Annotated in this window: 109 protein-coding genes and 1 other RNA gene (2 of these 110 cut by a window edge); 68 read left to right on the top strand and 42 right to left on the bottom strand. The window is 52.5% G+C overall.

Going from position 1 to position 115343, the window contains the following annotated elements:
- The 5 genes from ubiI to D5398_RS04665 all read left to right on the top strand — a co-directional run.
- Positions 1–224: the final stretch of an FAD-dependent 2-octaprenylphenol hydroxylase gene (ubiI, locus tag D5398_RS04685; protein WP_120506530.1), read on the top strand. It extends 1003 nt beyond the left edge of the window; the window shows 224 of its 1227 coding nt (coding positions 1004–1227); its start codon lies beyond the left edge, outside the window; the stop codon is at positions 222–224.
- 321 nt (positions 225–545) lie between these two features.
- Entirely contained in the window at positions 546–1643 is a 1098-nt protein-coding gene (gene gcvT / locus D5398_RS04680; RefSeq protein ID WP_120506529.1) for a glycine cleavage system aminomethyltransferase GcvT, read from the top strand.
- Positions 1644–1705: 62 nt separating this feature from the next.
- Complete coding sequence (gene gcvH / locus D5398_RS04675; RefSeq protein WP_120506528.1) at positions 1706–2092, top strand: glycine cleavage system protein GcvH; 387 nt, start codon at positions 1706–1708, stop codon at positions 2090–2092.
- A gap of 109 nt (positions 2093–2201) precedes the next feature.
- Positions 2202–5075: an aminomethyl-transferring glycine dehydrogenase gene (gene gcvP / locus D5398_RS04670; protein WP_120506527.1), complete on the top strand. Its 2874-nt coding sequence runs from the start codon at positions 2202–2204 to the stop codon at positions 5073–5075.
- Between the two features lie 147 nt (positions 5076–5222).
- Positions 5223–5966 carry an SDR family oxidoreductase gene (locus tag D5398_RS04665; RefSeq protein ID WP_120506526.1) on the top strand — a complete coding sequence of 248 codons (744 nt, stop codon included), beginning with the start codon at positions 5223–5225 and terminating at the stop codon, positions 5964–5966.
- A 49-nt stretch (positions 5967–6015) separates the two neighbouring features.
- Here the strand turns inward: D5398_RS04665 and D5398_RS04660 are convergent, their stop codons facing one another.
- The 3 genes from D5398_RS04660 to D5398_RS04650 are packed head-to-tail and all read right to left on the bottom strand — an operon-like array spanning position 6016 to position 10041.
- The gene (locus D5398_RS04660; protein WP_120506525.1) at positions 6016–8610 is read right to left on the bottom strand and encodes a glycoside hydrolase family 38 N-terminal domain-containing protein; all 2595 of its coding nucleotides are present in this window, start codon (positions 8608–8610) and stop codon (positions 6016–6018) included.
- Positions 8607–9734 carry a PTS fructose transporter subunit IIC gene (locus tag D5398_RS04655; RefSeq protein WP_120506524.1) on the bottom strand — a complete coding sequence of 376 codons (1128 nt, stop codon included), beginning with the start codon at positions 9732–9734 and terminating at the stop codon, positions 8607–8609. Before D5398_RS04655 ends, D5398_RS04660 begins: the two co-directional genes overlap by 4 nt.
- Entirely contained in the window at positions 9727–10041 is a 315-nt protein-coding gene (locus D5398_RS04650) for a PTS fructose transporter subunit IIB (RefSeq protein ID WP_120506523.1), read from the bottom strand. The genes D5398_RS04655 and D5398_RS04650 overlap by 8 nt, the downstream gene beginning before the upstream one ends.
- Before the next feature lie 843 nt (positions 10042–10884).
- Between D5398_RS04650 and D5398_RS04640 the strand changes: the two genes are divergently transcribed.
- From D5398_RS04640 to rbsK, 8 genes are read left to right on the top strand one after another with little or no spacing between them, the layout of a single operon-like run.
- Complete coding sequence (locus D5398_RS04640) at positions 10885–11742, top strand: DeoR/GlpR family DNA-binding transcription regulator (protein ID WP_120506521.1); 858 nt, start codon at positions 10885–10887, stop codon at positions 11740–11742.
- An 18-nt stretch (positions 11743–11760) separates the two neighbouring features.
- Positions 11761–12747, top strand: a complete 987-nt coding sequence (locus D5398_RS04635; protein ID WP_415838481.1) for a substrate-binding domain-containing protein — start codon at positions 11761–11763, stop codon at positions 12745–12747.
- 2 nt (positions 12748–12749) lie between these two features.
- Positions 12750–14282, top strand: coding sequence for a sugar ABC transporter ATP-binding protein (locus D5398_RS04630; RefSeq protein WP_120506520.1), 1533 nt, complete (start codon positions 12750–12752; stop codon positions 14280–14282).
- Complete coding sequence (locus D5398_RS04625) at positions 14275–15264, top strand: ABC transporter permease (protein WP_120506519.1); 990 nt, start codon at positions 14275–14277, stop codon at positions 15262–15264. Before D5398_RS04630 ends, D5398_RS04625 begins: the two co-directional genes overlap by 8 nt.
- A gap of 11 nt (positions 15265–15275) precedes the next feature.
- Positions 15276–16361, top strand: a complete 1086-nt coding sequence (locus D5398_RS04620) for an ABC transporter permease (protein ID WP_120506518.1) — start codon at positions 15276–15278, stop codon at positions 16359–16361.
- Positions 16362–16399: 38 nt separating this feature from the next.
- Positions 16400–17080 carry a D-allulose 6-phosphate 3-epimerase gene (alsE, locus tag D5398_RS04615; RefSeq protein ID WP_120506517.1) on the top strand — a complete coding sequence of 227 codons (681 nt, stop codon included), beginning with the start codon at positions 16400–16402 and terminating at the stop codon, positions 17078–17080.
- A 15-nt stretch (positions 17081–17095) separates the two neighbouring features.
- On the top strand, positions 17096–18040 hold the full coding sequence (alsK, locus tag D5398_RS04610; protein ID WP_120506516.1) for an allose kinase: 945 nt from the start codon (positions 17096–17098) through the stop codon (positions 18038–18040).
- On the top strand, positions 18037–18969 hold the full coding sequence (gene rbsK, locus D5398_RS04605; RefSeq protein WP_120506515.1) for a ribokinase: 933 nt from the start codon (positions 18037–18039) through the stop codon (positions 18967–18969). The genes alsK and rbsK overlap by 4 nt, the downstream gene beginning before the upstream one ends.
- 58 nt (positions 18970–19027) lie before the next feature.
- On the opposite strand, the gene D5398_RS04600 is transcribed toward rbsK, so the two are convergent.
- Positions 19028–19636 (bottom strand): HD domain-containing protein, encoded by a 609-nt coding sequence (locus D5398_RS04600; RefSeq protein ID WP_120506514.1) that lies wholly within the window; start codon positions 19634–19636, stop codon positions 19028–19030.
- A 371-nt stretch (positions 19637–20007) separates the two neighbouring features.
- Here D5398_RS04600 and trhA point away from each other — a divergent pair, with 371 nt between their 5' ends.
- Positions 20008–20658 (top strand): PAQR family membrane homeostasis protein TrhA, encoded by a 651-nt coding sequence (gene trhA, locus D5398_RS04595; protein ID WP_095924849.1) that lies wholly within the window; start codon positions 20008–20010, stop codon positions 20656–20658.
- A gap of 62 nt (positions 20659–20720) precedes the next feature.
- Here trhA and D5398_RS04590 read toward each other — a convergent pair whose 3' ends face one another.
- On the bottom strand, positions 20721–22013 hold the full coding sequence (locus tag D5398_RS04590; RefSeq protein ID WP_120506513.1) for a lysine N(6)-hydroxylase/L-ornithine N(5)-oxygenase family protein: 1293 nt from the start codon (positions 22011–22013) through the stop codon (positions 20721–20723).
- Between the two features lie 152 nt (positions 22014–22165).
- Here D5398_RS04590 and D5398_RS04585 point away from each other — a divergent pair, with 152 nt between their 5' ends.
- Positions 22166–23047, top strand: coding sequence for a PhzF family phenazine biosynthesis protein (locus D5398_RS04585; RefSeq protein WP_120506512.1), 882 nt, complete (start codon positions 22166–22168; stop codon positions 23045–23047).
- Here D5398_RS04585 and D5398_RS04580 read toward each other — a convergent pair whose 3' ends face one another.
- Complete coding sequence (locus tag D5398_RS04580; protein WP_120506687.1) at positions 23048–23917, bottom strand: LysR family transcriptional regulator; 870 nt, start codon at positions 23915–23917, stop codon at positions 23048–23050.
- 194 nt (positions 23918–24111) lie between these two features.
- On the opposite strand from D5398_RS04580, the gene D5398_RS04575 reads away from it, so the two are divergent.
- From D5398_RS04575 to D5398_RS04550, 6 genes are all read left to right on the top strand, one after another.
- Entirely contained in the window at positions 24112–25314 is a 1203-nt protein-coding gene (locus D5398_RS04575; RefSeq protein WP_120506511.1) for a M20 family metallopeptidase, read from the top strand.
- 42 nt (positions 25315–25356) lie between these two features.
- Positions 25357–26151 (top strand): transporter substrate-binding domain-containing protein, encoded by a 795-nt coding sequence (locus tag D5398_RS04570; RefSeq protein ID WP_120506510.1) that lies wholly within the window; start codon positions 25357–25359, stop codon positions 26149–26151.
- Positions 26151–27851, top strand: coding sequence for a M28 family peptidase (locus D5398_RS04565; protein WP_120506509.1), 1701 nt, complete (start codon positions 26151–26153; stop codon positions 27849–27851). The genes D5398_RS04570 and D5398_RS04565 overlap by 1 nt, the downstream gene beginning before the upstream one ends.
- A 23-nt stretch (positions 27852–27874) precedes the next feature.
- Complete coding sequence (locus tag D5398_RS04560) at positions 27875–28198, top strand: GNAT family N-acetyltransferase (protein WP_120506508.1); 324 nt, start codon at positions 27875–27877, stop codon at positions 28196–28198.
- 98 nt (positions 28199–28296) lie between these two features.
- Positions 28297–29394 (top strand): bifunctional DNA-binding transcriptional regulator/O6-methylguanine-DNA methyltransferase Ada, encoded by a 1098-nt coding sequence (ada, locus tag D5398_RS04555; RefSeq protein ID WP_120506507.1) that lies wholly within the window; start codon positions 28297–28299, stop codon positions 29392–29394.
- Positions 29395–29446: 52 nt separating this feature from the next.
- Positions 29447–29977 carry a GNAT family N-acetyltransferase gene (locus D5398_RS04550; protein WP_120506506.1) on the top strand — a complete coding sequence of 177 codons (531 nt, stop codon included), beginning with the start codon at positions 29447–29449 and terminating at the stop codon, positions 29975–29977.
- A 39-nt stretch (positions 29978–30016) separates the two neighbouring features.
- Here the strand turns inward: D5398_RS04550 and D5398_RS04545 are convergent, their stop codons facing one another.
- The 7 genes from D5398_RS04545 to gatZ all read right to left on the bottom strand — a co-directional run bounded on the left by D5398_RS04545 (position 30017) and on the right by gatZ (position 36293).
- Positions 30017–30718, bottom strand: a complete 702-nt coding sequence (locus D5398_RS04545) for a GNAT family N-acetyltransferase (RefSeq protein ID WP_120506505.1) — start codon at positions 30716–30718, stop codon at positions 30017–30019.
- A gap of 121 nt (positions 30719–30839) precedes the next feature.
- Complete coding sequence (locus tag D5398_RS04540; protein WP_120506504.1) at positions 30840–31694, bottom strand: tagatose bisphosphate family class II aldolase; 855 nt, start codon at positions 31692–31694, stop codon at positions 30840–30842.
- 4 nt (positions 31695–31698) lie between these two features.
- On the bottom strand, positions 31699–32748 hold the full coding sequence (gene gatD, locus D5398_RS04535; RefSeq protein ID WP_120506503.1) for a galactitol-1-phosphate 5-dehydrogenase: 1050 nt from the start codon (positions 32746–32748) through the stop codon (positions 31699–31701).
- A 43-nt stretch (positions 32749–32791) separates the two neighbouring features.
- Positions 32792–34159: a galactitol-specific PTS transporter subunit IIC gene (locus tag D5398_RS04530; RefSeq protein WP_120506502.1), complete on the bottom strand. Its 1368-nt coding sequence runs from the start codon at positions 34157–34159 to the stop codon at positions 32792–32794.
- Positions 34160–34162: 3 nt separating this feature from the next.
- Entirely contained in the window at positions 34163–34447 is a 285-nt protein-coding gene (gatB, locus tag D5398_RS04525; protein WP_120506501.1) for a PTS galactitol transporter subunit IIB, read from the bottom strand.
- Between the two features lie 75 nt (positions 34448–34522).
- Positions 34523–35005 (bottom strand): PTS galactitol transporter subunit IIA, encoded by a 483-nt coding sequence (gatA, locus tag D5398_RS04520; RefSeq protein WP_120506500.1) that lies wholly within the window; start codon positions 35003–35005, stop codon positions 34523–34525.
- Positions 34998–36293, bottom strand: coding sequence for a tagatose-bisphosphate aldolase subunit GatZ (gatZ, locus tag D5398_RS04515; protein ID WP_120506499.1), 1296 nt, complete (start codon positions 36291–36293; stop codon positions 34998–35000). Before gatZ ends, gatA begins: the two co-directional genes overlap by 8 nt.
- 279 nt (positions 36294–36572) lie before the next feature.
- Here gatZ and D5398_RS04510 point away from each other — a divergent pair, with 279 nt between their 5' ends.
- Positions 36573–37355, top strand: coding sequence for a DeoR/GlpR family DNA-binding transcription regulator (locus D5398_RS04510; protein ID WP_120506498.1), 783 nt, complete (start codon positions 36573–36575; stop codon positions 37353–37355).
- A 193-nt stretch (positions 37356–37548) separates the two neighbouring features.
- Here D5398_RS04510 and D5398_RS04505 read toward each other — a convergent pair whose 3' ends face one another.
- From D5398_RS04505 to smpB, 3 genes are all read right to left on the bottom strand, one after another.
- Positions 37549–38328, bottom strand: coding sequence for an ABC transporter substrate-binding protein (locus tag D5398_RS04505; RefSeq protein WP_120506497.1), 780 nt, complete (start codon positions 38326–38328; stop codon positions 37549–37551).
- 349 nt (positions 38329–38677) lie between these two features.
- Positions 38678–39041: a transfer-messenger RNA gene (gene ssrA / locus D5398_RS04500) on the bottom strand.
- 49 nt (positions 39042–39090) lie between these two features.
- A complete protein-coding gene (gene smpB, locus D5398_RS04495) occupies positions 39091–39573 on the bottom strand; it encodes an SsrA-binding protein SmpB (protein ID WP_112288217.1) in 483 nt (160 codons plus the stop codon).
- A gap of 156 nt (positions 39574–39729) precedes the next feature.
- On the opposite strand from smpB, the gene D5398_RS04490 reads away from it, so the two are divergent.
- Positions 39730–40164, top strand: a complete 435-nt coding sequence (locus tag D5398_RS04490; RefSeq protein ID WP_120506496.1) for a type II toxin-antitoxin system RatA family toxin — start codon at positions 39730–39732, stop codon at positions 40162–40164.
- Positions 40157–40441 carry an RnfH family protein gene (locus D5398_RS04485; protein WP_120135277.1) on the top strand — a complete coding sequence of 95 codons (285 nt, stop codon included), beginning with the start codon at positions 40157–40159 and terminating at the stop codon, positions 40439–40441. The genes D5398_RS04490 and D5398_RS04485 overlap by 8 nt, the downstream gene beginning before the upstream one ends.
- A gap of 77 nt (positions 40442–40518) precedes the next feature.
- Here D5398_RS04485 and bamE read toward each other — a convergent pair whose 3' ends face one another.
- From bamE to nadK, 3 genes are all read right to left on the bottom strand, one after another.
- Entirely contained in the window at positions 40519–40863 is a 345-nt protein-coding gene (gene bamE, locus D5398_RS04480; protein WP_120135278.1) for an outer membrane protein assembly factor BamE, read from the bottom strand.
- A 112-nt stretch (positions 40864–40975) separates the two neighbouring features.
- Positions 40976–42637, bottom strand: coding sequence for a DNA repair protein RecN (gene recN, locus D5398_RS04475; RefSeq protein WP_162940714.1), 1662 nt, complete (start codon positions 42635–42637; stop codon positions 40976–40978).
- A 96-nt stretch (positions 42638–42733) separates the two neighbouring features.
- Entirely contained in the window at positions 42734–43612 is an 879-nt protein-coding gene (gene nadK, locus D5398_RS04470) for an NAD(+) kinase (protein ID WP_120506494.1), read from the bottom strand.
- A gap of 137 nt (positions 43613–43749) precedes the next feature.
- Here nadK and grpE point away from each other — a divergent pair, with 137 nt between their 5' ends.
- The gene (gene grpE, locus D5398_RS04465; RefSeq protein ID WP_120506493.1) at positions 43750–44337 is read left to right on the top strand and encodes a nucleotide exchange factor GrpE; all 588 of its coding nucleotides are present in this window, start codon (positions 43750–43752) and stop codon (positions 44335–44337) included.
- A 58-nt stretch (positions 44338–44395) separates the two neighbouring features.
- Here the strand turns inward: grpE and ung are convergent, their stop codons facing one another.
- On the bottom strand, positions 44396–45082 hold the full coding sequence (gene ung / locus D5398_RS04460) for a uracil-DNA glycosylase (RefSeq protein WP_120506492.1): 687 nt from the start codon (positions 45080–45082) through the stop codon (positions 44396–44398).
- A gap of 336 nt (positions 45083–45418) precedes the next feature.
- On the opposite strand from ung, the gene grcA reads away from it, so the two are divergent.
- Complete coding sequence (gene grcA / locus D5398_RS04455; protein WP_120133608.1) at positions 45419–45802, top strand: autonomous glycyl radical cofactor GrcA; 384 nt, start codon at positions 45419–45421, stop codon at positions 45800–45802.
- Between the two features lie 95 nt (positions 45803–45897).
- On the opposite strand, the gene srmB is transcribed toward grcA, so the two are convergent.
- Positions 45898–47223, bottom strand: a complete 1326-nt coding sequence (gene srmB, locus D5398_RS04450) for an ATP-dependent RNA helicase SrmB (RefSeq protein WP_120506491.1) — start codon at positions 47221–47223, stop codon at positions 45898–45900.
- Positions 47224–47379: 156 nt separating this feature from the next.
- Between srmB and trmN the strand changes: the two genes are divergently transcribed.
- The gene (gene trmN / locus D5398_RS04445; RefSeq protein WP_120506490.1) at positions 47380–48126 is read left to right on the top strand and encodes a tRNA(1)(Val) (adenine(37)-N(6))-methyltransferase TrmN; all 747 of its coding nucleotides are present in this window, start codon (positions 47380–47382) and stop codon (positions 48124–48126) included.
- A 47-nt stretch (positions 48127–48173) separates the two neighbouring features.
- On the opposite strand, the gene nadB is transcribed toward trmN, so the two are convergent.
- A complete protein-coding gene (nadB, locus tag D5398_RS04440) occupies positions 48174–49775 on the bottom strand; it encodes an L-aspartate oxidase (protein ID WP_208645873.1) in 1602 nt (533 codons plus the stop codon).
- Positions 49776–49989: 214 nt separating this feature from the next.
- Here nadB and rpoE point away from each other — a divergent pair, with 214 nt between their 5' ends.
- Genes rpoE through rseC form a run of 4 tightly spaced genes read left to right on the top strand, consistent with a single transcriptional unit; the run spans position 49990 to position 52698 of the window.
- Positions 49990–50565, top strand: a complete 576-nt coding sequence (rpoE, locus tag D5398_RS04435; protein ID WP_120133604.1) for an RNA polymerase sigma factor RpoE — start codon at positions 49990–49992, stop codon at positions 50563–50565.
- Between the two features lie 30 nt (positions 50566–50595).
- Positions 50596–51243 carry an anti-sigma-E factor RseA gene (rseA, locus tag D5398_RS04430; RefSeq protein WP_120506488.1) on the top strand — a complete coding sequence of 216 codons (648 nt, stop codon included), beginning with the start codon at positions 50596–50598 and terminating at the stop codon, positions 51241–51243.
- The gene (gene rseB / locus D5398_RS04425) at positions 51243–52193 is read left to right on the top strand and encodes a sigma-E factor regulatory protein RseB (RefSeq protein WP_120506487.1); all 951 of its coding nucleotides are present in this window, start codon (positions 51243–51245) and stop codon (positions 52191–52193) included. Before rseA ends, rseB begins: the two co-directional genes overlap by 1 nt.
- A gap of 28 nt (positions 52194–52221) precedes the next feature.
- Positions 52222–52698, top strand: coding sequence for a SoxR-reducing system protein RseC (rseC, locus tag D5398_RS04420; protein ID WP_120506486.1), 477 nt, complete (start codon positions 52222–52224; stop codon positions 52696–52698).
- A 58-nt stretch (positions 52699–52756) separates the two neighbouring features.
- Here rseC and D5398_RS04415 read toward each other — a convergent pair whose 3' ends face one another.
- Positions 52757–53575, bottom strand: a complete 819-nt coding sequence (locus D5398_RS04415; RefSeq protein ID WP_120506485.1) for a DUF6585 family protein — start codon at positions 53573–53575, stop codon at positions 52757–52759.
- 420 nt (positions 53576–53995) lie between these two features.
- Here D5398_RS04415 and lepA point away from each other — a divergent pair, with 420 nt between their 5' ends.
- The 7 genes from lepA (at position 53996) to acpS (ending at position 60558) form a co-directional block, all read left to right on the top strand.
- On the top strand, positions 53996–55795 hold the full coding sequence (lepA, locus tag D5398_RS04410; RefSeq protein WP_120506484.1) for a translation elongation factor 4: 1800 nt from the start codon (positions 53996–53998) through the stop codon (positions 55793–55795).
- 28 nt (positions 55796–55823) lie between these two features.
- The gene (lepB, locus tag D5398_RS04405) at positions 55824–56801 is read left to right on the top strand and encodes a signal peptidase I (protein WP_120506483.1); all 978 of its coding nucleotides are present in this window, start codon (positions 55824–55826) and stop codon (positions 56799–56801) included.
- 209 nt (positions 56802–57010) lie between these two features.
- Complete coding sequence (gene rnc, locus D5398_RS04400) at positions 57011–57691, top strand: ribonuclease III (protein ID WP_056770851.1); 681 nt, start codon at positions 57011–57013, stop codon at positions 57689–57691.
- Positions 57688–58593, top strand: a complete 906-nt coding sequence (gene era, locus D5398_RS04395) for a GTPase Era (RefSeq protein WP_112164246.1) — start codon at positions 57688–57690, stop codon at positions 58591–58593. Before rnc ends, era begins: the two co-directional genes overlap by 4 nt.
- A gap of 11 nt (positions 58594–58604) precedes the next feature.
- On the top strand, positions 58605–59342 hold the full coding sequence (recO, locus tag D5398_RS04390; protein ID WP_120506482.1) for a DNA repair protein RecO: 738 nt from the start codon (positions 58605–58607) through the stop codon (positions 59340–59342).
- A 104-nt stretch (positions 59343–59446) separates the two neighbouring features.
- Entirely contained in the window at positions 59447–60178 is a 732-nt protein-coding gene (gene pdxJ, locus D5398_RS04385) for a pyridoxine 5'-phosphate synthase (RefSeq protein WP_120133595.1), read from the top strand.
- Entirely contained in the window at positions 60178–60558 is a 381-nt protein-coding gene (gene acpS, locus D5398_RS04380; RefSeq protein ID WP_120133594.1) for a holo-ACP synthase, read from the top strand. The genes pdxJ and acpS overlap by 1 nt, the downstream gene beginning before the upstream one ends.
- 21 nt (positions 60559–60579) lie before the next feature.
- On the opposite strand, the gene D5398_RS04375 is transcribed toward acpS, so the two are convergent.
- Both D5398_RS04375 and D5398_RS04370 read right to left on the bottom strand, forming a co-directional pair.
- Entirely contained in the window at positions 60580–60834 is a 255-nt protein-coding gene (locus D5398_RS04375; RefSeq protein WP_120506481.1) for a YfhL family 4Fe-4S dicluster ferredoxin, read from the bottom strand.
- Between the two features lie 102 nt (positions 60835–60936).
- Positions 60937–61785 carry a MurR/RpiR family transcriptional regulator gene (locus D5398_RS04370; protein ID WP_120506480.1) on the bottom strand — a complete coding sequence of 283 codons (849 nt, stop codon included), beginning with the start codon at positions 61783–61785 and terminating at the stop codon, positions 60937–60939.
- Positions 61786–61939: 154 nt separating this feature from the next.
- Here D5398_RS04370 and murQ point away from each other — a divergent pair, with 154 nt between their 5' ends.
- Genes murQ through yfhb form a run of 3 tightly spaced genes read left to right on the top strand, consistent with a single transcriptional unit; the run spans position 61940 to position 64873 of the window.
- Positions 61940–62833 (top strand): N-acetylmuramic acid 6-phosphate etherase, encoded by an 894-nt coding sequence (murQ, locus tag D5398_RS04365; protein ID WP_120506686.1) that lies wholly within the window; start codon positions 61940–61942, stop codon positions 62831–62833.
- Between the two features lie 26 nt (positions 62834–62859).
- The gene (locus D5398_RS04360) at positions 62860–64230 is read left to right on the top strand and encodes a PTS transporter subunit EIIC (protein WP_120506685.1); all 1371 of its coding nucleotides are present in this window, start codon (positions 62860–62862) and stop codon (positions 64228–64230) included.
- Positions 64231–64234: 4 nt separating this feature from the next.
- Positions 64235–64873: a phosphatidylglycerophosphatase C gene (gene yfhb, locus D5398_RS04355; RefSeq protein ID WP_120506479.1), complete on the top strand. Its 639-nt coding sequence runs from the start codon at positions 64235–64237 to the stop codon at positions 64871–64873.
- 91 nt (positions 64874–64964) lie between these two features.
- Here the strand turns inward: yfhb and yiaY are convergent, their stop codons facing one another.
- A complete protein-coding gene (yiaY, locus tag D5398_RS04350; RefSeq protein WP_120506478.1) occupies positions 64965–66116 on the bottom strand; it encodes an L-threonine dehydrogenase in 1152 nt (383 codons plus the stop codon).
- Between the two features lie 294 nt (positions 66117–66410).
- Between yiaY and tadA the strand changes: the two genes are divergently transcribed.
- Positions 66411–66974: a tRNA adenosine(34) deaminase TadA gene (gene tadA, locus D5398_RS04345; RefSeq protein WP_120506477.1), complete on the top strand. Its 564-nt coding sequence runs from the start codon at positions 66411–66413 to the stop codon at positions 66972–66974.
- Between the two features lie 13 nt (positions 66975–66987).
- On the opposite strand, the gene mltF is transcribed toward tadA, so the two are convergent.
- Positions 66988–68448 carry a membrane-bound lytic murein transglycosylase MltF gene (mltF, locus tag D5398_RS04340; protein ID WP_120506476.1) on the bottom strand — a complete coding sequence of 487 codons (1461 nt, stop codon included), beginning with the start codon at positions 68446–68448 and terminating at the stop codon, positions 66988–66990.
- Positions 68449–68723: 275 nt separating this feature from the next.
- On the opposite strand from mltF, the gene purL reads away from it, so the two are divergent.
- The 6 genes from purL (at position 68724) to D5398_RS04310 (ending at position 77720) form a co-directional block, all read left to right on the top strand.
- Positions 68724–72617, top strand: a complete 3894-nt coding sequence (gene purL, locus D5398_RS04335) for a phosphoribosylformylglycinamidine synthase (RefSeq protein ID WP_208645891.1) — start codon at positions 68724–68726, stop codon at positions 72615–72617.
- A gap of 272 nt (positions 72618–72889) precedes the next feature.
- Complete coding sequence (gene pagP, locus D5398_RS04330; protein WP_120506474.1) at positions 72890–73513, top strand: lipid IV(A) palmitoyltransferase PagP; 624 nt, start codon at positions 72890–72892, stop codon at positions 73511–73513.
- A 214-nt stretch (positions 73514–73727) separates the two neighbouring features.
- On the top strand, positions 73728–74333 hold the full coding sequence (gene pagP / locus D5398_RS04325; RefSeq protein WP_244216708.1) for a lipid IV(A) palmitoyltransferase PagP: 606 nt from the start codon (positions 73728–73730) through the stop codon (positions 74331–74333).
- Between the two features lie 172 nt (positions 74334–74505).
- The gene (agp, locus tag D5398_RS04320; protein ID WP_120506473.1) at positions 74506–75807 is read left to right on the top strand and encodes a bifunctional glucose-1-phosphatase/inositol phosphatase; all 1302 of its coding nucleotides are present in this window, start codon (positions 74506–74508) and stop codon (positions 75805–75807) included.
- Positions 75808–75908: 101 nt separating this feature from the next.
- Positions 75909–76916, top strand: coding sequence for a fatty acid desaturase (locus D5398_RS04315; protein WP_120506472.1), 1008 nt, complete (start codon positions 75909–75911; stop codon positions 76914–76916).
- Between the two features lie 12 nt (positions 76917–76928).
- Entirely contained in the window at positions 76929–77720 is a 792-nt protein-coding gene (locus D5398_RS04310) for a phosphate/phosphite/phosphonate ABC transporter substrate-binding protein (protein ID WP_120506471.1), read from the top strand.
- 66 nt (positions 77721–77786) lie between these two features.
- Here D5398_RS04310 and sseA read toward each other — a convergent pair whose 3' ends face one another.
- The 3 genes from sseA to D5398_RS04295 all read right to left on the bottom strand — a co-directional run bounded on the left by sseA (position 77787) and on the right by D5398_RS04295 (position 80155).
- The gene (sseA, locus tag D5398_RS04305) at positions 77787–78632 is read right to left on the bottom strand and encodes a 3-mercaptopyruvate sulfurtransferase (RefSeq protein ID WP_120506470.1); all 846 of its coding nucleotides are present in this window, start codon (positions 78630–78632) and stop codon (positions 77787–77789) included.
- Between the two features lie 34 nt (positions 78633–78666).
- The gene (locus tag D5398_RS04300) at positions 78667–79215 is read right to left on the bottom strand and encodes a GNAT family N-acetyltransferase (protein WP_120506469.1); all 549 of its coding nucleotides are present in this window, start codon (positions 79213–79215) and stop codon (positions 78667–78669) included.
- A 148-nt stretch (positions 79216–79363) separates the two neighbouring features.
- Positions 79364–80155 (bottom strand): helix-turn-helix transcriptional regulator, encoded by a 792-nt coding sequence (locus D5398_RS04295; protein WP_120506468.1) that lies wholly within the window; start codon positions 80153–80155, stop codon positions 79364–79366.
- 152 nt (positions 80156–80307) lie between these two features.
- Here D5398_RS04295 and D5398_RS04290 point away from each other — a divergent pair, with 152 nt between their 5' ends.
- Positions 80308–81078: a class I SAM-dependent methyltransferase gene (locus D5398_RS04290; RefSeq protein WP_120506467.1), complete on the top strand. Its 771-nt coding sequence runs from the start codon at positions 80308–80310 to the stop codon at positions 81076–81078.
- A 57-nt stretch (positions 81079–81135) separates the two neighbouring features.
- Here the strand turns inward: D5398_RS04290 and D5398_RS04285 are convergent, their stop codons facing one another.
- Positions 81136–82053 (bottom strand): DUF808 domain-containing protein, encoded by a 918-nt coding sequence (locus D5398_RS04285; protein ID WP_120506466.1) that lies wholly within the window; start codon positions 82051–82053, stop codon positions 81136–81138.
- A gap of 386 nt (positions 82054–82439) precedes the next feature.
- Here D5398_RS04285 and D5398_RS04280 point away from each other — a divergent pair, with 386 nt between their 5' ends.
- The 8 genes from D5398_RS04280 to ppnP all read left to right on the top strand — a co-directional run bounded on the left by D5398_RS04280 (position 82440) and on the right by ppnP (position 89513).
- Entirely contained in the window at positions 82440–82715 is a 276-nt protein-coding gene (locus tag D5398_RS04280; RefSeq protein WP_120506465.1) for a YdgH/BhsA/McbA family protein, read from the top strand.
- A gap of 236 nt (positions 82716–82951) precedes the next feature.
- Positions 82952–83530 (top strand): class I SAM-dependent methyltransferase, encoded by a 579-nt coding sequence (locus D5398_RS04275; RefSeq protein ID WP_120506464.1) that lies wholly within the window; start codon positions 82952–82954, stop codon positions 83528–83530.
- A gap of 274 nt (positions 83531–83804) precedes the next feature.
- On the top strand, positions 83805–84329 hold the full coding sequence (gene aroL / locus D5398_RS04270) for a shikimate kinase AroL (RefSeq protein WP_120506463.1): 525 nt from the start codon (positions 83805–83807) through the stop codon (positions 84327–84329).
- Positions 84330–84868: 539 nt separating this feature from the next.
- On the top strand, positions 84869–85648 hold the full coding sequence (locus D5398_RS04265; protein ID WP_120506462.1) for an IclR family transcriptional regulator: 780 nt from the start codon (positions 84869–84871) through the stop codon (positions 85646–85648).
- 70 nt (positions 85649–85718) lie between these two features.
- On the top strand, positions 85719–87296 hold the full coding sequence (locus D5398_RS04260) for an OPT/YSL family transporter (protein ID WP_120506461.1): 1578 nt from the start codon (positions 85719–85721) through the stop codon (positions 87294–87296).
- 133 nt (positions 87297–87429) lie between these two features.
- A complete protein-coding gene (locus D5398_RS04255) occupies positions 87430–88359 on the top strand; it encodes a DUF1177 domain-containing protein (protein ID WP_120506460.1) in 930 nt (309 codons plus the stop codon).
- A 4-nt stretch (positions 88360–88363) separates the two neighbouring features.
- The gene (locus tag D5398_RS04250; RefSeq protein ID WP_120506459.1) at positions 88364–89041 is read left to right on the top strand and encodes an AroM family protein; all 678 of its coding nucleotides are present in this window, start codon (positions 88364–88366) and stop codon (positions 89039–89041) included.
- A 181-nt stretch (positions 89042–89222) separates the two neighbouring features.
- Positions 89223–89513, top strand: a complete 291-nt coding sequence (gene ppnP / locus D5398_RS04245; protein ID WP_013576688.1) for a pyrimidine/purine nucleoside phosphorylase — start codon at positions 89223–89225, stop codon at positions 89511–89513.
- A 72-nt stretch (positions 89514–89585) separates the two neighbouring features.
- Here ppnP and rdgC read toward each other — a convergent pair whose 3' ends face one another.
- Positions 89586–90500, bottom strand: a complete 915-nt coding sequence (gene rdgC / locus D5398_RS04240) for a recombination-associated protein RdgC (protein ID WP_120133570.1) — start codon at positions 90498–90500, stop codon at positions 89586–89588.
- Positions 90501–90710: 210 nt separating this feature from the next.
- On the opposite strand from rdgC, the gene mak reads away from it, so the two are divergent.
- On the top strand, positions 90711–91631 hold the full coding sequence (gene mak, locus D5398_RS04235; protein WP_120506458.1) for a fructokinase: 921 nt from the start codon (positions 90711–90713) through the stop codon (positions 91629–91631).
- A gap of 63 nt (positions 91632–91694) precedes the next feature.
- On the opposite strand, the gene D5398_RS04230 is transcribed toward mak, so the two are convergent.
- The 5 genes from D5398_RS04230 to sbcD form a co-directional block, all read right to left on the bottom strand.
- Entirely contained in the window at positions 91695–92516 is an 822-nt protein-coding gene (locus D5398_RS04230; protein WP_229920935.1) for an ABC transporter ATP-binding protein, read from the bottom strand.
- Positions 92513–93277, bottom strand: a complete 765-nt coding sequence (locus tag D5398_RS04225; RefSeq protein WP_120506457.1) for an ABC transporter permease — start codon at positions 93275–93277, stop codon at positions 92513–92515. Before D5398_RS04225 ends, D5398_RS04230 begins: the two co-directional genes overlap by 4 nt.
- An 11-nt stretch (positions 93278–93288) precedes the next feature.
- Positions 93289–94302, bottom strand: a complete 1014-nt coding sequence (locus D5398_RS04220) for an ABC transporter substrate-binding protein (protein ID WP_120506456.1) — start codon at positions 94300–94302, stop codon at positions 93289–93291.
- 237 nt (positions 94303–94539) lie between these two features.
- Positions 94540–97788 (bottom strand): exonuclease subunit SbcC, encoded by a 3249-nt coding sequence (sbcC, locus tag D5398_RS04215; RefSeq protein ID WP_120506455.1) that lies wholly within the window; start codon positions 97786–97788, stop codon positions 94540–94542.
- Entirely contained in the window at positions 97785–99023 is a 1239-nt protein-coding gene (gene sbcD / locus D5398_RS04210; protein WP_120506454.1) for an exonuclease subunit SbcD, read from the bottom strand. The genes sbcC and sbcD overlap by 4 nt, the downstream gene beginning before the upstream one ends.
- 238 nt (positions 99024–99261) lie before the next feature.
- On the opposite strand from sbcD, the gene phoB reads away from it, so the two are divergent.
- Entirely contained in the window at positions 99262–99951 is a 690-nt protein-coding gene (phoB, locus tag D5398_RS04205) for a phosphate response regulator transcription factor PhoB (protein ID WP_112287479.1), read from the top strand.
- Between the two features lie 22 nt (positions 99952–99973).
- Positions 99974–101293, top strand: coding sequence for a phosphate regulon sensor histidine kinase PhoR (gene phoR / locus D5398_RS04200; RefSeq protein WP_120506453.1), 1320 nt, complete (start codon positions 99974–99976; stop codon positions 101291–101293).
- A gap of 34 nt (positions 101294–101327) precedes the next feature.
- On the opposite strand, the gene D5398_RS04195 is transcribed toward phoR, so the two are convergent.
- Together D5398_RS04195 and D5398_RS04190 are read right to left on the bottom strand one after the other, a co-directional pair.
- Positions 101328–101660, bottom strand: a complete 333-nt coding sequence (locus D5398_RS04195) for a helix-turn-helix domain-containing protein (RefSeq protein WP_120506452.1) — start codon at positions 101658–101660, stop codon at positions 101328–101330.
- On the bottom strand, positions 101653–102048 hold the full coding sequence (locus D5398_RS04190) for a type II toxin-antitoxin system RelE/ParE family toxin (RefSeq protein WP_120506451.1): 396 nt from the start codon (positions 102046–102048) through the stop codon (positions 101653–101655). Before D5398_RS04190 ends, D5398_RS04195 begins: the two co-directional genes overlap by 8 nt.
- Positions 102049–102318: 270 nt before the next feature.
- Here D5398_RS04190 and D5398_RS04185 point away from each other — a divergent pair, with 270 nt between their 5' ends.
- From D5398_RS04185 to proY, 3 genes are all read left to right on the top strand, one after another.
- Positions 102319–103422: a cobalamin-independent methionine synthase II family protein gene (locus D5398_RS04185; protein ID WP_120506450.1), complete on the top strand. Its 1104-nt coding sequence runs from the start codon at positions 102319–102321 to the stop codon at positions 103420–103422.
- A gap of 444 nt (positions 103423–103866) precedes the next feature.
- Complete coding sequence (brnQ, locus tag D5398_RS04180; RefSeq protein WP_120506449.1) at positions 103867–105186, top strand: branched-chain amino acid transport system II carrier protein; 1320 nt, start codon at positions 103867–103869, stop codon at positions 105184–105186.
- Between the two features lie 163 nt (positions 105187–105349).
- On the top strand, positions 105350–106774 hold the full coding sequence (gene proY / locus D5398_RS04175) for a proline-specific permease ProY (RefSeq protein WP_208645869.1): 1425 nt from the start codon (positions 105350–105352) through the stop codon (positions 106772–106774).
- A gap of 80 nt (positions 106775–106854) precedes the next feature.
- Here the strand turns inward: proY and ggt are convergent, their stop codons facing one another.
- The 3 genes from ggt to D5398_RS04160 all read right to left on the bottom strand — a co-directional run bounded on the left by ggt (position 106855) and on the right by D5398_RS04160 (position 110282).
- Positions 106855–108606, bottom strand: coding sequence for a gamma-glutamyltransferase (ggt, locus tag D5398_RS04170; RefSeq protein ID WP_120506447.1), 1752 nt, complete (start codon positions 108604–108606; stop codon positions 106855–106857).
- Positions 108607–108873: 267 nt separating this feature from the next.
- Positions 108874–109476: a peroxiredoxin C gene (locus tag D5398_RS04165; RefSeq protein ID WP_095924927.1), complete on the bottom strand. Its 603-nt coding sequence runs from the start codon at positions 109474–109476 to the stop codon at positions 108874–108876.
- Between the two features lie 224 nt (positions 109477–109700).
- Complete coding sequence (locus D5398_RS04160) at positions 109701–110282, bottom strand: ACP phosphodiesterase (RefSeq protein ID WP_120506446.1); 582 nt, start codon at positions 110280–110282, stop codon at positions 109701–109703.
- Positions 110283–110416: 134 nt separating this feature from the next.
- Here D5398_RS04160 and queA point away from each other — a divergent pair, with 134 nt between their 5' ends.
- The 5 genes from queA to secF form a co-directional block, all read left to right on the top strand.
- Entirely contained in the window at positions 110417–111487 is a 1071-nt protein-coding gene (gene queA, locus D5398_RS04155; RefSeq protein WP_120506445.1) for a tRNA preQ1(34) S-adenosylmethionine ribosyltransferase-isomerase QueA, read from the top strand.
- Positions 111488–111598: 111 nt separating this feature from the next.
- Positions 111599–112723 carry a tRNA guanosine(34) transglycosylase Tgt gene (gene tgt, locus D5398_RS04150; protein WP_120506444.1) on the top strand — a complete coding sequence of 375 codons (1125 nt, stop codon included), beginning with the start codon at positions 111599–111601 and terminating at the stop codon, positions 112721–112723.
- A 162-nt stretch (positions 112724–112885) separates the two neighbouring features.
- On the top strand, positions 112886–113218 hold the full coding sequence (gene yajC, locus D5398_RS04145) for a preprotein translocase subunit YajC (protein WP_013576670.1): 333 nt from the start codon (positions 112886–112888) through the stop codon (positions 113216–113218).
- Between the two features lie 27 nt (positions 113219–113245).
- Entirely contained in the window at positions 113246–115093 is a 1848-nt protein-coding gene (gene secD / locus D5398_RS04140) for a protein translocase subunit SecD (RefSeq protein ID WP_120506443.1), read from the top strand.
- Between the two features lie 73 nt (positions 115094–115166).
- On the top strand, positions 115167–115343 hold the start of the coding sequence (gene secF, locus D5398_RS04135; protein WP_217151631.1) for a protein translocase subunit SecF. 735 nt of this gene lie beyond the right edge of the window; only the first 177 of its 912 coding nucleotides appear in the window; its start codon is at positions 115167–115169; the stop codon falls past the right edge of the window.

The raw sequence follows: 115343 nt of genomic DNA, 5'->3' as shown, positions 1-115343 counted from the left end.
GTTACGAGCGCCGCCGTAAACACAGCGCCGCGCTGATGCTGGCGGGTATGCAGGGCTTCCGCGAACTGTTTGCCGGTGACAATCCTGCCAAGAAACTGTTGCGCGATATCGGCCTGACGCTGGCGGATTCCCTGCCGGGCGTTAAACCGAAACTGGTCCGCCAGGCTATGGGGCTGAACGATTTACCCGAGTGGTTACAGGACGATTCGGTTCGATTGAAATAATCTAATTCCAGCTCAATTTTTCCATTACATTTTCTAATCCGGGGTCGGGTTTCTTATTCTGCAAATGGTGAGAAATCCGGCCTTGTCGTTATATAACATCGATACTTTTGATGTTTATTTGTAGATTTTGCGCCATAAACCTCAGTTTGCCAGTCAAAAACTCTGCACAATGCCCCTGTGAAATCACTGACATTCATCCCGCTCTGCATATTTTAACTTATGGTTAGCAGGGAGATTCAGTGGTAAGTTCGAACAAAGGGTATCGTTTGCGCTCCCTGTCATTTTCAACTTTCAGGCAGCCTTTTCGTCATGAGGAATAAGATGGTTAAGCAGACTCAGCTTTATGAACAACATGTTGCGTGCGGCGCGCGTATGGTCGATTTCCACGGCTGGATGATGCCTTTGCATTACGGCTCTCAGCTGGATGAACACCACATCGTGCGTCAGGATGCCGGTATGTTTGACGTCTCGCACATGACCATTGTCGATCTCCACGGTGCACGTACCCGTGAATTCCTCCGTTACCTTCTGGCGAATGACGTCGCCAAACTTACCGTTCCCGGCAAAGCGCTGTACACCGGCATGCTCAATGCCTCCGGTGGCGTGATTGACGATCTGATTGTCTATTTCCTCAATGAAAATTACTTCCGTCTGGTGGTGAACTCCGCCACCCGCGAGAAAGATCTGGCATGGATTTCGCAGCATGCTGAACCGTATGACATTGAACTGACCGTGCGTGATGATCTGGCGCTGGTGGCTGTTCAGGGGCCGCAGGCGAAAGAGAAAGCCGAAACGCTGTTTACCGCAGAACAAAAACAAGCGGTCGCTGGAATGAAGCCGTTCTTCGGCGTGCAGGCAGGTGATCTCTTTATCGCCACTACCGGTTACACCGGGGAAGCAGGTTATGAAATCGCACTGCCGCAAGAGCAGGTGGCTGATTTCTGGCAGAAACTGCTGGCAGCAGGTGTGAAACCTGCCGGCCTGGGCGCGCGCGACACACTGCGTCTGGAAGCGGGCATGAATCTCTACGGTCAGGAAATGGACGAAGGCGTTTCACCGCTGGCAGCCAATATGGGCTGGACCATCGCGTGGACACCTGAAGACCGCAACTTTATTGGCCGTGACGCACTGGAAAGACAGCGCGAGCAGGGCACCGAACAGCTGGTCGGCCTGGTGATGACCGAGAAAGGCGTATTGCGTAACGAACTGCCGGTGCGATTCACCGACAGCGCGGGCAACACGCTGGAAGGCGTGATCACCAGCGGCTCATTCTCTCCGACGCTGGGCTACAGTATTGCTCTGGCACGCGTTCCGGCGGGCATTGGCGAACACGCCATTGTGCAAATCCGTAACCGCGAAATGCCGGTAAAAGTCACCAAACCAGGTTTTGTCCGTAACGGCAAACCGCTGGTGCAGTAAAAAATTCGTAATAAAAATTATCCAGTTAACGCTGAATTAAGCACTTTTTTGGAGAAAATATAATGAGCAATGTTCCAGCAGATTTGAAATACGCCTCTTCCCATGAGTGGGTTCGTTCAGAAGGCAACGGCGTTTACACCGTAGGTATCACCGAACACGCGCAGGAATTACTGGGCGACATGGTTTTCGTTGATCTGCCAGAAGTTGGCCGTGAAGTGGCTGCCGGTGAAGACTGCGCCGTGGCGGAATCCGTTAAAGCGGCTTCAGATATTTATTCTCCTATCAGCGGCGAAATTGTGGCTGTTAACGGCGAACTGGAAGGTTCTCCGGAGCTGGTAAATAGCGAGCCATACGGCACCGGTTTCCTATTCCAGATTAAAGCATCAGACGAAAGCGAACTGGCTAAGCTGCTTGATGCAGAGGCCTATTCAGCATCAATTGAAGACTGATTAAATACTGTTTTACCCGCCCCGTAACCCGCTTACGGGGCAGATCCAGACCCGTAGCTTTTGTCAGTATCCCAAGACACCTCCAGCAGATTTCAGGAATGCGTAGCAAATGACTCAGACTCTCAGCCAACTTGAACACAGCGAAGCCTTTATTGGCCGCCATATCGGTCCGTCTTCTCAGCAGCAGCAACAGATGCTGGAAACGGTCGGTGCGGATTCCTTAAATGCGCTGATCCAGCAGATCGTTCCGGTCGATATCCAATTGCCGGGGCCACCAGCCGTCGGCGATGCCGTGACGGAACATCAGGCTCTGGCTGAGCTGAAAGCCATAGCCAGCCAGAACCAGCGCTACAAATCCTATATCGGTATGGGCTACAGCGCGGTGCTGACGCCGCCGGTTATCCTGCGCAACATGCTGGAAAATCCGGGCTGGTACACCGCGTATACCCCGTACCAGCCGGAAGTGTCGCAGGGCCGTCTTGAAGCGCTGCTGAACTTCCAGCAACTGACGTTAGATCTTACCGGTCTGGATCTGGCTTCTGCTTCTTTGCTCGACGAAGCGACTGCCGCCGCGGAAGCGATGGCACTGGCAAAACGCGCCAGCAAACTGAAAGACGCTAACCGTTTCTTCGTGGCTGACGACGTGCATCCGCAAACGCTGGACGTAGTTCGTACCCGTGCGGAAACATTCGGTTTCGACATCATCGTCGATAAAGCCGAAAAGGTGCTCGAGCTGGAAGGCGTGTTCGGCGTGCTGTTACAGCAGGTTGGCACTACCGGCGAAGTGCACGATTACACGGCGCTGCTGGCTGAGCTGAAATCCCGCAAAATTATCACCAGCGTTGCCGCTGACATTATGGCACTCGTACTGCTGGCCGCACCGGGCAAACAGGGCGCAGACGTGGTCTTCGGTTCCGCGCAACGCTTTGGTGTGCCGATGGGTTATGGCGGTCCGCACGCGGCCTTCTTCGCCTGCGTAGACGAATTCAAACGTTCCATGCCGGGCCGTATCATCGGGGTTTCCCGTGATGCCGCGGGCAAAACTGCACTGCGTATGGCGATGCAGACCCGCGAGCAACATATCCGCCGCGAGAAAGCCAACTCCAACATTTGTACCTCGCAGGTTTTACTGGCCAACATTGCCAGCCTGTATGCAGTATTCCACGGCCCTGAAGGCCTGAAGCGCATTGCGTCACGCATTCACCGTCTGACCGACATTCTGGCTGCTGGCCTGAAACAGGGCGGCCTGACGCTGCGCCACAACACCTGGTTCGACACGCTGACCGTTGAAGTCAAAGATAAAGCCGCCGTGCTGGAACGCGCGCTGAGCTTTGGTCTGAACCTGCGTACGGATATTCATGGCGCGGTGGGTATTACCCTCGATGAAGCCACTTCCCGCGAAGACGTTCAGGTGCTGTTCGCTGCCCTGCTGGGCGATGACAACGGTCTGGATATCGACAAACTGGACAAAGCGGCATCGACCGACAGCAACTCCATTCCTGCGGCGATGCTGCGTGTGGATCCGATCCTCACCCATCCGGTATTCAACCAGTACCACAGCGAAACCGAGATGATGCGTTATATGCACCGTCTGGAGAAAAAGGATCTGGCGCTGAATCAGGCGATGATCCCGCTGGGTTCCTGCACCATGAAACTGAATGCTGCGGCAGAAATGATCCCGATCACCTGGCCGGAATTCGCTGAACTGCATCCGTTCTGCCCGACAGAACAGGCTGGCGGTTATCAGCAAATGATTGGCCAGTTGTCACAATGGCTGGTTCAGCTCACGGGTTACGACGCGGTTTGTATGCAGCCAAACTCCGGCGCGCAGGGCGAATATGCCGGTCTGCTGGCTATCCGTCGCTACCACGAAAGCCGTAACGAAAGCAGCCGCCACATCTGTCTGATCCCAAGTTCAGCGCACGGCACTAACCCGGCATCCGCGCAGATGGCGAGTATGACTGTGGTGGTGGTCGCGTGCGACAAACAAGGCAACATCGACCTGAGTGACCTGCGTGAGAAAGCCGCGAAAGCAGGCGACGAACTGTCTTGTATCATGGTGACTTATCCGTCAACGCACGGCGTTTACGAAGAAACCATCCGCGAAGTTTGCCAGATTGTGCATCAGTACGGTGGTCAGGTTTACCTCGACGGTGCGAACATGAACGCCCAGGTTGGCATCACGACGCCGGGTTATATCGGCGCGGACGTTTCGCACCTCAATCTGCATAAAACCTTCTGTATCCCGCACGGCGGCGGCGGTCCTGGCATGGGGCCTATCGGCGTGAAATCCCATCTGGCTCCGTTCGTTCCGGGTCACAGCGTGGTGCAAATTGATGGCGTACTGACGCAAAACGGCGCGGTTTCTGCGGCACCGTTCGGCAGTGCTTCCATCCTGCCAATCAGCTGGATGTACATCCGCATGATGGGCGCGGAAGGTCTGAAACAAGCCAGCCAGGTCGCAATTCTGAATGCGAACTACATCGCCACCCGCCTGAAAGACGCCTATCCGGTGCTTTATACAGGTCGCGATGGTCGTGTGGCGCACGAATGCATTCTGGATATTCGCCCGCTGAAAGAGACCACAGGTATCAGTGAAATGGATATCGCCAAACGTCTGATCGACTACGGATTCCACGCCCCGACCATGTCATTCCCGGTGGCAGGTACGCTGATGGTTGAGCCAACCGAATCAGAAAGCAAAGTGGAACTGGATCGCTTTATCGATGCGCTGCTGGCTATCCGCAGTGAAATCGACCGCGTGGCGAAAGGCGAATGGCCGCTGGAAGACAACCCGCTGGTGAATGCACCGCACGTGCAGAACGAGCTAGTCAGCGACTGGAACCATCCGTACACCCGCGAAGTGGCGGTATTCCCGGCCGGTTATGACAATAAATACTGGCCGACCGTGAAACGTCTGGATGATGTGTACGGAGACAGAAACCTGTTCTGTTCCTGCGTACCGATGTCAGATTACGAGTAAAACTGCGGTATGCTCCCTCCCCCTTCGCAGGGGGAGGAGCTAAAAAACTGGATTGTTCACTCCCCTGCGCAGGGCGAGGAGCTAAGCCAAACTCCCCTTTCTTTCAGTTTCTCCTACACTTTCTTCATTTTCCCAATGGAGTCACTCATGAAAATTGCTCTCGTCACTGGCGCCAGCCGTGGCATTGGCCGTGCAACAGCTATTCTTCTTGCGCAGCAGGGTTACGCCGTCGGCGTGAATTACCTTAATAACGACATCGCAGCGCAATCTGTTATCGATGAAATCCATCAGGCTGGTGGTAAAGCGATAGCGCTGAAAGCCGATATCGCCGATGAAGCGCAGGTTGTCGCGATGTTCAAACAGTTGAGCGCTGAACTCGGGCCGATTACCGCGCTGGTGAATAACGCAGGGATTTTGTTCCAGCAGACAACCATCGAAAATCTCTCTGCCGAACGCATCAACAAAGTGCTGTCCACCAACGTGACCGGTTACTTCCTGTGCTGCCGCGAGGCGGTGAAAATCATGTCGCACCGGCATGGCGGAAAGGGCGGGGCGATTGTGAATGTGTCTTCGGCGGCTGCCCGTCTGGGTGCACCGGGTGAATATGTGGATTACGCCGCATCGAAAGGCGCGGTGGATACCTTAACCACTGGTCTGGCGCTGGAAGTGGCGGCGTACGGTATTCGCGTTAACTGCGTGCGTCCGGGTCTTATCTACACCGAAATGCATGCCAGCGGTGGTGAGCCGGGGCGTGTCGATCGCGTGAAAGCTAATCTGCCGATGCAACGCGGCGGTCAGCCGGAAGAAGTGGCAGAGGCGATTTCCTGGCTGCTGTCGGATTCCGCCTCCTATGCGACCGGCAGCTTTATCGAGCTGGCGGGCGGCAGGTAATCAGAATAAATTATGAAAAACGGGGATCGCTCCCCGTTTTTTATCTCACTTATATCCCGATTAAGAACGTCATCGGTTCACCGGCTTCCGTGAAATCACGGTTACTTTTCCCGTTAAGTTCCCCTTCCGCCAGCGTCGAAGGCGTAATCTTTTTCGATGATTTCACTTCCCCGGTTTTCACCGGTTGTGCCGCCGGATTCCACCCGCGTATCACCCAGTGTTCACCGCGTTGCGACTTTTTCAGCGTGCTGAAATGCAGCGGCGTATCCCAGCTCAGCAAACTATAATCAGCCGGAAATTCTCGCCCGTGCGGATTAAGCCGGAAGCGCGACCAGCCGGTGGCCAGATACGCCAGCATCGGTGTTTTCCATTCTTCCACGCGCCGCCAGAAAGCGGCATCAGGCGCGCCAGTCAGCGGCATTACCGCCAGTGAACAATGATGAATGCCGGGGATTTGCGATTCAGGCGAAGGCAGAACCATGCCCGACGCGCGTCCCGGCCGGTAAGGCATGTTGGCGCGTCCCAGCCAGCCGACGCTGCGCAGTAAAGTGATCGCCAGTACGTCGTTTTGCCCTTCGGGAATTTCATACTCGCGTAGTCCTTCGGTCACGGCGCACAGTCCGCGTTGTTCGTCGTGCATCATCACCAGACTTTGCATCGGATACAGCGCAGCGGGGGCTTCACTCCAGTTTTCGTCCTCCCAGATTTTCATCGCGGCAGGCTGATTATCGCGCTTGATCAGCCCGAACGGCTGGTCGGCGAAATGCACCCGACTGGCCGCGCCGGTCGGCAGCAACACCTGCAAACGATGATCGCGGATCTGATTATTCACGGTGATATCCACGTTCAGCTCCGGCGAATTGTGCGCCAGCGTCAGGGTTATCGCGACATCAAGCACGGCGTCCGTCAGCCTCTGCTGGCGTGAATTCAGATCCTGCGGAACCGGCAGCCGGTAGCGCAACACCATCCGGTTAAACAGGCTGCCGCCATCGGTATGGCATTCCAGAAAATGGTCATCACCGGTAATTTTCCAGTCTTCCTCCGGCGGCGAATAATTGTAGTTATCGCCCGCATCCCCGCCGTCCAACAGTTGCAGCAGATGATGATAATGCTGGCCGCTGCGTTTGTCGGTCAGCGTCAGCACGCCGTGCGCATCGGCACGCAGATGCAGAAAATGATTCTCCAGCTGATGAGTATTTACCGTATGCGCAAGATGGCGGGAGATTTCACCGGGCTTAAACCACAACGTGGTATAGCCGCAAGCCGGGACATTTTTCACTTCCACCTGCAACTCACATTTACGGAACCAGGTAGTTTCGGTGCTGTTCGACAGCTCCTGTACCACCGTCGACATATCCTGCGGCTGCTCGCTTAACAGCTGCCAGTGACAGTCATTGCCTTCGTTGTCGCACAGGCGGAAATCACGTTCCGGCGTCATTACCGTCAGTGTCACTGTGCCGCTGCGCTGACGTGGCAGACTGTTAAACAGCACGATTTTTGTGCCGTCCTGCGTCGCGGTGACCCCTTCGCTGAGTTTCTGGAAGTTAAGATCCAGCAGCTGTTCCGCCATTTCCAGGCCGGAAAGCAGACGGTTTTTCACCATCGCATTCACGCGATCCGAATTGCAGCCGCCGATGCTGTCATGGGCGTGAGATTTCATCGCTTCGCGCCAGATAGTGTCCACCGTGGTTTGCGGATACGGCAGGCCGAGGGCGGCATTGACCGTCAGCAGCGGTTCAAGATACTGGCTGACTGTTTTCTCCAGTTTCGCATTCAGTTTTTTGATGTCGATGCGGGTCGAGAAAATGCCACGATGGATACGCATATATTTCGGGCTGAGCAGCTCGCCGTGATAATCCGGCAGCTTTTCGCGCTGTATTTCCAGCGCCGCAAAAAAGTCACTGAAACTGCTGTTCACATAGCGAAAATCATCCTGCTGCTGATTCAGCGTCTGCAACATTTCCGGCACCTGATATTCAAACGGCGACTGGTCATTGCCGTTAGGTAACAGAATCTGGTCGGTGGCGGCAAACTGCGCCTGTTTGTGGCTGACTTTCAGCACCACCGGCAGCGCCTCTTGCGCGTCGGCAGGTAACCATTTGGCACAGCCGTAACCCCAGGGCAGCACCGCCGTAGTGACCTGACTGCCGTCGTTGCTGTGCCAGATAAACTCGGTTCTGGCGACGTCATGCTCACTCCAGCCACGCCAGAGCACTGCGTGACGGATGCCGAACTGATTCAGAAACATCGGCAGCTGTGCGCTCTGGCCGAAGGAATCCGGCACATAACCGACCGGCATTGGCGTGCCGTATTTGCGTGCGCCTTCCATCCCCAGCAGCAAATTACGGGCGATGGATTCCGCGCCCACCACCAGAAAATCGGTTTGTGTATACCACGGGCCGATGAGGATCTGCCCGTCGCGAATAAGCGCGGTAAGGCGCGCAAGATTTTCCGGCGCGACCTCCAGATAATCGTCGAGGATCACCGTCTGTGCATCGAGCACGAAAGGCGGTAGCTGCGGATCGGCTTCCAGCCGGTTAATCAGATCATCCATAAAATAATAAAGGACGGCTTTGGAATCATTTTCAGTGAAATACCATTCGCGATCCCAGTGGGTGTGCTGAATCAGATGGACGGTTTTCATTGGCGGTTCACCTTAAATTTGGGTGCAGCAGAGGCAGCGGGTTTACTCACGGTTTCGGTATCACCGTGGCGGAATACCAGCAAGGATCCGAAAGCGACCACCGCCGAGCCAGCGGCAATCGACAGCACGTAGACCGGCCAGCCATCTACCGCCAGCCAGCCGTAGAAACCGGAAATTGGCGCATGGTTCACCGCGCCCAGCCCGACCGCCATTGCCGCACCGAGCGCGGAACCCACCACGTTAATTACAATAATTTTAGGATTTGACAGCGCGAAAGGAATCGCCCCTTCCGACACGCCGATAAGCCCCATCAGCGTCGAAGCTTTACCCGCTTCGCGCAGGGATTCGGGGAAACGCTTTTTCCACAGTAATGTCGCGACGCCTAAGCCAATGGGCGGAATGATGATTGCCACCTGCGCCGCAGTATTCGGGTCATAAATGCCGGAAGCCAGCAGTGCCATCGCTGTGGTGACCGCCGCTTTGTTAACCGGACCGCCGAGATCAAACCCGACCATGCCGCCGATCACCGCCGCCAGCAGGATTTTATTGGTGCCGGACATCGTCATCAGCCAGGCTTCCATACCGCGATTCAGCGCTGCCAGCGGCGTGCCGACCACAAACGCCATGATGATGCAGGTCAGCAACGTGCCGCCGACCGGCAGAATAAAAATGGGGCCGGCGGAGGCCAGCGCACGCGGCAGTTTAATGAAACGCACCATCCAGCGGACGATATACCCCGCGACAAAACCGGCCACCAGCGCGCCGATAAAACCGGTGCCGAGATTGCTGGCCAGCAGCCCGCCAATCATGCCGGGGGCGATGCCCGGTTTATTCGCCAGCGCGAAACTGATGTATCCGGCGACAATCGGCAGCATCAGCGAAAGCGCCAGCCCGCCGAAACCGTCAAACTGATGCAACAGTTTCACAATCTGACTGGCGGCCTGCGCGTGGCTGTTGTCCCAGATATTATCGATGCCATACATCGATGCGCCGATACGCGCGATGCCCATGATCACCGCACCGGCGATCACGAACGGCAGCATGTAAGAAACGCCGGTCATGATGGCATTTTTCACATCCGTACCGACGTGTCCGCCACTGCCTTCTGCCCTGAATTTAGCCATTTGCGACCTCCTGTTCGATCGCTTCGAAAACTGCGTCGCCGTGTTTGATCGGATCACTGACGCTGCATTCGAGCGTGATCATGCCGTCGAAACGTTCTTTATTATTGATGGCGACATCGGCGGCAAGAATAACGCCGTCGGCACGCGCCAGATCGTCTTCGGTAATGACATTTTCTGCCCCCAGACTCCCCTGAGTTTCGACTTTAATTTCGTGTCCGCGTTTTTTTCCCAGTACTTCAAGCGATTCTGCGGCCATATAAGTATGGGCAACACCGGTCGGGCAGGCAGCAATACAAACGAAATACATAATGAATACCTCGGGTTTGGCGTGATTTCAGACATAAAAAAAGCACAACGGCGAAATTGCGCGTTGTGCCTTCAGGGGAAACAACAGAAATAAAATCAGATTCCGTGGCCGGCGCGCCGCTCAGACGATGGCAGCAGCGTAACTGGCTGACTAAACGCGATAAATTACAGAACTCCAGAAGCTGCCGCAACTGAACCACCAGGCGAACGCTGACGGAAATAGCCTTATGATCCGCATGGGAAATAAATGGCGGCTTTTTGACTTCCTGAAACAGAGAATTTCCGGCGCAGCACCAGAGTTGTTTCCACTGGTCACTGAAATCCGCAGAATTTATTTCGGCGCTTTCTTCTGTGGCTGCACTCAGATTATCGACAGAATTAAAACAGCAGCATCCCAATATAAACGCTTTTATTCCGCAGACTGGCGTCAGCAGAATCAGTAACAGGCGTTTTATATCGGAAGATAAAAACATAAGTGCTCCGCAAAAAGTGAACCTGTAGTAAACAGGAATCAGAAAATGAGCGCTGTGATGTTCTGCACAAACCCTGTTCGCTTTCTTCAAACGGTCAATACCACGAAAACGGTCATTAACGGTCAGCGCAAAGCGCGAGGAATTGTGACCGTTTGCAAATCTGTTGCTGTCTTGTTGCAACGCAAATGACGATTTAATGCCGTTCCCGCCACAGATCCAAACTTTAACATTTCATCTTTTCTCAGCTTTTCGTGACAACTATCACAGGACGATTGTGGCAAAAAATGCCCGCAGTCGCCTTTGAGGCACTGCGCATTCCGCAAACATCCGGCTGCGTATCCTATTTGACATCGGGAAAGAGGAATCACCACATGCTGCCAGTAGAGCGACATCGTTATATCACCGAAATTCTCAGCCAGCGCGGACGCATTCTGGTGCAGGAAGTGGCGCAGTTATGCCGCATCTCGCTGGAAACGGCGCGGCGGGATCTGGCGCTGCTGGAAAAGCGCGGCGTGTTGTTACGCAGCCACGGCGGCGCGGTGTTTATGGAGCATTCGTCGGCGGAAAAAACCTACGTACCGTCGCAGATTGAACAGGGCGAATCGTTTCGGGATCGCAGTAATCAGTCGCCGGACAGTAAAACACGCATCGCCAAACGGGCATTACAGCTGATTAACCCCGGCGATTGTCTGCTGCTCGACAGCAGTTCCAGCAGCTGGTTTCTGGCGCGCCAGTTGCCCGATATCCAGCTGGTGGTGCTGACTAACTCGGTACACATCATTCAGACGCTGGCAGTGAAAGCCAACGTGCGGGTGATCGGGCTGGGCGGTGAGTACTCGGCAAAATACGAAGATTTTGTCGGCGTGCTGGCTGAACAAATGCTGAAAGAGTTCGTCATCAACAAACTGTTTTTCTCCTGTCACGGTATCAGCCACGAAGGCGGTATCCGGGAAAGTAACGAGCATCATGCGCGGCTGAAACAGCAAATGCTGCTTTCCTCCGAGCACAAAATTTTGCTGGCTGACTCCAGCAAATTCGGCCGCCGCTCTTTTGCGCGGATCTGCCACTACCGGGAAATTGACACACTGATAACAGACCATCTGGAGGATGAAGAATTCCGCCAGGAACTGGCCTGGAGCAACGTTAACGTGATTGAAGTTTCTCCGTCACCCCTACAGAAAAAAACTAAAAACAGCCGCAACGGCCCGTTAGCTGCGGCAAATAACTGACCTACCAGGAGAGTAAACATGATCAAGAAATCCGTTCTTGCCTGCCTGTTCGCTACAGCCATGTTGTCCATGTCAGCGCATGCCGCCGACAAAATCCGCATGGGCGTGGTCGTGAAAGTGGGCGGTAACGCCTGGTTCAACGCGATGGAAGCCGGGATCAAAAGCGAAGCCGCCAAACGCGGGATCGACGCGTGGCAGGTCGGGCCGACCAGCGCGGATCCGGCGTTGCAGGTGCGTGCGATTGAAGATCTGATCGCCCAGAAAGTGGATGTGATCGGCGTGGTGCCAAACGACGCCCGCGTGCTGGAGCCGGTGCTGAAACGCGCTCACGATGCCGGGATCAAAGTCATCGTGCATGAATCGCCGGATCAGAAATATGCCGACTGGGATTTCGAAATGGTCGATGCCACGCAGCACGGCATTAATCACATGGTCGCGCTGGCGCAGTGCATGAAAGAGAAGGGCGATTACGCGGTGTACGTCGGCAGTCTGACCGTGCCTTTGCATCAGAAATGGGCCGATGCCGCCATCAATTACCAGAAAGAACACTATCCGAATATGCATCTGGTCGGCGACAAATTTGGCGTGGGTGAATCACTTGATGACAGCATCCGTACCACCAATGACCTGATGTCCAAAGATGCCAACCTGAAAGGCATTCTGGCGATCGGCTCTCAGGGGCCGATTGGCGCAGGCCGCGCGGTACTTAACCGTGGCAAAACTGACGACATCTGTGTGTTCGGGCCATTCAGTCCGGGCCAGGGCGCAAGTCTGGTGAAAGCCGGTGCGATTAAAGGCGGCTTTATCTGGAACCCGATGGTCGCCGGTGAAGTCTTCGTGCGTATCGCCGAGAAACTGGAAAAAGGCGAAAAAATCACTGACGGCATGACCATTGAAGGCATGGGCAAAGTGAAAGTCGACGAGGCAACGCACACCATTCTGGGCAACGAAACCGAAAGCCTGGATAAAGCGAACCTGCCGAAACTGGTCAAAATGGGGCTGTAATCATGGCAATCTCCGAGATCATTCAAACAGATAACGCGCCGCTGATTGATGTGCAAAACCTGTCGGTGACGTTTGGCGGACAGCGTGCGCTCAACGACATTTCCCTGCGGCTGATGCAGGGCGAAGTTCACTGCCTGGCGGGTACCAACGGCTGCGGGAAAAGTACGTTGATCAAAGTGATCTCGGGGGTTTATCAGCCGGATAACGGTTGCCAGATCACGCTCAGTTCGCCGTCCGGCGGCAGCCAGAGTTTCAGCAAATTGTCTCCGGATCAGGCGCGGCAATTTGGCGTGCAGGTGATTTATCAGGACTTGTCGCTGTTCCCGAATCTCAGCGTGTTCGAAAACATCGCCTTCGACCACAACCTGCAGGGGCTGATGGGCTGGTACCGTCCGTCCCGTCTGCGGGAAACCGCGCAGCGCATTCTGACAGAACTGAATTACACGCTGGATCTCGACAGCAAAGTCTCGACGCTGCCGATTGCCCAGCGTCAGCAGGTGGCTATTTGCCGTGCGCTGGTGGCCGATGCGCGTTTGGTGATTATGGATGAACCGACCGCCTCGCTGACCCGCACCGAAGTGAATCAGCTGCTGCGCACCGTGCATTACCTGAAAAGCAAAGGCATCAGCGTGGTGTTCGTCAGCCATCGTCTCGATGAAGTGCTGGAGATTTCCGACAGCGTGACGGTTATCCGTGATGGCAAAAAAGTCGGTACGTTCCCGGCATCTGAAGTCAGCAGCGAACGCCTGACCGAACTGATGACCGGCCTGAAACTCGATTACCGCCTCAAAGCCGCCAACATGAATGACGAACGCATCATGCTGGAAACCGACAAACTCAGCCGCGAAGGCCAGTATCACAACGTCAGCTTCAAACTGCACGCCGGAGAAGTGCTCGGTTTATGCGGACTGCTCGGCAGCGGTCGCACCGAACTGGCGCTCAGCCTGTTTGGCATGACCAAACCGGACAGCGGCAAAATCTATCTCGACAGCAAGCCGGTTCGTTTTCGCAGCCACGAAGACGCGATCAAATCCGGCGTCGGTTACGTCTCGGAAGATCGCCTGACGCTGGGTCTGATCCAGCAACAATCGGTCGGTGACAACACCGTGCTGGCGATCATGGATCAGTTGCGCAGCCGTTTTCACCTGATCGACGAATACCGCAAAAACAAGATCATCCAGCAGTGGATCGAAAAACTCGGCGTCAAAGTCGCCAGTCCTGAACAGGCGATTTCCACCCTTTCCGGCGGCAATCAGCAAAAGATCGTGCTCGCGAAATGGGTACTGACGCAGCCGAAAATCCTGATCCTCGATTCGCCAACGGTCGGCGTCGATGTCGGTGCAAAAGCCAGCATTTATCAGCTGATCCACCAGCTGGCGGAAGAGGGGATTTCCATTCTGCTGATTTCCGACGAAGTGCCGGAAGTCTATTTCAACTGCGACCGTGTGCTGCATTTCAGTGAGGGCACGGTGGTCGCGGAATATCTGCCGGGCGCGATTACCCAGCAACAACTTGCGGAGGCGGTCAATGCTTAAGCTCAGCCGGTTACGCCCGTCCAGTAACGAAGGCTATTTAGCCTGGGTATTGCTGGTGGTTATCGTCACCTTTTCATTACTCACCAATCAGTTTCTGACCTTACAGAACCTGCTGGATCTGACCGAAAGCTACGCCGTCAGCGGCATCTTTGCTCTCGGCCTGTTTGTGGTACTGGTCACCGGCGGTATCGATATTTCGTTCGCCGCCGTGGCCTCCGTCGTGCAGTACATCATCGCCACGCTGGCGATCCACTATGGCCTGAGCAGCCCGACCGGCAGCATTTTACTGGCTGCCGCCATCGGCACCGTGCTCGGAATGATCAACGCCATTCTGATCTACTGCCTGCGCATTGTGTCGATCATCGTCACCATCAGTATGCAGTCACTGCTGTTCGGCATGCTGATGTGGCTGACCAACGGCACCAGTCTGTACGACCTGCCGGACTGGCTGACCACGCCAATCCGCGTACTGCCGTTCAGCGTCGGCGAGCAACATTATCAGATTGGTTTACCGGTCGTCGTGATGCTGGCGGTCGCCGGGTTGAGCTGGATCCTGCTCAACAAAACCCATCTTGGACGCCAGCTGTTTGCCGTCGGCGGTGACCAGGAATCCGCGCGCCGTATCGGTATCCGCGTCGGATTGCTGCATCTGTTTGCTTACGGATATCTCGGCGCGATGGCGGCGATTGGCGGGCTGGTACAGGTATATCGCGTCGGTGAAGTGGTGCCGAATGCGCTGGTCGGCGGCGAGCTGGATGTGCTGGCTGCGGCAGTACTTGGCGGTGCCAGCCTCAACGGCGGCAAAGGTAGCGTAGTCGGCACATTGATGGGTGTGTTCCTGATTGGCGTGTTGAAAAACGGCCTCAATCTGATCGGTGTTTCCAGCTACTTCATGAATATCGTCATCGGCGTGGTGATCGTCGCGGCCATCACCGTCACCCATTATAAGAAACGCAAAGAAACCGAAGTCGGCTTCGCCTGAGGAAAATCGCTATGTTCGCAAAAAGCAGAAATGTGAGTCTTAAAGCGAAGCCCGATGCGCGGCCTCGCCAGAAAATCGGCAACCTGAAAATAGACAATACGACACTGGGATTATCGCTGTTATTGCTGGTGGTGATCATCGGTTTCAGCCTGGCGATGCCGGGGCGGTTCTTCAGTGACGCCACCTTTATGAGCGTCGCCTTCCAGTTGCCAGAACTCGGTTTACTGACGCTGGCGATGTTTATTCCGATCCTCAGTGGCGGCCTGAACCTGTGCATCATCGCCACCGCTAACCTGACCAGTTTACTGATGGCGTCGGTGTTTCTCACCTGGCTGCCGCCGGATGCCAGCATGGCGATGCAGGCAGTCTGGCTGACGCTGGCGCTGGTCGGCGCAATGATTCTGGCGCTGGTGATTGGCATGCTGACCGGCGCGCTGGTGGCGTACGTTGGCGCGCATCCGATTCTGGTGACGCTGGCGACCATGACTATGGTGAACGGCGTCGGCATTTACCTTTCACGCGGCGCGGCGTTAAGCGGAATGCCGGATATCGTGCGCTTTATCGGCGCAGAAACCCTGCTCGGGGTGCCGGTTCCACTGATTATCTTCCTGCTGACTGCGGCCTTAATCGCGGTGTTTTTAGAACGCACCCGCCTCGGCAAATACATCTACATGAGCGGCAGCAACATCAACGCCACCCATTTCAGCGGCGTAAATACCCACCGTGTGCTGATCGCCATCTATGTGATTTCCAGCATGTTATGCGTGATTGCCGGGCTGATTATGATGGCGCGTTTCAACTCGGCGCGCATGGGCTACGGCGATTCCTATCTGCTGCTGACGGTGCTGGCCATCATTCTCGGCGGCACGGATCCCAACGGCGGCTTCGGTAAAGTCGCGGGTGTCGTGCTCTCGCTGATTGTCCTGCAGGTGATTTCCACCGGCCTGAACCTGATGAACGTCAGCCCGCATTTCAGTCTTGCGATGTGGGGCGCGGTGCTGATTGTGGTGCTGGCGCTCAAATTCTTCCGCAGCCGTTATCTGCAAAAAAGGGCGGGGCGAATGAGCGCTGCCAAAGCGCGGGCGGCTCAACCTTAAACACCCTTTTAACATTGCCTCTGACTTAGGAAAACATCATGGAATACAAAATTTCTCCGTCGCTGATGTGCATGAGCCTGATCGATATTAAACAGCAACTCGAGGTGCTGAACCGCCGCGCCGACATGCTGCACATCGACATCATGGACGGCCATTACGTCAAAAACATCACGCTGTCGCCGTTCTTTATCGAGCAGATCCGTCCGCACACGCCGCTGATCCTGGACGTGCATATGATGGTGGAAAACCCGGCTGACTTTATCGAGCCGATAGCCCGTGCCGGGGCCGATTTTATTTGTCCGCATGCCGAAACCATCAACCGCGACGCGTTTCGCATCATCAATCAGATCCGCTCGCTGGGTAAGAAAGTCGGCGTGGTGCTCAACCCCGCGACGCCGGTGGAGTACATCCAGCACTACATTCATTTGCTGGATAAAATCACCGTGATGACCGTGGATCCGGGTTATGCCGGTCAGCCGTTCATTCCTGAAATGCTCGGAAAAATCGCCCAGCTGCGTGATCTCAAACAGCAAAAAGGTTACCGCTATCTGATCGAAATCGACGGATCCTGCAACCTGCGTACCTATCAGGATCTGATGGGTGCAGGCGCAGAAGTGCTGATCGTCGGCAGCTCCGGTCTGTTCACGCTGGACAACGATCTTGATGTTGCCTGGGACAAAATGCTCGATCAGATGCGTCAGGCGCGTCACGCAGCCTGAGGGCAGGAGAGCCGTATGCCGCACTTTCTTGGAGTGGATGTCGGGGGCACCAATACCCGTTTAATGCTGATGGACAGCCAGCAAAATTTTCGCGGCTACCACAAAACCCCGACCCAAAGCTGGGCGGGGCAGACTGACCCGTTGCGGGGGCTGGAAAACCTGATCACGACGTATTTGCAGGAACTAGATCCGCATCATCAGGTGGCACAGGTGATGCTCGGGCTGCCGGGCGTCCTGTCGCGTGACCGGCAAACGGTGTTGTCGCTGCCGTTTATCTCCGCGCTGGATAACCAGCCGGTGGCGGCGCTGCTCTCGGAGCTTTTGCACCTGCCGGTGGCGATGGACAAAGACGTTAACCATCTGATGTGGTGGGATTTAACGCAGCACAGCGCGCTGCCGGATGTCGCCGTCGGGCTGTATCTCGGCACCGGCCTGGGCAACAGTTTGTGGATCAACGGGGATTTTTACCACGGCGCGCACGGCGGTGCAGGCGAGCTGGGGCACATTCCGCTGGCGGGGAATCCGCTACTCTGTCCGTGCGGCAAAACCGGCTGCGTCGAAACGCTGACTTCCGGCAACTGGCTGACCGGCTGGGCGCGGCAACATGCGCCACAAACGCCGTTCGCTGATCTGTTTGTGCGTCATGCAGGGCATGTGGATTTAACCGAATTTGTGGCACGACTGGCGCGCACCGTTGCCAGCGAAATGAACATTCTGGATCCCGAATATTTAGTGCTGGGCGGCGGTGTGCTGGCGATGGATAACTTCCCGCTGGCCGAACTCGAACTGCAGTTACGCAGCCATTTACGCAGTCCGTATCCGGCGAACGGCCTGACTATTCATTTCAGCGCCGTCACCGACGAGACCGGTTGTCGTGGCGCATGTTTAGCCGCACAGCGCGTTTTTCCGACACAGCCAGCACTGGCTGCCGGAACATTTTCCTTCAGGAGAGAGGCATGAACAAAGGCAAGGTATGCGTATTTGGTTCTTTCAACCTCGATATCGTCGCAGGCATGGCGCGTTTCCCTAAACCGGGAGAATCCCTGATTGCCCGTAACAGCATGATGGGCGCGGGCGGCAAGGGCGCAAACCAGGCGGTCGCTGCGCTGCGTGCCGGTGCGCGGGTGCATTACATCGGCAAAGTGGGACGCGATGATTTCGGCATGTTTGCCCGACGCCACCTCGACAGCGCCGGATTCGATGCTGTGACGCTGTTTTCCACCAGCGAATACCCGACCGGAAATGCGCTGATTTATGTCGCCGGAGCCGATGCCGAAAACATGATTGCGGTCGATCCTGGCGCAAATCTGACTGTTACCGACGAAGAAGTCGAACAGTGCCGTCCGGCTGTTGCGGCGGCGGATATCCTGCTGACCCAGCTCGAAAACAATCTGTCAGCGATTGAAAAACTGATCGGCATCGCGAAGGACAACGGCACCTACATTATCCTCAACCCCGCGCCGTTCCAGCCGGTTTCCGACCATCTGCTGGCACAGGTGGATTTACTCACCCCGAACGCCACGGAATGCACGCTGCTGACCGGTATTGAAGTCCGTGATATCCCCTCCGCCGGACGCGCCGCCCATGCGCTGCACGCCAAAGGGATCCAGGCGTTGATCATCACCTTAGGCACGCAGGGCGCACTGCTTTCGGTGAACGGCGAAACGCAGATTATTCATGCCTGTCCGGCCACACCGGTCGATACCACCGGTGCTGGCGATGCTTTCAACGGCGCGCTGGCGTCTCAGCTCGCCGCCGGCGCTAGCCTCCCCGAAGCCGCACAGTTCGCCTCCGCCTACGCGTCTGTTTGTGTGGAACGCGCAGGTGCCGCGGCATCGATGCCGACATACGAAGAAGCACGGGAAAGGATGGGGGTTGCGGTGATTTGAATCGGCTTTCTTCTGCTCCTCCCCTGTGAAGGGGGAGGAGCAAAACCAGAGGCTTAAATTACTTCAGCCAGCCCTGCTGGTGGGCATTATCCAGATGACCGCGGATATGCAGCCAAAGCTCCGGATGGATATCGGCGATAAAGGCATTGCGCGCCAGTACCTGCTCCAGACGAATATTGTTTTCCACCCAGCTCTGACCCTGATTATTCAGGTTCATGACCATCGGCATCACGCGGTCGATCACCAGCGCAAAACGCGCTTCCGGGGTTTCGCCCGCTTCGTATTCATTCCACAAATCCAGAAACTGCGTGCTCAGCGGCGCAGGCAGCAGGCCGAACAGACGGTTTGCGGCAATGATTTCCTGATCGTGAACCGCCGCACGGGCAGCAAGATCGTAAACCAGCACATCACCGGCATCGATTTCGACGATGTCGTGGATAAGCGCCATCCGGATAACTTTATTAATATCCACGCCTTCTGGCGCGAAAGGTGCCAGCGACATCGCTGCAACGGCGAAGTGCCAGCTATGTTCTGCGGAGTTTTCCTGACGCTCGGTGCCTAACACTTTGGTGCGACGTTGCACACTTTTCAGTTTGTCGATTTCCATGAGGAACTGAAAAACTTCGGTCATTGCACCGAAATTAAGCGGGGTAGTTGCTGCAGACATAGTCAAACCTTAGTCAAATTGACGACATTGTTAACGGCGTTATCAGAGATTTCCGGTACACCTTAATCGCTTGATGACAAAAAATCATGTTTTTGGGTGCGGAAATTCCCGCTGTCGTCAGAATGTCACATGAGTAAATTATAAACAAAGTGAATGAATTGAAGGAATTCCAGACAGAGTCATAATGAAATGATGATCCCGCTAAGAGACTGTTACATCGGGAAATACTCATTTTAAGCTTACAGGTGTACACTGGAATGGTTCTCAGCTACTCTGCTAGCGGTATGATTTATAATCAGCAGGAATAAACCGCTGAAGAATTCAATATCTTGTGTATTTTCATAAATTTTTGCCTCGAGGGTTCTCAACGTATGGGTAAGTTGTCTCCATCACCACAGGGATATCCGTGGGCTGAAGAAATCGCCAACAGCCTGAGTCATGGTGTTGGTCTGGTATTTGGGATTGTCGGTCTGGTGCTGTTACTGGTTCAGGCGGTGGGCGATAACGCCAGCGCGATGGCCATCACCAGCTACAGTTTGTACGGCGGCAGCATGATTTTGCTGTATCTGGCCTCCACGCTGTATCACGCGATACCGCATCAGAAAGCCAAATACTGGCTGAAAAAATTTGACCACTGCGCGATTTATCTGCTGATCGCAGGAACCTACACGCCGTTCCTGCTGGTCGGGCTTAACTCCCCGCTGGCGAAAGGACTGATGGCGGTGATCTGGGGGCTGGCGCTGTTCGGTGTGATTTTTAAACTGGCGTTTGCGCACCGTTTTGAGGTGCTTTCGCTGGTGACGTATCTGACGATGGGCTGGCTGTCACTGATCGTGATTTACCAGCTGGCGACCAAACTTTCGCTGGGCGGCGTGACATTGCTGGCGCTGGGCGGCGTGGTGTACACACTGGGCGTCATTTTCTACGCTTCGAAACGGTTTCGTTTCGGTCACGCTATCTGGCACGGGTTCGTGCTCGGCGGCAGTGCCTGCCACTTTTTAGCCATCTATTTTTACGTCTGATTTGTTAAGTGAAAGACAGTAAAAGAGAAGCGGAGCCTGATGCTCCGCTTTTTTCATGCGCGTTATTTCTTACTCACGTCATCAGACCACCATTGCACCAGCGAAGGCACCGGTCGTAAATCATAATGCGCATCACCCAGCAGATGATTAAGGATTTTCGCTGAGCGCCACGCGGTCAGCGTCAGTTGACCTTCGGCGCTGCCGTGGCTGTGAATACCGGCGTTTACCGCGTAAATCCGGTTCTGCTCTGGCCCGTCCCAGCGCAGATTGAAATTCGGCTGAAGCGGCAAATGTTGCTCGCGGTCATAGGGAATGCGGTTCAGCAACGGCCCGAGATAATCCGGTAAACCGGGACGGTAGCCGGTCGCCAGGATCACGATATCGGCATTAAAATGTTCCTCGCATTTTTCCAGCCCATGTTTTGCCTGCAAACTGAAATCACCCCCGGCGTTACGCACGATATGATCGAGCGCGCGGTGCGGCAATAAACGCACGTTACGCGGCTGATGCAGTACGTCGAAACGGTGATAAAGCTGCTTATAAATATCTTCCAGCGTGTGATAACTGATGCCGTCTGAGGGTAATTTTTGCGTTTCGATTTCCTGCCCGCGCACGTCTTCCGGCAGCGTATAAAAGTAATTCACATACTCCGGCGTGAAATATTCATTGGTGAAAATAGATTCATCCAGCGGCTGAAAATTCGGGCGTCGTGATATCCAGCTCAGTTCGGCGAACTCGCCCCAGTGGCCGCTCAGCGCATTGAGAATAATGTCAGCGCCGCTTTGACCCCCACCGATAATCGCCACACGTTTGCCGGTGAAATCAGGCTCACGCAGTTCAATCTCGGCGGCATGGAAACAGTTATCCCCCAGCGCCGACCGTGCCGGTTTGGGGATCCACGGCGCATGGCCGGTGCCGAGGCAAATATTGCGCGCACGATGCTCGCCTTTTTCACTCTGCACGATAAATTCCTGCCGCTTATCGTCGAAATCAATTCGCTTAACCGGCTCTGAGAAATGCAGATCAGGGATGCGGTCGCACGCCCAACGCAGATAATCGGAAAACTCGTCGCGGCTGATAATCAGCTGTTCCGTCGCCAGAAAGCGGTAAATTTTCTTCTGTTCCACCAGATAATTGATGAAAGAAAATTCGCTGCGCGGGGCGACAGTGGTCACCAGATCCTGCAAAACATAGGTTTGCATGGTGGCCGTCGGCAGCAGCATACCGGGGTGCCAGCTGAATTCCGGATTGGCGTCGAAGAAAGCGGCGTCGAGTTTTCCGGTATCTTTTGCCATCGCGGCGAGGCTTAAGTTAAAGGGACCGATACCAATACCTATCAAATCCTTCGCGGACATCTTTCTGTTCCTTATGTTTTTAGGATATTTTGGAAACTCTGTTAAGCATAGGTCAGCCGCCAGTTGCTGACATTTTTCTCGATAACTTATCGAAATATTCCTAAACTCCGTCACTTCGCCGTTTCTTACTCAATGATTAGAAAGGATTTGCTATGACCAGCCTGCGCCGTTTTAAACAAGTTGATGTGTTCACCGCCGAGCCACTTAAAGGCAATGCACTGGCCGTTATACTCGATGCCGAAGGGCTGACAGATGCCGAAATGTTTGCGATGGCCCGCTGGACTAATCTTGCGGAAACGGCGTTTGTGCTCAAACCGGCTTCATCGGAAGCGGATTATCGTGTGCGGATTTTTACCACCGATAAGGAGCTGCCGTTCGCCGGACACCCGACGCTCGGCACGGCGTACGCGCTGTTGCAAAGCGGGCTGAAACCAAAAAATGACGGTTATCTGGTGCAGGAATGCGGCGTGGGGCTGGTGCAGGTGAAACAGCTGGCCGAAGGCGGACAGGCATTTTGCGCGCCGCCAGCACAGCAGACACCACTTGAAAGTCAGCATCTTGAATTGCTGACCACGGCGTTACGCGGTGGAAAGATTCAGGCAGATGTCACGCCGGTCGAAGTCGATATGGGGATCATCTGGCTGGTGGTGCGGATGGAAAGCGCGCAGGATTGCCTGAACATTACCGCCGATGCCGCGGCTGTCAGCCAGCTGCAAACGCAGCTGGGCATTAACGGCATCGCCGTCTACGGTCTGCACGATAAAAACGGTCCGGCGGATTATGAAGTGCGGGCGATTATTGATGAGGAGGGGGTGCTGAAAGAAGATCCGGTCACCGGCAGCGCCAATGCCTGCCTGGCGCGGGTGCTGAAAGCGGCGAATTTCCCAGACGGCGCACATATGGCGGAAACTTACCGCGTGCGTCAGGGCACTAAATTGCAGCGCGATGGCCGTGTCACCGTGACATTTGTCGATGGCGAACCCTGGGTCGGTGGCGAAACCTGTACGCTCATCGACGGCACGTTAGATCTCTGATCAGCGTGGCGCCAGCCCATGTTGCGCCGTCTGTAACAGGTGAATGAACGCCTGCATATAGGGCGTGGTATTCAGGTTATGGCGATGCAGCAGCCATGTGCGGTTTTTTACCGTCGTGCCGTCCACGTTGATCGGGCGGCGGTAAAAATGTTCCGGCAGCGGTAAATACGTGGCGACAATCGCGTATCCCAGTCCGTGTTCCACCATCGCCATACAGACTTCCAGTTTGTCGACTTCCATCGTGATATTCGGCGCATGGGAAAAATGGGCATTCCACCAGCGTTCAATCAGTTGCGTGACATGCGCGCCGTGATGGATTTTTATTTGCGGCATGTGCGGCAGCAGAGCGAAATCAAAATCCTGACTGTTGACCAGCACATAGTCGTCTTCCTCAATAAGATGTTTGGCTTCCTTCCAGTTAAAATCGTCCTTTACCAGCGCCATATCAATTTCGCCGCGCAGCAGTTTCTGAATGATTTCCTCGCTAAAACCACTCATCAGATTTACGCGGATCCCCGGATGCGTTTGCCGGAACTGACTGAGCAGCGGCGGCAGACGATAAGCCGCATAGTTACTCGACACGCCCAGCGAAATTTCTCCTTGCTGTTCCTGATCCAGACTGTGCAGATTGAGTTTCAGCTGCTGCAAATCATTTAAAACATTCACCGCGTGCTGCGCCAGATATTCGCCCTGCGCACTGAAGGTCAGCCCCTTTTGCCCCTCTTCAAATAAACGGATCGCCAGCTTGCGTTCAATCTGACGTAAACGGTAACTGAGTGCAGGCTGCGAGGTGTAAAGCTGCTCCGCCGCGCGGGTAATGTTTTTATGCTGATATACCGCCCGCAGGATCAGCCAGTCTTTCTCATTCATCGTTTTCCGCCATCCGTAAAATCTTACAGCCATAAAATAATTTTTGCGTAAAAAGCGCAACAGATAAAAAGGCTCAATTTGACCGAAAACGCCAAAAGCCCTATTTCTGTTAGTCATAGAGACGAGTTATCGCAACGCCACAATCCATTCATCCGAAAATAATTTTTGGTTTTGCACCATCGCAGGGAATAAATATGTCGGATTGCACTACATCAGTTCATAACCACAACCAACACAATGTTCAGATTATCGCTGCCGTGGATTCACTCGCCCCGCAGGTCACCGCGCTGGCACTGAATATTCACGCCAATCCGGAACTGAGTTTTGAGGAAGTAAATTCTGCTGCTGCGCTGATTGCCCCTTTGCGCACAGCCGGTTTTGAAATTGAAGAACAGCTTGGTGGCCTGCCGACGGCGTTTCGCGCGACCTTTGACAGCGGAAAACCAGGCCCGGTGATTTCGCTGCTGGCGGAATACGATGCGCTGGTCGATCTCGGGCATGCCTGCGGTCATAACCTGATCGGCACCGCGTCGGTCACTGCCGCACTGGCGCTGAAACAAGTTTCGCACCTGCTGACCGGCAAGCTCGAAGTGGTGGGAACGCCGGCGGAAGAAGAGGGGGGCGGAAAAATTATCCTCAGCGACAAAGGATTCTTCGACCACGTTGACGCGGTGATGATGTTCCATCCTCGCGATAAAACCATGGTGGTGCGCGGCGGTCTGGCCTGCGTCGATGCGGTGTTTAAATTCTATGGCAAAGCGGCGCATGCGGCATCGGCACCGCAAAACGGTATCAGCGCGCTGGACGCCGTGATCCACACCTTCAACGGCATTAACGCGTTGCGTCAGTTATTCACCGATGACGTGCGTGTCCACGGCATTATCTCCGAAGGCGGCAGCGCCACCAATATCGTTCCGGCTTACAGCGAGGCGAAGTTTCTGATGCGCGCCAGCACGGTCAGAGGGCTGAGCATTGTTAAACAAAAAGTGTTTGATGCCGCGCGAGGTGCTGCACTGATGACCGGCGCCCGTCTGGAAATCGAAGAAGGGCTGACTTACGCCGAGCGTAATAACAACCTGACGCTGGCGGAATACTTCAAACAGAATCTGGAAATTCTCGGTGTGGAAGTGGTGCCACCACCGAAAAGCGGCGGTATCGGCTCTTCTGATATCGGCAATGTCAGCCAGATTACGGCGGCGATCCATCCTTATATCCGCATCGGCGACGTGCTGCCGCATACGCCGGAATTCGCTCAGGCCGCAGGTTCAGAGGCGGGCTTACAGGCCATGTTGCAGGCGGCTAAAGCGCTGGCGATGACTGCAACGGATTTGTGTCAGGACGCCGACAAACTTCAGGCGGTTCGCGACGAGTTTTTAAGCTGGAAGTCCCATTTTTAACTTAACAATCAAAATAATAACTTTGGGTGAGAGGAAATAATCGTGATGAAGAAGACACTGACGGCTGTCGTTCTGGCACTGACATTTGGCTGCGCGCTGGCGCATGCCGATGGGGAAACTTTGCGTGTGGCGGCCGATTTAGGTTATCCGCCATTCCAGTACCGTGATGCAGCGGGGACGCCAACCGGTTTTGAAATCGACGTGACCAACGCGATTTGCACGGAGATGAAGGTGAAATGCGAATTTGTCGTCAGCAGTTTTGATGCCGAGATCCCGTCGCTTATCGCCAAAAAAGTCGATTTTATTTCACCGCAGGGCGCGACAGAAAAACGCCGTAAAGTGATCGACTTCAGCGATTTTGTGTACCACATTCCGACCAGACTGGTGGTGGCAAAAGGCAGTCCGCTGCTGCCGACGCCGGAATCGTTGCAGGGCAAACGTATAGCGGTTCAGCAGGGCTCGATTCAGGAAATGTACGCCAATACGTTCTGGCAGCCGAAAGGCGTGGAAGTGGTGGCATATGCCGATCAGGACACCATTTATCAGGACCTGATTGCCGGACGTCTGGATGCGGCACTGAGCCCGGCGGTTGCCGTTACTTTCGGTTTCCTTAACAAACCGGAAGGCAACAATTTTACCCTGACCGGCCCGGAAGTCCGTGACGACAAACTGTTCAGTATCGGCTCATCTTACGGCCTGCGTAAGGGCGACGATCACATCAAAAAACTGCTCAATGACGGTCTGGCGAAAATCATCGCCGACGGCACCTGGGAAAAGATTAAGACTAAATACTTTGGCCCGCTGGATATTTCCGTTCATCAGGAAAAGGCCCAATAATGCTGCTGCGTCCGCCGGTTCGTGAACATTTATTGCCCCTGATGGATGGCCTGTTGCGCGAGTTTTCCACGCTGCACCGGCTTTCCGGTTGCGAGGATGCTGAACAGGCGGCTCGGCGCATGGTGTCTTTGTTGCAGGAACAGGGGCTGGACGCCCGTTTGATGCATTGTCCGTTGTATCTCAGCGATCCGCTGGCCGGACGTTTACGTTTGCCGGAACATCCGCAATGGCAGTGCGAAGCCAAAACCCGTTCTTTCTCGGCGCACTGTCCGCAGGGTGTCGAAGGGCGTGCCTGTTACGATGCCGCAGCCTGTGAACCGCGCACAGATGTCGAATGGAAAAGCTGGGCGCAGGACGTAAGAGGCAAAATCGTTATCGCCGGGCAGGGCTTTGAAGATTACGTGCAACGCTTGTGCGCGGCAGGTGCCGCCGGGCTTATCCACATCTGGGGATCGGCGGAAACAGCGCTGCATGAAGAAACCGTCGGGCCGGTCTGGGGCACGCCGGAACCGGACGATTTTCTACGTTATCCTCGACTGCCGGTGATTTGCGTCAATCAGCAGGACGGGCAACGGTTGCTGGCACAACTCCAGCGCGAGCCGCTTTTGGTGCTGGAAATCGCCACCGAACTGAATTTCCACGTCGCCGAATGCAGCATGCCGCTAGTGGATATTCCCGGCACCACACCGGAATTTGTGCTGCTTTCTTCGCATTATGACTCCTGGCATGAAGGCGTCACGGACAACGCCACCGGCAATGCGCTGTGTCTGGCGATGGCGATCCATTTCCATCAGCAGCCGCGAACGCTGTTGCGCGGGCTGCGGATCATCTGGTGGCCCGGACATTCCAATGCCCGCTATGGCGGCTCGACGTGGTATGCCGACAATTACCGCCAGCAGCTTAGGCAGCATTGTGTGGGGCATATCAATGTTGATTCGCCCGGTTGTCTTGATGCCGTGGACGTTGTGCTCAATGCCAGCGGTGCGGAATCGCACGTGTTTCTCAACGCCGCCGTGGAAGCCGTGACCGGCGAACCGGCGCGTCGTATCACGCCGCTGGGCAAAGGCGGCGATCAGTCATTCTGGGGATGCGGTTTGCCTCTGCATTTTGCGTTTCGCGAAGTGCCGCTGGAAAAAACCAGTCAGTCACCGGGCAGTGGCGGAGGCTGGTGGTGGCACACCGAAGCGGATACTTACGATAAAGTGGATCTGAATATTCTCTGGCGCGATACGCAGATCCACGCGCACTGGCTGGAATGTCTGCTGACGCAGCCCACGTTGCCACTGGATCCGCTGGCGTATCTGAACAGCTTGCAGCAATCACTGACAGAACTGATGCGCACTATTTCCCCTGAATTTGATCTGCGGTCAGTGGCTGAAAAATTACAGCAATTACAGCCCGTTCTGACAGAACTGACGACGAAGTGGCAGACGGATCCAATGAAGTGGCAGCCGCAGTTAAAACAGGCTATCGCAGGTTTGCATCGCCTGAGATACAGCTCGGTGGATGATTTCCATTACGACCTGAGCTATCGCGGCGGCGCATTTCCCGGTTTTCAGGAACTGGCTGCACAGCGCGAAGAGACATCACCGGAAATGTGGCTGATGATGACCACGCGCTTCTGCCGTCAGCGCGATCGTGCCCTGTCATTACTCGAAAATGTGGCGGCTATTTGTCGCATAGTGGAATCGAAGGCATAACGGAAGCCACCGGGGACCGACTGATGAAAATGATCACCTGCACTGAGTGCGAGCACGCTGTTGCGATTCTGGATATTTTTAATGATGCGATCCTGACATCCACGGCGTTGTATGATTATAAACCGCGACATATCGACTGTATGACTCCCTGGTTTGCCACTAAACTGACCAATAACGTCCCGGTGCTCGGACTGGAAGACGGGCAGGGGACGCTGCTGGGCTTCGCCAGTTACGGCACCTTTCGCGCCTGGCCCATCAGACAAGCGGCTTTTAAATTCGACCGCTGGCTGGATCTGGCCTTTTATCAGCAGATCCTTGATACGCCACTAAAACCGGTAGAAGGCTGAATACTCTGCGCCGAATGAGAAAGCAAGAGCCGGAGGGCGGCTGTAAGGTCAGCGGTATAAGCTCACTTCACTGAGCTGGAAAACGTGAGGCAAATAAAATGTCAGGTAAAACCGCAATCCCCGCTAAAACCGGAACGCAAACACAAATGAGTGCACAAGCGCTGGATCCACGCTGGCAGGCCGTTGTCAGCTGCGATGCAACGGCAGACGGCAAATTTGTCTATGCCGTCAAAACTACCGGGATTTACTGCGCGCCTTCCTGTTCGTCGCGTCAGCCGAAGCCGGAAAATATCCTCTATTTTGATGACGCCGAATCAGCCGAACAGGCCGGATTTCGCCCCTGTAAGCGTTGCCGTCAGGGACTGGTCTCACTGGCGCAATTTCACGCTCAGCGCGTGACACAGGCTTGCCGGTTACTGGAACAATCCGCCGACATGCTGACGCTTAACCAGCTGGCCGCCGAAGTGGGCATCAGTGCTTATCATTTCCATCGTCTGTTTAAAGCGCAAACCGGGGTGACACCGAAAGAATATCAGCAGGCACAGCGCGCCCGTCGCGTGCGTGAAAAACTGACAGAATCGTCGACCGTCACCGAGGCTATTCACGCGGCGGGCTATCCTTCCGATGGTCGGTTTTATGAAACCTCCGCAGCGACGCTTGGCATGACGCCGCAGAATTTTCGCTGCGGTGGCCGCGACGTGCGCGTCTGGTTTGCCATCGGCAACTCTTCATTTGGCGATCTTCTGGTGGCTGAAAGTCAGCGTGGGATCTGCGCCATTTTGCTGGGAGACGATCCTGAAAAGCTGATCAGTGAGCTGCAAAACAGTTTTCCACAAGCGGAATTATTGGGTGGCGATCCGGAGTTCGAACAGCGAATTGCTACGGTTGTTGGCTTTGTCGAAGCGCCCCATATCGGGCTGGATTTGCCACTGGATATTCGCGGGACGGCTTTTCAGCAACGCGTGTGGCAGGCATTACGTGATATCCCGCCGGGAAATACTGCCAGCTATGCCGAGATTGCCAGTAAAATTGGCTCACCTAAATCAGTCCGCGCCGTGGCCGGTGCCTGCGCCGCGAATTTGCTGGCGGTCGCCATTCCCTGCCATCGGGTGGTAAAAACCGGCGGTAATATTTCTGGTTATCGCTGGGGCGTGGAACGAAAACGCAGTTTGCTGGCGCGGGAAGAGAAAGGCTGACTATACTCAGCTGACTTGATGATTTTCCTAACATTTAATAATGAGGAATGCCGTGCCAGTCTTCACTTTACGGATTGCTGAACCCAACGATATCGATGCTCTTGCTAACTTACACGTCACAGTCTGGCGTGATACCTATCGCGAGCTGGCACCACCGGACGCATTTGTCGCTCTGGACGTGCCAAAGCGGATATCATTCTGGCGAGACAAGTTTGCGCATCCCGCTGCGGGGCAAGGTATTTTTGTTGCCGAAGCTGAAGGAGAAATAGCCGGATTTACCCTGGCATCGTCGTCTTCAAATCCTGAATTTGGCGATATGGCGGAAATCAAATTTTTGTATGTTTCTCCGGCATTTAAGCGCCAGGGAATTGGCAGACGTTTGATCGACAAAGCTGCCTCGCATCTGATGGCAGAAGGTTACCGCAGCGCAGGGCTTGGTGTTGTTGAAGGTAACGAGCCAGCAATTCGGTTTTACCGGGCTTTAGGTGGCAATGAAGCGGGACGCTATACCGATGCAGGGCCACTCTGGCGTTCGTCTAATATTATCTATGCCTGGCCAGATATTTCAGTGTTAACTCTTTAAATTCAGCCCGCGCTCAGAGAGCCACGCGGGCTGAAAAGATTAACGAAATTCTTCCAGACGTCTCTTCTGCTGACCTTCCGCACTGAAATTGTCTGCACTTAACCAGTGATCAAACGCTGCCTTAGAGGCTGGCCATTCGTGGTCAAGAACCGAATACCAGCAGGTATCGCGGTTATGGCCTTTATTGATGATGGCCTGACGGAACATACCTTCATACTCAAACCCGAAGCGTTTTGCCGCCAGTTTTGACGGCTCGTTCAGACTATGGCATTTCCATTCGCAGCGGCGATATTTCAACGTATCAAACAAATAACGTTGCAGCAGGTAAATGGCTTCAGTGCCAAAGCGTGTGCGTTTCATGAGCGGTGACCAGTTCACCCAGCCAATTTCGGCAACGCCATTCACGGCATCAATACGCATCAGAGAAACGCTACCCACAGCGCGCTGTGTTTCGTTGTCGATAACAGCAAAAAATAGCGGATCCTGGCTTTTCTCCTGCTGGGAAATAAACACGTCGCAATCTGCCTGAGTTGCAGGACGATCAACAGCGAGATATGTCCAGTCACGATTGTCATCAATGCTATGCCAGGCGTTAAATAAATCCTGACTGTGGCGCTCGCAGGTCAGAGGTTCAAGGTGACACCAGAGACCATCAAGCTGGACAGATGCAGGGAGTTCACGGGGTTGCCAGTCGGGAAGGGCGTCACCAATGGGTTGGCCAAAGTGGTTCAGGGTGGTCATAGCAGTTTCCATTTTACTATTAATGAACCTCCATAAAATCAGAATGAAATGGTGGCTGCAACCTGCACTTTAATAAAATCCCGGAAAGCGGGCGCAGGCCCGCTTCGTTAATACAGACCTGTCATAAGCGCCCGCTACTTCCGCAGATCCTGATTTTTTCTTCCACGACTTTTTGCATTGCGAGTTTCCCCGGCACGATGTACTTCCGCGGATCGTTAGCGTCCGGATGTTCTGCAAAATACTCTTTCACAGCACCGGCAAATGCAATTTTCAGTTCTGTCGCTACATTCACTTTGCAGATCCCCAAACCGATAGCCCGGTGTATCATGCTTTCCGGAATACCCGATGCGCCATGCAGAACCAGCGGAATATCAACCTGCTGACGGATTTGCCCGAGACGGGTGAAATCCAGTTTAGGCTCTCCCTGATACAGGCCGTGAGCGGAACCAATGGCGACGGCTAGCGAATCAATTCGAGTGGCTTCAGCAAAGTGTTTTGCCACTATCGGGTCGGTAAAGAAGCTGTCGCCTTCTTCCACCACCAGATCGTCTTCCTGACCACCGAGCCGGCCTAACTCCGCTTCGACACTGACGTCAAAGCTATGGCAAAGTCTGACGGTTTCGCACACCTGTTTGATATTTTCTGCCAGCGGGAAGTGAGAGGCGTCAATCATGACCGAGCGGATCCCTGCGCGGACTTTACCTTCAATGTCAGCATAGTCTTCATGATGATCCAGATGCAGAGCCAGCGGAATACGGTACTTACGCGCCGCTTCCTGACATATCGAGATCAGATAGTCTGTTCCTGCATAGCTGAAAGTCCCTGGCGTTCCTGCAAGAATGACCGGTGAGTTCATTGCTGCTGCGGTTTCAGCGACAACCTGTACTGTCTCCAGGTTGTGGACGTTGAAAGCCGGTACGGCATAGCCTTCACGCTGAGCGGCAAGCAGCATTTCCCTGTTTGAAATCAGATACATTGTTTCAGCTCCCCGTCATATCCAGTAAAATTTTACCTGTCATCGGCTTTCCTGCGAGTGCCGTCACTTCCCTGACAAATTCTTTCGGTGCTCCAATGCTTGAGATCAGCGCTTCCAGATTTATCTTTTTCTCGGCAAAAAGTTGTGTCGCCTGCTGCCATTCACTGCCAGGCCAGGGAGCGGAATAATTCATCCAGCTGCCCAGTAAGGTCAGTTCTTTACGCAGGATATGGCTGAAGGTAGCAACGTTCAGGGTCAGGTCTTTGTGCAACGTCCCCACAAGCGCCACCTGAGCTTTTGGTCCGGCAATATCAAGGGAAAGCGCGACAGTCTGCGGCGTACCGGCTGTTTCAATGATCAACTGATTAAAACGTCGTTCATGTGTTTTCTGGCGAATGTCGTCAGCGCTCAGCGTCGCGCTGTTAAAGGCATGACTTGCACCGGTTTCCAGCGCAAGAGCCAGGCGCTGAGGATTAATATCAATGGCCGTTACGGATTTTGCGCCCAGTGCGCTGGCCGCCTGGATGATGAGTTGTCCGATGGTACCCGCGCCAATCACAATGACCTCTTTATCCTGACACCCACCGGCCAGTTTAAGGGCATGTAAACCTACTGTGATTGGCTCGAGGAATGCACCCTGCAAAAGGGAGGCCTTTTCCGGCAATTTGAATAAGTTTTTGCGGGAAACGACCACATATTCAGCGTGTCCTCCCCCCCGGCGGGAGCCAATAAAGTCGTAATGTTTGCACTGTGAATAAGCTGCTTTCATGCACTCCGCGCATTCGAAGCAAGGGAGTAACGGTACGCAGGCCACGGCATCACCTTCCTTCAGGTCGTGAATATCTTTCCCGAGGCTGACGACATGACCGCTAAATTCATGGCCGAGGGTAATGGGATAAAAATGCGAGCTATTGGCGAAGATGCGCGGAATATCTGAGCCGCAAAGCCCTGAATAGGCGATGCGAACCAATACATCACCGCAGCCTTTGAGTTCCGGAGCCGGAAGCTCTTCAACTGTCATCTTCCCACCGGTGTTTACAACAACAGATTTCATAGTCGGTTTCCTTGAGCGGAGGTATCCCCCCGCTGAGATGAAGTTAAGCAGTGGCTTGTGCAATAACTGCCAGTTTTTCAGCCTGAGTAAAGTTGCGCGCACGACGCCATGTCAGGAAAACACCGATGGCGTAGAGGACGCCGATAACGCTGAGCCCTGCGATATTCTTCAGCGTGCAGAGCTGTATCAGCAGATAGGTGATGGGTGAACCACCCTGATCCATCGATGCGACTCTGCTGCCTGCGGTAAGTGCACCGGCATTAGCTGCCAGTTGTGTATGCAGGTCGATAGTCTGGGTTGCAATCCACAACGTGATGCTCATGATGATGCAGCCGGAAATAAGGGTGCGGAACAGGTTGCCCTGATGCACGGCTACGGCGATAGCAACGAAGAAACCGATAGTGGCGAGATCCCCAAAAGGCAGAACCTGATTACCTGGTACCAGTACGGCAATCAGGATGGTCAGTGGAATAAAGATCAGGCTGGCAGAAACCACCGCGGTATGACCGAGCAGAAGGGCGGGATCCAAACCAATCAGGAATTCCTGTCCGCCAAAGCGGGCTTGCAAGCGGGTACGCGCATGGCGGGCAATAGGCGTTAAGCCGTCCATGATCGGTTTGATCACGCGTGGCATCAGGAGCATCACTGCTGCTGTTTTAACGGCCAGTTGCAGTACACCCTTGACGTCGTAACCGGCGAGGAAACCAATAATCAGCCCCATTACAAAACCGACGGTGACCGGTTCCCCAAAGGGACCGAAACGTTTTTGAACATCGTCAGCGCTGAAATGAATTTTGTTCAGGCCAGGGATCTTCTCGATTATCGTATCGACGAGCACAGCGATCGGGCCAAGATAAGCCGAAGAACCGTGCGGAATCGCAATGCCTTCAAGATTAAAGAAATCCCGTGTGTCTTTCGCAAACCAGTCACCCAGTTTGTAGACAAACGCCGCATGCACCACAACACCCATAATCCCCAGCCAGTAAGAGCCGGTGGCCAGATGCAACATGGCGCCCGTGAATGTCATGTGCCAGATATTCCAGATATCCACATTGACCACACGCGTCATGCGAGTCAGCAGCATCACAATATTCACTCCGATAGCTATCGGAATGGCGACCAGTGCAATTTGTGAAGCCCAGGTCATTGGGGACGAACCTGGCCAGCCAATATCGATAACCTGCAGATTTATTTGAAAGTGCTCAGCCATGGCTTTTGCTGCGGGACCGATAGAGTCGAGCATCAGCCCAATCACTAATCCGATACCGACAAAACCTATGCCGATATGAATTGCCGATTTAAAAGAATCCCCCAGTTTCATCCCTAATATCAGAGAGAATACAATGATGACGCCGGGCAACATCACAGTCGGCCCGAGGTCCAGGATGTAGCGCATTATTTCGGTAAACATGGCTTACTCCTTTAACAGGGTCAGTATTTGCTGGCGCAACGCATCCATGCCCACACCCGAGATAAACGGCATCCCGTGGACGACCGGAATGCTGCCGAATGTCCGGTCGACTTTGGCAGTGGTACAGATCAGATGGGCACCGTGCATATAGGTTTCGATCTCTGTTACGCGACACTGCACGAGATCCACTTGTATGCCGTGTGCCTCACACAGTTCTTTTATTTCTTCTGCTGCCAGCGTAGATGTGGCAACAGCTCCGCCACAGGCGACAATAATTTTTCGCTTCACGTTAAGGCTCCTTAATGGATTGTTTTTAATATTATTTTTTTAGGTAAGACGTCAGATTCAATGCTGAGAATACGTTCAGGTGCAAACTGCTGATTGCTTCTCCGGTGGTGAGATAAAGATGTGTTGTTGAAACAGCGTGGAAAGTTGCGCTTCAGGTGCAGCCAGCAGGCTTTCACAAAAAACGGAATCCTGTAACTTGCTGAATAACTGGCGTAATAACTTCAGCTGTTCAGAGGGATGAGTGACTATCAGGGCAATGATCAGGGATGCAGGAATGGTACCGTCGTCGTCTGCCTGAAAAAATTCCACCGCTGTGTCGGGCCTGATCAGATAAATAGCCGGGCTGCGGGCATGTGTCGCTTCGCAATGAGGAATAGCGACCGCATGGTGTTCCAGTTGGATCCCCGTTGGAAATTCAGCTTCACGATTAATCAGCGCGAGTGGATATGACGTTTCCACTACGCCTTCGTGAACCATTCGTTCACCGATATGCGTAAGTGCTTCGTGATGATCCGCAAAACTGATACCGGTTTTGACGAAAATCTCGCAGTTATGCATGACAGGATCCTTCCAGAACGGTTTGCTGGGGTGTACAACCAAAGTGGTACGCGCGTAAAACATCCTGAATTTTATCGATAATAAGTTCGTGTGGGCCGCTGACGAGTTCGCCGCTCATCACTCTTTCAAACTGGGCGGGGAGGTACTGACTCAGTAAACCCAGAGGGATCGACACTGATTGCAGATTAGCGATTAGCATATCCACCGCCCGGTTAATGCGGGGATGAGGCCAGTAGTAGCGAATGCGGTCTGACAGACTGAAGTGCAGGTCTATGAGCGAAAGGCTGAATGTCGGGTGATAATATTTTTTCCAGTAGCCGGGTTCATCAAGCATGACGCTGTCAATCACTGTCAGGAGTTGGCTGCGTGACTCGGGTGCAATCAGTACCTGTTCAATGTTTGCCAGTGCGAAAACGGCTTCCCTTAAGGCAAAAGTCAACGCAGGACCTACTTTCAGGATGGCGAAGTGATCCTTTACCAGGCTGCGATAGGAATCGCGGGTCTGGTAATCGGTGGAATGGGCCTCGTAAATTAGCGGAGTAGTCGCAATATAAGCAGACAGATCCCTGGCGAGCTCAGGCTGGTAGTGGATAACACGGCTATGGTCGAATTCAACACCTGGCTGGACTACGACGGCGATAATTCTGCCTATTGCGTCATTGAGCCCAAGTTCACGAAATGCCTGATGATGCATGTCGAGAGTGGCTTTGGCATCTGCGGCTTTGGTGACATGGACATGCTCAATGGCGGAAGACTCACCGCCGGGCACCGGAACTTCGGTACCGATGACATAGGTCAGCCGCTTTTTCTGTTGTGCCGTAGCGACTCTTTCTGCGACCTGACATAAACGCGCTGCGCGTTGAGCTACCACCAGAGGATCCAGAGGGACAGGATCGTCCGCGCAGGACATCGATGCATCCAAATGGATTTTGCTGAATCCAGCTTCAACATAGCGGGCAATCAGCACCTCTGCCTTTGCCATTGCGTTTTCAGCGCTTTCATTTTGCCAGCAGTTTGGCCCAAGATGGTCACCCCCTAAAATCAGACGATGCGTCGGGAATCCCATTTTTTCGGCAATCGCGAGAACGAAATCTCGAAAATCCATCGGCATCATGCCGGTATAACCGCCAAACTGATTGACCTGATTGGAAGTCGCTTCAATAAGCACTTTGCGATCTGTATGCAGGTCTTCCTGTAACGTCGCCTTAATCACCAGAGGATGCGCAGAGCATACTGAGCAGATGCCGATCCTTTCACTTGCCTTGTGTTTAGCAATAATATCTTTCATTTTAAGCCTCCGTTTGTTTCCGAAGAGGATCGTACCTTTGCGAAAGGCAAACAATAGCGTTTTCTGCATTATGTGATGGTGATCGAAATGTTTCGTAAGTTTATTGCATTCGTTTTCTTTCGTTTAAGGCGCCGCATCAGAAAATGAAAAGCCAAAATCTCTGTCAGCCACACATTGGCATCGGGTGTTGAGATGATTCACATCGCAGGGAATTTTTGCTCCTCATTAAGTTGCCTTTTGTTTACACTGTGAGGAATATGACCTTTCGGATTACTCATAATGAATACCTATGAACGTCGTAATAAAATCATTGATTTAGTGAATGAGAATGGCAGTGTTCTCGTTGCGGACCTTTCGAGTGCTTTCGAAGTTTCGGAGGTGACCATTCGTTCGGATTTGAGTCTGCTGGAACAAAAAGGCGCGCTTAGCCGCTTTCATGGTGGTGCGGCAAAGTGGACGGCGAAGGAAGCATCCGGCCATGAAAAGCAGCCGGGAGAATTAGTTTTAGAAGAGCGCTATCTTCAGGCCAGCGATCCCAAAAAACGTATTGCGCAAGCTGCTGCCGGCATGGTTAAACCCGGAGATACCGTCATCCTCGACAGTGGTAGCACAACGATGTTGTTGGCCGAAGAGTTAGTAAAATCAGGGGACATAACGGTAATCACTAACAATCTTCCTGCTGCTTTTGTTTTGTCCGAAAATCCTGACATTACATTGGTGGTTTGCGGTGGAACGTTGCGGCATAAAACCCGTTCATTACATGGCAATATCACTGAATATGCGTTGCAGGGCATTGTGGCCAACCTGATGTTTGTGGGCGCCGATGGTCTGGATGCGGCCACTGGGATCACTACTTTTAACGAAGGCTACAGCATCAGCGGTATCATGGCCGATGCAGCTCAGCACGTGGTCGTTGTCACGGATTCCACAAAATTTGGACGCCGCGGTTACAACCTTGTACTGCCGATGGAAAAAATCGACACCATCATCACGGACAGCGAAATAACGGAAGAGGCCTGTACAGCTTTGAAACGCACGTCAACAAAACTCATTCTTGTATAGCCTTTTAAGCGATGACTTAAGATGGCGCTGACTATAAACCTGCTTTGAAAGAGGGGATATGGGGTGTTTCGATGGTTGCGTAGCATCACGCACACTATGTGATGCGTTGCAGTAATTGAAATCATTTAATGGAAGATTGCTCGCGGGAAATGCCTGCTGCAGAGCGTGGGTCATGCGACAGGCAGAGGCGATATCAGGACTTTTTGTTGTACACCTCAAAGGTGAAATATTTCTTTTCCAGCGTTTTGAAGGTGCCGTTTTTGTGAATTTCAGCCAGTGCATTATTAATTAATGTGAGATGCGTCTGGTCATCTTTGCGCAAACCAATTGCAGTTCCTTCACCTAAATAGCGGGTATCATTTAACGGCTCACCAGCGAAAGCATAATCAACGCCTTCCCTGGTTTTCAGAAAGCCGGTCTCAGCCGCGGCAGCGTTAGTTAACGTGACATCGATGCGCCCGGATGCCAGATCCTGGTTCACAAAATCCTGATTCTGATAAGAAACCACATTCACACCTTTTTTCTGCCATTCACCTTGCGCGTAAGCTTCCTGAGTGGTGCCCTGAGCTACACCGACAGTTTTACCCTTCAGGGAATCTGCCGTTGGTTGTAAGCCACTACCTTTCTTCGCAATCAAAATACTCGGCACGTGATAAAGCATGTCGGAGAAATTGACCTGTGCTTTGCGTTTTGGCGTCATCGACATTGCTGAGAGTACCGCATCAAATTTTTTGGCATTCAGCGCCGGGATAATTCCGTCATACGCGGTTTCGACCCATTCACATTTCACTTTCGCCTGCGCGCAAATAGCGTTGCCTAAGTCGATATCAAAACCGACCAGCTGACCATTGGGTGCTTTAGATTCAAAAGGTGGGAAAGAGGGATCGACACCAAAGCGCAGCGTGGTATCCGCCTGTGCCATGCAACTGGTCGTTGTCAATGCCGCGATGATCAGCAAAGTTTTTCTTTTCATAATTATTCTCCGGTGTGCCCTTTAAAAAAATAAACCCCCGTAAGGTGATAGCGGGGGTAAAAGTACTGCATATCTTTTTGAATATGACGACTGGGTCGGTTGGGGTCAAGCGGCAAACTTATGTTCAAAACGGGCGATAGTGGAACATTTGGGCGTTGGGGTTTCTGACGGCATGAGAGAGGGAAGAAGAGGGGACGGGTTAGAGGAAATGCTGCATTACGATTTAAAAACAACAGGATACATTTTGCGTGATTTTTTTAAAAAGAGGCAATAAAAAAGCCGCAAACCCTTGCGGGCTGCGGCTTTCTTTGCGGTAACGGTCTTATCTGGTAATAACCGAAACCTTGTTTGGTGGAGCTGGGGGGATTTGAACCCCCGTCCGAAATTACTACACCGTCGGCACTACATGCTTAGTCCAATCTTTACATTCGCCGGTTAGCTGCGGATGGACACGCCACTAACAAACTATCCTGATTGGGTTTAACGCTTTCACCCCAGGCAAGGTGTCCACGCGATCTCTTTTGGGTTTGACCTCTCTTGATCCCCGTCCTAAGAGCGGAGGCTAGGGAGAGAGGGCTCTTAGCAGGTTATTAAGCTGCTAGGGCGTAGTTTTCGTCGTTTGCGACTATTTTTTTGCGGCTTTTTACGAGGCAAACCGCCCCTCGGCATGCTCCTTGGGCTTCGCAAATCCCGTCGAATCCAGAATCAGCCCCAAGTACTATTACGCAGTATACCAGAAAAAGAACACGCTAAGCCAGAGACTTAGCGGTTTGAGTTCTTCATGATACGTGCTTTGTCTACTTTCCATTCACGATCTTTAATGTCATCGCGTTTGTCGTGCTCTTTCTTACCTTTAGCCAGGCCAATTTTCACTTTTGACCAGGCGTTTTTCCAGTACAAAGAGAGTGCAACGACGGTGTAACCATCACGACTGACTTTTCCGAACAGCGTTTCTAACTCACGCTTCTTCAGCAGCAATTTTCTTGTACGGGTTGGGTCGCAGACGATATGACTCGACGCCACGTTAAGAGGTTGAATGGTTGCGCCGAATAAATAGGCTTCACCGTCGCGGAATGTGACATAGCTGTCAGAGATGTTTGCTTTACCAGCACGCATCGATTTGACTTCCCATCCCTGCAAAGCGAGCCCCGCCTCGATTTCATCTTCAATGAAATATTCATGGCGAGCGCGTTTGTTCATCGCGATAGTCGCGGAACCGGGTTTATGTGCTTTTTTCTTTGTCATAGTGATACTTATTATACTGTAAGCGATGCCGATTGAAATCCCCATGCTGTCAGAGTGGGGAGTTTTTCCTGTTTGTGGCGCACTGTGCTTCGTAGTTTTTATTACCGCGCTGATAAATGGTATTATCTGTACGTTTTATGACACCTGGAAAATGATATGCCACAGATAAGTCGTTCTGCGCTTGTACCGTTCAGCGTGGAGCAGATGTACACCCTGGTTAATGATGTTGATGCTTACCCGCAGTTTCTGCCCGGTTGTACCGGCAGCCGCATTTTAGAAAATAGCGATTCATCCATGACCGCTGCGGTTGATGTTTCGAAAGCGGGCATCAGTAAGACTTTTACGACCAAAAACACGCTCATCAGTAATAAACGCATTGATATGCAACTGGTCGACGGTCCTTTCCGCAAACTGACGGGAGGATGGGATTTCATTGAACTCAGTCCTGATGCTTGTAAGGTTCAACTTAGTCTTGATTTCGAATTTACCAATAAATTGATTGAGTTAGCATTCGGGAAAATATTTAAAGAACTGGCAGGCAGTATGGTTCAGGCGTTTACGCTGCGCGCAAAAGAGGTTTACAGTGTCTGAGATCCGCGTTGAAGTGGTATACGCGCTGCCGGAACGTCAGTATCTGCGCACGGTAAAACTGGAAGAAGGGAGCAGTGTAGAGCAGGCGGTTAAGGCTTCCGGTTTGCTGGAGTTACGCAGTGATATCGATTTAAAACAGAACAAACTGGGTATCTACAGCCGTCCGGTAAAGCTTGCTGATACGGTGAATGACGGTGATCGTATTGAGATTTACCGGCCATTAATTGCTGACCCGAAAGAGTTACGGCGGATACGCGCCGAACGTTCTAAAAAATAAGGCGCCTCAGGCGCCTTATTTTTTTACCCTGAAAGATGATTCTTGGCAGTTACCAGAGACCATCACACCGGGGCGATTTATTTTTGATCGCTCAATTTCGGTTTGTTGTCGATATTAGTCAGCTCACCCGCCTGGTTGAAGGTCAGCGTCAACGTTTGCTGAGTTATACCTTCGTGGCCTGGCTCCTGACGGAACACGTAATACCAAACATCACTGCCAAACGGGTCATGCAGCATCGGCGTGCCAAGAACATAAGCAACTTGTTGTTTAGTCATACCGGTATGAATTTTTTGAACATCAGCAGGAGATAGGTAATTCCCCTGGTTGATATCAGGCCGATAAACCACCTTTTCCAGAGTGGAACAGCCCGCAGTAAGCATTACAAGAGCTACAGCGGCGGCAGTTAGCGTTTTACAGCGCATAGTCATTACATTCCTTTAGGGCATAAGATGCCGATGATAATAGACCTTTCATCAGTTTGAAACCTTTGCGGGGCACCTGTATGACCGCTTAAATGTAAAAAAGTTGAGCTTTTTACGCAGCGAGCAGCTCTTTTGCATTGGCCAGCGTGTTTCGGGTGACTTCACTTCCGCCCAGCAGACGCGCCAGTTCCTGCAAACGCGCCTTTTTATCAAGCCGGTTCATCTGCGTTTCTGTCACTTCGCCGTCGGTTTCTTTGCTGACAAAATAATGCTGATGTCCGCAACCTGCAACCTGAGGCAGGTGAGTCACACACATAACTTGAGTTGATTCACCTAACTGACGCAGCAAACGCCCGACAATGGCTGCTGTTGGACCGCTGATACCGACGTCTACTTCATCGAAGATAAGCGCCGGTGTTTCCATTTTTTGTGCCGTGATCACTTGTATTGCCAGTGCAATACGCGACAGTTCACCACCGGAGGCCACTTTAGCCAGTGCCTGGAGTGGTTGTCCCGGGTTGGTGGTGACCTGGAATTCCAGACGGTCAGCCCCTTCCATATTCAGGTGTTCCGGTTCGAACTGGACCTGAATTTTGAATTTACCGTGCGGCATGGAAAGTGCCTGCATGCTTTGGGTGATCAGATGCGTTAACTCATCGGCGAAATACTGGCGTTTGTCATGAAGTTGTTCAGCAATCGCTACGGCCTGCTGATAATGATGCTGTACCGCTTCGCTCAGCTCCGCCTGATTGATTTCCTGATCATCCAATGCCTTTTGTTCTTCAAGCAACTGACGATGTAATTCCGGCAGTTCTTCTGCGCTGACATGGTGTTTGCGCGCGAGATTCATTTGGCGCGACAGGCGCTGTTCCAGCTCGTATAAACGGTTCGGATCCATATCCAGACGTTCACTGTAGTGGCGCAGTTCATCGCTGGCTTCGCTGACCTGAATAGACGCGTCATCAAGCATCACAATCAAATCGTTCATTTTGCTGTCGAGCTCAGCCAGTTCAGTCAGCTGATTGCGCGCGGTATAAAGCAAACTCACGATGTTTTGTTCTTCGCCATCAGCCAGAAGATACAATGCGCTCTGGCTCAGGGAAAGCAGCTGTCCGCTGTTTGCCAGACGTTTATATTCTTCATCGATTTGTTCGTACTCACCGGCCTGAGGGGCGAATTCGTTCAGCTCTTTCAACTGATACTGTAATAGCTGACGACGTGACTCACGCTCGCTGACTTGTTGCTGATATTGCGCCAGCTGGCGGCAGCTCTGATGCCAGTTTTGGTAAGCTTTACGCATTTCGGCCAGCAGCACAGGCTGGTCGGCATAAGCATCGAGTAGATCTTTCTGATGCTCTGGCTTAAGCAAAAGCTGGTGGGCGTGTTGTCCGTGAATTTGGATCAGATGCTGACCGAGTTCACGAAGCTGTGACAGGGGAACGGGTGTGCCGTTAATGAAACCTCGGGAACGACCGTCACTGCTAATGGTGCGGCGCAGCAGGCAATCCTGTCCTTCGTCGAGCTGGTTTTCTGCCAGCCAGTGTTTGGCGGAAGGTGTATCAGCCAGAGTGAAGCGTGCGCAGATATCTGCACGACTGGCACCCAGGCGCACCATACTGCCATCTGCGCGGCTGCCGAGACAAAGCCCGAGCGCATCGATAGCGATGGATTTGCCCGCACCGGTTTCGCCAGTGATTGCCGTCATACCGGCATGAAAATCGATTTCTAATTCGCGGACAATGGCAAAGTTACTGATAGTTAATTGCGCCAGCATGATCACCTTCCTGTACATAACAACAGACCTGTAATTACATACAGTATAAACTGGTTTTATATACAGTAAAGGGGCTGGCGAATTATTTTTATCTGATCAGAAGAGTTTCTTTGACCACCCAAGTTTCGTACTTAATGTGTTGAAATAGCTGTAGTCTTTTGGGTGGATCAAATTCAGGTGGAACTCACTGCGGCGGATAACAACTTCCTCACCCGGCTGGATTGGCAGCGCAATCTGGCTGTCACAGCTGATTTCCAGGTCATTGCTCATATGTGAAAACCGCAGGCAAATCGTACTGCTGCTGTTAATGACCAGCGGGCGCGCAGAAAGTGTGTGCGGGAACATCGGCACCAGCGCGATAGCTTCTAACGTCGGCGTCAGGATCGGGCCACCGCCTGAGAGGGAATATGCGGTAGAGCCGGTCGGTGTCGAAATAATCAAACCATCCGAACGTTGGGAAAAGGCAAATTTGTCGTCAATATAGACTTCAAATTCAATCATATGCGCGACTTTACCCGGATGAAGGACAACTTCATTAATGGCGGTGCTGACGCGACATTGCTGGTCTTTGCAGCGTACCATGGCCTCCAGCAGGAAGCGTTGTTCGCTGATATATTCGCCCTGCAGAACGTCATCGAGCTGCTGCAAAGCGTTGTCCGGATCCAGGTCGGTCAGAAAACCGAGATTGCCACGGTTGATACCGATAACTTTGATGTCATAGCGCGCCAGAACGCGTGCTGCACCCAGCATGTTACCGTCACCGCCGACAACAACAGCCAAATCGGCCAGTTTACCGATCTCAGCCAGACTGCCGGTTGTGGCATCTTCCAGGGCTAAATCTTGCGCCACCTGTCGCTCAACAATGACCCGGTAACCTTTTGAAATTAACCAGTGGTAAAGCATTTCATGGGTGGCAAGTGCCGAAGGATGGCGAGGGTGTCCGACAATCCCAATGCACTCAAATTTTTTATTCATCGCTGTGGTTATCCTCAGCAGGTTGTGATGACTCCTGCATTATGACCGGTTTCATTAAAAACCAAACCTTGAAACCCCGGTTTTGATCCCCATAATAAGCCAACTAGCAAGATTAATGCTAAAACGCGGAGAGATTCATGAGTAGTAAAGAACATAAGACACCTGACGAGCAAGTCTCTGAAGAACTGAATCAGGAACAAGAGCTGCATGCGCAAGCGGAAACTCAGGCGGCAGATGTCGTTGACCCGCGCGATGAACGTATTGCTGAATTGGAAGTACAGCTGAAAGAACTCCAGCAGCGTGAGCGTGACAGCCTGCTGCGTGCGAAAGCGGAAGTTGAAAACATCCGTCGCCGCACCGAACTGGATATCGAAAAAGCGCACAAATTCGCTCTGGAGAAATTCTCCGGCGAGCTGCTGCCTGTTATCGATAATCTTGAGCGTGCTCTCGATCTGGCTGATAAATCCAATTCAGAACTGGTAGGTTTGATTGAAGGCGTCGAGCTGACCCTGAAATCTCTGCTGGATGCTGTGCGCAAGTTCGGTATGGAAGTGGTTAGCGACATCCACGTGCCTTTCAATCCTGAACTGCACCAGGCGATGACGATGATGGAATCCGAAGAGCTGGAACCTAATCACGTGCTGATGGTGATGCAGAAGGGTTACACGCTGAACGGCCGTCTGTTACGCCCTGCGATGGTTGCGGTTTCCAAAGCCAAAGCCTGATTCTGTTTTTAGCAGACTGATATAACGAAAGAGGCACCTTCGCGGGTGCCTCTTTTTTTTATGCCTGTTCGGGCAGTACAGGCATCCAGTCAATCGGTGCCAGACCCTGTTGTTCAAGCAAGGCATTCGCCTGTGAGAAATGCTTACATCCCAGAAAACCGCGATGCGCAGACAGCGGAGAAGGGTGTGGCGCTTTCAAAACATGATGGCGGTTGCGGTCGATAATATTGCCTTTCTTCTGCGCGTGAGAACCCCAGAGCAAAAAGACAATCCCTTCACGATTTTCGTTCAGCGCGGAAATGACTTTGTCGGTAAAGGTTTCCCAGCCCAGTTTGGCATGTGAATGCGCCTGGCCGCCTTCGACGGTTAAAACCGTATTCAGCAGCAGCACACCCTGATCGGCCCAGCTTTGCAGATAGCCATGGGCAGGTCGTTCGAAGCCGGGAATATCAGTCACCAGTTCTTTATACATGTTCACTAAAGAGGGGGGGGCGGGAATGCCCGGAAGTACTGAGAACGATAAGCCGTGAGCCTGATTAGGGCCGTGGTAAGGATCCTGACCCAGGATCACGACTTTGACGTCTGCCAGTTCTGTTGAACGAAACGCGTTAAATACATCCTGCTGTGGCGGATAAATAGTTTTGCCGGCAGCGCGTTCAGCCGCGACAAACTTCAATGTATCAACGAAGTAAGGTTGTTCTTTTTCCTGACCAATCACGTCATGCCAGGTGAGAGTAGAGGACATTGATGCTCTCCTTTTGAAGGTAATTTTAGCTCGCTGTAGCTTACCTGCTCATCCTGTTGAGTGAAACCCGTCTGAGCTTTTGCTGATGTTTATCGGCAACTTAACGTTATATGCAAAATTTGTTGATAATTTACAAAAATAATTTAATAAGAGGCCTTGGAAAAATTGATATAAAACATAAATATGCTGAGATGGAGAAGTACCCACAAGGATAAGGTTGATATTTATCAAAGAATGCGGGGTGCTCTGCTGTTATATCTGACAACAGGAAAACAGGTTGTGGTCCGGCCTGACATCAATCAATTAACAGTACCGTAGCCAACTTGGAGGCAATATATGATCACCGGGATCCAAATTACTAAAACCGAAAACGAAGCGCTGAAAAACTCTTTCTGGCTGCTCGATGATGAAAAAGCAGAAGCGCGTTGTGTGTGTGCAAAAGCGGGTTTTGCGGAAGACCAGATTGTTGCTGTCAGCGATCTTGGCAAGTTTGAATACCGTGAAGTGCCGATGGAAGTTCAGCCGACTGTGCGCGTGGAAGGTGGTCAGCACCTGAACGTTAACGTACTGCGTCGCGAAACTCTGGAAGATGCGGTTAAACATCCTGAAAAATACCCACAGCTGACCATTCGTGTTTCTGGCTATGCGGTACGTTTCAACTCACTGACTGCTGAACAGCAGCGTGACGTGATTACCCGTACTTTCACTGAAAGCCTGTAATCGCTTCTGAGTCTCTCAGAATCTGGTAATTTGCTGATATAAAAAAACCGCCTTTCGGGGCGGTTTTTCTTTGCATCAAATACTACTAATGTTTCTTATGATGCGTCTTTTGCCGCATCAGGCTTAACGCGGCGCTTGCCGACGTTTTTGCTGTCACGATGGCGAACTTTCACTTTCACCTTCGATTTTTCCTGCGTAGCTTTCTGCTTCTCTTTGCGTTTCGCCAGTACTTTCTTCGATGGTTTACCGGTCACTTTCTCGCTGGGTGCTTTGGTTTTCGGACGGAATTCGTCCATCACACGCGCTTTCAGTGGTTCGTTCAGGTAACGACCGATTTTACCGAGCAGCAGATGGTCATGCGCTTCCACGAAGGAAATCGCGGTGCCTTTGCGGCCAGCACGACCGGTACGGCCAATGCGGTGTAAATAAATATCAGCGGTCAGCGGCAGGTCGAAGTTGAAGACATGGCTGATGTCGTTGATGTCCAGACCACGGGCAGCGATATCAGTGGCAACCAGCACATTAACGCGGTCTTCGACCATACGCTTCACAGCCTCGGTGCGTTTCACCTGTACCATTTCGCCTTCGAGATAACAGGAATTGATCCCTGCCTCGCGTAGCCAGGCAACCAGCTCATGCACACGTTCGCGTTTACGCACGAAGATCACCGATTTAGTGACATCTTCCTGTTTCAGCAAATGGATCAGCATCTGGGTTTTATGCGCCAGATCGTCGGCGCGGTAATACCATTGCAGGATTTTTTTGCGTTCGCGGCGTGACGGATCGGCTTCGATTTCAACCGGCTCAGTCAGAATGCGTTCTGCGAATTCACGGATGGCTTCCCCTTCCAGCGTTGCGGAGAACAGCAACGTCTGTTTACGCCAGCGTGCTTCGGCAGAAATCGTTTCGATGTCCTGAGCAAAACCCATGTCCAGCATGCGGTCGGCTTCGTCGAGGATCAGCGTTTCGATAGCGCGGCAGTCGAAGTTTTCTTCTTTAATGTATTGCAGCAAACGCCCGGTCGTCGCAACGACGATGTCCTGGTTTTCACTGAATACTTCAGCGTGGTTCATATAAGCCACACCACCAGTGATGGTCGCGATATCCAGTTCGGTATGTTTGGCTAACTCACGCGCCTGTTCAGCAACCTGCATAGCAAGTTCACGGGTTGGCGTGAGGATCAGAATACGTGGTGGACCAGATTTCTTACGCGGGAAATCCAGCAAATGCTGCAATGCAGGCAGCAGGAATGCCGCTGTTTTGCCGGTGCCGGTAGGAGCCGAACCCAACACATCGCGTCCGTCCATTGCTGGCGGAATGGCCTCTGCCTGAATGACAGTAGGACGGCTATAGCCTTTGTCGCCAAGGGCTTCAATCAGGCGTTCATCGAGTTCGAGTTCGGAAAAAGTGGTTACAGTCATGGTCTACCTCTACTTGGGGCGCCGATTATAGACGTGTTAGACGCGATCTTCACCTATTTAAGCGGTTTGCGTGGCTTTTACTCTGCTTCTCTTTGCCCTATGCTACGACAGTTTTCGTTTCCAGCCCTGTTGGCTGGCGTTATTACGGTGAAATGAGTGACAAAAGAAGTTAGTTCCGCACAGCCTTTACGGCGCAATGGTTTTACCTTTAAACAGTTTTTCGTCGCCCACGACCGTTGTGCGATGAAAGTCGGCACAGACGGTGTTTTGCTGGGAGCAACCGCGCCGGTCAGTCAGGCACGGCGAGTTTTAGATATCGGCTGTGGCAGCGGCCTGATTGCTATGATGCTGGCACAGCGCAGTGAATCTGATACTTATATCGATGCCGTTGAACTGGAACCAGCCGCCGCCGGACAGGCAGCTGAAAATTTCCGCGAATCAGTCTGGACGCAAAGACTGTCTGTCCATGCGCAGGATATTAATGAGTTCGCGCAAAAACACCCTGCTCAGTATGATCTGATTGTCAGCAATCCGCCTTATTTTGAATCGGCCGTTGCCTGTCGCGACGAAGCCCGCAATGCTGCCCGCTATACCGAAACCCTGACGCATGAGGCGCTGCTGGATTGCGCGCAGAAGCTGATCACGCCTGCAGGAATGTTCAGCGTTGTTTTGCCGTACGACATCGGTCGGGCGTTTGAAACACTTGCTCACCGGAATGGCTGGTTCAGTGCGTGGCGCATGGCTGTACGCGACCGTCCGGGAAAACCACTTAATCGTTTGTTGCTGACATTAACCAGAAATCCCACAGAGTGCGTGGATCAGGAACTGGCCCTGAGAAAATCGGAAGGGGTTTACAGCGAAGAGTTTTGTGCACTGATTACGGATTTTTATCTGAATTACTGATGGCAGAATAGCCGGTGAAAAGTGCGTTCCTTCGCACTTTTTCCACGTTACGGCTGCAAAATCGTCGGCTGCGGGTTTTCCTGTAAATCAGGATAATCGAGCGTGTAATGCAGGCCGCGACTTTCTTTGCGCTCCAGCGCACTGCGAACAATAAGTTCGGCAACCAGCACCAGATTTCTCAATTCCAGCAAATTATTCGAAATACGGAAGTTGGCGTAGTACTCGTCAATTTCCTGTTGCAGCGTCATGATGCGGCGCAGGGCGCGTTCAAGGCGTTTTGTTGTGCGAACAATCCCCACGTAGTCCCACATAAACAGGCGCAGCTCATGCCAGTTATGCTGGATAACAACCTGCTCATCGGAATTATCCACCCGGCTTTCATCCCATTGCGGAATGTTTTTCGCCAGTCTTGCATGGGGCAGACGCTTAATGATGTCTTCAGCCGCCGACCAGCCATACACCACGCATTCCAGCAGTGAGTTAGAGGCCAGACGGTTAGCGCCATGCAGACCGGTATAGCTGACTTCGCCAATCGCATACAACCCATCAAGATCGGTACGCCCGTGTTGATCCACCATGACGCCACCGCAGGTGTAATGCGCAGCAGGCACAATCGGGATCGGCTGTTTGGTCAGGTCGATGCCGAGCGATTGCAGTTTTTCATCAATCATCGGGAAATGATGTTTGATGAATTCCGGCGGCTGGTGGCTGATATCCAGATACATGCAATCAGCGCCGAGACGCTTCATTTCATGGTCGATAGCCCTGGCGACCACGTCACGCGGAGCCAGTTCGCCACGCTCATCGAAGTCCGGCATGAAACGTGTCCCATCCGGGCGCTTGAGCAGCGCGCCTTCGCCACGCAGGGCTTCGGTCAGCAGGAAGTTACGTGCCTGCGGGTGATAGAGGCAGGTTGGATGAAACTGATTGAATTCCAGATTGGCGACACGACAGCCTGCGCGCCACGCCATAGCCACGCCATCACCGGAGGAGATATCAGGATTGGTGGTGTACTGATACACCTTGGCAGCACCGCCCGTTGCCAGTACAACCGCCTTGGCTCGCAGGGTTTCCACATGCTCTTTATCACGGTTCCAGACATAAGCACCGACGACACGCTGAGTGCCCGGTAATCCGAGCTTGCTGGACGTGATCAAATCCACGGCATTATAGCGCTCTTTAACGCAAATATTTGCGTGTGCTCTTGCTTTCCCAACCAGCGTAGTCTCTACTTCTTTACCTGTAGCATCAGCAGCATGCAGGATCCTGCGGTGGCTGTGACCGCCTTCACGAGTCAGGTGATAACGCTCTTCTGAGCTCGCGTTGGTTTCGGTATCAAACAGTACACCCTGGTCGATCAACCACTGGACACAGTGACGTGCGTTACTGGCGATAAATTCAACCGCTTCTTTATCGCACAGGCCAGCGCCGGCAATTAATGTGTCATCAACATGTGAGGCAATGCTGTCTGCTTCGTCGAATACGGCGGCGATACCGCCTTGTGCGTAGAACGTGGAGCCTTCGTTGAGGGGGCCTTTACTGAGAACAGTGACGTGACAGTGGTCTGCAAGTCGCAAAGCCAGAGACAGGCCCGCAGCGCCACTTCCGATTATCAATACATCGCTAACAAATTCAGATGAAGGTTGCATAACGTATGATGTTTGCAGAAGAAGAGGGAAATTCATGTTAGCCTAAACCTCCGTGCAAAAGCCACGGGCTTAAGACTTCAATAGAAAAAACAATGGCGATGTGGAACTTATTGTTTCATGTGAACTCCAAGCAGTACTTGCTCAGGAATATAATGATGAAAGCTGGCAGTACGATTAAAAGCGCGGAGATAGTTTTGGGGAGATTTTACCTCGGATGAGCGAGCAGTTAGCCGATCAAGTTCTGGTTGAGCGGGTCCAGAAGGGTGATCAAAAATCGTTCAATTTACTGGTTATCCGTTACCAGCATAAGGTAGCGAGCCTAGTATCCCGCTATGTCCCACAGGGCGATGTGCCTGATGTGGTTCAGGAATCTTTTATAAAAGCGTATCGTGCGCTGGAATCTTTCCGCGGCGACAGTGCTTTTTACACCTGGCTGTATCGTATTGCAGTCAACACAGCGAAAAATTATTTAGTCGCTCAGGGGCGTCGTCCACCATCCAGTGATGTCGATGCGAGCGAAGCCGAGAATTTCGAAAGTGGCGGTGCCCTTAAAGAAATTTCGAACCCTGAGAACTTAATGTTGTCTGAAGAGTTACGGCAGATAGTTTTCCGTACTATTGAAGCACTTCCTGAAGATCTTCGCATGGCGATTACCTTAAGGGAGTTGGATGGATTGAGCTACGAAGAAATAGCCGCCATCATGGATTGTCCGGTGGGTACGGTAAGATCGCGTATATTCCGTGCCCGGGAAGCAATTGATAACAAGGTTCAACCGCTCATCCAGCGTTAGAGATGACGGACACAGGAAGGGTACTTAGGCATGCAGAAAGAAAAGCTTTCCGCTCTAATGGATGGTGAAGCCATTGATTCTGAACTGTTAAGTTCTTTATCAACTGATTCCAGGCTTCAGCAAGACTGGCAGAGTTATCATTTGATCCGCGATACATTACGCGGTGATATTGGGAATGTGGTGCATCTGGATATCGCAGACCGTGTGGCCGCAGCGCTGGCAAACGAGCCGGTTAAACTGGTGCCGGGTTCCGCAACAGAATCGCAGCCTCAGCCTCATACCTGGCAAAAAATGCCATTCTGGCAGAAGGTGCGCCCTTGGGCGAGCCAGCTGACTCAGGTTGGCGTGGCTGCCTGTGTATCGCTGGCCGTGATTGTTGGCGTGCAGCATTACAACCAACCTGACGCAGCGGGCGCTTCTCCAGAAACGCCAGCATTTAATACTCTGCCAATGATGGGTAAAGCCTCTCCGGTTAGCTTCGGCGTGCCAAATGAAGGTAATACCACCGGCGGGCAACAAAATGTGCAGGAGCAACGTAAGCGTATCAATGCGATGTTGCAGGATTACGAACTGCAGCGCCGCTTGCATTCTGAGCAGCTCCAGCTCGAACCTGTTACTCCACAGCAAGCCGCTGTTCAGGTCCCAGGAACTCAGTCTTTAGGAACGCAAACGCAGTAATGAAGCATTTTTGGTTTGCCGCTTGTTTAGTGACGGGCAGCCTGCTTACTCCAAGTATCGCCTCGGCAGATCCTACTTCCGAGGCGTTATTACAAGGGATGGGCAAAGCCAGTCAGTCGCTAAATTATGAAATGGGTTTTATCAACATCACGAAGCAAGGGATTGATTCCTTTCGCTATCGTCATGCTGTCACTAATCAATCCTCGCTCGCTCAACTGGTTCTGATGGATGGTCCGCGCCGTGAAATTGTCCAGCGTGGGAAAGACATCAGCTACTTTGAGACCGGGCTTCAGCCTTTTACTCTGGATGGCGATCATATTGTTGATTCCCTGCCTTCCATTGTCTTTAGCGATTTCTCCCTGCTGTCAAAATACTACGATTTCATCGCCGTAGGTCGCGCGCGTGCCGCAGACCGACTGAGTCAGGTGATCCGCGTAGTTTCGCGTGATGGCACAAGATTCAGCTATGTTATCTGGGTGGATGAGCAGACGAAATTACCGATGCGTGTCGACTTATTAGACAGAGATGGCGAAACGCTGGAACAGTTCCGGGTCATCAGTTTTGATGATAGTCAGCAAGTCATCGGCGCACTTGCTGATCTCGCGAAAGCCAGTTTACCACCGGTCCTTTCATTGCCTGCCTCTGAGCAGGTGAAGTTTGGCTGGCAGGTTAAATGGCTTCCTGCAGGTGTTTCTGAAGTGGCCAGCAGTCGCAGAAGCTTGCCAAATATGCCAGTCACGATAGAATCGCGCTTGTACACTGACGGATTGTTCAGCTTCTCTGTCAATATCAGTGCAACAACGAATGGCCCTTCTGAGCAGTTGATCAGACAAGGGCGCAGAACCGTACAAACGGAAGTTCGTAACGGTAATGAGATTACTGTTGTTGGTGAATTGCCACCTTCTACAGCTAAACGTATTGCTGAAAGTATTGTCTTCTCTGCAAAATGACTTTTGGCTAAAAAATCCGGGTGATCTTATGATGAAAGAATGGGCCACTGTGGTGTCGTGGCAAAATGGTATTGCATCCCTGCGCTGTGAAACGCAGTCAGGTTGCAGTAGCTGCCATTCGCGTTCAGGTTGTGGCGCCCGGGTGCTGAATGAACTGGGTCCACAAACTGGCCATAATCTTCAGGTTAGTTTCGCTGAGCCTCTCGAGCCAGGTCAAAAAGTGGAACTGGGAATACCGGAAGGGAGCTTGCTGCGTTCCGCATTTCTGGTGTATATGACGCCACTGTTTGGGGTGATTGCCGGAGGCGGAATATTGCAGGCTCTGTTTAAAGCAGACATGTACGCTGTCATCGGCGCTGTGCTGGGAGGCGGGCTGGGCTTTATCATCGCCAAAGCACTCGCGGCAAAAGTCGACGGTAAAGCCGGTTATCAGCCGGTCGTGTTACAGGTGGGATTACCTCCCAATGCATTTCGTTATTCCGCAGATAACGAACTTCCTTCGTAATATCTGGATTAGCAAAAGCGAATTGAATGCCACTGATTCAGCCGGGTCAGTGGCATTTTTAATTTCTGACCGGGATCCGGTTCTGAATCATATGCTCAATCAGTGCGATGAAAAGATCGGCACTGGAGAGTGAAATATAAGCGACAGAGAACAAAATCCGACCGTGTTTATCGAGCAGTCTGATTAACGGGCTGTTACTTCCGCCGCTGATAAACTGAATGTCCTCTACGGGTATTGTCTTCCCTTCATCGGTGGTCAGCATTAATGCACTCAATCGGATCATTTTTTCGTTCGTTGTCAGAAGGTTAGAGCCGATAAACCGTTTAAGTCCGCAGTGCGAATTCACCATGCAGGTAAAAAGAATGTCTCCGCCTTGTGCCAGCGTCTTTAATGCCTGGGGACCACGGAACATCAACTGCTCATTCTTAATAACATCAATCAGACGTTCTGAATTAGCAATATTCGGCGTGATCCTATGCCATATTTTGCTATTTTCTTCTCTGAACATCATGGTATTTAAAATACGACGGGTATATTTACCGGTTCTGAAGCGATATATATCCGTGATTCTGTCGAATGGAATAAATCGGTTCTTTTTATCAAGCTGACTTATAACTAAAATACCATTTTCATGAAGCTGATAGACCTGATTTGGTCGGATGAAGCGCCTCAATAAAATAAGTACCAGCCCGAGTGCAATACTCAGCAGGGCAGAGACTGCAACACTGTGCAGCCCGTCTGCGGTATGGCCGAAAGCGAGGAAGAAAGCAATTTGTACGGCACCGCCCACCAGCAAAAGCACTGACAGGACCAGAGTGATCCAAGAGTTGGCTTTGGCAAAGCCATGCTGACTGAGCAGCCGCCCTTCATTGATCATAGTGATAACCTTGTGACCGGATTGAATTAAAATTAAAAAAGAATAAGGAAGAATTAGAATTAAAACTTTGTGGATTGAAATAATGTAATTTCTTTTATAACAATATATTAGGCGTGAGGGTTCGTTTTTGTATATGGGCATTTTCCTAAAACCTGTGCAGGCCGGATAAGAAAGGGAAAATGCCTGAAAGAGGTAAAGGTGCATAGGTAAAATCAACCCGGCAATGAAAACAAATGAAAATGTGGGGATTTACCTCAGAAAAAGCACGCATAATCTGGAGTTAGGATGTACCGAGACTAGGTTTTCACGGTGCTGGCATGTAGAATGCTGCGACTTAGGCGAAAGACAGCCAACCTACAAACCGTCGCTGTATGTTCATGGCGAATGATTCAGAAATACCAAGGTAGAAAAACTTTTATAATGAAGCATATACGAAATTTCTCCATTATTGCCCACATTGACCACGGTAAGTCGACGCTGTCAGACCGTATTATTCAAATTTGCGGCGGCTTGTCCGATCGTGAAATGGAAGCGCAGGTTCTCGATTCTATGGATCTCGAACGTGAGCGCGGTATCACCATCAAAGCGCAGAGCGTAACGCTCGATTACAAAGCAAAAGATGGGCAGGTTTACCACCTGAACTTTATCGATACCCCCGGACATGTCGACTTCTCCTACGAAGTTTCCCGTTCACTGGCAGCCTGTGAAGGCGCATTGCTGGTTGTGGATGCGGGTCAGGGCGTAGAAGCACAAACGCTGGCGAACTGCTACACCGCGATGGAAATGGATCTGGAAGTGGTTCCGGTTCTGAATAAAATCGATTTGCCTGCTGCTGATCCTGATCGCGCAGCACAAGAAATCGAAGACATCGTGGGTATTGATGCGACGGATGCTGTCCGTTGTTCAGCAAAAACCGGCGTGGGTGTTCCTGAAGTTCTGGAACGTCTGGTGCGTGATGTTCCGCCACCGGAAGGTGATCCGGATGCGCCATTACAGGCGCTGATCATCGATTCCTGGTTCGATAACTATCTTGGCGTGGTTTCTCTGGTCCGTATCAAAAACGGCACCATGAGAAAGGGCGACAAGATTAAAGTCATGAGTACCGGACAGGTGTATAACGCCGATCGTCTGGGTATCTTCACGCCTAAACGCGTTGATAAAGATATCCTCAACTGCGGCGAAGTAGGCTGGCTGGTTTGTGCAATCAAAGACATCCTTGGCGCACCGGTGGGTGATACCCTGACGTTGGCTCGTCAGCCTGCTGACAAAGCGCTGCCTGGTTTCAAAAAAGTGAAACCTCAGGTTTATGCCGGTCTGTTCCCGGTCAGTTCCGATGACTATGAAAACTTCCGTGATGCGTTAGGCAAACTCAGCCTCAACGATGCTTCCCTGTTCTATGAACCGGAAAGCTCCACTGCGCTGGGCTTCGGTTTCCGTTGCGGCTTCCTCGGCCTGCTGCATATGGAAATCATTCAGGAACGTCTGGAACGTGAATACGATCTGGATCTGATCACCACGGCACCGACCGTTGTGTATGAAGTTCTGACCACCAGCAATGAAACTGTTTATGTCGACAGCCCGTCTAAACTTCCGGCGCTGAATAACATTCAGGAATTGCGCGAGCCAATCGCTGAGTGCCACATGCTGATGCCACAGGAATATCTGGGCAGCGTGATCACCTTGTGTATTGAGAAACGTGGCGTGCAGACCAACATGGTTTACCACGGTAACCAGGTTGCGCTGACGTATGAAATTCCAATGGCTGAAGTGGTGCTCGATTTCTTCGACCGTCTGAAGTCAACATCTCGTGGCTATGCGTCCCTCGATTACAATTTCAAACGTTTTCAGGCTTCTGACATGGTACGTGTTGATGTTCTAATCAACGGCGACCGTGTGGATGCACTGGCACTGATTACTCACCGTGGTAATTCACAGTTCCGTGGGCGCCAGCTGGTTGAGAAGATGCAGGAATTGATCCCGCGTCAGCAGTTCGACATTGCTATTCAGGCGGCAATTGGTGCTCACATCATTGCCCGTTCTACCGTGAAGCAATTACGTAAAAACGTTATCGCCAAATGTTATGGCGGTGACGTTAGCCGTAAGAAGAAACTTCTGCAGAAGCAGAAAGATGGTAAGAAACGCATGAAGCAAGTGGGTAACGTTGAGTTACCACAGGAAGCGTTCCTGGCCATTCTTCACGTGGGCAAAGACAGCAAATAAAACCTCATTGATGTTGTAGGGAGTATGCATGGCTAACATGTTTGCCCTGATCCTGGCGGTTGCAACGCTGGTTTCAGGGATTATCTGGTGCCTTGATCGTTTCAAGCTGGCACCTGCACGCCGGGCCAAGGTTGCAAAAATTAAGGCCGAAACGGGCGGGGCGGTTGACGATACAACGCTGAGCAAGGTCGCGAAGCAGCCGGGCTGGGTGGAAACCTGTGCTTCGGTTTTCCCGGTATTGTTAGTTGTGTTCGTGGTGCGTTCATTTATTTATGAGCCGTTCCAGATCCCATCCGGCTCCATGATGCCAACGCTGCTTATTGGCGATTTCATTGTGGTTGAGAAATATGCCTATGGTCTGAAGGATCCTATTAGCCAGACCAAGCTTATCCCGACCGGTGAACCAAAACGCGGCGATGTGGTGGTCTTTAAATATCCGCTCAATCCAAGCGTGGACTATATTAAACGTCTGGTCGGTTTGCCGGGCGACCGTGTGACGTACGATCCGTTCAGTAAGCAGGTGACAATTCAGCCAGCATGCGAAAGCGGTAAAAATTGCAACACAGCTCTGGCGGTGACGTATGACACCGGCGTTGCCAGCGATTTCGTACAGACTTTCGGTCAGTCTTCTGGTAGCGAAGCCAGCAGTGGTTTCTTTGAAACGCCACCGACCGCTAACGTTCCGCAGGACGGCGTCCGTCTGGTTCAGCGCAACGAAACGCTGGGCAACGTGACGCATCATATTCTGACCGTGCCGGGCGCGCGTGACCAGTTGGGGGCGTACTATCAGCAACCAGGTCAGCCGCTGGGAACATGGGTCGTTCCTGCTGGCCATTATTTCATGATGGGCGATAACCGTGATAACAGCGCTGACAGCCGTTATTGGGGCTTTGTACCTGAAAAGAATTTAGTGGGTAAAGCTTCTGCAATTTGGATGAGCTTTAAAAAACAGGAAGGTGAATGGCCTACCGGTGTTCGTTTAAGCCGTATCGGTGGAATTCATTAATTAATGGTGCCCGTTAGCGCAGCATTATATTTCCACACGTTGTAGAATATCCTTTCGGGCGATAAAAGTTGGCTCCCCTGATTTTACGTTTTATTTAAAACGAACAGGAGGAGCCACTGCAAACGAAACAGCTTTGGATTGGCTTAGGGCGAAGCAGGCCTGTTCCGTATGCTGAAGTTTTTGACGCATTCTTGATCTATTGGTAACTCATGAATCCCATCGTAATAAACAGGCTTCAGCGGAAGCTGGGCTACACTTTTCAACAGCAGGAGCTTTTATTGCAGGCACTGACTCACCGCAGCGCAAGCAGTAAACACAATGAGCGTTTAGAGTTCCTGGGTGATTCCATTCTTAGTTATGTGATTGCTAACGCACTGTACCAACGTTTTCCTCGGGTAGACGAGGGCGATATGAGTCGCATGCGTGCCACGCTGGTGCGCGGAAATACGTTAGCTGAAATGGCACGTGAATTCGATCTCGGCGAATGCTTACGCTTAGGGCCGGGCGAATTAAAAAGTGGTGGTTTCCGCCGTGAGTCAATTCTTGCGGATACGGTGGAGGCACTCATTGGCGGCGTATTCCTGGACAGTGATATCCAGAACGTCGAAAAGCTGATTCTCGATTGGTACCGTAGTCGTTTAGACGAAATCAGTCCCGGTGATAAGCAGAAAGACCCAAAGACTCGTTTACAGGAGTTTTTGCAAGGTCGCCATCTGCCGTTGCCTTCTTATCTGGTTGTGCAGGTTCGCGGTGAAGCGCACGACCAAGAGTTTACCATCCACTGCCAGGTCAGTGGCTTGAGCCAGCCGGTTGTAGGAACCGGTTCAAGCCGCAGAAAAGCTGAGCAGGCGGCAGCGGAACAAGCGCTGATACAGCTGGAGCTTGAATGAGCGAAGAAAAGAATTACTGTGGTTTTGTAGCAATCGTTGGCCGTCCTAACGTCGGTAAATCAACCTTGCTGAACGAATTACTGGGGCAGAAGATCTCCATTACTTCGCGTAAACCGCAAACCACGCGTCACCGTATTATGGGTATCCATACCGAAGGGCCATATCAGGCAATCTATGTGGACACCCCCGGGCTGCACATGGAGGAAAAGCGGGCGATCAACCGCCTGATGAACCGTGCTGCCAGCAGTTCTATCGGTGACGTTGAGCTGGTTATTTTCGTGGTTGAAGGCACCCACTGGACGCCTGACGACGAAATGGTTGTGAATAAACTGCGTGATATTAAAGCGCCGGTTCTGCTGGCTATCAACAAAATCGATAATGTCACTGACAAATCGAAGCTGTTGCCGCACCTGCAGTTCCTCAGCGAGCAGATGAACTTCATCGACATCGTGCCAATGTCTGCCGAGAAGCGTATCAACGTAGATACCATCGCCAGCATCGTCCGTAAACGTCTGCCAGAAGCGATTCATCACTTCCCTGAAGATTACATTACTGACCGTTCGCAGCGCTTTATGGCCTCAGAAATTATCCGTGAAAAACTGATGCGTTTCCTTGGCGAAGAACTGCCTTACTCCGTAACCGTAGAAATCGAACGGTTCGTCAGCAATGAACGTGGCGGCTACGACATCAATGGTCTGATTCTGGTAGAACGTGAAGGCCAGAAGAAAATGGTCATCGGTAATAAAGGCTCAAAAATCAAGACGATCGGTATCGAATCGCGTCAGGACATGGAAAACATGTTCGAAGCGAAAGTTCATCTTGAGTTGTGGGTTAAGGTCAAATCCGGCTGGGCAGACGACGAACGTGCGCTGCGTAGCCTGGGTTACACAGACGACTTATAAGGTCCGCGCCTATGGAAGGCTGGCAACGCGCATTTGTTTTGCATGGGCGACCTTACAGTGAAACCAGTCTCATGCTGGATTTATTCACTGAGGGACAAGGGCGGGTACGCATACTGGCTAAAGGTGCGCGTGGCCGCCGGTCCAATTTAAAAGGCTGCCTGCAGCCTTTTACGCCTTTACTGGTTCGCTGGAGCGGGCGGGGAGAAGTCAAAACCCTGCGCAATGCCGAGCCGGTCTCTCTGGCTCTCCCCCTTTCTGGTCTGATGCTTTACAGCGGCCTGTACGTTAACGAGCTCGTTTCCCGCGTGCTTGAGCAGGAAGCCAATTACTCTTCGTTGTTCTTCGATTATCTCAATTGTTTGCAAAATCTGGCCGGTGCCAGCGGTTCTCCTGAATACGCTTTGCGCCAGTTCGAACTCGCTTTGCTACATCATCTGGGTTACGGCGTGGATTTCTTGCATTGCGCAGGCAGCGGCGAAGAAGTCAGCGACACCATGACCTACCGTTACCGCGAAGAAAAAGGCTTTATCGCCAGCCTGGTGATCGACAATTCCAGTTTTACAGGGCGTGATTTGAAAGCACTGGCCAGCCGTGATTTTCCGGATGTTTCCACGTTGCGCGCTGCGAAACGTTTTACCCGTATGGCGCTGAAACCCTATCTTGGTGGCAAGCCACTGAAAAGCCGCGAGCTGTTCCGCCAGTTTCAGGTCAAAAAGCCTGTCTTACCTTCTGACAATTCTTCCGGCTAATTCAGATTCCGGGCTACACGTCGCTACGCCCAAGGGTGTAAACTGCAGAAATTGGCTTTTCTGATCTACTCATAAATCAATTCATTCTCAAATCTGGAGCTGTTATGGCTGAGTTGCTGTTGGGCGTTAACATTGATCACATCGCGACACTGCGTAATGCACGCGGTACGGCTTATCCTGATCCGGTTCAGGCGGCATTCATCGCTGAACAGGCTGGTGCTGATGGGATCACCGTCCACCTGCGTGAAGATCGCCGTCACATCACTGACCGCGACGTGCGCCTTCTGCGCCAGACCATCCAAACCCGTATGAATCTCGAAATGGCCGTCACCGATGAAATGGTCGGAATTGCCTGTGAAGTTCTGCCGCATTTCTGCTGTCTTGTGCCGGAAAAGCGTGAAGAAGTCACCACCGAAGGCGGTCTGGATGTCGCCGGTCAGCTGGATAAAATGACCGTTGCTGTTTCCCGTCTCAGCGAAGCCGGCATTTTGGTTTCCCTGTTTATCGACCCGGATATGCGTCAGATTGATGCCGCTGTCGCAGTGGGTGCGCCTTACATCGAAATTCATACCGGTGCGTATGCTGAAGCGAAAACTGACCTTGAGCGTCAGGCTGAGCTGGAACGCATTAAGCAAGGTGCGGCTTACGCAGCAGGAAAAGGCCTGAAAGTGAATGCCGGTCACGGGCTGACTTACCACAACGTTCAGCCGATTGCAGCCCTGCCGGAAATGCATGAGCTGAATATCGGCCACGCTATCATCGGTCAGGCAGTGATCGACGGTTTATCCGGTGCGGTACGTGAAATGAAAAATCTGATGAGAGAAGCCCGCAGGTAATGAGCATTCTAGGTTTAGGTACGGATATCGTAGAGATTTCCCGTATCGAAGCAGTGATTGAACGCAGCGGCGACCGGCTGGCGAAGCGTATTTTATGCGCCAATGAATGGGCTGTTTATCAGCAGCATCAGCAGCCTGTTCGTTTTCTGGCCAAGCGGTTTGCCGTTAAGGAAGCCGCGGCGAAAGCGCTGGGAACCGGCATTCGTAACGGTCTGGCGTTTGAGCAGTTTGAAGTGATCAATGATGTGCTGGGTAAACCGGGGCTGGTTTTTCATGCCCGTGCGGCAGAAATGGCGGCACAAATGGGCGTGAAATCCGTACATGTTACGCTGGCTGATGAACGGCGTTATGCCTGTGCGACGGTGATTATCGAGAATTAATCCATTACATTACGCCGTTAATTACACGGCGTGATGTAATACCACAAACTTATCCCAAAGCTGTTCGTTGGTTTCCGTGTGTTGCGCATTGATGATGATCGTATTGTCGATCGGGCAGACGCTCTGACAGGTCGGCTTGTCGTAATGGCCGACACATTCCGTGCAACGATCGCTGTCAATTTCGTAAATCTCATTGCCCATCGAGATCGCCTGATTCGGGCACTCCGGTTCGCACATATCGCAATTGATGCATTTGTGTGTGATCAGCAGGGCCATGGTGTTTTCTCGTATCGTTCAGTCATCAGGGCGCGCAGTATAGCAGAATTGCGCTGGTGTAGGTTCTGCCTCACAGCCTTTCCACCCCTCAAATGATCCTGATCAAACCAGCTTTTTAACCAGTTCTTCGCTGTGGCGGATCCGCTCCGGTGCATGTTCGGTATCCTGCTGAACCAGCGCGACAAACAGCAGATCAGTCAGTGAATACTGCGCCGTGGTGGCCGACAGCGCGGCACCGCGTGTGGCCGGTAATTCCGCGACCGTGTACAAACAATGATCGGCCTGCTGTTGCAGGGTATTGGGTGAAAATCCGGTGATCGCCAGAACTTTAGCGCCACTTTCCCGGGCTACCCGCGCCGCCAGATTGATTTCACTGCGTTCACCGCTGAATGAAATCGCCAGCAGTAAATCTTCCTTTGAAAGCGCCTGTGCGGTAGCCACTAAAACATGAGTATCCGATTCGGCAATGGCCGTGACGCCTATTTTCAACAGTTTAAATGCCAGATCCCTTGCCACTAAACCCGACGCACCAATGCCGCTCAGCACAATTTTGCGGGCACTGCTCAGCATCGACAATGCAATTTGCAAGCGAGGCTCGCTGTTGATATCCAGGGTCGCACGCAATGCGGATTGTTTCTCGGTCAGCAGTTTCTCGCCCACGACGTGCAGACTGTCTGTGCTTAAAATTTGATTATGTACGGTGACCGGTTCGCTGTTTTTGGGTGAGGCCAGAGATTCGCTCATGGCCAGTTTCAGCGCAGGAAAACCTTTATACCCGAGTTTCTGGGCGAATTTCACCACACCCGACTGGCTGACTCCCGCCATTACGGCCAGTTTTTGTGAGCTCATATGACGCGCCTTTTCCGGCTGAGCCAGTAAAAAATCAGCCAGCTTACGGTCATTTTGTGCCAGTGTCGGATACAACTGGCGGATACGGATCATACAACTCATGGTGGCTTATCCCGTCTTCTCAGAATACGTAGGTCACGCTTTGCGGATTATCTTAACTAAAATAGCAAATATAACTCGCATTGATGAATAAAATATTCAAATATTGAACGATTAATTTGAATTAAAAATTCAGGAGACAATCATGACCACTCAGATGAATCTAGGCACGCTCATATCCGAAACCCGTAACCCTGATACTTTGAATCTCGATGAGATGTCCACGGCAGATCTCGTGGCCTGTTTTAACCGCGAAGATTACAAAGTACCAGAAGCGATAAGCAAGGTTCTTCCTCAGATTGCCCAAGCGGTAGATAAAGCCGCAGCTTCATTTAAAGCCGGTGGCCGTCTGATTTATCTCGGTGCGGGGACCAGCGGCCGTCTTGGCGTGCTTGATGCGTCGGAATGCCCACCGACGTTCGGTGTGCCACACGGTATGGTTGTCGGCCTGATTGCCGGTGGCCCCGGTGCAATGCTTAAAGCAGTAGAAGGCGCCGAAGACAGCGAATCGCTGGGCATTGAAGATTTAAAAAACCTGAATCTGAGCGCGGATGACACTGTTGTCGGCTTAGCTGCGAGCGGCCGCACACCTTATGTCATTGGTGCATTACGCTACGCCACAGAACTGGGCTGTGCCACGGTGGCGATTTCCTGTAATCCGGATTCACCGATCGCACAGGAAGCGACGATCGCAATTTCTCCGGTTGTCGGGCCCGAGGCGCTGACCGGGTCCACCCGTCTGAAATCCGGCACTGCGCAGAAACTGGTTCTCAACATGATTTCTACCGGTGCGATGGTGAAAACCGGCAAGGTCTATCAGAACCTGATGGTCGATGTGAAAGCGACCAACGTCAAACTGGTCGATCGTGCCTGTCGCATTGTTGTGGAAGCCACCGGTGCAGCGCGAAATGAGGCTGAACTGGCGCTTTCGCAGACTGATTTCGAAGTGAAACCGGCCATTCTTATGTTACTGGCTGGCATTGATGCACCACAGGCAAAAGAACGTCTGGAGCGGCATAACGGTTTCCTGCGCGCGGCACTGGCGGGCTAAATCAGGAGAAAAGTATGGCGACAGCAATGGATAAAACTCACCTGCTGGCTTCTAAAATATTGCAGGGTGTGGGCGGCGAAGGAAATATCAGCAAGCTGGAAAACTGCATGACCCGCGTGCGCGTGGAAGTTTATGACGATGCTCGTTTGGATCTGACCAGCCTGAAAACGCTGGAAGGAATTAAAGGGTATCTGAAGCAGGGCGAGCAGCATCAGTTTATTGTGGGCCCTGGCGCGGCGGCCAAAGTGGTGGACGCCATGCGTCTGTTATTAAGCACTGCCGGTACCGCCACTGCGGCGGGTGAAGGTGATATTGCCCGCAACAAAGCCAGTGCGAAAGCCAAATACTCTGCGCCGATGAGTGGCGCACTGCGCAAACTGGCGGATGTTTTCATCCCGCTGATCCCGGCGTTTATCGCTTCAGGTCTGATTATGGGCATTATCAATCTGCTCAAACGGCCTGATATTGCCGGTTCCATTGCGACTGATTATCCCAACATTCTCGGCCTGCTGGCGATTTTCGGCGGTGCTGTGTTTGCCATCATGAATATTCTGGTCGGTGTTAATGCTGCCCGCGTATTTGGCGGTTCGCAGGCCATGGGCGGCGTGATGGCGGGGATCCTTTCCAGCCCGGCGCTGGCGCAAATTACGTTGTTTGGCGAAACATTACAGCCGGGGCGCGGCGGGGTGATTGCGGTGCTGCTGGTTGTCGCGCTGATGTGCTGGCTTGAAAAACGCCTACGTCAGTGGCTGCCGGAATCTGTGGAACTGATCCTCAATCCGTTGATCACCACGCTAATCACCGCCACGCTGGCGATTGTTATCCTCCAGCCGATCGGTGGCTATATTTCTGACGGTATCGCGCATGGCGTCAATATTGCAATCGATAAAGGCGGATTACTGGTCGGCGCGGTACTGGCCGGGGCGTTTCTGCCGCTGGTGCTCTCAGGATTGCATCAGGGGCTGGTGCCTATCCATGTGGAGCTTATTCAGGCGCATGGTTCCAATCCTTTGCTGCCCATTTTAGCTATGGCCGGAGTGGGGCAGGTGGGTGCGGCGATCGCAGTTTACATGAAAACACGTAATACCCGGCTGAAGAAAGTGATTAAAGGTGCATTGCCGGTAGGGATTCTGGGCATCGGTGAGCCGCTGATTTTTGGTGTTACGCTACCGCTTGGACGGCCATTTATTGGTGCATGTTTAGGCGGAGCCGTCGGCGGTGCGCTAATCTGTTACTGGAAAGTCGCGACGGTTATCACGTTTGGTATTTCCGGCCTGCCGCTGGCGCTGACCATTATTTCCGGCAAAGTGATGTTGTATCTGACCGGTTTAGTCATTACGGTATTAGCTGGTTTTATTTTTACCTGGCTGATGGGGTTCAACGATCCCGAGGAGTAACGGATTGAGTACGAAGCCTGACCGACGGGTAGTCTTTTTTGATCTCGATGGAACGCTGCATCAGCAGGATATGTTTGGCACCTTCCTGCGGTTTCTGCTTAAGCGAATGCCGCAGAACCTGATTCTGGTGGTGCCGGTTCTGCCGCTGGTTGCCATCGGCTTATTTGTCCACGGGCGTGCTGCACGATGGCCGATGAGCCTGTTGCTGTGGGCTATTACCTTTGGTCACAGTGAGGCGCGCCTCAAAGCGCTGGAACTGCAATTCGTCACCGCATTTCGTCAGAAAGTGGTGGAGTTTCCGGTTGTACAACGCCGGTTGCGCGAGTATCTGGACAGCGACGATACCGAAGTCTGGCTGATCACCGGCTCACCTGAAAATCTGGTGCAGCAGGTCTACCACACTTCGCTGTTTTTACCGCAGGTGCGTCTGGTCGGCAGTCGTATTGCGCGGGGCAAAGGCGGTTGGGTGTTACCTCTGCGCTGTCTCGGGGAAGAAAAAGTCGTACAGCTCGAAAGCCGGATTGGCTCACCGCTTAAACTTTACAGCGGTTACAGCGACAGTAAGCAGGACAACCCGCTATTGTTCTTTTGCGAGCACCGTTTTCGCGTCAGTAAACAAGGTGAATTACAGCAGCTGGAATAAATTCCGCCACCATCAGCAGACAAAAACAGGCCATTTCTGGCCTGTTTTTATTTGGGGCATATTTATGAGTGAGCAAGAAGTTCAGTAGTGATCAGAATGCGGCTTTGAAAATACCCACCACATCGGCATGCGTCCCCTGAATCGGGTTAGTCAGCGCGCAGGCATCTTTCAGCGCATTGGTCGCCAGCGTATTAAAATCTTCCTCCCTCACATTCAGGTCGCGTAATCCGGCAGGGATATCGACATCACGTGCCAGCTGACGGATGGCATCGATACAGGCTTTTGCCCCCCCGGCATCAGTCATAGCTGAAACATCAATGTGCATCGCAGCGGCGACGTCTTTCAAACGCGGGCTGGCAACACGGGCGTTATATTCCTGAACGAAAGGCAGCAGTACGGCATTACAGACGCCGTGCGGAAGATTATAGAAACCCCCTAATTGATGCGCCATGGCGTGAACATAACCGAGTGACGCATTGTTAAATGCCATCCCGGCCAGAAACTGTGCATAAGCCATATCTTCGCGAGCCTGCATATTTTTACCGTCTTTCACTGCTGTGCGTAGTGAGTCGGTAATCATGGTGATTGCTTTCAGCGCACAGGCATCCGTAATCGGATTTGCCGCGCTGGAAACATAAGCTTCAATGGCGTGCGTCAGGGCATCCATCCCGGTCGCTGCGGTCAGGCCTTTTGGCATGCCGACCATCAGGTGCGGATCATTTACGGACATCAGCGGCGTTACGTTTTTGTCCACGATAGCCATTTTGATATGACGTTCTTCATCGGTGATAATGCAGAAACGGGTCATTTCTGAGGCGGTACCTGCGGTGGTATTGATGGAAATCAGCGGTAGCTGAGGTTTATCAGAACGATCAACGCCTTCGTAATCTTTGATATCGCCGCCGTTAGTGGCAAGCAATGCAACGCCTTTCGCACAGTCATGCGGTGAGCCGCCACCGAGTGAAATCACACAGTCGCAGACATTTTTTTTCAGGATCTCCAGTCCTTCACGTACATTGCGCGTCGTCGGGTTCGGGTTCGTTCCATGATAAACGCTGCTTTGCACATCATTTTTGGACAGTAATTCCTGAACTTGTTTTACCACGCCGATATCGAATAACACTTTATCTGTAACGATCAGTGCATGACGAAAACCATGCTGCGCGATAGCAGTGGCCGCATCATTGAGCGCGCCAGAACCAATAACATTAACGGACGGGATAAAGAAAGTTGCAGTAGCCATAATCGTTTTCCTTGTTGTCAGTTCTTCGTAGAGTCAAAGAAATCTTATTATTGTTACCGGTAACATCGATTGATCTGGCGCAAAGATTTACGCATTAACCGGAGCGATTTCATTCTCTAATCACCATGAAATATAAGGTTATTATTCGATTATATAAGTAGTTCCTGCTATCGGAGTTTTTGGTGTTATTCGTTAAATAAAATTACCTATTATCTACAATGAACGGTATGCAGGGTGGTGGTTATGGCCCGTGGGCTGACGGCGCTAACAAAGGTATAATGGCTGCGGATTAAAATGACTGAGGTTGAAGTGGCAGTGACAGAATTAGCAGAAATGAACGACGACGAACGCTGGATGAGATACGCAATGACTCTGGCGCTGAAGGCGCAGGAGGAAGGCGAAGTGCCGGTGGGTGCCGTACTGGTTTTAGACAATCAGGTGATTGGCGAAGGCTGGAACCGTTCTATCGGACATCATGATCCGACGGCGCATGCGGAAATTATGGCTCTGCGTCAGGGGGGCAATGCAGTGCAAAATTACCGCCTGCTGGATGCCACGCTGTATGTGACTCTGGAGCCTTGTGTGATGTGTGCCGGAGCCATGATCCACAGCCGTATCCGTCGCGTGGTGTATGGCGCAGCCGATGCCAAGACCGGTGCAGCCGGTTCCCTGATGGATGTTCTGCGCCATCCCGGCATGAATCATCAGGTCGAAATCACCTCGGGCGTTCTGGCTGATGCCTGCTCTGAACAGTTAAGTGCATTCTTTCGTTTTCGCCGGAGCCAGAAAAAAGCGCTCCGGCAGGCAGAGCGCGCGGCTCAGGCCGGAGACATGACTCCCGGAAATACAGAAGAATAAGGCTGTTCAGGCCTTATTTCCCCAGCGCTTCCTGTGCATCCACCACCGGATATCCCTGACCCAGCTGTGCCTGAAGCGCAGCCTTTTGCGCCTGCTGTTTCTCTTTTTCCATCAGATATCCCACCAGACTGAGCTGATAGCGGCGGATATTCTCCACGTAGTTGTACGCCTGCGTACCGCGTGCATAACCGTAAGCTGTCCGGCTGAAGAAGCGTTTTTGATTGAGCATCGGCAGGCGCTGCTTCACATCCACCCAGCTGTCCGGATTCCCCTTTTGCTGTGCGGTCAGTTTGCGGGCATCCAGCATATGTCCGTAACCCATGTTATACGCTGCCAGCGCAAACCAGATCCGTTCATCCTGCGGGATAGATTCCGGCATTTTATCCATCAGATGCGACAGATATTGTGCGCCGCCCCGGATGCTTTGCTCGGCATCTGTCCGGTCATCAACATTCAGTCCGCCCGCCGTCGCACGGGTCAGCATCATCACACCACGCACCCCGGTCGGTGATTTTGCCTGCGGATCCCAGTGGGATTCCTGATAAGCGATGGCGGCCAGCAAACGCCAGTCGATGTTCTGGGCATATTTTTCAAACAGCGGCTGTAAATCCGGCAGCGTACTGTCGATGGCGTTAAGGAAAGTACGGGTATCGACGTAATCAAAATCACCGACGTGCCCGAGGTATTTTTCCTCCAGCTTTTCCAGCGTACCGTCTTCGGATATCTGACTGAAGAAATCCAGCATGGCGGCGGAAAGGCTGTCGTCATCCGATTTTTTGCGGTAATACCAGGTTACGGGTTCGTCGTCAGTGGCATCAAAAGCCACCGCAAGACGTGGGTAGACGCGCTGCATCAGGGCGATAGTGACCGAATCCCCCAGCGTATAATCGAGTTTGCCATTCTCCACTTGTTGCAACAGATCGCGTGGCGATAATTTGTCGGTGGTGGACCAGGTGAGGTCAGGGTATTTTTTGCTGGCGTCTTCCAGCGTGGCGATATGCGCGCTGCCGGCAGACACCACCAGTGATCCTTTGAGGTCTGCGAAACTTTTCGGGCGCGCGGCACCCTGCCGGTAAACCAGCTGCTGGGTAACGGAATAGTATTCCGGGCCGGCACGATAGTTTTTCAGACGCTCATTGTTGTACACCAGACCGGAAGCCAGCATGTCGGCTTTCTCGTGATCGAGATCGTCGAACATGCTCTCGATAGTGGTGTGTTGAGTCACCACCAGCTGCACGCCCAGATAATCTGCGAAGCGTTTAGCCAGTTCATAATCGAAGCCCAGATTGCCTTCAGGGGAGTCCATAAAAGTCAGTGGAGAATTGAGCGTGCTTACGCGCAATTCTCCACGGGATTTTATCTGTTCCAGCTGATCGCCTTCACCCCTGTGCCACGGCACGGCAGGCCACAGGGCCAGCGCCAGTAACAGGGCGGCAATCCCCATGAGTACATAATTAATTTTTAGTCGCGTCAAATAGTTATCTCGCTGCGGCGCTCTTGTTTTTTTACGCTATGCTGTGCAGTTAGTATGGTTATATCCCCAGTGCTGACGCATTTTGCTCAACAAAACGACAGTCTGCAACTTTATTCATAATAGCCATGATAACTGTGATGTTATAAAGGAATATGAATATTCCCGACGCAAACGGTTTCGTCGGACGCCAGCTTTCTTTATAATAGCCCGCGTTTTCCCCCTGTTGCGCCCAATGAAGCACTGTGGTCAGTGTCTTCGAAGACGAGAGATCTGTGATTATGGAAATACTGCGTGGTTCGCCCGCTTTGTCGGCTTTTCGCATTAACAAATTATTGTCCCGTTGTCAGGAAGCCCGCCTTCCGGTCAGTGATATCTACGCCGAATATGTACATTTTGCCGACGTCAGCGCGCCGCTGAATTCGGACGAACAAACCAAGTTACAACGCCTCCTCAAATACGGTCCTTCTCTCGCTGAACACGCTCCTTCCGGTCGTTTATTGCTGGTTACCCCGCGCCCTGGCACTATTTCTCCGTGGTCTTCCAAAGCCACCGATATCGCACACAACTGCGGTTTGTCACAGGTTCTGCGCCTTGAGCGTGGTCTGGCATTTTATGTGCAGGCACCGCAACTGACCGAAGCACAATGGAACGAGCTGGGCGCTTTGCTGCATGACCGCATGATGGAAACCGTCTTTACCCATCCTGAAGATGCCAGCGCGCTCTTTGCGCAGCATCAGCCCGCTCCGGTGCAGCATGTGGATATCCTCGGCGTTGGCCGTGGCGCACTGGAAACCGCCAATATCAAATTAGGTCTGGCGCTGGCGCAGGATGAAATTGATTATCTGATGGAAGCCTTTACGTCGTTGGGGCGCAACCCGACGGACATCGAACTGTATATGTTCGCACAGGCCAACTCAGAACACTGCCGTCATAAAATCTTCAACGCAGACTGGATTATCGACGGCGAAACTCAGCCGAAATCTCTGTTCAAGATGATTAAGAACACGTTCGAACAGACCCCTGATTACGTGCTGTCCGCGTATAAAGATAACGCCGCCGTAATGGAAGGCTCGCAGGTCGGTCGTTTCTACGCCGATGCGAAAGACGGTCTGTACGATTTCCATCAGGAGCAGGCGCATATCCTGATGAAGGTTGAAACCCATAACCACCCGACGGCGATCTCTCCGTGGCCGGGTGCGGCAACCGGCTCCGGCGGTGAAATCCGTGACGAAGGTGCAACCGGTCGTGGTGCGAAACCGAAAGCCGGTCTGGTCGGATTCTCCGTTTCCAACCTGCGTATTCCTGGTTTTGAACAGCCGTGGGAACAAGATTTCGGTAAGCCGGACCGTATCGTGACTGCGCTGGATATCATGACCGACGGCCCGCTGGGTGGCGCAGCCTTTAACAACGAATTTGGTCGTCCGGCACTGCTGGGCTACTTCCGTACCTACGAAGAAAACGTCAACAGCCATAACGGGCCTGAGCTGCGTGGTTACCACAAACCTATTATGCTGGCGGGCGGTATCGGTAACATCCGCGCGGATCATGTGCAGAAAGGTGAAATCACCGTTGGCGCGAAACTGATTGTCCTCGGCGGTCCGGCGATGAATATCGGTCTGGGCGGCGGTGCGGCGTCTTCTATGGCATCCGGCCAGTCTGACGCGGATCTGGACTTTGCTTCCGTACAGCGCGACAACCCGGAAATGGAACGCCGTTGTCAGGAGGTCATCGACCGCTGCTGGCAGCTGGGCGAAGCTAACCCGATTCTGTTTATTCATGACGTCGGCGCGGGCGGTTTATCCAATGCCATGCCGGAGCTGGTCAGCGATGGCAACCGCGGTGGCCGTTTCCAGCTGCGTGATATCCTCAACGACGAACCGGGCATGAGCCCGCTGGAAGTCTGGTGTAACGAATCGCAGGAACGTTACGTGCTGGCGGTTTCGCCTGCTCAGCTGGAGCAGTTCGATGCTATCTGCCAGCGCGAGCGTGCACCTTACGCGGTTATTGGTGAAGCCACTGAAGAAATGCATCTTTCTCTGGAAGACAGCCATTTCGACAATCAGCCAATTGATATGCCGCTGGATGTTCTGCTGGGCAAAACCCCTAAAATGACCCGCGACGTCACCACGCTGAAAGCCAAAGGCGACGAGCTGAATGCGGAAAATATTCAAATTGCGGAAGCGGTAAAACGCGTTCTGCATCTGCCCGCCGTGGCGGAAAAAACGTTCCTGATCACCATTGGCGACCGCACCGTCACCGGTATGGTTGCGCGTGATCAGATGGTCGGACCGTGGCAGATCCCGGTCGCTGACTGCGCGGTCACTACCGCCAGCCTCGACAGCTATCACGGCGAAGCGATGTCACTGGGCGAACGCGCACCGGTGGCACTGCTTGATTTTGCGGCTTCTGGCCGCATGGCCGTGGGCGAAGCGCTGACTAACATCGCTGCGGTCGAAATTGGCAGCCTGAAACGCATCAAGCTTTCCGCAAACTGGATGTCTGCGGCAGGTCACCCGGGCGAAGATGCGGGTCTGTATGCCGCTGTAAAAGCGGTGGGCGAAGAACTTTGTCCGGCGCTGGGTATCACCATTCCGGTGGGCAAAGACTCCATGTCGATGAAAACCCGCTGGCAGGAAGGTAACGAGCAACGCGAGATGACCTCTCCGCTTTCACTGGTGATCACGGCTTTTGCCCGTGTCGAGGACGTGCGCCACACCGTGACGCCGCAACTGCGTACCGATAAAGGTGACTCCGCGCTGCTGCTGGTAGATTTAGGTGCTGGTCATAACGCACTGGGTGCTACGGCGCTGGCGCAGGTTTACCGCCAGCTCGGCAATACGCCTGCTGACGTGCGCAGCGCTGAGCAACTGGGTGGCTTCTTTAACGCCATGCAGGCGCTGGTCTCTGAGCAGAAATTACTGGCCTACCACGACCGTTCCGATGGTGGTCTGCTGGTGACGCTGGCCGAAATGGCCTTTGCCGGACATTGCGGTCTGACCGCAGATATCGCGGCGCTGGGCAACGACTCGCTGGCTGCATTATTCAACGAAGAACTGGGAGCCGTTATCCAGGTTCGTGCATCAGACCGTGAAGCCGTTGAGAAAACGCTGGCTGATTTTGGTCTGGCGGATTGTACGCATTACCTCGGCACGGTTGAAACCGGTGATCGCTTCATCATTTCCTCGGGTGACAAGCCGGTGTACAGCGAAAGCCGTACCACGCTGCGGACCTGGTGGGCGGAAACCACATGGCAGATGCAGCGTCTGCGCGATAACCCTGAATGTGCCGATCAGGAACATCAGGCGAAAACCAACGATCTGGATCCGGGTCTGAACGTCAAACTGACATTTGCCCCAGACGAAGATGTTGCAGCGCCGTACATTGCGAAGGGGGCGCGTCCGAAAGTGGCGGTACTGCGCGAGCAGGGCGTTAACTCCCACGTTGAAATGGCTGCCGCTTTCCACCGCGCTGGTTTCGATGCGGTTGACGTGCACATGAGTGATCTGCTGGCCGGTCGCCGCGATTTGCAGGATTTCCACACGCTGGTCGCCTGCGGGGGGTTCTCTTATGGTGACGTGCTGGGTGCGGGTGAAGGCTGGGCGAAATCTGTCCTGTTCAACGACCGCGTGCGTGAAGAGTTCGAAGAATTCTTCCACCGTCCGCAAACGCTGGCGCTGGGCGTGTGTAACGGCTGCCAGATGATGTCGAACCTGAAAGAGCTCATCCCAGGCGCAGAACACTGGCCGCGTTTCGTACGCAACTTGTCTGACCGCTTCGAAGCACGTTTCAGTCTGGCAGAAGTCACCGCCAGCCCGTCAATGTTCATGCAGGGTATGGCCGGTTCACGTATGCCAATCGCAGTGTCACATGGTGAAGGCCATGTGGAAGTGCGTGACGCGGCGCATCTGGCGCAAATCGAGCACAGCAATCTGGTGGCGCTGCGCTTCGTGGACAACAACGGCCAGGCGACCGAAGCCTATCCGGCGAACCCGAACGGTTCACCGAACGGCATCACGGCAGTGACCAACCTGTCAGGCCGCGTTACCGTAATGATGCCGCATCCTGAGCGCGTTTTCCGTACCGTCAGTAACTCCTGGCACCCGGAAGAGTGGGGCGAAGACAGCCCGTGGATGCGCATGTTCCGCAATGCGCGTAAGCAGCTGGGCTAATCGTTAAACAGCCCTGGTAATAAAAGTCCGCAGTGCGAAAGCCTGCGGATTTTTTATGCCTGAATATCAGGAAATAAAGTCAGTCGTCTGTTTAGGTAAATGTAAAATTATATGTCAGCTCAGTCTTTTGGCGGAAAAGCTAACTCTCTGTTTTTGATAAGTAAGCGATTTTTACATTCAGCCGGTTTATTTTTACTTAATGTATCATTAACTATTTATATGTTTTAGGCGTCATATAATGCCCAGGTCAACTCAACAGGGCTTATACGCCAATGAAAAATATAATTCCCGCGAATTCCCGCGCAGTATTCTCATGTTTAATTATTACGCTCTCATTATTAGCGTCCATTAATGTACAGGCGCAGGAAAGCATTCTTAATCCTCAGGAACAAAATATTTCTTCTCAGAATAATGATGAAGGGCTGTGGGGTTCTTTTAAAAACAACATAACTGAAACGTGGGATGCACCGCAAAATCAGGATCTCTTTCTTCCTGTATTAACACGTCACAACCGGCATACACACAGTAAAAAACAAATTGAAGGATATAACGAGCATCCCTGGGGTGGCGGTTATGGTATTTCACGTTATGATGAAAAGGGTAACTGGCACGCGCTTTATGCCATGGCCTTTAAAGACTCCTTTAATAAATGGGAACCGGTTGCGGGTTACGGATATGAAAAAATATGGCAACCGCTGGATGATAAAGAATTCCGTTTGGGTGCCGGATATATCGCCGCCGTCTCGGCGCGAGACAATTACGATTACGTGCCGTTTCCGATGGTATTGCCACTCGTTTTCGCAGGCTATTCCCGGCTGACTTTCCAGGCCACTTATGTTCCGGGAACCAGCACAAAAGGGAATGTCCTCTTCGGCTGGTTCCGCTGGGATTTTTAAGACCTGTCTGTAAGATATTTCTGTAAGAGAGTGTCTGAGTAATTTAAATTTATCGTAAATGCTTCACAGATAATTCCGATAAATAAAAACCCAATCACTGTGATTTCATATAATTATAGTATGCAACTGTTTTTTGTTATGCCCGCGTTTAACTTCTTCTACCATGCTTTGTATATGATAAAGCTTAAAAAAAGAAGTGAGAATAATTATGCGGATGAAAAATTTTATAGGGAAAGGTCAGTTTTTATGTATTGCATTATTTAGTCCGGTTGTTTGGGCGACCAATAGCGGAGTCAGTCCCGTTACTACGCCTGAAAGCCAGCAGCAGGGATTCAGTTTTTCTGACACATGGTCAGACTTTAAAGATAAAGTCTCGACGACCTGGAATGATTCAGATTCACAAGATCTGTATCTGCCGGTCATTACCTGGCATAACCGTTTAACTTACGATAAAGAGAAAACGGACCGATACAACGAGCGTCCGTGGGGCGGGGGTTATGGTATTTCCCGCTACGATGAAAAAGGTAACTGGAACGGCATCTATTTTATGGCGTTTAAGGATTCTCATAATAAATGGGAACCTATCGGTGGCTACGGCTGGGAGAAAATATGGACGCCTGCGGAAGATAAAAACTTTCGTTTAGGTTTAGGATATACCGCGGCGGTCACGGCGCGGGATGATTACGCCTATATTCCGATCCCCATTGTTTTACCGCTGGCTTCCATTGGTTATGACAAACTGACATTCCAGGCGACGTATATTCCGGGAACCTACAACAACGGCAACGTTTTCTTTGCCTGGTTGCGGTATCAGTTCTGAACCGCTTTCTTTGTGACTGAACAAAGACCGGATTCAGGATGTGAACCTGATCCCTCCCTTTTGATGAATATTCCACTATGCTGAAAATTCACCGCAAGAATCAATCTGTTGGTTTTTGCGGTGTTTTTTGTTTTCAGGGAATCTACAAAACTATTCATTAAGAGGATCACTTGTGAAAAAAGCATCCCGATATCTTGCGTTGTCTGCACTTGCCTGCGTTTTACCGCTTTCGCTTCCGGCTGCTCAGGCAGCTCAGTCTGACAATTTAGAACTCCAGCAAGTCCTGGTGCTCAGCCGTCACGGCATCCGCGCGCCGCTGGTCAACTACGGTGACGTGCTCGCCGAATCCACGACGCATACCTGGCCGGTATGGAAAACCGAAGGAGGCTTACTGACGCCAAAAGGCGGCCAGAATTCTGAACATATGGGCCGGTACTTCCGCGCCTGGCTGGCGAAAGATAAATTACTGCCTGCTACCGGCTGCCCGGAGAATGCTCAGGTCTTCACTTATGCCAACAGTTTGCCGCGTACTATTGATACCGCGAAACATTTCTCTACCGGGGCTTTTCCGGGCTGTGATGTGTCCGTTCTCAACCGGGTAGAAATTGGCAAAATGGATCCGGTATTTAATCCGATTATTACCGCAGATGTGAACGAGACCTTCAAAACCAATGCGCTGAATTCTGTTAATCAGCATGCAGGCGAGGGCGGTCTGGCGGGGCTAAATCAGCGCCTCAAACCAAACTATCAGCTGCTGGAAAGTATCCTCGATTATAAAAACAGTAAAATCTGCAAAGAAAAACAACAGTGCGATCTGGCTTCGCAGCCTTCAGAAGTCGTGCTGACGCAGGGTAAAGAACCAGGTATTACAGGGCCGCTGCGTATGGCGACCGGCGCGGCTGATGCGTTTATGCTGCAATACTACGAAGGTTATCCGATGAAAGACGTGGCGTGGGGCAAAATCACTACGCCAGAGCAGTGGAAGAAACTGGAGGATATCAAAAACCTTTATCACGAAACGCTGTTTGGTTCGCCGGCGATTGCTGCCAACGCGGCTAAACCGTTGCTGACCTTTATTTCCGGCGCGCTGGATCCAAAACTGGCGACGACCGCAGATCAGAAAGCCGCACAGCAGGCAAAACTGGCGGTGCTGGTCGGGCATGACTCCAATATCGCGTCACTGCTCGCGGCGCTGAAAACGAAGGATTATCAGTTGCCGGGTCAGTACGAACGTACGCCAATCAATGGAACCGTGGTCTTCCAGCGCTGGCACGATAAAAAGACCGATAAGGATCTGATGAAAATTGAGTATGTTTATCCGACCGCCCGTCAGCTGCGCAACAATGTGGCGCTGAGCCTGAAAAATCCACCGCAACGCGTCACGTTACAAATCGAAGGTTGTACCGTTGATAAGCAAGGTTTCTGCCCGATGGAGCAGTTTAATCAGGCTGTGCAAAAGGATTTACAGGGCTGATGCCTTAAGCCGCTGACTGGCAATAGATAGCGTTTTAAGTTAGTTAGCGGCAGCTTTCCTCTGCCAGATAATGTGCCAAAGATTTCTCACTCTGGCACATTATGGCGTCCTCCTCGTTTTACCTCAGCGCCCGTCAGCGGGCAGACATTGCTTCACTCTCCGCCCGATTATGGTGGCGTTTTGAAATCCCCACCTGGACACTGATCGTCACGGTTTACAGCGGCTGGTTTGCGCTGGTGTATTTCTGGGAAGATCTCGGTCCGTGGATTGCCACACCTGCGCTTATCTGGTTTACGGCCTGGTACATGTCGCTGCAACACGAACTCATTCACGGGCATCCGACCCGTAAACCCTGGCTGAATCAGCTGCTCGGCACGCTGCCGCTGGCGGTCTGGTATCCCTACGGCCTGTACCGCGACACGCATTTACAGCATCACCGTAATGAACATCTGACGCTGCCGGGTGATGATCCCGAGGCTTATTATTTCAGCCGTGCCAGCTGGGACAGTCTGTCACCGGCGATGAAGGCGGTTGTCCGTCTGCGAAATACATTGCCGGGACGTATGCTGATCGGGCCGCTGCTGGATATTTCTGCCACGCTGACCGGTGCGCTGACAGCGGTATTTCGTGGGGACTGGCGCACGGTCGGTATGTGGGTATTCCACGGGATTTTGCTGGCAGGTTTATTGTACTGGATGTCGCTTCGCGGCCTGTCAGCCGGGTATTTCATTCTGACGGTGACCTATCCGGCGCTGAGCCTGACTAAAGTTCGTTCCTTTTATGAGCATCGTGCCGAACATTCGCCACAGGCACGCTCAACGCTTAATGAGGCCGGTTTCATCTGGCGGCTGCTGTTCCTTAATCTCAACTATCACCTGGTACATCACGATTTGCCGGGCGTACCCTGGTATGCACTGCGTCAGGTGTATTTTGCCGAACGCGAAGCTTACATTGCGCGCAGCGAGGGATTTGTGGTGAAAGGGTACCGGCAGTGGTTCCGGCACCACACACAGAAACCGGTCTGTGTGGAAGCGCATCCGTTTGCCAGCGCCGGTGAGCCTGTGCAAACCGCCCGCAGCGACTATGATTATCAGCAGGAAACCCCCTGACGGAGTGGCCGCATGATGCTGATGTCTTTACCGATGTATGCTGTCTCTGTACCGGACGTGGAAGCTTTCGCGGATGTTTTGCGGCAAAAGCTGAAGCGCTCGGGCCTGAATGCCACACCGCCATCACTGAGCTGGCCGCAGGATTTATTCACGCACTGGCAGCAGCCGGATTTATTGCTGAGTCAGACCTGTGGCTTTCCGCTGGTAGAAAGCCTGCCGGATGTTCAGCTGGTCGGCACGTTTAGTTACCGCGCGCCGGGCTGCGACGGTTATCGTTACCGCAGTTTTTTGCTGGCGCGTGATGAAGATGCAAAACTGCATTTGCCTGATTTTCGTCACCGGCGGCTGGCGTTCAACAGCACAGATTCTCAATCCGGATACAACAGTCTGCGGGCGCTGGTGGCACCGCTGGCACAGGCCGGGAAATTTTTCTCTCAGGCCACCGCAACCGGCAGTCACCGCGAATCCCTGCATTATGTTCAGCAAAATCGGGCAGATCTGGCGGCAATTGACTGCGTGACGCTGGAGCTTTTGCACCGTAACGAGCCGTCAGCGCTCAGCGGTCTGGCGGTCATTGGCCAGACGGCAGCTGTGCCGGGTTTGCCACTGATCACCTCACCGCAAACATCGCCGGAACATCTGGCTATTTTGCGTCAGGCACTGCATGAAATTGCACACGAGCCGGTCAGTAAACCGCTGCTGATTGAAGAATTCAGTGAAGTGCCGCGTCAGGCGTACGGCGTGATTACATTGATGAAAAACATTGCTCAGGAATTTGGCGTCCGTGAACTGACGACGTCATGACTCCCTGTAAACTGCATAAAAAAACCGGGCCCGAGGCCCGGTGATGATTTCTGACGTACCGTTAAATCAGTGCGTTTCGATAGGGAAATCTTCGTTCACATCACCCCATTCAGCCCATGAACCGTCGTAAAGCTGCACATCTTTAACACCCAGGGAGTCCAGTCCGAACGCCAGTGCCGCAGCGGTCACACCGGAACCACAACTGGTGATCACCGGTTTATTGAGATCTACGCCCAGCTTTTCAAACGTGGCTTTCAGCTCCACTGGCGATTTCAGGTGTCCGTCCTGCGTCAGCTCGGTAAAAGGCACACTCAGGCTGCCGGGAATATGACCGCCATGCAGCCCCGGACGCGGTTCCGGAGCTTCGGCTTTAAAGCGCGCCAGCGAACGGGCGTCGATAATCTGCACTTTGCCGAGCGCGTCTTTGACCTGTTCCGCACTGACGACGACCGGACGCACCAGTTTCGCGTTAAACGTCGAAGGAACGCGGGTGTGCTCACCGCTTTGGGTCGGTTTACCTTCCGCAATCCACGCATTCAGACCGCCATCCAGAACGCGCACGCTTTTCGCGCCGAAACTGGTCAGCATCCACCACACACGCGGTGCGGAAAACAGATCACCTTCATCATAAAGCACGATAGTTTGCGTATCCGCGACGCCTAAACGGCTCATCGACGCAGCGAATTCCTCTGCGGTCGGCATCATATGCGGCAGGCCGGTTGTGCAGTCGGAAATGCTGTCGACTTCCACATAAATCGCGTTGGGAATGTGTGCTTCAAGATATTTGCCATGAAAATCCACCGGTGGCGTAATGCCCGGTTTGGATTTACGACAATCGATAATGACGACATCCGGTGAGTTCAGATTTTTTGCCAGCCATTGTGTAGAAACGGTATGGGTAGAAAAAGTCATGTTCTGTTGCCTTATCTTCTTTGTGGAGCCAGCCTCAGAGATCGCCGGGGATCAAAGAATACACCCAGGCATCACGCGGCTGACCGTGATAATAAAGCCGGTTACGGTGCAGGCCCTCTGACGTCGCGCCCGCTTTTTCTGCCACCCGGCGGCTGCGTTCATTGCTGTCCATCACCACGATTTCCAGACGGGTCAGCTCCAGTTCGGTAAACGCAAAACGCGCTGCGGCTCTGACCGCCAGCGTTGCCAGTCCCCGGCACGTATAACCGGTGCGGATCCAGTAGCCGAGATTTGAAAACTTATATTCCTGAACGATGCGGTTGATGCCCACGCTGCCAATCAGATTACCGCCGGATCGTTCGAACACGCAGAAATTGAATTCTACCCCGCGATGACGTTTTTGCTCACTGTCGGTGAGATATTTGCGGCTGTCATCAAGAGAATATTTATCGGTACACCAGCTTTCCCATGCACCTATTTCATTGACCGAGGCCTGAACGGCTTCAAAGTGGGTGATGGCTTCCAGCTCTGTAGCGGCGCGGATCTCAATCTCATCATCCTGATAAATCTGGCGTGTCAGCATGGGCATTATCCTGTCATTGAGGAAACCAATAGTTTAGGAAACCAAAAAGTCAGCCTCACATATCCGGCATCAATCTGTCAATTGGCGAAAATACCGCTAAGCCAGAAAAAATTAGCGTGAAAAAACAGCGGGCTGCCTGCTCACCGTTTTATTCTTCCGGCAGCAGCATCACCAGCTTGCATTCCGCATATCCCGCCGGAAAAAATGTCTGTTGCCGGTAGCGGATTTCACCGCTGAGCGGATGGTTAAAGCGCCTTTCACCGCCTTCGCGCGCCAGCACCTCCTGCTGTGTCCACCACTGGCTGAATTCAGTACTGCGTTCCCGTAACCGGAGCACCGACTGGCGAACCGCCTCGGAATGCGGGTAATGGCTGGTTTCGGCGCGAAATTCTGCCACCACGCGTTTGGCGCGTTCCGGCCAGTTGGTCACCAGCTGACGCGCCAGCGGATGCAGAAACATAAAATCCAGCAAATTAGGGTTTTCCTCCACGCCGAGCCAGCCGCTGAAAAGCGCACCGGCCTGCGGATTCCACGCCAGCATATTCCAGCAACTGTCGAGCAGATAACCGGGGCAGGTCAGCTGATTGACGTAATCTTTCAGACCCGCGTCCGGTGCCGCAGAAGATGGCAACGCCTCAGGGTCTTTCACCGACGCGAGGCTGAATAAATACTCGCGTGCGGCAGGCTCCATGCGCAGTGATTTCGCCAGACGGTCGAGTGTGGCGGCTGATATCGACACATCGCGTCCCTGTTCAATCCATGTGTACCATGTTGCGCTGATACCACTGATTTGCGCCAGTTCCTCACGTCGCAGTCCGCTGGTTCTGCGACGGGGTGAGCCCGGCAAACCCACCATTTCCGGCGTTACGCGTTCACGGTGTGTACGTAAAAACGTCCCCAGCGCTTTTGGCCCGCTGAGTGACTCTGCGTTATCAATCATGCCATCCTCTTAAACAGGAAGTTTTAAACAGGGAGTAACTTATACCAGTATAAATGCTCATATTGTACCCGTATATAACTATGCCTATAGTGATTCTGAGGTCATTTGAAACCCGCTTTCTCATTACAAAAACAAGACAGACAGGAGCAATGATGAACATGAAAAATACCCACACTCAGGCCGTTGATAAGCAGTTTGGTTCGCAGGCAAAAGATTATCTGACCAGCGCCGTTCACTCGCAGGGCGCTGATCTGCAACGTCTGGCGACGTTGCTGGCGCCTTTTCCGGATGCGAAGGTGATTGATCTGGGATGTGGCGCGGGACACGCCAGCTTTGTTGCCGCCGGAGTTGTCAAAAATGTGATTGCCTATGATTTGTCGGCGCAGATGCTGGAAGTGGTGGCGCAGGCGGCAAAAGACAAAAATCTGAACAACATTACGGTACAGCAGGGCGTAGCAGAGTCACTGCCATTTGACGACCATAGCGCGGATATCATTATCAGCCGCTATTCAGCACACCACTGGCATGATGTCGGGCAGGCGTTGCGCGAAGTGGCACGCGTGCTGAAGCCTGGCGGTAAATTTATCATGATGGATGTGGTATCGCCGGGCCATCCGTTGCTGGATATTTATCTGCAAACGATTGAAGTACTGCGCGACACCTCTCATGTCCGCAATTATTCGCCTGGCGAATGGCTGAACATGGCTTCTGAAGCTGGCCTGATATCCCGCGAAGTCACCACCGACCGCCTGCCGCTGGAATTCACCAGCTGGATAGCGCGTATGCGAACGCCGGAACATTTCGCTGTCGCTATCCGCGAGCTGCAAAAAGTGATGTCTGAGGAAGTCGTAAAACACTTTGAGATCCAATCCGACGGCTCATTTACCAGCGATATTATGATGCTGGTGGCGTCGAAAAACTAAGGCATTGCGGTATGATTGCGCCCTCCATTGACCGGAGGGCGCGAAGGTATTTATCTGTTATTTCTTACCGAACATCTTTTTCCCAATCATCACCAGCGCCAGAACGGCGGCACCGACCACCAGGCCGACCACCAAATCGGTCGCGCCGGTAATCAGCGTATTCACCCAGCTCTCATGCCCGTGCGTCAGCGGTTCAATCAGGCTGTGCATGAACGGTAAACCGTGGCTGATAATACTGCCCCCGACCAGGAACATGGCGATGGTGCCGACCACTGACAATATCTTCATCAGCCAGGGGGCAAGATTCACGATGCCGCGACCAAAGGCGCGCACGGCGTTCATCATGCCACTTTCGCCATTCAGCTTGCTCAGGTACAAACCGGCGTCGTCAATTTTGACAATCGCCCCGACCAGCCCGTAAACGCCGATGGTCATCGCCACGGCAATCAGTACCATCACGGTAACCTGATTGAGAAAAGGCGCTGATGACACAATTCCCAGTGAGATCACGATGATTTCAGCGGAAAGAATAAAGTCAGTACGCACGGCGCCTTTAACTTTCTCTTTTTCCTGCTTTTTAGCATCGTCATCATTTTTTACCTCAGCCGCTGCCGGTTTTTCTTCTTCATGATGCTCACCGGGCATGAATTTATGGGCGACCTTTTCGAACCCCTCATAACACAGGTAGGCACCGCCAATCATCAGCAAAGGCGTGATAGCCCAGGGGATAAAGGCGCTGATGAGTAACGCCAGCGGCACCAGAATCGCTTTGTTGATCATTGAGCCTTTAGCGACCGCCCAGACAATCGGCAATTCGCGATCGGCTTTCACCCCAGTAACCTGCTGAGCGTTCAGCGCCAGATCGTCACCCAATACGCTGGCTGTCTTTTTAGCGGCGACTTTACTCATTGCCGCAACGTCATCAAGAATCGATGCAATATCATCGATCAAAGCCAGAAGGCTGCCACCCGCCATAAACACTCCCTTTCATCATTGTGCAAAGGTTTTCCGCACACGCGGAACCCGAACTCTGTGCCATGAACTTGCAGGAGATCACAGCAACAGAAAATTCATAAAAAATAATCATATCAGTGATTGCATAGCGGCGTCGATTTGTGCGAATGTTGTCCCGTTCTTAAATAACTTTGAAATCTCTCCATACTTTCTCCATTAAATATCCCCGTTTTTCCATCAGTTACGCGTACTGAAATATTTGCTTTCATTCTCTCCTTATTTTTACCACAAAGGTTAAACTTCTTTACGTTCGATTACGTCGCCTTTCATTGATTCGCCGATAATTATTTCAACGGATGACTTCCGCTCCATTAATTAACGAAACTAACGAAAGAAAGGTGCGCATTATGAAACTCTTACCTGCAATGACCGCTGTCGCTATTACCGTCGCTTCATTCTCAGCTCTTGCTGCTACGCCAATTTCTGAAATGCAGGCGCAAAGCGGTAATTTCCAGTCTCTGGGTGTTGTTTCCGTTAGCGCACCTAATACCGTCCCTGGCAGCATGCGTGACCAGCTGAACCAGGTAGCCAACGATAAAGGCGCCACCCACTACCGTGTGATCGGCCAAGGTACTCCGGGCGACTCCAGCCTGAATCGTGCGAGCGTTGAGCTTTATAAATAAAATTCAGATTTTATAAAAAACCTTTTTTATAAAATCTAATTAAGTATTTTCCTGTAGCGAAAAGGCCAATGTCATCTGACATTGGCCTTTTTATTCTTCTTCTTTCGGGGTTCCTTTTGGGAATCATCTCATGTGTTTTAATTAATTTCCCTCTTTATGACGATTATTTCCTTTATTAATCATTTCTTAAGAATTTTTGAGTTATATAAGGGTCTATGTCTCAGGAGGAAGTTAATATGTTGAATGCCGCAATAATGACAATTAAGAACACAGGTGTTTCGATTCAGAATCAATTTTTCTATTTACAAAATTTTATTAGTTCACCAAGGACGATGGGGACGCTGATGCCTTCTTCCCCGTGGTTGTGCCACGCGATGCTCAGCCAGATTGACTGGGCGACGTCTCTGGATATTGCCGAACTTGGCGCGGCCGACGGTGTGCTGACCCGCCGGATACTCAGCCGGATGCGTGCCGATGCAAAACTTGAGGCATTTGAAATACAGCCTGCGTTTGTCCGCAAGCTGAACCAAATGGACGACCACCGGTTGCAGGTGATGGCGCATTCTGCTGAGCATATGAGCACTCAGTATGACGCGGTGTTTTCCTGTCTGCCGCTGCTGTCAATGCCGGTGCGAACCAGCATGAGGATTTTGCAAGCCACCCGCCAGCAGCTGAAAGAAAAGGACGGGGTGCTTGTCCTGTTCCAATACAGCCATCTTTCGGAGAAACTGCTGTCACGCTATTACACCTGGAAAAAGATCCGTGTGGTGAAGAATTTTCCACCGGCGCTGGTGTATATCTGTAAACCTCGCTGATACAGCAACTTATGGAACATGGATCGCAAAGCTGCCCGCAGGCCTTTGCGCGACAAGGATTTTTCAGTATGATGAACACGATAGCGTAAATAAAACGCTACAGAAGCTTCACCGGCAGATGATAAAAATCTGCCAGTGAGGCTTTTTTGTTGTACTATTTGGCGAGTACAGCGCCAGGCCAGTACAATGACCATTTTTTAACGTTCAACTTCATATTGATGATGGATTTTCATCAGGCGAGCCAACGGCTGCCGGGAAATAAAGGATAGCGGTAATGACACAACCCATTTTCATGGTAGGCGCGCGCGGTGCGGGTAAAACGACGGTCGGCAGCGTTCTGGCGAAAGCGCTGGGCTATAAATTTGTCGATACCGATCTGACATTGCTGAGCACATCCGGGATGAGCGTGGCAGATATCGTTGAACGTGAAGGCTGGGAAGGTTTTCGCCGCCGTGAAACTGAGACGCTGAAAGCGATTTGTGCACCCTTCACGGTGATCGCGACCGGTGGCGGTGTGGTTCTGGCGCAGGAAAACCGTGATTTCATGCGTGATGCCGGCACGGTTATTTATCTGCGTTCGCCTGCCTCAACGCTGGCCAATCGTCTGGAAGATTCTCCGCAGGAAGATCAGCGACCAACCCTGACGGGTAAACCAATCACCGAAGAAATGAAGGAAGTGCTGAATGAGCGCGAAGCTCTGTATCAGCAGGCTGCTCATCATGTGGTTGACGGTACGTTGGATCCGGCAGGCGTGGTGAATGCCATTCTCGATACGCTGGCATTGCCGGTCGCGCGCTAAACGCCCGCCAGCACGAATGATAGCGAGCCCTGGTGGCTCGTTTTTTTATGCCTAACAATTCCGCCCCCGCGAAAAGTGTAAATTAAACGGGCCATTTTCGTGATGAATATCACGGGTGTTCAAGTATTGTGCTGATGAATGTGCAGGCGTAAAGTAATAACTCAGGTTATTATTCTTATGTCCACCTCTGCAACGGAACCCATGATGAAATCCCTGGGACATTTCTTCAGCCAGCACGCGAAAGCGATGCCTGCTATCTGGTCAGTCACGATCATTCTTGTCGAAGCCTCCATCGCGCTCTATATTTTGCGCAATATTTAATCAAAATTATCTGCTGAGTTTTACCTTCGTCACCTCATCAAAACTCGGCATTAAATCCACCTCCCTGTGGAATGAATGGTTTTAGGAATTTCTTTAAGCATATTCATTTATCTGTCTTCTTCTGCGTGAAAAATAAACGGCTTGACGCTGACTCGTATCAGCCTTAGTTTTTATTTAACTTAACAGGAACCCTGTTCCATATATCGGAACTAATCCTTATGACTACATTAGAAAATGCGGCAGCTGTGCTGAAGTTATTTTCCAAACAGGAAATCCGTCAGGGACATCCGGGTTTGTCATTCAGTGATGTTGTCGAAAATTTAAAATTACCGAAAAGCACGGTTTCGCGCTTGCTTATGACCATGGAAACGCAAGGGTTACTGGAACGCGATCCGGACAGCCGTCTTTATCGGATTGGAGCGTTATTACTGGCCGTCTCAAGCCATTATTTATCGGCGCCGCTGGTAGATTTAGCGTCGCCCTATATGACGCAACTCAGCCAGCTCACGCAATGCACCGGTTACATCTCGATGCTGGAAGGGCGGGATATTATGGTGATGCGCATGTTCCCCGGCAGAACCTATTTGCAAGTGGTTACTCCGGCGGGGAGCCTGTTGCCAGCGCATGAAACGGCCATTGGTCGGGCCATCTTGTCACGCTATACCGATGATGAAGTCCGTCAGCGTTATAGCGGTAAGTACCATGCACATTCGGTGAATGCACCGGAAAGCCTGGCTGTTTTGTTATCCCGCCTGGCAGAAGTTCGCCTTACGGGAGTGTCATTTGCCAATAACGAAACGTTGCTGGGAATAAGTACATTAGCCACCAGCATCTTTAATAAGCATCGCAATGAAATCGTGGGGCTGTGTTTATCTTTTCCATCCCCCGCACAGGGAAAAGAAATTCCGGAAGGGATCCGGGACGGGCTGGTTGCTGTAACCCGGCAACTTGCCGAAAAATTGGGTGATGAGTATTGGCATTTACCTGCCGGTAATTAACCGGAGAGGCAATGACTAATAACGGACCCAGAAAATCGCTGTTTTCACATTTGCCAACACCAGGGGCCTTATGTCAGATCAACCTGCTAAAAATAATAAGGAAAATCCGCTAAAGGATATTGGCACTCTCATCGTGATGATCCTGCTGTCTGTTTTGGGCGCAATCATCGGAGTTCAGCTGATTACCACATTAGGCGTTACGCCTAACACGTCGATTATCGGTGCGTTGTTTGCCATGTTACTGGCGCGCATTCCGATGAAGGCATTTCAGCGCTACCGTTCAGTTCACACGCAGAATCTGGCGCAAACCGTGATTTCCTCTGCGACATTTGGTGCAGCAAACAGCCTGCTGATGCCGATTGCGATTCCCTATGTCATGGGGCAGCCGCAACTGATCATGCCAATGTTTACCGGCGTAGCGGTGGCGATGTTGCTCGATGCCTATCTGCTTTACCGACTGTTTGATACCAAAGTTTTCCCGGCCAGTAATGCGTGGCCACCGGGTGTTGCTGCTGCCGAAGCTATTAAAGCCGGTGATAACGGCGGGCGTCAGGCATGGCTGCTGGTGGCCGGTGTGGTGGTCGGGCTGGCGGGTGCGATGCTCAAAATTCCAATGGCGGCCTTCGGTACGGCATTTATCGGCAATATCTGGGCACTGAGCATGTTCGGTATCGGGTTGCTTATCCGCGCTTACGCCCAGCCAGTTGCCGGTTTGGATCTGAACGCGCTGTATATTCCGCACGGCATGATGGTCGGCGCGGGGCTGGTTTCGCTGTTGCAGGTTATCCAGGTGGTACGTGCCAAGGGTAGCGACGCCAAAACCACCTTTACCCAGCCGGCAAAAGAGGTGCGTAAAGCGCTGGGGCTGGGTGCTTTCGGTTATATCGCGATTGCCGCACTGCTGGCGCTGGCCGGTGGTCTCTATAGTGAAATGTCGGTGGGAATGCTGATTGCGTTCGTGATTTACGCCGCGTTTGCCGCGTTCTTCCACGAGCTGATTGTCGGGATTGCAGCTATGCACTCCGGCTGGTTCCCCGCCTTTGCCGTGGCGCTGATTACGCTGATTGTCGGCATTCTGATTGGTTTTCCGCCGCTGGCGCTGTGCGTGCTGACGGGCTTTACCGCCGCTACGGGGCCGGCATTTGCCGATATGGGCTTCGACCTGAAAGCCGGTTTCATCCTGCGCGGCTATGGCAAAGATTTACGTGCTGAACTTTATGGCCGCCGCATTCAGTTATTCGCCGCTTTACTGGCCTTTATTATCGCCATTCCCGTGGTCTGGTACGCCCATTACGGCTACTTCGCCCAGGATTTAGTGCCGCCGGTAGCGCGCGTGTATGCCAAAACCATTCAGGCCGGAGCACAACCCGGGATCGCGCACAGCTTATTGATCTGGGCTATTCCGGGCGCATTGATCCAGCTGATTGGCGGACCGAAACGCCAGCTTGGCGTACTGCTCGCCACTGGTTTGCTGATCAACAGCGTCATGGCCGGATGGGCCGTGGTTTGCGGCATCGTATTACGCATTATCATTATTCGTATCTGGGGTGAAAAAGGGCGCACGCCAATGGAAGTGCTGGCAGCAGGTTTTATTGCCGGTGATGCACTTTACAGCTTCTTCACTTCGGTTTTCAGCGCCAAAAAGTAGTGAATACAGCACTAACACCAGGGCTTACTTTTAGCCAGCATGACACACCGACTGTTCCGCGATGAACAGCGCCCGCGACCGTTTTGCCACTGCGTCTTATACGCCGGTTACGGGGTTTTAAGAGGATTTTGTGATGAGTTTGCAACAGACATTAACCGTATTCGAACTGATTGACAGTGCGCATGTCAGCGGCCAGGACATTGTGGACTTATTCGCCGGTTATCCCGGCATAATCGCCAGCACCAACCGTGCTGACGGCCCGAAGGGCGGTACCGATTTTGTCCGCATCACCATTCCGGGCAGCAAAGGTAAGAGCAGCGGCGGCACTGCGCCAACCCTCGGAATTATAGGTCGTCTCGGCGGGATTGGGGCGCGTCCGACGCGTATAGGCCTGGTGTCCGATGCCGATGGCGCCATCGCCGCAGTGACCAGCGCACTGAAGCTGGCCGACATGCAACGCAAGGGCGACGTGCTGGAAGGCGACGTGATTATCACCACGCATATTTGCCCGAACGCGCCCACCCGACCGCACGATCCGGTCGACTTTATGGATTCACCGATTGATGACGTGACCATGAACGATAACGAAGTGGTGGAGGGCGTCGATGCCATTCTGTCTGTCGATACCACCAAAGGTAACCGGATTATCAATCACAAGGGATACGCCATTTCACCGACGGTGAAAGAGGGGTATATCCTGCGTGTTTCCGAGGATTTGCTGCGCATCATGGAAATGACCAGCGGCAAACCGGCGGTGACTTTCCCAATCACCACACAGGACATCACGCCGTACGGTAACGGTGTTCATCACCTGAACAGCATTCTGCAGCCGTCAACGGCAACCAGCGTACCGGTAGTCGGTGTGGCGATTACGGCGGAATCAGTGGTGCCGGGCTGTGGTACCGGCGCAAGTCATGAAGTGGATATCGCGCTGGCGGCAAAATTTGCCGTTGAAGTTGCGAAAGAGTTTGGCCGCGGCACCTGTCAGTTCTTTGATGCCGATGAATATCAACTCCTGTTGTCGCTGTACGGAAGCTTGCGCCACCTGCAAAACCGGAAATAATCAGATGATGACATCCTTTGCGACGTTAACAATCGGACAGGCACCACGCAGCGACATTATGCCGCTGCTGATGGCGCATCTGCCGGCCAAGTCGGTCACCCATGTGGGCCTGCTGGACGGGTTAAGCACGGAGCAAATTGAAGAGCGCTATGCACCTGGAGAAGGCGACGCGGTGCTGGTCACGCGTCTGCTGGATGGTTCGCAAGTTTCTCTGGCCGCGCCGCGGGTGGAGCGTGGCTTACAGGAAAAGATTGATGTGCTGGAAGCGCTGGGCTGCATGACTATTCTGCTGCTGTGTACCGGCGAATTTAACCATCTGCATGCGAATAATGCCCTGCTTCTCGAACCGGATCGTATTATCCCGCCGCTGATTGGCTCGATGGTCGGCCAGCACCGCGCGGGTATTGTGGTGCCGGTGGAATCGCAGGTCGTTGAACAGGCGAACAAATGGCGAAAATTAGCCAAAGCGCCGTGTTTTGCGGTCGCCAGTCCTTACCTTTCTGACGATCAGGCGCTGACGGAAGCCGCGATGCGCCTGGCTGAGCAGGGTGCGGAAGTGGTGGTACTCGACTGCATTGGTTTCAACCGCCATCACGTAGATGTGCTGAAAAAGCATCTGAATATTCCGGTGTTATTGTCGAATGTACTGATGGCCAAACTGGCGGCGGAGCTGGTGCTCTGAGGATGTCACTGAAGGGGCATACAGCTATCCACAATGGCACTGTGCGGCCCTAAAATCAAATCAGTGACACCGCTTTGCGGGCGGTGTCGTCTGGCGCAGATAAAGCGGTAATAATCAGTGACAGAAGACAGTTTCTGCCCCTAATATGAAGGCTCTGAAAATTATCGCAAAGGGCCAATCTATGTTGAAAAATAATGAGTATTTTGACGGGAAAGTGAAGTCGATTGGTTTCGACAGCGAAAGTACGGGTTCAGCCAGTGTTGGGGTGATGGCCGTCGGTGAATACACGTTCGGGACGGCTAAGCCGGAAGAAATGACCGTCATCAGCGGCTCACTGAAAGTGCTGATCCCGGGATCTCCGGACTGGCAGGTCTTTAAGCCAGGCGAAACCTTCTACATTCCGGGTAAAAGTGAATTCAACTTACAGGTTGGCGAAACCACGTCATATCTCTGTAAGTATCTGACTAAATAACGTATTCAGACACAGTAAAAACAAGAAAGGCGCCCATCCGAGCGCCTTTTCTTATTTCAGCGACGAGAGGAATTATCTCTGCGCTTCGCCGCCTAATGCTTCGATCAGGTTCTGGATCAACGCCGCCAGTTCACCGGTCATCAGCACGAAGTCGGCATCGAAACGTCCGGCGAAATCTTCGCGGTCGATGTCTTCATTTTGATCACGAATAACGTCGCTGAATTTCAGGCGTTTAATGCTGCCGTCGTCGGCCAGTACTACGGCGATACGTTCCTGCCAGTCAACCGCCAGTTTGGTGACCAGTTTGCCGTTTTCGATATGCGTGGCAATTTCATCACTGACCAGCGCCTGTTTTTTACAACGGATCACGCCGCCTTCTTCCAGAATCGCTTTCAGCTCGGCTTCGTCCTGTAAGGTGAAACCGGCAGGTGTTTCGCCGGAGCGCACCCATTCGGTCATCGTCAGTTCGATCGGGCTTTCCATGGTCAGCGGCACGACCGGCAGCGAACCCAGGCTTTTGCGCAGCAGCGCCAGCATATCTTCGGCTTTTTTGGCACTGGCGGCATCGACCATAATCAGGCCGTTGACGGTATCAATCCACATGAACGTCTGGCTGAAGCGGCTGAATGCGCGCGGCATCAGGCTGTGAAGGACTTCATCTTTCAGGGAATCTTTCTCAGTCTTTTTCAGTTTGCGGTGTTGTTCACCTTCAAGCTGATCAATTTTGGCCTGCAACTCCTGTTTAATCACCGGAGAAGGCAGAATTTTTTCTTCTTTGCGTGCGCATATCAGGATCTGCCCGCCGTTGACGTGAGTCAGCGCGTCGCCACCGTGAGAACCCATCGGTGAAACCCAGCCTGTTTTCGCCATGTCCTGGCTGCCGCACGGGGTAAAGGTGAAAGCACTGAGCTGTTTTTCCATCTCGTCAGCAGATAACGAAACTTCACGGCTCAAACGGTAAACCAACAAATTCTTAAACCATAACATGGCGTTATCCCTGTTCCGGCGCACTCGTGGTACGCTGAGTAAATGAATACAGGGCGGCATGATAACCAATTGAGCGCCGGTCGTCGTTAAGAAATCGCCGCGCCCTGTAACATTGCATAACAGCTTATTCTGGTGACAGAGGCCGCGGGCTTCTAAACTGAACAGACTCAGAAAAACTGACCCTGCAGGATATAAAAAGGAGACGAAAACGTGCGAATTGGCATTGATTTAGGCGGCACAAAAATAGAAGTCATTGCGTTATCTGATGAAGGCAAAGAGCTGTTTCGCAAACGGGTCGATACGCCGAGAAATGACTACGAGCGCACACTTAAAGCCATTGAAGGGTTGGTGACGGATGCCGAAAAAGGCACCGGCCAGCGCGGCAGCGTGGGGCTCGGCATCCCCGGCACGTTATCGCCGTTCACCGGCAAAGTGAAGAATGCCAATTCGGTCTGGCTGAACGGTCAGCAACTGGATGAGGATCTGGCGCTGCTGCTAAAACGCGAAGTGCATATTGCTAACGACGCCAATTGTCTGGCGGTATCTGAAGCCACCGATGGTGCGGGCGCAGGTCGTCACACCGTGTTTGCCGTGATTATCGGCACCGGCTGTGGCTCCGGCATTGCGCTCAACGGCGTGGCGCACGCGGGCGGCAACGGTAACGCAGGCGAGTGGGGCCACAATCCGCTGCCATGGCAGGATGAGGAAGAGATGCAGTTTGCCCGCGAAGTGCCGTGCTACTGCGGAAAATCAGGCTGTGTTGAGACGTTTGTTTCCGGCACCGGTTTTGCCGAAGACTACTTTCGCCATTCCGGTCAGCGGTTAAAAGGCGCAGAAATTATTGCGCTGGTGGAGCAGGGCGACGAAATGGCAGAGCTGGCGCTGGGTCGTTATGAGCGCCGGCTGGCAAAAGCCCTGGCGAACGTGGTGAATATTCTCGACCCGGACGTGATTGTTTTCGGCGGCGGTATGAGCAACGTGGATCGTTTATATCAGACCGTTCCGCTGCTGATTAAACAATGGGTGTTTGGCGGCGAATGTGAAACGCCGATGCTCAAAGCGGTTCACGGAGATTCGAGCGGTGTGCGCGGCGCAGCCTGGCTGTGGCCACAGTCGCGTTTTGCGTTGTAAGATTTAATTCATCGAGTGAAAATCACAGGGGTGCAGAATTTGCGCCCCTGATCTTATCGTCCGTTAAAGCGCCATCTCCCGTTTAAACACTTCCAGCGTATGCGCCTTCACGCGGATAAATTCCGGGTGGCTCATAATTTCTGAACCGCGCGGACGTGGAAGGTCGAACGGGACAATTTCCGCAATCTGCGTCGGTCGCCGCGTCAGCAGTAAAATCTCATCCGCCAGAAACACTGCATCCTCCAGATCGTGCGACACAATCAGCATCGTGACGCCGGTCGCCAGCTGAACTTCCTGCAATTTATCGCGGATAAACAGCGTCATTTCAAAATCCAGCGCCGAGAAAGGTTCATCAAGGAACATTACTTCCGGACGCGTCGCCAGCGCCCGCATGATGCACACCGTTTGCTGCTGGCCGCCGGAAAGCTCATAGGGATAGCGCTTCAGGTCGAAACGGATATCAAACATCTGCGTCAGTTCTTCCACGCGCGCATTGACGTCCGCTTTGCTCATACCGTGGCGGATCAGCGGATACGCGATGTTGGCACGCGCACTCATCCATGGAAACAGCGCGTCGCGGTAGTTCTGAAAGACATAACCGATGGTGGTCTGCGCCAGCGTTTTTCCGTCAAACAGAATGTCGCCTTTGTCCACCGGGATCAGCCCGGCGATCATGTTCATTAAGGTCGATTTACCGCAGCCGTTCGGGCCGAAGATCGACACAATTTTTCCGCGCGGCAAGTCGAGATTAAGATCGGTATACAGAGGTTGTCCGGCAAAGGCCTTGCTCAGTCCGCGGATCGTCACATGGGTGTCCGGGCGCGTGGCGTATTGCGGCAACTGCGGGCCTTTATAATCAGGATTCAGCGAGAGAGGTTGCGTCATGCTTTGCTACTCCAGTGGACGGTTTTTTTCTCGATCAGCAAAAAGGCCAGATTCAGCAGATAGCCCAGTGCGCCGGTTATCAGGATCGACGCGTACATATCTTTGATGTTGAACACCTGTTGGGCATCGATGATCCGATGACCGAGGCCGGTTTCGGATCCGATAAACATTTCGGCGACGATCACGATCACCAGTGCAATCGACACGCCGGTGCGCAGACCGACAAAAGTTTGCGCCAGGCTTTCCATCAGCAGAATGTCTTTAAAAATATGCCAGCGGGAAATCCCCATCACTTTGGCCGCCATCAGCCGGGTTTTCTTGGCATTCATTACGCCATACGCGCTGTTAAACAAAATAACCAGCACCGCAGCAAAAGCGGCGATGGCGATTTTGTTGGCATCGGTTATGCCGAAAATCAGCATAAACAGCGGGATGAGCGCTGATGACGGCGTGGAGCGGAAGAAGTCGATGAGAAATTCGAGGCTGCGGTAAATCTTTTCATTGCTGCCTAAAATCACCCCGAGCGGTACGCCAATCACTGCGGCAAAGGCGAAAGACACCAGCGTGCGATATAACGTGGCGCCGATATCCGTACGCATGGACGTATCGAAAAATGACTGAAACATGTAGCCAATCGTCTCGACGGGCGAAGGCAGAAGCACGGGATTCAGCCATTTTGCGCTGACGGCCAGCTGCCAGAACAAAAACAGCAGTACGGGGCCGACCAGCGGCAGTAACCTTGAAGACCAGCGTGAAGTCATCCTGTTTCTCCTTATCCTTTATAAATCAGTGAAGCAACATCCACCGGTTTGCTGAAGATTTTTCTTTCCGTAAACACGTCATAAAACTTCTGGAACCATTGCAGATTGTCGCCTTTCAAATCGGGATACATCACAAAGCCCGGCAGCGGCACTTCTTTGACCAGCGCCGGTTCAATGCTGGTGTAGCCGGCGACGTTTTCACGGGCTTTATCAGGATGCGCGGCAATGAATTCCACCGCTTTCTGATAAGCGGCAATAAACTTTTTGGTTTCTTCGGGTTTGCTGGCAATAAAGCTGGAGTTCAGCGCCGCTGCACCGCCAAACCACGGAGCCTCGGCATTGCCGAGCACATATTTAGAAATCACGCCGGTTTCTAATGTGCGGGAGAGATTTTTCATGCGCCCGACGGTGCCGGTTGGCTCGAGCGTATACACGCCGTCAATTTGTCCGGCGGCCAGCGCGGGTGCATGCTGCCCGACAGGCAGCTCGATCACTGAAGGATTGGTGAAACCATTTTTCTCCAGAATGATCTTTGCCATCGTCACGTTCTGGATCCCCGGCCCGCAGGCGATCTTCTTGCCTTTCAGGTCGCTGATCGTTTTCGCGGTACTGTTGAGCGGCACCAGAAATTCATCCAGAACCAGCTTATGATTAGACGGATTCGAGCAGATGATTTTGAACAGATCCGGTGACGTGATTGCCCCCAGTCCCAGTGCGCCGGTGGCTGTACCATTGGCACAGCCGTGGATCCTGCCAGTGATCATCCCTTCGACAATTTGCTGTGCGCTGGCAAATTTCACGCCTTTCACATTCAGCCCGGCCTCTTTAAAAAAGCCCTGTTCCAGTGCGACATATAACGGTAAACCGCCAACAATCGGCCAGTAACCAATACGAATTTCATCGTCATCGGCTGCAAAAACAGATGTCGGGATCATGCCACCAAGAGTGGATACGCCGCCGGTAATGGCGAGCCATTTCATCAGCTGGCGGCGTTTTTTATCGACTTCAGGTTTGATGTTTTTCATGGGCGGTTCCCTTAGCGGTTATGTGGGCGCTGCAACTTGTACTGCAACTTGTATACATAACGTTAAGCACAGGGCGTGCCAGTTTACCGGCAGGAGGGAATTAGCGGGAATTCAGCGGCTTGGAAAGGAGTCAGCGCACTGCGTTGGTGCGATTTTTGTGCAAGTACTCACAATCAGGATCCATTGCGGAGCAGATGGCTAGCAATTTATCAGCCAGATGCTCCGCTTAATCCCTTGTCAGACTTTAAATTCACTGCTCAGGCGGCTGACGCCCAGACCGTTTACCTTGGTGACTTTTATCTGCACCGGAATGCGGTCTTTCATCGCTTCGACATGGCTGATGACGCCGATGGTTTTGCCCGACGCATTCAGACTGTCGAGCGCATCCAGCGCGGTATCCAGCGTGTCGGCGTCGAGCGTGCCGAAACCTTCATCGAGGAACAGCGAGTCAATGCGGGTTTTATCACTGACCAGATCCGAAAGCGCCAGCGCCAGTGCCAGACTGACCAGGAAACTTTCGCCGCCGGATAACGTGCGGGTGTCGCGCACCGCATCGGCCTGCCAGGTATCGACCACCTGTAACTCCAGCGCATCGCTGGTTTTACGCTGTAACAGATAACGTCCGTGCAGTTTTTCCAGCTGACGGTTCGCCAGATACACCAGATGGTCGAGCGTCAGACCCTGCGCGAATTTACGGAATTTCGCCCCATCGCTGGAACCAATCATCTGATTGAGATAACCCCAGTCGTCGCAGGTCAGCTGCGCCTGTGCAATCTGCGTAATCAGCGCCTGCTGATTGCCGCTTCTTGCTTTATCGTCGTTGAGCTTATTGGTGATTTCTCCCAGACGCTGTTGTAACGCTTTCAGCTGCTGTGCCAGTTCTGCCTGCTGCGCCGTCAGGGCCTCAAGATCGCTTTGCGTTTCACTGAGATGAACAGGGCGGGCGAGCCGATGTTTTTCCAGCTGTTGTCTGGCATCGCTCAGCAATGCGTTCGCCTGCGCCAATTGTTGTTGCAGATGTTCTTTACGTTGCTGAAGCTGCTGACGCAGCGCGTCGTCGAGCAACGCCAGTTTCACCGCGGCTTCATCGACAAATCCGCTGGCGCTCAGCGCCTGTTGCCATGCCTGCTCCGCCTGCGTCAATTGTTCTGCGGCCTGCAATTGTTGCTGCTGCGTACCCGCAAGCTGACCGGCCAGCTGATCGCGCAGTTCCTGTGCTTTTTGCAGCGCGGCCTGTGCGTCACTGACCGCTTTTTCTGCCGCCAGTTGTTGCTGATGTAAGTGCTCGCGAACCTGCGCCACCTGGCGATCACCGAACAGTTCAAGGCGTTTGGCATTCAGTTCAGAAAGGGATTTCTCGCCCTCTGCAAACAGCTTTTGCAGCCGCGCAAAGTCCTGCTGAGATTTGGCCTGCGTCTCTTCCAAACGGGTAACGCGTTCAGTCAGCAATGCGCTTTGCTGCTGTACTTTTTGCTGCGCATTCAGAGCGTCATTCAGGGCATCTTTCGCCTGTTGCAACGCCCGCGCCAGTTGTTCGTGCTGGCCAATCAGCGCCTGCGACTGTTGCTCTTCTTCGTCGCGGGCGGTCAGCCATTGCGTGATGTCAGCGGCGTCATGCAGTGTGAATGTCAGGTTCAGTGGCGCGCTGAGTCGCTGCCAGTTTTCGGTATGCGCGTTCAGTTGCTGGCTTTCCTGCTCCAGCTGGGTTTGCAGGCGGGTTTGCTGCTCTTTAAGACTTTTGATTTTCGCTGCCAGCTCAATGCCGCTGGCTTTTGCCGCATCGAATTCCAGCTGCATTTTCTCGACGCGCTGCGCCGTTTCGGAAGGCTTAATCTCCTGATAATGTTCAATAGCCGGATGAGATGTGGCGCCGCACAGCGGACAGGCTTTGCCGCTTTGCAGATTTGCGCGCTCGGCTTCGAGGCTGACAATCAGCATTTCCTGTTTATGCAGCGCTTTTACATCGTTCAGATGCTCAAGCTGTTTCTGACATTGCAGGCGGATTTTGCCCAGACGCTGTTCTTCGTCAGCCAGCTGCGTCTGATACTGTGCAAAATCTTTATGTTGCTGCTGCACCCGCTGGTTGAGTTGCGGGAAAATTTGCGCGAGTGAAAACAGCTGCTGGCGGACGGGACGTAACTGCGTGAGTTCGGTTTGCCGTTTTTGCAACGCTGCCAGCGGATGCTGTTTTTCCAGCTCAGCCTGACGCTGTTGCGCGGCGTTCAGCGCATCAGTCAGCGCGGTCTGCCGGGTCTGATGCTGGCGGCTTTCTTCATCCAGTTTCTGCCGTTCGGCGGTCATCTTCACCAGCGTCGCATTATGCTCACTGATCAGTTTCTGCCCCTCACTGACCGACTGCTGTGTTTCAGCCAGTGATTTACGCCACTGGGTGATTTCACCCTCCAGCGGCAGGATTTGTTCTTCGATCAGCGTCTGCATCTGACGCTGTTCTTCCGCCTGTTTCTGGCGCGCCGTTTGCGCCTGCTCCACCGCCAGATTCAGCGGTGTCATCTGCGCGATTTGCTGATCCTGTTGCTGCGTCAGTTGTGTCAGTTGCTGCTGAAGACGTTGCGATTCATCCTGACAGCGCTGGCGATCATTGAGCAACGGACGCAGTTTTTCTGCCGGTTCGCTGCGGGCCAGCTGTTGTAACTGCGGCGCAGCGGCCAGATTTTCCTGCTCTGCGGCGGTCAGTTGTTGCTGAGATTGTTGCTGTTTTTGCTGCACCTGCTGCCATTGTTGCAGCCAGTTGAGATCCAGCTGGCGTTGTTGCGCCTGCTGGCTGAGGCTGATTTCCTGCGTGTTCAGCTCAGCAAGTTGTGCCTCCAGCGCCTGACGTTGTTCTTCGCTGAGCAGCTCGATTCCGGCCATGCGCTGATGCAGGCCGTCGAGCGTAATACGCGCTTCTTTATGTTGCTCAAAAACGCGCTCAGACAGCAGCCCGTAAATTTCGGTGCCGGTCAGTTCTTCCAGTAATTCGGCACGGTCATTAGCATCGGCATTCAGAAACGCAGCGAAGTGCCCCTGCGAAAGCATCATCGATTTGGTGAAACGGCCAAAATCCAGCCCGGTCAGCGTGGCGATGGCGTCGAGTTTGTCGCGAACTTTATCGGCCAGAATCTTGCCGTCTGCCAGCAATGCCAGCTCGACTTTCGGCGCCTGTAAATTACCGTCCGGCGAGTTTTTGGCGCGTCGCTGGCTCCAGAATGCGCGGTAACCTATGCCTTTGACTTCAAACTCGACTTCCGCCAGCGACTCAGCGGTGTGGCGGGTCATCAGTTCATTCTGACTTGGCGTGATGTTCAGCCGGGGTGTCTGGTGATAAAGCGCCAGACAAATGGCATCGAGCAGGGTGGTTTTCCCCGCGCCGGTCGGGCCGGTGATGGCGAATAATCCGTTGCTGGAGAACGGTTCGGCGGTGAAATCAATTTTCCATTCGCCTTCCAGCGAGTTCAGGTTTTTTAAACGCAGGCTGAGAATTTTCATTGTGCGCCATCCTCTGCATTCTGAACGCTGGTGACCTGTTCAACGACCTGGGCGAACAAGGTGCGCATCCGCGCCTGGCGCGGCTCGTCAGGGTCTGGTTCCAGTGCCAGTCGCCGTTCAAACACATCGCTGACGCTCAGTTCGCTGAGCGTTTCCTTTTCCTGCTGTTCAATACTGTTAATGCGCTGCTCTTTGCTGCGACGTAACAGCACCACTTCCACCGGCAGATCGGCGGTCAGCGCCTGAATGCGGCGCTGAATATCACTGAGATAATCTTGCGTGGCGACTTCGATATCCAGCCAGACCGGTTTTTGCGTATCGCCGCCAGCAAACTGCGTCAGCTGCTTTTCAATCTCTGCCAGTGAGCCTTTGATTATCTGCATCGGCTGAAAAACGGGGATCTCCAGTGTATCGATGGTGTTGAGCGTCGCGCCGTCGAAATCAAGTAAGTACACACTTTTGGTTTTGCTCAGTTCGTCAAAGCTCAGGGCAATCGGCGAACCGCTGTAACGGATATGTTCGGTTTTGGCGACGCATTGTGCGCGGTGAATATGGCCGAGCGCCACGTAATCGACTGGCGGAAAAGCCTGCGCCGGAAACGCATCGAGCGTGCCTATATAAATGTCGCGCACGGAATCGGACGTACTGACGCCAACGGTGGTCAGATGGCCGGTAGCAATGATGGGTAACGGCACGCCGAGTTCATCTCGTTTGGCCTGTGCGGCCTGCCACAGCGCATCGTAATGCGCGGCGATAGCTTCTTGTAATGCCAGCTGTTTGTCGCTGCCGGATTGTCCCGCCTGACTGGCGAGCAAATCACGCGGGCGTAAAAACGGAATAGCGCAAAGCACCGCGCCCGGTTTCCCATCACGCTGGTTGAGCACTAAAATCTGTTCAGAGAGGTTTTCGCCGACGGTCGCAATCACCCGCGTATTCAGGCAGGAAAGCAACTCGCGTGATTCATTCAGCGTGGCGACGGAATCGTGATTACCAGCCAGCACCACCAGCTGACAGCCGGTTTGTTGCAACCCGACGACGAAGCGGTTGTAAAGCTCACGGGCATAGCTCGGCGGAGAGCCGGTATCGAAAATATCGCCCGCTACAATCACGGCATCTACCTGATGTTGCTGCACCTGACCGGTCAGCCAGTGCAAAAATGCCTGATGTTCGGCAGCACGGCTTTTGGTGAAAAAGTACTGGCCTAGGTGCCAGTCTGATGTGTGGATCAGGCGCATGAGACTCCCGTGTGAATCCTGGATGACGACAATGAGGCAAAGTATAAACGTCGGCGGGGGAGGCTGTCCCCGATAAATCAGCCGAGTTTCATGATGATGGCGGCTAAACAGGAGGAAATTATCTGTCATATTTGACTGTAATGAACCATCCTTTCTATTCATAAATCTGTCACAAAACTGACGCATAATGGCGCCCGCAATCAAATAAAAGATCGCTAACCTATTGGCAGGACCTACGATGGCAAGACGTATATTGGTGGTTGAAGACGAAGCTCCAATCCGTGAAATGGTGTGTTTTGTACTGGAACAAAATGGATATCAGGCAGTAGAAGCTGAAGATTTTGATTCAGCCGTTGGCCAGCTGGTAGAACCTTATCCCGAACTCATCCTGCTTGACTGGATGTTACCCGGCGGTTCAGGGATCCAGTTTATCAAACATCTGAAACGTGAAGCCCTGACCCGCGAAATTCCGGTGATGATGCTGACTGCTCGCGGTGAAGAAGAAGACCGGGTGCGTGGCCTGGAAGTCGGCGCCGATGATTACATCACCAAACCGTTTTCTCCAAAAGAACTGGTTGCCCGCATTAAAGCCGTGATGCGCCGCATCTCGCCAATGGCGGTGGAAGAAGTGATCGACATGCAGGGGCTAAGCCTGGATCCGTCGTCTCACCGGGTGATGGCCAATGAGCAGGCGCTCGACATGGGGCCGACCGAATTTAAGCTCTTGCACTTCTTTATGACCCACTCCGAACGTGTTTACAGCCGCGAACAGTTGCTCAATAACGTCTGGGGCACTAACGTTTATGTGGAAGATCGCACGGTAGACGTGCATATTCGTCGTTTACGTAAAGCGCTGGAAACCAGTGGACATGACAGAATGATCCAAACTGTTCGTGGAACCGGATACCGTTTTTCAACGCGTTATTGAGTCCCCACAGCGGAGAATCTGTGTGCTAGAACGTTTGTCATGGAAACGATTGGCCGGTGAATTCTTTCTCTTTTGCCTGCCAGCGTTAATCCTCGGTATTTTTGTCGGCCATTTTGGCTGGCTCCTCTTTGTGTCGCTGATGGCGGCACTGGGCTGGAATTATTATAACCAGCTCAAACTCTCTCACTGGCTGTGGCTTGACCGCAGCATAACCCCGCCAAATGGCCGCTGGAGCTGGGAACCGCTGTTTTACGGGCTGAACCAGATGCAGATGCGTAATCGCCGTCGCCGTCGCGAATTAGGGCAGCTCATCAAACGGTTTCGCAGTGGTGCGGAATCGTTGCCGGATGCCGTGGTGCTGACGACGGAGGAGGGCAATATTTTCTGGTGTAACGGACTGGCACAGGATTTGCTCGGCTTCCGCTGGCCGGAAGATAACGGGCAGCACATCTTTAACCTGCTGCGTTATCCGGAATTTCGTACCTGGGTCCAGACCCGTGATTTCAGCCGAGCCCTCAATCTGCAACTCAATAATGAGCATTATGTTGAGTTTCGCGTGATGCCTTATTCAGAAGGACAGTTGCTGATGGTGGCGCGCGATGTTACGCAGATGCGTCAGCTGGAAGGCGCCCGGCGTAACTTCTTCGCTAACGTCAGTCATGAACTGAGAACCCCGCTGACCGTATTGCAGGGTTATCTGGAAATGATGGAAGATGCGAAGTTGGAAGAGCCGTTCCGTACCAAAGCGCTGGACACCATGCAGGAACAGACGCGGCGCATGGACGGGCTGGTCAAACAGCTGCTGACATTGTCGAAAATCGAAGCATCGACAAATATCGATATGCACGAGAAAGTCGATATTCCGGTGATGCTGGGCATGCTGGAGCGCGAAGTGCAATCCTTAAGCAGTGGTCGCCATGAAGTGGTATTCCGTGTGAACGAGAAGCTGAAAGTCTTTGGAAATGAAGATCAGCTGCGCAGCGCGGTGTCGAATCTGGTGTACAACGCCGTCAATCACACCCCGACCGGCACGCGGATTGAAGTCAGCTGGCAGCAAACGCCGCACGGTGCGCAATTCCAGATAAGCGATAACGGGCCGGGCATTGCGCCGCAACACCTGCCGCGCCTTACCGAACGTTTCTACCGCGTCGATAAAGCACGTTCACGCCAGACTGGTGGCAGTGGTCTCGGACTGGCCATCGTCAAACATGCCCTGAGCCATCACAACGCCAAGCTTGAAGTGATGAGTGAAGTCGGCGTCGGCACCCGCTTTATATTTACACTGGCACCGAAGCTGATTGTTCCTCAGGAGCAGTCCAGCCAAAGCGGTGTGAAGGGATAAATAAACAAGCCACAGCAAATGACTGTGGCTTTTTTCAACAGATGATTTGCAGACCTTTTTCTTCAATTAGCATTAGTAGGATCAGAGCTGCACCAGTGGGTTTGGTTTCATCCCGCTCCCACTTCTGAATACTATTGGCCGACATATTGATGAGTCTTGCCAGTACGCCCTGACTGATTTTTTCTTTTTCACGCAACGCACGAATACGTTCAGCAGAGCTTTCTGCAAAGGCTTTTAGCTTTTCTTCCTGCACGGCTTCATCAACAATTTTGTTAATTTCGCGCATCGTGGTTTGCGAAATCACGCCAGATGAATCATGGAAGCGTTGAGCCATCCGCTGCAATTTTAGCAAACGTTCATCAACCATTCGAAATCACCTCTTTAATTAATCCAGTTCGAAGTTCTATTTCAAGTTGCTGTTCTGTGAAATTGAGCAAATCTTTAGCAACTGCCTTATACAAAGACAAAAGTTTGTCGGAAATTTCATGTCCGCTCTTGCGGACACTGTGTTTCAGCCAGCCGTCGATATAAAAAATCTTATCTTCAAAACGGAAAGCGACGATGGCACGACCAAACCCTGACTTTGATCTCCCTGATGGAGCGATTCTTTTTTTGTAAACATTACCGGACAACTCCGCGTCATAAAGTCCGTTTGCTAACTCATGCGCAGATTTGAGGATATCCTTTGCCGACAGTTTACTGTCGGTCATGAAATCGTGAAAATCCTCTGTAACGAAAATACGTAAACAGTTCATGCAATCATCCCTGGTAGAAATAACTATAGTATTTATTACCACAGATCGCAATGGGACATATATTGTCCGGCATCATGAAATATGAAGAAGCCAACATGAATTTCTTTCATGTCCCATGAAGATTCCTCTGTTGCCCGTGAACAATCTGCATGACAGTATCTTCTTAAAGACGTTTAGACATCCAGACGCCTAAATATAACGTCGCGTAATTATTTACTTTGTGAATCATTCGCTTCTCGCTACCGGCGGGATGTGATTAAGGAGTTCTTCATGCAACGTACAACACCTCCATTCCGCGCTGACGTCGTCGGCAGTTTTCTGCGTCCTGCTGCGATCAAAGAAGCGCGTAAGCAGTTCCAGGCCGGTGAGATTGATGCCGCGCAGCTGCGTGCCGTAGAAGATACCGAAATCCGCCGTGTGGTGGATTTACAGCGTGAAGCCGGTCTGCAAGTGGTCACTGACGGTGAGTTCCGCCGTGCGTGGTGGCACTTCGATTTCTTTGAAGGTCTGGAGGGCGTGGAAGGTTACGACGCTGTGCAGGGGATCCAGTTTAACGGCGTTCAAACCAAAGCGCGCAGCATCAAAGTGGTCAGCAAACTCGGTTTTGGCTCACACCCGATGCTGGAGGACTTCCGTTTCCTGAAAAGCATTAGCGGAACCGCCGTACCGAAAATGACCATTCCAAGCCCGAGCGTGATGCATTTCCGCGGTGGCCGTAACGCCATCAGCAAGGAAGTGTATCCGGATCTGAAAGACTACTTTGACGATCTGGCGCAGGTTTACCGTGAAGCGATTAAGGCGTTTTACGATGCCGGTTGTCGTTATCTGCAACTTGATGACACCGTGTGGGCTTATCTGTGCTCTGAAGATCAGAAGACGCAAATCCGCGAACGGGGTGATTCTCCACAAGAGTTAGCGCGCACTTACGCTGACGTGCTGAATAAAGCCATCGCCGGTAAACCGGACGATCTGGTGATAGGTCTGCATGTTTGCCGCGGCAACTTCCGCTCAACCTGGATTTCAGAAGGTGGTTATGAACCGGTGGCAGAGATCTTGTTCGGCGGCGTTAACATCGACGCTTTCTTCCTGGAATATGACAATGAACGTTCCGGGGGCTTCGAGCCTTTGCGTTTCATCAAAAAAGGCCATCAGCAGGCAGTCCTGGGACTGATCACCACCAAATCTGGTGAACTGGAACTGGCGAAAACTGTGGAGGCACGTTTGGCTGAAGCAGCAGAATATCTGGATATCAACCAAATTTGCCTCAGTCCGCAATGTGGTTTTGCTTCAACGGAAGAGGGCAACAGCCTGACTGAAGCACAGCAGTGGGAAAAACTGAAGCTGGTCGTCGACATCGCCGCCCGCGTTTGGTGATACCTGAAAGTGGTTGAATGATGACCTTGTAAAAATGCTGTAAACTGTGCGTGAAATAACCTGAGAGTGGTGATTTCACGCATTTTTCGTCTTATCGGAGCATATCTTGTGCTTCATTAGTTCAAAAATCATACATATCATATGGTGTGTTTTTCACTGTATTTAGTGAAAATGCCTGCCTGCTGACATTAATCTGGTCAAACGCTCTGCTTTTTGGATCACGGCTTGCCTTTATACGCTATAAACGTTTACCTTAGCGTCCGCTGTCGCTCGATACTCCCTGCATAACAACGTAATTTTCTGCATATCATCAGGCGTTTTTAGCTCACTTCGATCCTCACATGGTGCTCTCTGGCTGATTTACGCCATTAATCCTTATGACGACGTGGCACGACGACAGTAACGGACACTTTATTCATTTGAACAGGCAACACGACACCAATCATGAGTACTCGTTTAACAAATAAAGATATTCTGGCGTTGGGTTTCATGACCTTCGCCTTATTCGTCGGGGCAGGGAATATCATTTTCCCGCCAATGGTTGGTCTGCAGGCAGGTCATGACGTCTGGTGGGCAGCTGCCGGCTTTATGATTACCGCGGTCGGACTCCCGGTGATGACAGTCATTGCGCTTGCCCGCGTCGGCGGCGGAGTGGATGCCCTGAGTACGCCAATTGGCCGTGGTGCCGGTATTCTTCTGGCGACTGTCTGTTATCTGGCGGTAGGGCCTCTGTTTGCCACGCCGCGTACTGCGACGGTTTCCTTTGAAGTCGGTATTGCACCGATGACCGGTGACGGCCCGCTGCCACTGCTTATCTATAGCGTGATTTATTTCTCTCTGGTGATCGGTATTTCTCTGTATCCGGGCCGTTTACTCGATACTGTCGGGCATTTCCTGGCACCGTTGAAAATGGTCGCTCTGGCTGCACTGGGTATCGCCGCATTGCTGTGGCCGGCCGGTCAGACAATGCCTGCTGTCGGCGCTTACCAGACGGTTCCTTTCTCCAGCGGCTTTGTTAACGGCTATCTGACAATGGATACGCTGGGTGCGCTGGTCTTCGGGATTGTTATCGTCAATGCAGCGCGTTCACGCGGTGTGTCTGATGCGAAATTGCTGACCCGCTATACTATTCTGGCCGGGTTGATTGCCGGTGTGGGCCTGATGCTGGTTTATCTGAGCCTGTTCAAACTTGGTGAAAACAGCGCCTCGCTGGTGCCGGATGCGACTAATGGTGCCGTTATCCTGCATGCTTACGTGGCACATACTTTCGGTGGTATCGGTAGCTTCTTCCTCGGTGCGCTGATCTTCATCGCCTGTATGGTAACGGCGGTTGGCCTGACCTGCGCCTGCGCAGAATTCTTTGCCCAATACCTGCCGCTGTCATACAAAACACTGGTGTTCATTCTGGGTCTGTTCTCGATGCTGGTGTCCAACCTCGGGTTGAGCCATCTGATTCAGATTTCCGTGCCGGTACTGACCGCGATTTATCCGCCATGTATCGCGCTGGTTGTACTGAGTTTCACCCTGCGCTGGTGGAACAGCGCCACGCGCATCGTGGCACCGGTGATGGTGGTGAGTCTGGTATTTGGCATTGTTGATGGTATTAAGGCTTCTGCTTTTGCTGATCTGATGCCAGCCTGGACTGCAAACCTGCCACTGGCTGCGCAAGGTCTTGCCTGGTTACCACCGTCATTATTAATGCTGGTGCTGGTCGGGATTTATGACAAAATCAGCGGCCCGCGCAGTGTTACCGCGCACCAATGATTATCGGGTGAATGTTCGAAGACTTAAAAGAACGATCGTCTGACGAATATTTTGCCAAACAGGCCACGGAGAACCCTTCCGTGGCTTTTTCATTGGCAGGCTAAAAGTTATTTTTTTAGAATGCGATTTTTTGAAAGTTAAAAAACAACACGGGTTAATGCACATGCAGCAAGAAGCTGAACAACCAACAGCACAGAACGAAGGGCCGGGCACGAAGCTAAAACGTGGTCTGACAACGCGCCATATTCGCTTTATGGCACTGGGATCAGCCATCGGAACCGGTCTGTTTTATGGCTCTGCAGATGCCATCAAAATGGCAGGCCCGAGTGTATTGCTGGCTTATCTGGTCGGCGGGATTATCGCATTCATCATTATGCGAGCCCTTGGCGAGATGTCCGTTCACAATCCTCAGAGCGGTTCGTTTGCGCGTTACGCACAGGATTATCTCGGGCCGATGGCGGGTTACATCACCGGCTGGACGTATTGTTTCGAAATCCTGATCGTCGCTATCGCTGATGTGACGGCATTCGGCATTTATATGGGCGTCTGGTTCCCCGATGTTCCGCAATGGACCTGGGTGCTCAGCGTCGTGCTGATTATCGGCGCGATCAATCTGGTCAGCGTGAAAGTCTTCGGCGAGCTCGAATTCTGGTTCTCATTCTTCAAGGTACTGACCATCATCATCATGATCGTGGCGGGCTTTGGCATTATATTCTGGGGCATTGGCAACGGCGGACAGGCGACCGGCATCCACAATCTTTGGAGCAATGGCGGCTTCTTCAGCCAGGGCATCATGGGGACGATTCTGTCGCTCCAGCTGGTGATGTTTGCTTATGGCGGCATCGAAATCATCGGGATCACAGCCGGTGAAGCTGAAAATCCAAAGCAATCTATTCCGAAAGCGATTAACTCCGTTCCGCTGCGTATTCTGGTGTTTTACGTGGGTACGCTGTTTGTGATTATGTCCATTTTCCCATGGAATCAGGTGGGTACGCAGGGCAGTCCGTTCGTGCTGACCTTCCAGCACATGGGCATTACTGCGGCGGCGGCGATCCTGAATTTCGTGGTGATCACTGCGTCACTTTCTGCGATTAACTCTGATGTCTTCGGCGTCGGTCGTATGCTGCACGGGATGGCTGAGCAGGGACAGGCACCGAAAATGTTCAGCAAGGTTTCGCGCCTGGGTACGCCGTGGGTCACCGTTCTGGTGATGATGGCGGCACTGCTGGTAGCGGTTTATCTGAACTACATTATGCCGTCAAACGTGTTCCTGGTGATCGCTTCTCTGGCGACGTTCGCGACAGTTTGGGTATGGATTATGATCCTGTTCTCCCAGATTGGTTTCCGTCGCAAGCTGAGTAAACAACAGGTGAAAGAGCTGGAATTCCCGCTGCGTGGCGGCGTGTACACCTCGGTGTTCGGTATTATTTTCCTGGTGTTTATCATCGGCCTGATTGGCTATTTCCCGGATACGCGCATTTCGCTGTATGTCGGTATGGTTTGGGTCGTCGCGCTGCTGGTCGGTTATGCCTTCAAACGCCGCAATGATCGTAAGAAAGAAGCGCTGGCGCTGAACGACAAAGCGTAAGCAAGTACTTACCTTACGGTAAAGAAAAGCCCCCGATATCATCGCGATATCGGGGGCTTTTTATTTTCTGCGCAGAGAGGTTAGTAACCTATCGCGGCACCTGCGGGCCGGCGCACATCATTCGCGCCATACAGATAGCCCTCACGGACTTTTCCTGATACCGCCGAGTCGTTGCCTGAGGTGGCGGATGTCACGCCAGCGGCACCCGGTAATCCCACCATAATCAGTTCTGCTGCCCCCCACGGCGTCTGTTCTACCATTTTGTAACCCATCTTCTGCAGGATATTCAGGCTGTCCTGAGAAACGCCGCGCTGCTCGTAATAAACTTCATCCGGCAACCACTGATGATGAATACGTGGCGCATTCACCGCTTCCTGTGGCGGCATACCATGATCGATGACATTTAGCGCGGTCTGCAAAGTAATGGTGATGATACGCGAACCGCCCGGCGAGCCGAGAACCATGAAGGTTTTACCGTCTTTGGTCACTAAACTCGGGCTCATCGACGATAGCGGGCGCTTACCGGGGGCGATAGCGTTTTTAACGCCCTGAACCAGACCGAAGAGGTTTTTCTCGCCGACTTTGGTGGTGAAATCATCCATTTCGTCGTTAAGGAAAAAGCCGGTGCCTGGCGCGATTACCACCGAGCCAAACAGGCCATTGATGGTGTAGGTCGTGGAGACGGCATTACCCATTTTATCGACGATAGAGTAATGGGTTGTTTCCGGTTTCTCATGCGGTTCCATGCCCGGCTGAACTGCCGTAGACGGTGTGGCTTTATCGGCTTCTATTTTCTTACGGATGTCTTCGGCGTAGCTTTTGCTGATCAGACGGTCGATGGGATTTTTCACAAACTCCGGATCGCCGAGATAGGTGTTGCGGTCCATATAGGCATGGCGCATGCCCTCGGTGAGGACGTGAACCGACGCTGCCGAATTGAAGCCCATGCTTTTCAGGTCATAGCCTTCTACGATATTGAGAATTTCACACATCGTCACGCCGCCGGAACTTGGCGGTGGGGCTGAGACGAATTTATAGCCGCGATAGCTGCAGGTGATCGGCGCATCTTCGGTGACTTTATAGTTCGCAAAGTCTGCCGCCGTCAGGATACCGCCGCCTTTTTTCGAGGCTGCTTCGACAGCGGCAGGGATTTTGCCTTTGTAGAAAGCATCCGGCCCGTGTTTTGAGATGGACTCCAGCGTGTTGGCTAAATCGGTTTGCACCAGTTTATCGCCGGGCTGGAGCGCGCTGCCATCTTTACGCAGAAAGATGCGCGCCACTTCGGGGTCTTCTTTGAAGCGGTCGACTTTGGTATCGAGAATATCGGTATCGGCGCGGGTCAGTACAAAGCCCTGACGGGCAAGCTTAATCGCCGGTGCCATTACCTGCTGGCGCGTCAGCGTTCCGTATTCTTTCTGTACCGTATCCAGGCCCAGTACCGTGCCGGGCACGCCAGCGGCGAGATAACCGTACAGGCTGGCCCCTTTTTTCACGTTGCCGTCGGCATCCAGATACATGTTGGCGCTGGCGGCGGCAGGCGCGGTTTCGCGAAAGTTGATGAAAGTGTCTTTGCCGTTGGCAAGATGCACCGTCATGAAGCCACCGCCACCGATATTGCCACAACATGGGTTGACGACGGCCTGCGCGTAACCGACGGCCACGGCGGCATCAATGGCATTACCGCCCATTTTGAGAATATCGACACCGACCTGAGAGGCCAGATATTGCGAGGTGACGACCATACCATTTTTGGCTTCAACCGCAGGACTGGACGCGGCGTACAACGGGAAGCTGGCCAGCAAGGCCAGCGCGATGAGTGATTTCCGTAACATAGGGGCTCCTGTTTATTACCCTGTCTTATGAGTCATAACCTTCAGGTTATTGTGTGATAACGCTTTTTTGTGTGTTTTATCCGGCAGTGTTGAGACAAATGATGATGCAAACTGCACGCCATAATGACGTAACCGGAACGTTTTCAGCGTAGACGCAAAAGGGGAGGAGTGAGGAGCGGGGAGAGGAAAATGTGATCGCGACGGATAGCAGGCAAAAAAAACGGCCAGCTGAGCTGACCGTTATTGACCTTGAAATCCGTGAAAGGATTACAGGTTTGACGCGTTTTCTGTCAGGTACTTAGCAACGCCGTCCGGAGATGCGCCCATACCTTTTTTGCCTTTTTCCCACTGAGCCGGGCACACTTCGCCGTGCTCTTCATGGAATTGCAGTGCGTCAACCATACGCAGCATTTCGTCGATGTTACGACCCAGTGGCAGATCGTTCACTACCTGGTGACGAACAACGCCTTCTTTGTCGATCAGGAAAGAGCCGCGCAGTGCAACGCCAGCGTCCGGATGTTCGATACCGTAAGCTTTCTGAATTTCGCGTTTGATGTCAGCAACCATCGCGTATTTAACAGGACCGATACCGCCTTTCTCAACAGGGGTGTTACGCCATGCGTTGTGAACGAACTCGGAGTCAAAGGAAACGCCTACCACTTCTACGCCACGTTTCTGGAATTCTTCGTAACGGTGATCGAAAGCGATCAGCTCAGAAGGACATACGAAAGTGAAGTCCATTGGCCAGAAGAAGATAACAGTTGGTTTGCCTGCAGTGTGTTTTTTGAAGTTGAAGTTTTCAACTACTTCGCCGCTGCCTAAAACTGCTGCTGCGGTGAAGTCAGGGGCTGGGCGAGTTACCAGAACCATAATATTACTCCTTATGAAACCCAAGAGGGTGTCGTAGGTGAGAAGGAAGGGTGAACAAAACGACTGCCAGTATAGGGGCAACCCTCGGGTGAATAAACCCCATCACACCAATCAATCAGATAGCATCCGGCTATCAGTCTTTGACGGAAGTCTCAAACTTCTTTAACAACAACCTTTTGTTTTGCAGGGAATTGCGGGGTAATTCACAAAATTCACGGTGTTTGTCAGATTTGCCGGTCTTTCGCCTGTTGCATCATGACCGGATAAAACTGCCAAAAAAGCTGTTCCAGAGCGTCATAATTCAGCTCGATATCGTGAAATGAACCGGTTAGCGCGCCAAGTTTGGGTCGCCGGTTGGCCATGCCGCGCAAAACGTCACCGATAAAAGGCAGCGCGGAATAACGTTCCATCCAGCGTTCCGGCCATAAATACGCATTCAGATTCTGAAAACGCTCAGGCATTTCAGGCAACTGCGGTTCGATTTCCTGCTGACAGTCGTCAAGAAAATCTTCCAGCGCCTGCTGTGGATGAATTGTCGCCCAGTGGCGGGAGAGAAAGTGATCCCAGACCACATCCAGCGTTATCGGCGCTACGCGGCGAAAATCATCGCGAAAATAGCTGCGCGCAATTCTGACTTCCGGCAGGGAATCAGTCAGGGTATCAACGCGGCGATGCATGCGGATCCCACTGACGATTTCAGCTGAATATTGTCCGTCAGGATTGCCGCGAACGAAGTCTGCCAGCAGGTTGCCGGTCAGGGAGCTTTCGGCCAAAGAGGCCAGATGGAGGTGAGCAAGAAAGTTCATAACGGCAGTATAACGCAGGAAAGTTGATCTCCGACAGCGCAGCGGATGCCTTTATTAGCGCAGAGGCTTGCAGGGGATGCCCCGTCCCTCTAGACTAAGCCGCCTGTTTTTGTCGTTAAGTGAAGTGAAAAGCCATGCGTGTTGCCGATTTTTCTTTTGAGCTCCCTGAATCCCTGATTGCCCGCTATCCGCAGACCCAGCGCAGCGGCTGTCGTTTGTTGTCTCTGGACGGGCCGAGCGGTGAGTTAACGCACGGCGTGTTCACCGACATTCTCGATAAAATCCATCCCGGAGATTTGCTGGTATTTAACAATACCCGTGTGATCCCGGCCCGCGTATTTGGCCGTAAGGTCAGCGGCGGAAAAATTGAAGTGCTGGTTGAGCGTGTGCTCGATTCGCATCGCGTTCTGGCGCATGTGCGTGCGTCTAAATCGCCAAAACCGGGCGCGGAATTACTGCTCGGTGATAAAGAAGAGATTAAAGCGACGATGGTGGCGCGCCACGATACGTTGTTCGAGCTGGAATTTAATGAAGATCGTGATGTCTTTACTCTGCTCAACGAAATCGGGCATATGCCGCTGCCGCCGTACATCGACCGTCCTGATGAAGATGCCGACCGCGAACTGTATCAGACCGTCTACAGCGAACGCCTGGGCGCGGTAGCTGCCCCGACCGCGGGTTTGCACTTCGATGAACCACTGATGGATGCGCTGAAAGCCAAAGGCGTTGAGTTTGCCTTCGTCACGCTGCACGTGGGCGCTGGGACTTTCCAGCCGGTTCGCGTGGACGCCATTGAAGACCACATCATGCATGCTGAGTATGCCGAAGTGCCTCAGGAAGTGGTGGACGCGGTACTGGCCTGTAAAGCACGCGGCAATAAAGTGGTGGCCGTAGGCACAACGTCTGTGCGTTCGCTGGAAAGCGCCGCAAAAGCCAGTGAAGACGCGCTGATTGCGCCATTCTTCGGCGATACCAAAATCTTCATTTATCCGGGTTATCACTATCAGGTGATAGATTCCCTGATTACCAATTTCCACCTGCCTGAATCGACGCTGATCATGCTGGTGTCGGCGTTTGCCGGCTATAAAAATACGATGAATGCCTATCATCAGGCCGTCGCAGAGCAGTACCGTTTCTTTAGTTATGGTGATGCGATGTTCATCAACCGTAACCCGCTGGCGCCACAGGAAGTGGTCGGTCAGTAGCCTTTTTGTAAATACTGGTTCGGGCGCACTCCGTGCATCCGGGCTTTCTTTTCCGGGCGTCATGCCACGGACTTAACCTCATCAGACTGTTTCTCTGATGCTGGAGGCAATGTGAAGTACGAATTAAGCACTACCGATGGCCGCGCACGCCGCGGACGTCTGGTCTTTGAACGTGGCGTGGTTGAAACCCCGGCATTTATGCCAGTGGGCACTTACGGCACTGTAAAAGGCATGACCCCGGAAGAAGTCAAAGAAACCGGCGCACAGATTTTGCTGGGTAACACTTTCCACCTGTGGCTGCGCCCCGGTCAGGAAGTCATGAAACTGCACGGAGACCTGCATGATTTCATGAACTGGCATGGCCCGATCCTCACCGATTCCGGCGGCTTCCAGGTGTTCAGCCTGGGCGCGATGCGCAAAATCAAAGAAGAAGGCGTGCATTTTCGCAATCCGATCAACGGGGATCCGGTATTCCTGAGCCCTGAAAAATCCATGGAGATCCAGAACGATCTGGGCTCCGACATCGTAATGATCTTCGATGAATGTACGCCATATCCTGCTGACTGGGATTATGCAAAACGCTCGATGGAAATGTCTTTGCGCTGGGCCAAACGCAGCCGCGATCGCTTCAACGAATTGAATAATAAGAATGCTTTGTTCGGGATTATTCAGGGCAGCGTTTACGAAGATTTACGAGATGTATCATTAAAAGGGCTGGTAGATATCGGCTTTGATGGTTACGCTGTGGGCGGCCTGGCGGTAGGTGAGCCAAAAGAAGATATGCACCGTATCCTCGAACACGTTTGCCCGCAAATCCCGGAAGACAAACCACGTTATCTGATGGGTGTCGGTAAACCGGAAGATTTGGTTGAAGGCGTGCGTCGCGGTATCGATATGTTTGACTGCGTAATGCCAACGCGTAATGCGCGAAATGGTCATCTTTTCGTGACCGACGGCATCGTGAAAATCCGAAATGCTAAGCATAAAGATGACACGTCAACGCTGGATGAACACTGTGATTGCTACACATGTCGCAATTATAGCCGCGCCTACTTGCATCATCTTGACCGTTGCAACGAAATTCTCGGTGCACGGCTGAACACGATCCATAACCTGCGCTATTACCAGCGTCTGATGGCCGGTTTACGCCAGGCAATCGAAGAGGGTAAATTAGAAGCGTTTGTGACAGACTTCTACGAGCGTAAAGGCAAGCCTGTTCCGCCTTTAAACTTCTGATTTCTTTCTCATGTCGGCATCTTCGAAAGGGGGTGCCGATTTTTATAATTTCTTGGACCGGCATTATGGGGTATTGTGCGAGACGTTTCTTGCCAGACTCCGGGTCGGATTCTCGGTTTGTATTACATCAATTTGCTTCACAACAACAATGAGGGAATTTAAATGAGTCTTTTCATTTCCGATGCAGTCGCAGCGACCGGCGCACCGTCACAGGGAAGTCCTTACTCTCTGGTTATCATGCTGGTGGTTTTTGGTCTGATCTTCTATTTTATGATCCTGCGCCCGCAGCAGAAACGTTCTAAAGAACACAAAAAACTGATGGACTCTATCGGTAAAGGTGACGAAGTCATGACCACGGGTGGCCTGATTGGTCGCGTAACCAAAGTAGCCGAAACCGGTTATGTGGTTATCGCACTGAACGACACCAACGAAGTGATGATCAAACGTGACTTCGTGGCAGCCGTTCTGCCAAAAGGCACGATGAAGTCTATCTAATTTTCGATTTTCCCGAAGGGAACTGCCGTGTTAAACCGTTATCCTGCGTGGAAGTATCTGATGTTGATCGTTGTGGTCATCGTCGGGCTGCTTTATGCACTTCCCAACCTTTATGGTGAGGATCCGGCTGTTCAAATCACTGGTGCTCGGGGTTCCGACGCCAGTGAGGCAACGCTGGACCAAGTCCGTAACGTATTAGATCAAAGCAAAATCCAGATCAAATCAGTTGCTCTGGAGAATGGCGCTATTCTTGCCCGTTTCAAAGATACGGATGTACAGCTTCGTGCACGTGAAGCGCTGACTGAAGCGTTGGGCGACAAGTTTGTTATTGCACTGAACCTTGCGCCGGCAACGCCGCGCTGGTTGAGCATGCTGGGTGCTGAGCCGATGAAGCTGGGCCTCGACTTGCGTGGTGGTGTGCACTTCCTGATGGAAGTGGATATGGATACCGCGCTGAGTAAGCTGCAAGAGCAGACGATGGACAACATGCGCAGCGACCTGCGCGACAAGAATATTCCTTATGCCACGGTGCGTAAGCTCGACAACTATGGCGTTGAAGTGCGTTTCCGCGATGCTGCTACCCGTGATTCTGCGGTCAGCTACCTGAGCCCACGTCACCGCGATTTAGTGATCACCAATAGCGGCGATACCGCAGCTAATGTGGTGATGACTGATGCTCGCCTCAGTGAAGCGCGCGAGTATGCCGTTCAGCAAAACATCACCATCCTGCGTAACCGTGTAAACCAACTGGGTGTGGCCGAGCCGCTGGTACAGCGTCAGGGTGCTGACCGTATCGTGGTTGAGTTGCCTGGTATTCAGGATACTGCGCGTGCAAAAGAAATTTTAGGCGCGACCGCGACACTGGAATTCCGTCTGGTTAACACGAATGTGGATGCCACTGCTGCTTCAACCGGTCGTGTACCGGGTGACAGCGAAGTGAAAAACATGCGTGATGGCCGTCCGGTTGTTCTGTACAAACGCGTGATCCTGACCGGTGACCACATTACTGACTCCACATCCAACATGGATGAGTACAATCAGCCGCAGGTTAACATCTCTCTCGACAGCGCTGGCGGTAACGCCATGTCTAACTTCACGAAGGATAACATCGGCAAACCGATGGCAACCCTGTTCGTGGAATACAAAGACAGCGGTAAGAAAGATGCGAATGGCCGTGCGATTCTGGCGAAACAGGAAGAAGTCATCAACGTGGCGACGATTCAGTCACGTCTGGGCAACAGCTTCCGTATCACCGGGGTGAACGATCCGAATGAAGCCCGTCAGCTGTCTCTGCTGCTACGTGCCGGTGCGTTGATCGCGCCAATTCAGATCGTTGAAGAACGTACTATCGGCCCGACCTTAGGGATGCAAAACATCACTCAGGGTCTGGAAGCATGCTTGTGGGGCCTGGTGGCATCCATTCTGTTCATGGTGGTTTGGTACCGTAAGTTCGGCATTATTGCCACGACAGCGCTGGTGGCTAACCTGATTCTGATTGTCGGGATTATGTCGCTGCTGCCGGGTGCAACGCTGACCATGCCGGGTATTGCTGGTATCGTGCTGACACTGGCGGTGGCCGTTGATGCCAACGTACTGATAAACGAACGTATCAAAGAAGAGCTGAAGAACGGACGTTCCGTTCAGCAGGCGATTCATGAAGGCTATAAAGGCGCGTTCTCCAGTATCATCGATGCCAACATTACTACCCTGATCACGGCGATTATTCTTTATGCAGTGGGTACCGGTTCGATTAAAGGCTTTGCTATCACCACTGCAATCGGTGTGGCAACCTCGATGTTTACGTCGATCGTGGGAACCCGTGCAATCGTGAACCTGGTTTACGGCGGCAAACGCATTAAAAAGCTGTCTATCTGAGGAGTGCGTTGTGGCACAGCAACAACCATATACTGTTGAACAACTAAACTACGGCCGTAAAGTCATCGACTTTATGCGCTGGGACAACGTGGCCTTCTGTATTTCAGGCCTGTTGTTTATCGCTTCCGTCGCGATTATGGGTGTTCGCGGATTCAACTGGGGTCTGGATTTCACTGGCGGTACCGTCATCGAAATCAGCCTTAGCCAGCCCGTAAACCTCGACGACATGCGTGCCGATCTGGAGAAAGCA

Origin of the sequence: Rahnella bruchi, assembly GCF_003614975.1 — a bacterium.
Classification (GTDB): domain Bacteria; phylum Pseudomonadota; class Gammaproteobacteria; order Enterobacterales; family Enterobacteriaceae; genus Rahnella; species Rahnella bruchi.
This window is presented reverse-complemented; position numbering and strand designations above follow the sequence as displayed.

Excerpts from the sequence above, each read along its gene's own strand:
- gcvT (WP_120506529.1), top strand. The coding sequence starts at position 546 with ATGGTTAAGCAGACTCAGCTTTATGAACAACATGTTGCGTGCGGCGCG.
- gcvH (WP_120506528.1), top strand. The coding sequence starts at position 1,706 with ATGAGCAATGTTCCAGCAGATTTGAAATACGCCTCTTCCCATGAGTGG.
- gcvP (WP_120506527.1), top strand. The coding sequence starts at position 2,202 with ATGACTCAGACTCTCAGCCAACTTGAACACAGCGAAGCCTTTATTGGC.
- D5398_RS04665 (WP_120506526.1), top strand. The coding sequence starts at position 5,223 with ATGAAAATTGCTCTCGTCACTGGCGCCAGCCGTGGCATTGGCCGTGCA.
- D5398_RS04660 (WP_120506525.1), bottom strand. The coding sequence starts at position 8,610 with ATGAAAACCGTCCATCTGATTCAGCACACCCACTGGGATCGCGAATGG.
- D5398_RS04655 (WP_120506524.1), bottom strand. The coding sequence starts at position 9,734 with ATGGCTAAATTCAGGGCAGAAGGCAGTGGCGGACACGTCGGTACGGAT.
- D5398_RS04650 (WP_120506523.1), bottom strand. The coding sequence starts at position 10,041 with ATGTATTTCGTTTGTATTGCTGCCTGCCCGACCGGTGTTGCCCATACT.
- D5398_RS04640 (WP_120506521.1), top strand. The coding sequence starts at position 10,885 with ATGCTGCCAGTAGAGCGACATCGTTATATCACCGAAATTCTCAGCCAG.
- D5398_RS04635 (WP_415838481.1), top strand. The coding sequence starts at position 11,761 with ATGATCAAGAAATCCGTTCTTGCCTGCCTGTTCGCTACAGCCATGTTG.
- D5398_RS04630 (WP_120506520.1), top strand. The coding sequence starts at position 12,750 with ATGGCAATCTCCGAGATCATTCAAACAGATAACGCGCCGCTGATTGAT.
- D5398_RS04625 (WP_120506519.1), top strand. The coding sequence starts at position 14,275 with ATGCTTAAGCTCAGCCGGTTACGCCCGTCCAGTAACGAAGGCTATTTA.
- D5398_RS04620 (WP_120506518.1), top strand. The coding sequence starts at position 15,276 with ATGTTCGCAAAAAGCAGAAATGTGAGTCTTAAAGCGAAGCCCGATGCG.
- alsE (WP_120506517.1), top strand. The coding sequence starts at position 16,400 with ATGGAATACAAAATTTCTCCGTCGCTGATGTGCATGAGCCTGATCGAT.
- alsK (WP_120506516.1), top strand. The coding sequence starts at position 17,096 with ATGCCGCACTTTCTTGGAGTGGATGTCGGGGGCACCAATACCCGTTTA.
- rbsK (WP_120506515.1), top strand. The coding sequence starts at position 18,037 with ATGAACAAAGGCAAGGTATGCGTATTTGGTTCTTTCAACCTCGATATC.
- D5398_RS04600 (WP_120506514.1), bottom strand. The coding sequence starts at position 19,636 with ATGTCTGCAGCAACTACCCCGCTTAATTTCGGTGCAATGACCGAAGTT.
- trhA (WP_095924849.1), top strand. The coding sequence starts at position 20,008 with ATGGGTAAGTTGTCTCCATCACCACAGGGATATCCGTGGGCTGAAGAA.
- D5398_RS04590 (WP_120506513.1), bottom strand. The coding sequence starts at position 22,013 with ATGTCCGCGAAGGATTTGATAGGTATTGGTATCGGTCCCTTTAACTTA.
- D5398_RS04585 (WP_120506512.1), top strand. The coding sequence starts at position 22,166 with ATGACCAGCCTGCGCCGTTTTAAACAAGTTGATGTGTTCACCGCCGAG.
- D5398_RS04580 (WP_120506687.1), bottom strand. The coding sequence starts at position 23,917 with ATGAATGAGAAAGACTGGCTGATCCTGCGGGCGGTATATCAGCATAAA.
- D5398_RS04575 (WP_120506511.1), top strand. The coding sequence starts at position 24,112 with ATGTCGGATTGCACTACATCAGTTCATAACCACAACCAACACAATGTT.
- D5398_RS04565 (WP_120506509.1), top strand. The coding sequence starts at position 26,151 with ATGCTGCTGCGTCCGCCGGTTCGTGAACATTTATTGCCCCTGATGGAT.
- D5398_RS04560 (WP_120506508.1), top strand. The coding sequence starts at position 27,875 with ATGAAAATGATCACCTGCACTGAGTGCGAGCACGCTGTTGCGATTCTG.
- ada (WP_120506507.1), top strand. The coding sequence starts at position 28,297 with ATGTCAGGTAAAACCGCAATCCCCGCTAAAACCGGAACGCAAACACAA.
- D5398_RS04545 (WP_120506505.1), bottom strand. The coding sequence starts at position 30,718 with ATGACCACCCTGAACCACTTTGGCCAACCCATTGGTGACGCCCTTCCC.
- D5398_RS04540 (WP_120506504.1), bottom strand. The coding sequence starts at position 31,694 with ATGTATCTGATTTCAAACAGGGAAATGCTGCTTGCCGCTCAGCGTGAA.
- gatD (WP_120506503.1), bottom strand. The coding sequence starts at position 32,748 with ATGAAATCTGTTGTTGTAAACACCGGTGGGAAGATGACAGTTGAAGAG.
- D5398_RS04530 (WP_120506502.1), bottom strand. The coding sequence starts at position 34,159 with ATGTTTACCGAAATAATGCGCTACATCCTGGACCTCGGGCCGACTGTG.
- gatA (WP_120506500.1), bottom strand. The coding sequence starts at position 35,005 with ATGCATAACTGCGAGATTTTCGTCAAAACCGGTATCAGTTTTGCGGAT.
- gatZ (WP_120506499.1), bottom strand. The coding sequence starts at position 36,293 with ATGAAAGATATTATTGCTAAACACAAGGCAAGTGAAAGGATCGGCATC.
- D5398_RS04510 (WP_120506498.1), top strand. The coding sequence starts at position 36,573 with ATGAATACCTATGAACGTCGTAATAAAATCATTGATTTAGTGAATGAG.
- D5398_RS04505 (WP_120506497.1), bottom strand. The coding sequence starts at position 38,328 with ATGAAAAGAAAAACTTTGCTGATCATCGCGGCATTGACAACGACCAGT.
- smpB (WP_112288217.1), bottom strand. The coding sequence starts at position 39,573 with ATGACAAAGAAAAAAGCACATAAACCCGGTTCCGCGACTATCGCGATG.
- D5398_RS04490 (WP_120506496.1), top strand. The coding sequence starts at position 39,730 with ATGCCACAGATAAGTCGTTCTGCGCTTGTACCGTTCAGCGTGGAGCAG.
- bamE (WP_120135278.1), bottom strand. The coding sequence starts at position 40,863 with ATGCGCTGTAAAACGCTAACTGCCGCCGCTGTAGCTCTTGTAATGCTT.
- recN (WP_162940714.1), bottom strand. The coding sequence starts at position 42,637 with ATGCTGGCGCAATTAACTATCAGTAACTTTGCCATTGTCCGCGAATTA.
- nadK (WP_120506494.1), bottom strand. The coding sequence starts at position 43,612 with ATGAATAAAAAATTTGAGTGCATTGGGATTGTCGGACACCCTCGCCAT.
- grpE (WP_120506493.1), top strand. The coding sequence starts at position 43,750 with ATGAGTAGTAAAGAACATAAGACACCTGACGAGCAAGTCTCTGAAGAA.
- ung (WP_120506492.1), bottom strand. The coding sequence starts at position 45,082 with ATGTCCTCTACTCTCACCTGGCATGACGTGATTGGTCAGGAAAAAGAA.
- grcA (WP_120133608.1), top strand. The coding sequence starts at position 45,419 with ATGATCACCGGGATCCAAATTACTAAAACCGAAAACGAAGCGCTGAAA.
- srmB (WP_120506491.1), bottom strand. The coding sequence starts at position 47,223 with ATGACTGTAACCACTTTTTCCGAACTCGAACTCGATGAACGCCTGATT.
- nadB (WP_208645873.1), bottom strand. The coding sequence starts at position 49,775 with ATGCAACCTTCATCTGAATTTGTTAGCGATGTATTGATAATCGGAAGT.
- rpoE (WP_120133604.1), top strand. The coding sequence starts at position 49,990 with ATGAGCGAGCAGTTAGCCGATCAAGTTCTGGTTGAGCGGGTCCAGAAG.
- rseA (WP_120506488.1), top strand. The coding sequence starts at position 50,596 with ATGCAGAAAGAAAAGCTTTCCGCTCTAATGGATGGTGAAGCCATTGAT.
- rseB (WP_120506487.1), top strand. The coding sequence starts at position 51,243 with ATGAAGCATTTTTGGTTTGCCGCTTGTTTAGTGACGGGCAGCCTGCTT.
- rseC (WP_120506486.1), top strand. The coding sequence starts at position 52,222 with ATGATGAAAGAATGGGCCACTGTGGTGTCGTGGCAAAATGGTATTGCA.
- D5398_RS04415 (WP_120506485.1), bottom strand. The coding sequence starts at position 53,575 with ATGATCAATGAAGGGCGGCTGCTCAGTCAGCATGGCTTTGCCAAAGCC.
- lepA (WP_120506484.1), top strand. The coding sequence starts at position 53,996 with ATGAAGCATATACGAAATTTCTCCATTATTGCCCACATTGACCACGGT.
- lepB (WP_120506483.1), top strand. The coding sequence starts at position 55,824 with ATGGCTAACATGTTTGCCCTGATCCTGGCGGTTGCAACGCTGGTTTCA.
- rnc (WP_056770851.1), top strand. The coding sequence starts at position 57,011 with ATGAATCCCATCGTAATAAACAGGCTTCAGCGGAAGCTGGGCTACACT.
- era (WP_112164246.1), top strand. The coding sequence starts at position 57,688 with ATGAGCGAAGAAAAGAATTACTGTGGTTTTGTAGCAATCGTTGGCCGT.
- recO (WP_120506482.1), top strand. The coding sequence starts at position 58,605 with ATGGAAGGCTGGCAACGCGCATTTGTTTTGCATGGGCGACCTTACAGT.
- pdxJ (WP_120133595.1), top strand. The coding sequence starts at position 59,447 with ATGGCTGAGTTGCTGTTGGGCGTTAACATTGATCACATCGCGACACTG.
- acpS (WP_120133594.1), top strand. The coding sequence starts at position 60,178 with ATGAGCATTCTAGGTTTAGGTACGGATATCGTAGAGATTTCCCGTATC.
- D5398_RS04375 (WP_120506481.1), bottom strand. The coding sequence starts at position 60,834 with ATGGCCCTGCTGATCACACACAAATGCATCAATTGCGATATGTGCGAA.
- D5398_RS04370 (WP_120506480.1), bottom strand. The coding sequence starts at position 61,785 with ATGAGTTGTATGATCCGTATCCGCCAGTTGTATCCGACACTGGCACAA.
- murQ (WP_120506686.1), top strand. The coding sequence starts at position 61,940 with ATGAATCTAGGCACGCTCATATCCGAAACCCGTAACCCTGATACTTTG.
- D5398_RS04360 (WP_120506685.1), top strand. The coding sequence starts at position 62,860 with ATGGATAAAACTCACCTGCTGGCTTCTAAAATATTGCAGGGTGTGGGC.
- yiaY (WP_120506478.1), bottom strand. The coding sequence starts at position 66,116 with ATGGCTACTGCAACTTTCTTTATCCCGTCCGTTAATGTTATTGGTTCT.
- tadA (WP_120506477.1), top strand. The coding sequence starts at position 66,411 with ATGACTGAGGTTGAAGTGGCAGTGACAGAATTAGCAGAAATGAACGAC.
- pagP (WP_120506474.1), top strand. The coding sequence starts at position 72,890 with ATGAAAAATATAATTCCCGCGAATTCCCGCGCAGTATTCTCATGTTTA.
- pagP (WP_244216708.1), top strand. The coding sequence starts at position 73,728 with ATGAAAAATTTTATAGGGAAAGGTCAGTTTTTATGTATTGCATTATTT.
- D5398_RS04315 (WP_120506472.1), top strand. The coding sequence starts at position 75,909 with ATGGCGTCCTCCTCGTTTTACCTCAGCGCCCGTCAGCGGGCAGACATT.
- D5398_RS04310 (WP_120506471.1), top strand. The coding sequence starts at position 76,929 with ATGATGCTGATGTCTTTACCGATGTATGCTGTCTCTGTACCGGACGTG.
- sseA (WP_120506470.1), bottom strand. The coding sequence starts at position 78,632 with ATGACTTTTTCTACCCATACCGTTTCTACACAATGGCTGGCAAAAAAT.
- D5398_RS04300 (WP_120506469.1), bottom strand. The coding sequence starts at position 79,215 with ATGCTGACACGCCAGATTTATCAGGATGATGAGATTGAGATCCGCGCC.
- D5398_RS04295 (WP_120506468.1), bottom strand. The coding sequence starts at position 80,155 with ATGATTGATAACGCAGAGTCACTCAGCGGGCCAAAAGCGCTGGGGACG.
- D5398_RS04290 (WP_120506467.1), top strand. The coding sequence starts at position 80,308 with ATGAACATGAAAAATACCCACACTCAGGCCGTTGATAAGCAGTTTGGT.
- D5398_RS04285 (WP_120506466.1), bottom strand. The coding sequence starts at position 82,053 with ATGGCGGGTGGCAGCCTTCTGGCTTTGATCGATGATATTGCATCGATT.
- D5398_RS04280 (WP_120506465.1), top strand. The coding sequence starts at position 82,440 with ATGAAACTCTTACCTGCAATGACCGCTGTCGCTATTACCGTCGCTTCA.
- D5398_RS04275 (WP_120506464.1), top strand. The coding sequence starts at position 82,952 with ATGTTGAATGCCGCAATAATGACAATTAAGAACACAGGTGTTTCGATT.
- aroL (WP_120506463.1), top strand. The coding sequence starts at position 83,805 with ATGACACAACCCATTTTCATGGTAGGCGCGCGCGGTGCGGGTAAAACG.
- D5398_RS04265 (WP_120506462.1), top strand. The coding sequence starts at position 84,869 with ATGACTACATTAGAAAATGCGGCAGCTGTGCTGAAGTTATTTTCCAAA.
- D5398_RS04260 (WP_120506461.1), top strand. The coding sequence starts at position 85,719 with ATGTCAGATCAACCTGCTAAAAATAATAAGGAAAATCCGCTAAAGGAT.
- D5398_RS04255 (WP_120506460.1), top strand. The coding sequence starts at position 87,430 with ATGAGTTTGCAACAGACATTAACCGTATTCGAACTGATTGACAGTGCG.
- D5398_RS04250 (WP_120506459.1), top strand. The coding sequence starts at position 88,364 with ATGATGACATCCTTTGCGACGTTAACAATCGGACAGGCACCACGCAGC.
- ppnP (WP_013576688.1), top strand. The coding sequence starts at position 89,223 with ATGTTGAAAAATAATGAGTATTTTGACGGGAAAGTGAAGTCGATTGGT.
- rdgC (WP_120133570.1), bottom strand. The coding sequence starts at position 90,500 with ATGTTATGGTTTAAGAATTTGTTGGTTTACCGTTTGAGCCGTGAAGTT.
- D5398_RS04230 (WP_229920935.1), bottom strand. The coding sequence starts at position 92,516 with ATGACGCAACCTCTCTCGCTGAATCCTGATTATAAAGGCCCGCAGTTG.
- D5398_RS04225 (WP_120506457.1), bottom strand. The coding sequence starts at position 93,277 with ATGACTTCACGCTGGTCTTCAAGGTTACTGCCGCTGGTCGGCCCCGTA.
- D5398_RS04220 (WP_120506456.1), bottom strand. The coding sequence starts at position 94,302 with ATGAAAAACATCAAACCTGAAGTCGATAAAAAACGCCGCCAGCTGATG.
- sbcC (WP_120506455.1), bottom strand. The coding sequence starts at position 97,788 with ATGAAAATTCTCAGCCTGCGTTTAAAAAACCTGAACTCGCTGGAAGGC.
- sbcD (WP_120506454.1), bottom strand. The coding sequence starts at position 99,023 with ATGCGCCTGATCCACACATCAGACTGGCACCTAGGCCAGTACTTTTTC.
- phoB (WP_112287479.1), top strand. The coding sequence starts at position 99,262 with ATGGCAAGACGTATATTGGTGGTTGAAGACGAAGCTCCAATCCGTGAA.
- D5398_RS04195 (WP_120506452.1), bottom strand. The coding sequence starts at position 101,660 with ATGGTTGATGAACGTTTGCTAAAATTGCAGCGGATGGCTCAACGCTTC.
- D5398_RS04190 (WP_120506451.1), bottom strand. The coding sequence starts at position 102,048 with ATGAACTGTTTACGTATTTTCGTTACAGAGGATTTTCACGATTTCATG.
- D5398_RS04185 (WP_120506450.1), top strand. The coding sequence starts at position 102,319 with ATGCAACGTACAACACCTCCATTCCGCGCTGACGTCGTCGGCAGTTTT.
- brnQ (WP_120506449.1), top strand. The coding sequence starts at position 103,867 with ATGAGTACTCGTTTAACAAATAAAGATATTCTGGCGTTGGGTTTCATG.
- proY (WP_208645869.1), top strand. The coding sequence starts at position 105,350 with ATGCAGCAAGAAGCTGAACAACCAACAGCACAGAACGAAGGGCCGGGC.
- ggt (WP_120506447.1), bottom strand. The coding sequence starts at position 108,606 with ATGTTACGGAAATCACTCATCGCGCTGGCCTTGCTGGCCAGCTTCCCG.
- D5398_RS04165 (WP_095924927.1), bottom strand. The coding sequence starts at position 109,476 with ATGGTTCTGGTAACTCGCCCAGCCCCTGACTTCACCGCAGCAGCAGTT.
- D5398_RS04160 (WP_120506446.1), bottom strand. The coding sequence starts at position 110,282 with ATGAACTTTCTTGCTCACCTCCATCTGGCCTCTTTGGCCGAAAGCTCC.
- queA (WP_120506445.1), top strand. The coding sequence starts at position 110,417 with ATGCGTGTTGCCGATTTTTCTTTTGAGCTCCCTGAATCCCTGATTGCC.
- yajC (WP_013576670.1), top strand. The coding sequence starts at position 112,886 with ATGAGTCTTTTCATTTCCGATGCAGTCGCAGCGACCGGCGCACCGTCA.